This window comes from Gammaproteobacteria bacterium (assembly GCA_034522055.1).
Taxonomy (GTDB): Bacteria; Pseudomonadota; Gammaproteobacteria; order JAABTG01; family JAABTG01; genus JAABTG01.
The window spans coordinates 3,079,080-3,191,207 of sequence record JAXHLS010000002.1 but is presented as its reverse complement, the minus strand read 5'-3'; the positions used below and the strand labels follow the sequence as shown (position 1 = coordinate 3,191,207).

General features: G+C 64.8%; 114 protein-coding genes, 6 pseudogenes and 1 riboswitch (2 of these 121 running past the window's edge). Of the genes and pseudogenes, 50 read left to right on the top strand and 70 right to left on the bottom strand.

What is annotated here, in order from left to right:
* From U5S82_15485 to U5S82_15465, 5 genes are all read right to left on the bottom strand, one after another.
* Positions 1 to 130 carry the 5' portion of a tetratricopeptide repeat protein gene (locus U5S82_15485; GenBank protein MDZ7753014.1) on the bottom strand. The gene continues 521 nt to the left of window position 1, outside the view, so only the first 130 of its 651 coding nucleotides appear in the window; the start codon lies at positions 128 to 130; its stop codon lies off the left edge, out of view.
* Positions 127 to 1,125 carry an ADP-ribosylglycohydrolase family protein gene (locus tag U5S82_15480; protein ID MDZ7753013.1) on the bottom strand — a complete coding sequence of 333 codons (999 nt, stop codon included), beginning with the start codon at positions 1,123 to 1,125 and terminating at the stop codon, positions 127 to 129. Before U5S82_15480 ends, U5S82_15485 begins: the two co-directional genes overlap by 4 nt.
* Positions 1,112 to 1,891, bottom strand: coding sequence for a hypothetical protein (locus U5S82_15475; protein MDZ7753012.1), 780 nt, complete (start codon positions 1,889 to 1,891; stop codon positions 1,112 to 1,114). Before U5S82_15475 ends, U5S82_15480 begins: the two co-directional genes overlap by 14 nt.
* Positions 1,888 to 2,883, bottom strand: a complete 996-nt coding sequence (locus U5S82_15470; protein ID MDZ7753011.1) for a DUF6569 family protein — start codon at positions 2,881 to 2,883, stop codon at positions 1,888 to 1,890. Before U5S82_15470 ends, U5S82_15475 begins: the two co-directional genes overlap by 4 nt.
* Before the next feature lie 80 nt (positions 2,884 to 2,963).
* Entirely contained in the window at positions 2,964 to 3,938 is a 975-nt protein-coding gene (locus U5S82_15465; GenBank protein ID MDZ7753010.1) for a WYL domain-containing protein, read from the bottom strand.
* Positions 3,939 to 3,984: 46 nt separating this feature from the next.
* Positions 3,985 to 4,063, top strand: a riboswitch (SAM riboswitch).
* Between the two features lie 155 nt (positions 4,064 to 4,218).
* On the opposite strand from U5S82_15465, the gene U5S82_15460 reads away from it, so the two are divergent.
* Both U5S82_15460 and U5S82_15455 read left to right on the top strand, forming a co-directional pair.
* Positions 4,219 to 4,515: a hypothetical protein gene (locus U5S82_15460; GenBank protein ID MDZ7753009.1), complete on the top strand. Its 297-nt coding sequence runs from the start codon at positions 4,219 to 4,221 to the stop codon at positions 4,513 to 4,515.
* Between the two features lie 81 nt (positions 4,516 to 4,596).
* On the top strand, positions 4,597 to 5,127 hold the full coding sequence (locus U5S82_15455) for an HD domain-containing protein (GenBank protein MDZ7753008.1): 531 nt from the start codon (positions 4,597 to 4,599) through the stop codon (positions 5,125 to 5,127).
* 961 nt (positions 5,128 to 6,088) lie between these two features.
* On the opposite strand, the gene U5S82_15450 is transcribed toward U5S82_15455, so the two are convergent.
* From U5S82_15450 to U5S82_15425, 6 genes are all read right to left on the bottom strand, one after another.
* A complete protein-coding gene (locus U5S82_15450; GenBank protein ID MDZ7753007.1) occupies positions 6,089 to 6,241 on the bottom strand; it encodes a PEP-CTERM sorting domain-containing protein in 153 nt (50 codons plus the stop codon).
* Positions 6,242 to 6,247: 6 nt separating this feature from the next.
* Entirely contained in the window at positions 6,248 to 7,747 is a 1,500-nt protein-coding gene (locus U5S82_15445) for an ISKra4 family transposase (GenBank protein MDZ7753006.1), read from the bottom strand.
* A gap of 81 nt (positions 7,748 to 7,828) precedes the next feature.
* The gene (locus U5S82_15440; GenBank protein MDZ7753005.1) at positions 7,829 to 8,323 is read right to left on the bottom strand and encodes a hypothetical protein; all 495 of its coding nucleotides are present in this window, start codon (positions 8,321 to 8,323) and stop codon (positions 7,829 to 7,831) included.
* A gap of 576 nt (positions 8,324 to 8,899) precedes the next feature.
* Positions 8,900 to 10,036: a Shedu immune nuclease family protein gene (locus U5S82_15435; GenBank protein ID MDZ7753004.1), complete on the bottom strand. Its 1,137-nt coding sequence runs from the start codon at positions 10,034 to 10,036 to the stop codon at positions 8,900 to 8,902.
* A 1,405-nt stretch (positions 10,037 to 11,441) separates the two neighbouring features.
* Positions 11,442 to 12,137 (bottom strand): hypothetical protein, encoded by a 696-nt coding sequence (locus U5S82_15430; protein MDZ7753003.1) that lies wholly within the window; start codon positions 12,135 to 12,137, stop codon positions 11,442 to 11,444.
* A gap of 214 nt (positions 12,138 to 12,351) precedes the next feature.
* Positions 12,352 to 13,041 (bottom strand): SOS response-associated peptidase, encoded by a 690-nt coding sequence (locus U5S82_15425; protein ID MDZ7753002.1) that lies wholly within the window; start codon positions 13,039 to 13,041, stop codon positions 12,352 to 12,354.
* Between the two features lie 215 nt (positions 13,042 to 13,256).
* On the opposite strand from U5S82_15425, the gene U5S82_15420 reads away from it, so the two are divergent.
* Positions 13,257 to 13,493: a hypothetical protein gene (locus U5S82_15420; protein MDZ7753001.1), complete on the top strand. Its 237-nt coding sequence runs from the start codon at positions 13,257 to 13,259 to the stop codon at positions 13,491 to 13,493.
* A gap of 8 nt (positions 13,494 to 13,501) precedes the next feature.
* Here U5S82_15420 and U5S82_15415 read toward each other — a convergent pair whose 3' ends face one another.
* From U5S82_15415 to U5S82_15325, 19 genes are all read right to left on the bottom strand, one after another.
* Positions 13,502 to 15,067, bottom strand: coding sequence for a conjugal transfer protein TraG N-terminal domain-containing protein (locus U5S82_15415; protein MDZ7753000.1), 1,566 nt, complete (start codon positions 15,065 to 15,067; stop codon positions 13,502 to 13,504).
* A complete protein-coding gene (locus tag U5S82_15410) occupies positions 15,064 to 15,519 on the bottom strand; it encodes a hypothetical protein (GenBank protein ID MDZ7752999.1) in 456 nt (151 codons plus the stop codon). The genes U5S82_15415 and U5S82_15410 overlap by 4 nt, the downstream gene beginning before the upstream one ends.
* Positions 15,503 to 16,882, bottom strand: coding sequence for an integrating conjugative element protein (locus U5S82_15405; GenBank protein ID MDZ7752998.1), 1,380 nt, complete (start codon positions 16,880 to 16,882; stop codon positions 15,503 to 15,505). The genes U5S82_15410 and U5S82_15405 overlap by 17 nt, the downstream gene beginning before the upstream one ends.
* Positions 16,879 to 17,991, bottom strand: coding sequence for a TIGR03756 family integrating conjugative element protein (locus tag U5S82_15400; GenBank protein MDZ7752997.1), 1,113 nt, complete (start codon positions 17,989 to 17,991; stop codon positions 16,879 to 16,881). Before U5S82_15400 ends, U5S82_15405 begins: the two co-directional genes overlap by 4 nt.
* Positions 17,988 to 18,440: a TIGR03757 family integrating conjugative element protein gene (locus U5S82_15395; GenBank protein MDZ7752996.1), complete on the bottom strand. Its 453-nt coding sequence runs from the start codon at positions 18,438 to 18,440 to the stop codon at positions 17,988 to 17,990. The genes U5S82_15400 and U5S82_15395 overlap by 4 nt, the downstream gene beginning before the upstream one ends.
* Before the next feature lie 111 nt (positions 18,441 to 18,551).
* Positions 18,552 to 21,314, bottom strand: a complete 2,763-nt coding sequence (locus tag U5S82_15390; GenBank protein MDZ7752995.1) for a conjugative transfer ATPase — start codon at positions 21,312 to 21,314, stop codon at positions 18,552 to 18,554.
* 2 nt (positions 21,315 to 21,316) lie between these two features.
* Positions 21,317 to 21,739: a TIGR03751 family conjugal transfer lipoprotein gene (locus U5S82_15385; GenBank protein MDZ7752994.1), complete on the bottom strand. Its 423-nt coding sequence runs from the start codon at positions 21,737 to 21,739 to the stop codon at positions 21,317 to 21,319.
* Positions 21,696 to 23,120: a TIGR03752 family integrating conjugative element protein gene (locus tag U5S82_15380; protein ID MDZ7752993.1), complete on the bottom strand. Its 1,425-nt coding sequence runs from the start codon at positions 23,118 to 23,120 to the stop codon at positions 21,696 to 21,698. The genes U5S82_15385 and U5S82_15380 overlap by 44 nt, the downstream gene beginning before the upstream one ends.
* A 6-nt stretch (positions 23,121 to 23,126) precedes the next feature.
* The gene (locus U5S82_15375; protein ID MDZ7752992.1) at positions 23,127 to 23,891 is read right to left on the bottom strand and encodes a TIGR03749 family integrating conjugative element protein; all 765 of its coding nucleotides are present in this window, start codon (positions 23,889 to 23,891) and stop codon (positions 23,127 to 23,129) included.
* 37 nt (positions 23,892 to 23,928) lie between these two features.
* Entirely contained in the window at positions 23,929 to 24,588 is a 660-nt protein-coding gene (locus tag U5S82_15370; GenBank protein ID MDZ7752991.1) for a TIGR03746 family integrating conjugative element protein, read from the bottom strand.
* The gene (locus U5S82_15365; protein MDZ7752990.1) at positions 24,560 to 24,934 is read right to left on the bottom strand and encodes a TIGR03750 family conjugal transfer protein; all 375 of its coding nucleotides are present in this window, start codon (positions 24,932 to 24,934) and stop codon (positions 24,560 to 24,562) included. The genes U5S82_15370 and U5S82_15365 overlap by 29 nt, the downstream gene beginning before the upstream one ends.
* A 194-nt stretch (positions 24,935 to 25,128) precedes the next feature.
* On the bottom strand, positions 25,129 to 25,485 hold the full coding sequence (locus U5S82_15360) for a TIGR03745 family integrating conjugative element membrane protein (GenBank protein ID MDZ7752989.1): 357 nt from the start codon (positions 25,483 to 25,485) through the stop codon (positions 25,129 to 25,131).
* An 80-nt stretch (positions 25,486 to 25,565) separates the two neighbouring features.
* The gene (locus U5S82_15355) at positions 25,566 to 25,796 is read right to left on the bottom strand and encodes a TIGR03758 family integrating conjugative element protein (protein MDZ7752988.1); all 231 of its coding nucleotides are present in this window, start codon (positions 25,794 to 25,796) and stop codon (positions 25,566 to 25,568) included.
* Entirely contained in the window at positions 25,793 to 26,119 is a 327-nt protein-coding gene (locus U5S82_15350; GenBank protein MDZ7752987.1) for an RAQPRD family integrative conjugative element protein, read from the bottom strand. The genes U5S82_15355 and U5S82_15350 overlap by 4 nt, the downstream gene beginning before the upstream one ends.
* Positions 26,120 to 26,241: 122 nt before the next feature.
* Positions 26,242 to 26,667 carry a putative toxin-antitoxin system toxin component, PIN family gene (locus tag U5S82_15345; protein ID MDZ7752986.1) on the bottom strand — a complete coding sequence of 142 codons (426 nt, stop codon included), beginning with the start codon at positions 26,665 to 26,667 and terminating at the stop codon, positions 26,242 to 26,244.
* A gap of 5 nt (positions 26,668 to 26,672) precedes the next feature.
* Positions 26,673 to 26,900 (bottom strand): ribbon-helix-helix domain-containing protein, encoded by a 228-nt coding sequence (locus U5S82_15340; protein ID MDZ7752985.1) that lies wholly within the window; start codon positions 26,898 to 26,900, stop codon positions 26,673 to 26,675.
* A 729-nt stretch (positions 26,901 to 27,629) separates the two neighbouring features.
* Positions 27,630 to 28,355: a hypothetical protein gene (locus tag U5S82_15335; GenBank protein MDZ7752984.1), complete on the bottom strand. Its 726-nt coding sequence runs from the start codon at positions 28,353 to 28,355 to the stop codon at positions 27,630 to 27,632.
* Between the two features lie 113 nt (positions 28,356 to 28,468).
* The gene (locus U5S82_15330; protein ID MDZ7752983.1) at positions 28,469 to 28,768 is read right to left on the bottom strand and encodes a type II toxin-antitoxin system RelE/ParE family toxin; all 300 of its coding nucleotides are present in this window, start codon (positions 28,766 to 28,768) and stop codon (positions 28,469 to 28,471) included.
* Positions 28,758 to 29,006, bottom strand: a complete 249-nt coding sequence (locus U5S82_15325; protein MDZ7752982.1) for a type II toxin-antitoxin system Phd/YefM family antitoxin — start codon at positions 29,004 to 29,006, stop codon at positions 28,758 to 28,760. Before U5S82_15325 ends, U5S82_15330 begins: the two co-directional genes overlap by 11 nt.
* 105 nt (positions 29,007 to 29,111) lie before the next feature.
* Between U5S82_15325 and U5S82_15320 the strand changes: the two genes are divergently transcribed.
* Positions 29,112 to 29,996 (top strand): alpha/beta fold hydrolase, encoded by an 885-nt coding sequence (locus U5S82_15320; GenBank protein ID MDZ7752981.1) that lies wholly within the window; start codon positions 29,112 to 29,114, stop codon positions 29,994 to 29,996.
* Between the two features lie 407 nt (positions 29,997 to 30,403).
* The gene (locus U5S82_15315) at positions 30,404 to 31,339 is read left to right on the top strand and encodes a hypothetical protein (protein ID MDZ7752980.1); all 936 of its coding nucleotides are present in this window, start codon (positions 30,404 to 30,406) and stop codon (positions 31,337 to 31,339) included.
* Here the strand turns inward: U5S82_15315 and U5S82_15310 are convergent.
* Positions 31,231 to 31,887, bottom strand: a complete 657-nt coding sequence (locus U5S82_15310) for a hypothetical protein (protein ID MDZ7752979.1) — start codon at positions 31,885 to 31,887, stop codon at positions 31,231 to 31,233. The two genes, U5S82_15315 and U5S82_15310, sit on opposite strands and share 109 nt — an antisense overlap.
* Before the next feature lie 373 nt (positions 31,888 to 32,260).
* Entirely contained in the window at positions 32,261 to 32,698 is a 438-nt protein-coding gene (locus U5S82_15305; protein ID MDZ7752978.1) for a hypothetical protein, read from the bottom strand.
* Between the two features lie 164 nt (positions 32,699 to 32,862).
* Between U5S82_15305 and U5S82_15300 the strand changes: the two genes are divergently transcribed.
* The 3 genes from U5S82_15300 (at position 32,863) to U5S82_15290 (ending at position 35,210) form a co-directional block, all read left to right on the top strand.
* Complete coding sequence (locus tag U5S82_15300; GenBank protein MDZ7752977.1) at positions 32,863 to 33,027, top strand: DUF1328 domain-containing protein; 165 nt, start codon at positions 32,863 to 32,865, stop codon at positions 33,025 to 33,027.
* A 25-nt stretch (positions 33,028 to 33,052) separates the two neighbouring features.
* The gene (locus tag U5S82_15295; protein ID MDZ7752976.1) at positions 33,053 to 34,108 is read left to right on the top strand and encodes a phosphatase domain-containing protein; all 1,056 of its coding nucleotides are present in this window, start codon (positions 33,053 to 33,055) and stop codon (positions 34,106 to 34,108) included.
* 157 nt (positions 34,109 to 34,265) lie between these two features.
* Positions 34,266 to 35,210 carry a lipid kinase gene (locus tag U5S82_15290; GenBank protein ID MDZ7752975.1) on the top strand — a complete coding sequence of 315 codons (945 nt, stop codon included), beginning with the start codon at positions 34,266 to 34,268 and terminating at the stop codon, positions 35,208 to 35,210.
* 117 nt (positions 35,211 to 35,327) lie between these two features.
* Here the strand turns inward: U5S82_15290 and U5S82_15285 are convergent.
* Positions 35,328 to 35,924 (bottom strand): annotated as a pseudogene (locus U5S82_15285) (alpha/beta hydrolase).
* A 338-nt stretch (positions 35,925 to 36,262) separates the two neighbouring features.
* Positions 36,263 to 37,219 (bottom strand): cytochrome D1 domain-containing protein, encoded by a 957-nt coding sequence (locus tag U5S82_15280; GenBank protein ID MDZ7752974.1) that lies wholly within the window; start codon positions 37,217 to 37,219, stop codon positions 36,263 to 36,265.
* A gap of 686 nt (positions 37,220 to 37,905) precedes the next feature.
* Here U5S82_15280 and U5S82_15275 point away from each other — a divergent pair.
* Positions 37,906 to 38,595, top strand: coding sequence for a DUF5666 domain-containing protein (locus U5S82_15275; protein MDZ7752973.1), 690 nt, complete (start codon positions 37,906 to 37,908; stop codon positions 38,593 to 38,595).
* 400 nt (positions 38,596 to 38,995) lie between these two features.
* On the opposite strand, the gene U5S82_15270 is transcribed toward U5S82_15275, so the two are convergent.
* On the bottom strand, positions 38,996 to 39,634 hold the full coding sequence (locus tag U5S82_15270; protein ID MDZ7752972.1) for a S1 RNA-binding domain-containing protein: 639 nt from the start codon (positions 39,632 to 39,634) through the stop codon (positions 38,996 to 38,998).
* 344 nt (positions 39,635 to 39,978) lie between these two features.
* On the opposite strand from U5S82_15270, the gene U5S82_15265 reads away from it, so the two are divergent.
* The 3 genes from U5S82_15265 to U5S82_15255 are packed head-to-tail and all read left to right on the top strand — an operon-like array spanning position 39,979 to position 41,959.
* Positions 39,979 to 40,224: an amphi-Trp domain-containing protein gene (locus U5S82_15265; protein ID MDZ7752971.1), complete on the top strand. Its 246-nt coding sequence runs from the start codon at positions 39,979 to 39,981 to the stop codon at positions 40,222 to 40,224.
* 59 nt (positions 40,225 to 40,283) lie between these two features.
* Complete coding sequence (locus tag U5S82_15260; protein ID MDZ7752970.1) at positions 40,284 to 40,907, top strand: exopolysaccharide biosynthesis protein; 624 nt, start codon at positions 40,284 to 40,286, stop codon at positions 40,905 to 40,907.
* The gene (locus tag U5S82_15255) at positions 40,904 to 41,959 is read left to right on the top strand and encodes an amidoligase family protein (protein ID MDZ7752969.1); all 1,056 of its coding nucleotides are present in this window, start codon (positions 40,904 to 40,906) and stop codon (positions 41,957 to 41,959) included. The genes U5S82_15260 and U5S82_15255 overlap by 4 nt, the downstream gene beginning before the upstream one ends.
* A gap of 228 nt (positions 41,960 to 42,187) precedes the next feature.
* On the opposite strand, the gene U5S82_15250 is transcribed toward U5S82_15255, so the two are convergent.
* The 28 genes and pseudogenes from U5S82_15250 to U5S82_15115 all read right to left on the bottom strand — a co-directional run bounded on the left by U5S82_15250 (position 42,188) and on the right by U5S82_15115 (position 65,425).
* A complete protein-coding gene (locus U5S82_15250; protein ID MDZ7752968.1) occupies positions 42,188 to 43,156 on the bottom strand; it encodes a hypothetical protein in 969 nt (322 codons plus the stop codon).
* Between the two features lie 412 nt (positions 43,157 to 43,568).
* Positions 43,569 to 43,799: pseudogene (locus U5S82_15245) on the bottom strand (IS91 family transposase).
* Positions 43,800 to 43,896: 97 nt separating this feature from the next.
* On the bottom strand, positions 43,897 to 44,667 hold the full coding sequence (locus U5S82_15240; protein ID MDZ7752967.1) for a TIGR03747 family integrating conjugative element membrane protein: 771 nt from the start codon (positions 44,665 to 44,667) through the stop codon (positions 43,897 to 43,899).
* Positions 44,624 to 46,750 (bottom strand): type IV conjugative transfer system coupling protein TraD, encoded by a 2,127-nt coding sequence (traD, locus tag U5S82_15235; GenBank protein MDZ7752966.1) that lies wholly within the window; start codon positions 46,748 to 46,750, stop codon positions 44,624 to 44,626. Before traD ends, U5S82_15240 begins: the two co-directional genes overlap by 44 nt.
* Positions 46,747 to 47,265, bottom strand: coding sequence for an integrating conjugative element protein (locus U5S82_15230; GenBank protein ID MDZ7752965.1), 519 nt, complete (start codon positions 47,263 to 47,265; stop codon positions 46,747 to 46,749). Before U5S82_15230 ends, traD begins: the two co-directional genes overlap by 4 nt.
* 22 nt (positions 47,266 to 47,287) lie before the next feature.
* The gene (locus U5S82_15225; protein ID MDZ7752964.1) at positions 47,288 to 47,752 is read right to left on the bottom strand and encodes a lytic transglycosylase domain-containing protein; all 465 of its coding nucleotides are present in this window, start codon (positions 47,750 to 47,752) and stop codon (positions 47,288 to 47,290) included.
* Between the two features lie 89 nt (positions 47,753 to 47,841).
* Positions 47,842 to 48,621, bottom strand: coding sequence for a TIGR03759 family integrating conjugative element protein (locus U5S82_15220; GenBank protein ID MDZ7752963.1), 780 nt, complete (start codon positions 48,619 to 48,621; stop codon positions 47,842 to 47,844).
* Positions 48,614 to 48,856, bottom strand: a complete 243-nt coding sequence (locus tag U5S82_15215; GenBank protein ID MDZ7752962.1) for a hypothetical protein — start codon at positions 48,854 to 48,856, stop codon at positions 48,614 to 48,616. Before U5S82_15215 ends, U5S82_15220 begins: the two co-directional genes overlap by 8 nt.
* 2 nt (positions 48,857 to 48,858) lie before the next feature.
* The gene (locus U5S82_15210) at positions 48,859 to 49,305 is read right to left on the bottom strand and encodes a pili assembly chaperone (GenBank protein MDZ7752961.1); all 447 of its coding nucleotides are present in this window, start codon (positions 49,303 to 49,305) and stop codon (positions 48,859 to 48,861) included.
* Positions 49,306 to 49,396: 91 nt separating this feature from the next.
* Positions 49,397 to 50,262: pseudogene (locus tag U5S82_15205) on the bottom strand (phage integrase N-terminal domain-containing protein).
* Positions 50,263 to 51,481: 1,219 nt separating this feature from the next.
* Positions 51,482 to 51,610, bottom strand: a pseudogene (locus U5S82_15200) (prevent-host-death family protein).
* A gap of 129 nt (positions 51,611 to 51,739) precedes the next feature.
* Positions 51,740 to 52,771: a nucleotidyl transferase AbiEii/AbiGii toxin family protein gene (locus U5S82_15195; GenBank protein MDZ7752960.1), complete on the bottom strand. Its 1,032-nt coding sequence runs from the start codon at positions 52,769 to 52,771 to the stop codon at positions 51,740 to 51,742.
* Positions 52,764 to 53,357 (bottom strand): DUF6088 family protein, encoded by a 594-nt coding sequence (locus U5S82_15190; GenBank protein MDZ7752959.1) that lies wholly within the window; start codon positions 53,355 to 53,357, stop codon positions 52,764 to 52,766. Before U5S82_15190 ends, U5S82_15195 begins: the two co-directional genes overlap by 8 nt.
* A gap of 368 nt (positions 53,358 to 53,725) precedes the next feature.
* The gene (locus U5S82_15185; GenBank protein ID MDZ7752958.1) at positions 53,726 to 54,154 is read right to left on the bottom strand and encodes a DUF6573 family protein; all 429 of its coding nucleotides are present in this window, start codon (positions 54,152 to 54,154) and stop codon (positions 53,726 to 53,728) included.
* Between the two features lie 86 nt (positions 54,155 to 54,240).
* Positions 54,241 to 54,756: a JAB domain-containing protein gene (locus U5S82_15180; protein ID MDZ7752957.1), complete on the bottom strand. Its 516-nt coding sequence runs from the start codon at positions 54,754 to 54,756 to the stop codon at positions 54,241 to 54,243.
* 104 nt (positions 54,757 to 54,860) lie between these two features.
* Positions 54,861 to 55,256 carry an STY4534 family ICE replication protein gene (locus U5S82_15175; protein MDZ7752956.1) on the bottom strand — a complete coding sequence of 132 codons (396 nt, stop codon included), beginning with the start codon at positions 55,254 to 55,256 and terminating at the stop codon, positions 54,861 to 54,863.
* Between the two features lie 225 nt (positions 55,257 to 55,481).
* Positions 55,482 to 56,501 carry a ParM/StbA family protein gene (locus tag U5S82_15170; protein MDZ7752955.1) on the bottom strand — a complete coding sequence of 340 codons (1,020 nt, stop codon included), beginning with the start codon at positions 56,499 to 56,501 and terminating at the stop codon, positions 55,482 to 55,484.
* A gap of 27 nt (positions 56,502 to 56,528) precedes the next feature.
* A complete protein-coding gene (locus U5S82_15165) occupies positions 56,529 to 56,921 on the bottom strand; it encodes a hypothetical protein (protein ID MDZ7752954.1) in 393 nt (130 codons plus the stop codon).
* A 105-nt stretch (positions 56,922 to 57,026) separates the two neighbouring features.
* Positions 57,027 to 57,794, bottom strand: coding sequence for a TIGR03761 family integrating conjugative element protein (locus tag U5S82_15160; GenBank protein MDZ7752953.1), 768 nt, complete (start codon positions 57,792 to 57,794; stop codon positions 57,027 to 57,029).
* 284 nt (positions 57,795 to 58,078) lie between these two features.
* Complete coding sequence (locus tag U5S82_15155) at positions 58,079 to 59,317, bottom strand: STY4528 family pathogenicity island replication protein (GenBank protein ID MDZ7752952.1); 1,239 nt, start codon at positions 59,315 to 59,317, stop codon at positions 58,079 to 58,081.
* Positions 59,318 to 59,326: 9 nt separating this feature from the next.
* Complete coding sequence (locus U5S82_15150; GenBank protein ID MDZ7752951.1) at positions 59,327 to 59,962, bottom strand: DUF2857 domain-containing protein; 636 nt, start codon at positions 59,960 to 59,962, stop codon at positions 59,327 to 59,329.
* The gene (locus tag U5S82_15145) at positions 59,959 to 61,638 is read right to left on the bottom strand and encodes a ParB family protein (protein ID MDZ7752950.1); all 1,680 of its coding nucleotides are present in this window, start codon (positions 61,636 to 61,638) and stop codon (positions 59,959 to 59,961) included. The genes U5S82_15150 and U5S82_15145 overlap by 4 nt, the downstream gene beginning before the upstream one ends.
* A complete protein-coding gene (locus U5S82_15140) occupies positions 61,635 to 62,273 on the bottom strand; it encodes a FlhC family transcriptional regulator (protein MDZ7752949.1) in 639 nt (212 codons plus the stop codon). Before U5S82_15140 ends, U5S82_15145 begins: the two co-directional genes overlap by 4 nt.
* A gap of 35 nt (positions 62,274 to 62,308) precedes the next feature.
* Positions 62,309 to 62,602, bottom strand: coding sequence for a hypothetical protein (locus tag U5S82_15135; GenBank protein MDZ7752948.1), 294 nt, complete (start codon positions 62,600 to 62,602; stop codon positions 62,309 to 62,311).
* Positions 62,603 to 62,656: 54 nt separating this feature from the next.
* The gene (locus tag U5S82_15130) at positions 62,657 to 62,941 is read right to left on the bottom strand and encodes a hypothetical protein (protein ID MDZ7752947.1); all 285 of its coding nucleotides are present in this window, start codon (positions 62,939 to 62,941) and stop codon (positions 62,657 to 62,659) included.
* 686 nt (positions 62,942 to 63,627) lie between these two features.
* Entirely contained in the window at positions 63,628 to 64,302 is a 675-nt protein-coding gene (locus U5S82_15125; GenBank protein MDZ7752946.1) for a response regulator transcription factor, read from the bottom strand.
* Entirely contained in the window at positions 64,299 to 65,084 is a 786-nt protein-coding gene (locus tag U5S82_15120) for an HDOD domain-containing protein (protein ID MDZ7752945.1), read from the bottom strand. Before U5S82_15120 ends, U5S82_15125 begins: the two co-directional genes overlap by 4 nt.
* An 11-nt stretch (positions 65,085 to 65,095) precedes the next feature.
* Positions 65,096 to 65,425, bottom strand: a complete 330-nt coding sequence (locus tag U5S82_15115) for a helix-turn-helix transcriptional regulator (protein MDZ7752944.1) — start codon at positions 65,423 to 65,425, stop codon at positions 65,096 to 65,098.
* Positions 65,426 to 65,606: 181 nt separating this feature from the next.
* Here U5S82_15115 and U5S82_15110 point away from each other — a divergent pair, with 181 nt between their 5' ends.
* The 3 genes from U5S82_15110 (at position 65,607) to U5S82_15100 (ending at position 67,086) form a co-directional block, all read left to right on the top strand.
* Positions 65,607 to 65,903 (top strand): flagellar transcriptional regulator FlhD, encoded by a 297-nt coding sequence (locus U5S82_15110; protein MDZ7752943.1) that lies wholly within the window; start codon positions 65,607 to 65,609, stop codon positions 65,901 to 65,903.
* 44 nt (positions 65,904 to 65,947) lie between these two features.
* Complete coding sequence (locus tag U5S82_15105; protein ID MDZ7752942.1) at positions 65,948 to 66,568, top strand: FlhC family transcriptional regulator; 621 nt, start codon at positions 65,948 to 65,950, stop codon at positions 66,566 to 66,568.
* Positions 66,569 to 66,675: 107 nt separating this feature from the next.
* The gene (locus tag U5S82_15100) at positions 66,676 to 67,086 is read left to right on the top strand and encodes a hypothetical protein (GenBank protein ID MDZ7752941.1); all 411 of its coding nucleotides are present in this window, start codon (positions 66,676 to 66,678) and stop codon (positions 67,084 to 67,086) included.
* Positions 67,087 to 67,100: 14 nt separating this feature from the next.
* Here the strand turns inward: U5S82_15100 and U5S82_15095 are convergent, their stop codons facing one another.
* On the bottom strand, positions 67,101 to 68,783 hold the full coding sequence (locus tag U5S82_15095) for an IS1634 family transposase (protein MDZ7752940.1): 1,683 nt from the start codon (positions 68,781 to 68,783) through the stop codon (positions 67,101 to 67,103).
* A 181-nt stretch (positions 68,784 to 68,964) separates the two neighbouring features.
* Here U5S82_15095 and U5S82_15090 point away from each other — a divergent pair, with 181 nt between their 5' ends.
* From U5S82_15090 to U5S82_15035, 12 genes and pseudogenes are all read left to right on the top strand, one after another.
* The gene (locus tag U5S82_15090) at positions 68,965 to 70,218 is read left to right on the top strand and encodes an ISL3 family transposase (GenBank protein ID MDZ7752939.1); all 1,254 of its coding nucleotides are present in this window, start codon (positions 68,965 to 68,967) and stop codon (positions 70,216 to 70,218) included.
* A 290-nt stretch (positions 70,219 to 70,508) separates the two neighbouring features.
* Positions 70,509 to 70,715, top strand: a complete 207-nt coding sequence (locus tag U5S82_15085) for a hypothetical protein (GenBank protein MDZ7752938.1) — start codon at positions 70,509 to 70,511, stop codon at positions 70,713 to 70,715.
* 487 nt (positions 70,716 to 71,202) lie between these two features.
* Positions 71,203 to 71,520, top strand: a complete 318-nt coding sequence (locus tag U5S82_15080; protein ID MDZ7752937.1) for a hypothetical protein — start codon at positions 71,203 to 71,205, stop codon at positions 71,518 to 71,520.
* A gap of 159 nt (positions 71,521 to 71,679) precedes the next feature.
* A pseudogene (gene istA, locus U5S82_15075) lies at positions 71,680 to 73,208 on the top strand (IS21 family transposase).
* Positions 73,205 to 73,978: an IS21-like element helper ATPase IstB gene (gene istB / locus U5S82_15070; GenBank protein MDZ7752936.1), complete on the top strand. Its 774-nt coding sequence runs from the start codon at positions 73,205 to 73,207 to the stop codon at positions 73,976 to 73,978. The pseudogene istA and the gene istB overlap by 4 nt, the downstream one beginning before the upstream one ends.
* A complete protein-coding gene (locus U5S82_15065; GenBank protein ID MDZ7752935.1) occupies positions 73,975 to 74,151 on the top strand; it encodes a hypothetical protein in 177 nt (58 codons plus the stop codon). Before istB ends, U5S82_15065 begins: the two co-directional genes overlap by 4 nt.
* A gap of 195 nt (positions 74,152 to 74,346) precedes the next feature.
* Positions 74,347 to 74,952, top strand: coding sequence for a DUF411 domain-containing protein (locus U5S82_15060; protein ID MDZ7752934.1), 606 nt, complete (start codon positions 74,347 to 74,349; stop codon positions 74,950 to 74,952).
* Between the two features lie 41 nt (positions 74,953 to 74,993).
* Entirely contained in the window at positions 74,994 to 75,392 is a 399-nt protein-coding gene (locus U5S82_15055; protein ID MDZ7752933.1) for a BlaI/MecI/CopY family transcriptional regulator, read from the top strand.
* Complete coding sequence (locus tag U5S82_15050; GenBank protein MDZ7752932.1) at positions 75,389 to 76,387, top strand: M56 family metallopeptidase; 999 nt, start codon at positions 75,389 to 75,391, stop codon at positions 76,385 to 76,387. Before U5S82_15055 ends, U5S82_15050 begins: the two co-directional genes overlap by 4 nt.
* Before the next feature lie 470 nt (positions 76,388 to 76,857).
* Positions 76,858 to 78,162 (top strand): TolC family protein, encoded by a 1,305-nt coding sequence (locus tag U5S82_15045; protein MDZ7752931.1) that lies wholly within the window; start codon positions 76,858 to 76,860, stop codon positions 78,160 to 78,162.
* Between the two features lie 19 nt (positions 78,163 to 78,181).
* Positions 78,182 to 79,399: an efflux RND transporter periplasmic adaptor subunit gene (locus U5S82_15040; GenBank protein ID MDZ7752930.1), complete on the top strand. Its 1,218-nt coding sequence runs from the start codon at positions 78,182 to 78,184 to the stop codon at positions 79,397 to 79,399.
* A gap of 12 nt (positions 79,400 to 79,411) precedes the next feature.
* Entirely contained in the window at positions 79,412 to 82,561 is a 3,150-nt protein-coding gene (locus U5S82_15035) for a CusA/CzcA family heavy metal efflux RND transporter (protein MDZ7752929.1), read from the top strand.
* A gap of 160 nt (positions 82,562 to 82,721) precedes the next feature.
* Here the strand turns inward: U5S82_15035 and U5S82_15030 are convergent, their stop codons facing one another.
* The 4 genes and pseudogenes from U5S82_15030 to U5S82_15015 form a co-directional block, all read right to left on the bottom strand.
* Positions 82,722 to 83,195 (bottom strand): transposase, encoded by a 474-nt coding sequence (locus U5S82_15030; protein MDZ7752928.1) that lies wholly within the window; start codon positions 83,193 to 83,195, stop codon positions 82,722 to 82,724.
* Between the two features lie 59 nt (positions 83,196 to 83,254).
* A pseudogene (tnpB, locus tag U5S82_15025) lies at positions 83,255 to 83,398 on the bottom strand (IS66 family insertion sequence element accessory protein TnpB).
* Complete coding sequence (locus tag U5S82_15020) at positions 83,398 to 83,544, bottom strand: hypothetical protein (protein ID MDZ7752927.1); 147 nt, start codon at positions 83,542 to 83,544, stop codon at positions 83,398 to 83,400. Before U5S82_15020 ends, tnpB begins: the two are co-directional and overlap by 1 nt.
* A gap of 217 nt (positions 83,545 to 83,761) precedes the next feature.
* Positions 83,762 to 85,117 (bottom strand): sigma-54 dependent transcriptional regulator, encoded by a 1,356-nt coding sequence (locus U5S82_15015; GenBank protein MDZ7752926.1) that lies wholly within the window; start codon positions 85,115 to 85,117, stop codon positions 83,762 to 83,764.
* Between the two features lie 166 nt (positions 85,118 to 85,283).
* On the opposite strand from U5S82_15015, the gene U5S82_15010 reads away from it, so the two are divergent.
* The 12 genes from U5S82_15010 to U5S82_14955 all read left to right on the top strand — a co-directional run bounded on the left by U5S82_15010 (position 85,284) and on the right by U5S82_14955 (position 98,638).
* Positions 85,284 to 86,633 (top strand): ATP-binding protein, encoded by a 1,350-nt coding sequence (locus U5S82_15010; protein ID MDZ7752925.1) that lies wholly within the window; start codon positions 85,284 to 85,286, stop codon positions 86,631 to 86,633.
* Positions 86,634 to 86,948: 315 nt separating this feature from the next.
* Positions 86,949 to 87,515 (top strand): hypothetical protein, encoded by a 567-nt coding sequence (locus tag U5S82_15005; protein ID MDZ7752924.1) that lies wholly within the window; start codon positions 86,949 to 86,951, stop codon positions 87,513 to 87,515.
* Positions 87,516 to 87,628: 113 nt separating this feature from the next.
* Entirely contained in the window at positions 87,629 to 88,579 is a 951-nt protein-coding gene (locus U5S82_15000; protein ID MDZ7752923.1) for a YncE family protein, read from the top strand.
* 57 nt (positions 88,580 to 88,636) lie between these two features.
* On the top strand, positions 88,637 to 91,984 hold the full coding sequence (locus U5S82_14995; protein ID MDZ7752922.1) for an efflux RND transporter permease subunit: 3,348 nt from the start codon (positions 88,637 to 88,639) through the stop codon (positions 91,982 to 91,984).
* Positions 91,981 to 93,114: an efflux RND transporter periplasmic adaptor subunit gene (locus U5S82_14990; protein MDZ7752921.1), complete on the top strand. Its 1,134-nt coding sequence runs from the start codon at positions 91,981 to 91,983 to the stop codon at positions 93,112 to 93,114. Before U5S82_14995 ends, U5S82_14990 begins: the two co-directional genes overlap by 4 nt.
* The gene (locus tag U5S82_14985; GenBank protein MDZ7752920.1) at positions 93,111 to 93,722 is read left to right on the top strand and encodes a cytochrome c; all 612 of its coding nucleotides are present in this window, start codon (positions 93,111 to 93,113) and stop codon (positions 93,720 to 93,722) included. The genes U5S82_14990 and U5S82_14985 overlap by 4 nt, the downstream gene beginning before the upstream one ends.
* A 10-nt stretch (positions 93,723 to 93,732) precedes the next feature.
* Entirely contained in the window at positions 93,733 to 94,128 is a 396-nt protein-coding gene (locus U5S82_14980; GenBank protein MDZ7752919.1) for a cytochrome c, read from the top strand.
* 3 nt (positions 94,129 to 94,131) lie between these two features.
* Positions 94,132 to 94,836, top strand: coding sequence for a TVP38/TMEM64 family protein (locus U5S82_14975; protein ID MDZ7752918.1), 705 nt, complete (start codon positions 94,132 to 94,134; stop codon positions 94,834 to 94,836).
* Positions 94,837 to 95,093: 257 nt separating this feature from the next.
* Positions 95,094 to 95,225: a hypothetical protein gene (locus tag U5S82_14970; protein MDZ7752917.1), complete on the top strand. Its 132-nt coding sequence runs from the start codon at positions 95,094 to 95,096 to the stop codon at positions 95,223 to 95,225.
* A 69-nt stretch (positions 95,226 to 95,294) separates the two neighbouring features.
* A complete protein-coding gene (locus U5S82_14965) occupies positions 95,295 to 97,718 on the top strand; it encodes a heavy metal translocating P-type ATPase (GenBank protein MDZ7752916.1) in 2,424 nt (807 codons plus the stop codon).
* Between the two features lie 49 nt (positions 97,719 to 97,767).
* The gene (locus U5S82_14960; protein MDZ7752915.1) at positions 97,768 to 98,112 is read left to right on the top strand and encodes a hypothetical protein; all 345 of its coding nucleotides are present in this window, start codon (positions 97,768 to 97,770) and stop codon (positions 98,110 to 98,112) included.
* A gap of 34 nt (positions 98,113 to 98,146) precedes the next feature.
* Positions 98,147 to 98,638, top strand: coding sequence for a hypothetical protein (locus U5S82_14955; GenBank protein ID MDZ7752914.1), 492 nt, complete (start codon positions 98,147 to 98,149; stop codon positions 98,636 to 98,638).
* Between the two features lie 88 nt (positions 98,639 to 98,726).
* On the opposite strand, the gene U5S82_14950 is transcribed toward U5S82_14955, so the two are convergent.
* Both U5S82_14950 and U5S82_14945 read right to left on the bottom strand, forming a co-directional pair.
* Positions 98,727 to 100,145 carry an ATP-binding protein gene (locus tag U5S82_14950; GenBank protein ID MDZ7752913.1) on the bottom strand — a complete coding sequence of 473 codons (1,419 nt, stop codon included), beginning with the start codon at positions 100,143 to 100,145 and terminating at the stop codon, positions 98,727 to 98,729.
* Positions 100,146 to 100,157: 12 nt separating this feature from the next.
* On the bottom strand, positions 100,158 to 100,883 hold the full coding sequence (locus U5S82_14945; protein ID MDZ7752912.1) for a response regulator: 726 nt from the start codon (positions 100,881 to 100,883) through the stop codon (positions 100,158 to 100,160).
* A gap of 217 nt (positions 100,884 to 101,100) precedes the next feature.
* Here U5S82_14945 and U5S82_14940 point away from each other — a divergent pair, with 217 nt between their 5' ends.
* The 11 genes from U5S82_14940 to U5S82_14890 form a co-directional block, all read left to right on the top strand.
* Complete coding sequence (locus U5S82_14940) at positions 101,101 to 101,598, top strand: Spy/CpxP family protein refolding chaperone (GenBank protein ID MDZ7752911.1); 498 nt, start codon at positions 101,101 to 101,103, stop codon at positions 101,596 to 101,598.
* 184 nt (positions 101,599 to 101,782) lie between these two features.
* Complete coding sequence (locus U5S82_14935) at positions 101,783 to 102,289, top strand: hypothetical protein (GenBank protein MDZ7752910.1); 507 nt, start codon at positions 101,783 to 101,785, stop codon at positions 102,287 to 102,289.
* Positions 102,290 to 102,352: 63 nt separating this feature from the next.
* Positions 102,353 to 102,583, top strand: coding sequence for an SHOCT domain-containing protein (locus tag U5S82_14930; GenBank protein ID MDZ7752909.1), 231 nt, complete (start codon positions 102,353 to 102,355; stop codon positions 102,581 to 102,583).
* A 137-nt stretch (positions 102,584 to 102,720) separates the two neighbouring features.
* Positions 102,721 to 104,574, top strand: coding sequence for a copper resistance system multicopper oxidase (locus U5S82_14925; protein MDZ7752908.1), 1,854 nt, complete (start codon positions 102,721 to 102,723; stop codon positions 104,572 to 104,574).
* An 11-nt stretch (positions 104,575 to 104,585) separates the two neighbouring features.
* Positions 104,586 to 105,284, top strand: a complete 699-nt coding sequence (locus U5S82_14920; protein ID MDZ7752907.1) for a copper resistance protein B — start codon at positions 104,586 to 104,588, stop codon at positions 105,282 to 105,284.
* A gap of 11 nt (positions 105,285 to 105,295) precedes the next feature.
* Positions 105,296 to 105,739, top strand: a complete 444-nt coding sequence (locus U5S82_14915; GenBank protein ID MDZ7752906.1) for a cytochrome c — start codon at positions 105,296 to 105,298, stop codon at positions 105,737 to 105,739.
* Between the two features lie 461 nt (positions 105,740 to 106,200).
* Positions 106,201 to 107,166, top strand: a complete 966-nt coding sequence (locus tag U5S82_14910) for a chromate resistance protein (protein ID MDZ7752905.1) — start codon at positions 106,201 to 106,203, stop codon at positions 107,164 to 107,166.
* Between the two features lie 43 nt (positions 107,167 to 107,209).
* A complete protein-coding gene (gene chrA, locus U5S82_14905) occupies positions 107,210 to 108,583 on the top strand; it encodes a chromate efflux transporter (GenBank protein MDZ7752904.1) in 1,374 nt (457 codons plus the stop codon).
* Positions 108,584 to 108,810: 227 nt separating this feature from the next.
* Positions 108,811 to 109,203, top strand: a complete 393-nt coding sequence (locus U5S82_14900; GenBank protein MDZ7752903.1) for a hypothetical protein — start codon at positions 108,811 to 108,813, stop codon at positions 109,201 to 109,203.
* A gap of 188 nt (positions 109,204 to 109,391) precedes the next feature.
* Positions 109,392 to 110,660, top strand: coding sequence for a TolC family protein (locus U5S82_14895; protein MDZ7752902.1), 1,269 nt, complete (start codon positions 109,392 to 109,394; stop codon positions 110,658 to 110,660).
* Positions 110,657 to 112,128, top strand: the 5' portion of a protein-coding gene (locus U5S82_14890; GenBank protein ID MDZ7752901.1) for an efflux RND transporter periplasmic adaptor subunit. 421 nt of this gene lie beyond the right edge of the window; only the first 1,472 of its 1,893 coding nucleotides appear in the window; the start codon lies at positions 110,657 to 110,659; its stop codon lies off the right edge, out of view. The genes U5S82_14895 and U5S82_14890 overlap by 4 nt, the downstream gene beginning before the upstream one ends.

The following is a 112,128-nucleotide window of genomic DNA, read 5'->3' as shown; positions in this document are numbered from 1 at the left end:
GACTGTAAAGGATCACCCGATCTAACGTGAGCGCCTCCCGGGTCGCGCGGTCCTCGCTCTGGGCGATTTGGCGGCGCAGGTGGCCCTCGGCCTCCTCGAAAGTCAGGGGGATGCGTTCGCCATCCGTCATGGGGCCGCCTTCTCCAGTCGGTCTTCGGTCCCTTTGGCCAGCCGGATGGACAATGCCAGCAGCCCATCGGCCATGGCGGTGATGGTCTCGGCCCGGGCCAGGCGTTCGCGCCAGGAGCGGGGGATGGCATCGGCGCCGTAGTAGGCCCCGGCCAGTTGGCCGTAGATAGCGCCGGTGGTATCGGCGTCGTCGCCGAGGTTGACGGCGGCCAGCGCACCGCTCTCGAAGTCGTCGGTAGTATGAAAGGCCCACAGGGCGGCTTCCAGGGCCTGGACCACATAGCCGGTACCGCGGATGTCCGGGGGCTGCTTCGTCTTGAAAGAGCCGGCGGCGACCTCATCGATGCGTGGCGCCAGGGGTTTGACCTCCCAGAGTTCGGGTAGCGGGCTGTAACGGGGCGCCAGCAACGTGGCCTTGGGCACACCGTTCAGGGCGCCAACCATGAGGCCGGCATAGTAGCGGCAGGCATCCACGGGCTCGGGGGCGGCATGGGTGGTGCGGGACATGATCCCGGCGAGGCGGATGGCCTCATCGGGGTCGTGGGCGCAGGCCAGCGGCACCGGAGCGAGACGCATCAGGTAGCCGTTGCCACCATAGCGGGGGTTGGTGTCGCCGGCCAGCGGGTTTACTTGGGTCTCGAAGCGGCGCAGCGCCGCGGATACGGTGGCGCCGATGTCGAAGCAGGTGCCGGTGCTGCTTAAGTGGCCCTCACGGTACCAGCGCACGTAGCGGGCCATCTGGTCGAAGAGGTCGAATCCCTCGCACTCCAGCAGGCTCTCGGCAAGGCACAGGGCCATGGCCGTGTCGTCGGTCCACTGGCCCGGCGCCAAGCCGAAGGGGCCGCCGCCCACCATGTCGGTGATGGGCGTGAAGCCGCCCGGCGGACTGAACTCCAGGGTGGTGCCCAGGGCGTCGCCCGCGGCCAGCCCCAGCATCGCGCCTTGGTAGCGGTCGCGGCGATTCTCCCCATGACGCTGCGCCCTACCCCCTGTCATCTCGTCCTCCCGCACGCTCCCCGCCGTCGGTCCCGATCCGATAGTCCTGGAATCGGGGTGAATCGTCCTCCATCAAGTCAAACATCCGGTGGCGCAGGGCGGGATCGTGGATGTGCTTGGAGGCTGTTTCCCAGAAGAAGCGCTTGTAGTCGTCCGGCGCGGCCGTCAAACGCAGCGCCACCATGTGCATATAGTCCATGAGCTCCAGCCTGTCCGGATCGGCGCCCGTGAGGTCCGCGTCGGCGTAGACCTGGTGGATAAAGCCCAGGGCGCTCCCCTGGTCCACGTCGTCCAGGATCTCCAGGCAGCGCCACACGTCCACCATGAGCTGATAACGGACGGGTGTGCTGGCCGGCGCGAGGTGGATGGCGGCGGTGAGCATGCGCGAGGCCAGCAGGGGGCCGTGGTCCTCCCGCACACGGTCGGCAGCGGCGAGGATCATCGCCTCTACGGAGGGCATCGCCAGGTCCTGGCGCAGGCGCTCCACCATGTCCTCGAGGAAGCGGTAGAGCGCCCGCTCGCGCCCCGCCATGAACTTGTCCGGCTCGAACCAGGAGATGAGGATCCCACACAGCAGGGCATAGCCCTTGAGCGGGACGCGCTCCTTGCGCTCCAGGCGCTCGTAGTCCTCCCCGTCCACGAAATAGGGCATGGCGCCCGGGGCCGGGGCATCGGAGATGTCCTCGCCCCAGCCCTCGGGCATGAACTTCCACACGACCGAGTAGCGGCCCCGGACTGGCGCAGGCATGAGGTGCTGTTCCTTCATGACCGTTCCCCCGTGTAGCCGTGGCGCCGCTGGTAGCTCCGGGCCAGCCGGCTGGTGCGCTGTGCTCGCTGGTTCTCGTCGGCAGCTACCCGGAACAAGCAGAGGTGGACCACCCGGGCGTCCTTCACCAGGGCGCCGCCCGCGAGGCCATCGGCGCGGATCCTCAAGTCCTCGCCCTCGCCCAACGCCGGGAAGGTTTCCACCCTGGCCCGGGTGGCGGATTCGAGGAATGACTGGGGATCGGGGGCCCCCGCCTCACGCCTATGGCTGTCGAGGGCATCCAGGGCATAGCTCTCCACCAGTTTCGGCTGCACCGCGGCCAGGGTAGCCGGGCTGTCGAAGAGGTCGAGCCCCACCGCATGCCCGTCGATGGCGAACAGCGCCCCGATCTGGCCCGCGACGGGCACGAAGGCGGACTTGAATGCCTCCAGCGATTCCCGGTGGCGCTCGTAGAGGGCCTCGGCTGCGCCGGTGTCGGAATGGGCCTCCATGCGGGCCGACTTCTCTGCGATGTCCGACCACACCTCGCCCTGGTCACTCCGCCGCGAGCCGGATGAGCGCATTGAAGCACTCACCTGGGCCGCCTTGCGGGCGCGGCCGGCGGCGTAGTGGGCCCGTTTGGCACTGGCGAACTCCTCCGAGCGGCGGTTCCAGCGCCCGGCCTCGACGCAGGACACCGGGATGACGATGGTGGCCTCGGGCGGGGCCAGCACGGTGAGATTGAGGATGCGGTTCTGCTTGGCACCGATCAGCTCCTCGCCGTCCAGCAGCAGCACGGGCTTCCCGCAGTCGTTGACGAACTTGAGCTCCGGCACGCTGCCGGACTCTGAAACTTCGGTCACGTGGGCGCAGCCGGCCTCGAGGGCCTCGTCCAGCAGCAGGTAGTCGGGCGTGGCCGGGCCCGCTGCGAGGAGCGGATGAAGGGTCAAGTTGAGATGGGTCTGGGGCGCCCCCAGGCGGACTTCGGACAGGCATTCGGCGATGACGGACATGGGGACCTCCCCCGGTGGTCGGCAGTGGAGGGTGCCATTATTACGGGGGTGGTGGCTCACCAGGTGAGCCTTCAACGCCGTCAGTCGCCGTAGACGGCGCCGGCCTGCGCCAGACGCTCACGTACCTTGTGTCGCAGGCTCGGAGGCGCCAGCACTTCCACCTCGGGGCCGTGGCGCAGGATGTCCATGATGATCTCGGTATCCACCGAATAGGGCACCCTCAGCTCATAGCGGCCGTCCGCGTCGAACTCGCCCTGCTGGCGCGGGTGCCAGACTTCCTTGGCCACCCAACGGGCGTTGGTCGCGGAGAAGCGCAGCACCGCGGTGTTCGACGCCTGCCCGGAGAAGATCCCGTACCCTTCCTCGAAGAAGGCCTTCAATTTGGCCTCGGCGACGTTGCGGGCCTTCTTCCCCGTCGAGGAGACGTGGCCGATGGCGTCCATGCTGAAGCTCCTGAGACCCTTCCTGAGGTGGCACCAGGTGTCCAGATACCAGGTGTCGCGGTAGTAGACGATGCGCTGGGGTGAGACCTCCCGCTCGAGGGTTTCGTCGGTACTGCGGTTGTAGTGCTCGATGACGAGCCGAGTGCGGCCCAGGGTGGCCGAGGCGATGGCCTGGAACAATTCCGGGCGCACCGGGCGCACGGCGGTGTGCAGGATCCGCACCCGGTTCTCGATGGCCTCGGCGGAGTGGTCGACACTCTCCAGCAGCACACGGATACGGGTGCGCAGGGGCTCGATATGCGCGCTCAGCAGGCCCGGCTGGAGGTCCGCCAGCAGCTGCTCCATGGTCAGCAGGGCATGGACCTCGGTGGCATTGAACCACAGGCCCGGCAGGACATAGCGGGGCGGATCCTCGGAGTGGACCTCGTAGCGGTAACCCCGGTGCTCGCGGTCCCAGACGATGGGGGCATTCAGCCGATCCCGCAGGTACTCCAGGTCCCTTTTGACGGTGGCCCTGGACACCTCCAGGTCGCCGATGAGGGTCTCCATGGGGACCACCCGGCGCTCCTGGAGCAGCTGGTCCAGGCGGTAGAAGCGTTCAGTTCGGTCCATATCCACGGCCCTCCAGTTCCATGACAGCACTGCCCACTCTGCGTATACTACGAATTGCGCCGATTTGAGTACCAGCTTGCTGGGCGCGTTATAAATGCAGCTAAAGCGGGCGAGAACCCGCTTTGGCTGCGCCAAGCGGGTTTTTTCATGCCCGCGAGCCGCCGGATTTAAGCAACAACTTGCCGGGGCGGCCTATAAATCCCGGCTAAAGCGTTGGCCGTCCGTTCACGCTCCCCACCGGACCCCGCGCTCTGAGGCCCTGGGGAGCGGAGGAACGACCATGAGCAAACACACCCCCGGTGGCCACCGTGGCCACATCGTCCCCTTTCCCCGATCCCCCGCCCCGCGACGGCCTGCCTCCGAAGCCCCCGGGAATGCCGCGGCGGAGGTGGTCGACCTGTCCTGGCAGCAGATGTTACGCGCCATCCATGAAGAGATGGAGCTCGGCCTCGTGCTCCAGTGCAGCTACGAGCCGTGGCGAGTCAACCGCTTCATCGAGCGTCGTCGGGCGCGCGATGCGCGCCGCGACGCCAGGCGCAGGGCCCGGCTTGCGGATAAGCGGGATCAGGATGGCTGACGAATACGTAGTCCACGTGGACGACAACGCGGTCTTCGCCGCCGCCCATGCCACCCACCCCACAACGGAAGGAGACGCACCATGAACCACGAGGAACTTTCGCAGCTGATGAGGGCCCTCGCCTTCGCGGCCCAGAAGCATAAGAACCAGCGGCGCAAGGGCATCGAGCAGCATCCCTACATCAACCACCCCATCGCCCTGGCAGCCATCCTGGTGGATGAGGGCGGCATTACCGACCTCGATGTCATCTGCTCCGCTCTGCTCCACGACACCATCGAAGACACGAAGACCACGGAGCAGGAACTGAGGGAAACCTTCGGAGCCACTATTGCCGGGATGGTGGTGGAGGTCACGGACGACAAGAACCTGGCCAAAGCCGAGCGCAAGGCCCGGCAGGTGGAGCATGCGCCCGGCCTCAGCACCGGTGCCAAGCTGGTGAAGCTGGCCGACAAGATCGCCAACCTCCGGGATATCCTGGAGGCGCCGCCGGACTGGTCGGATGAGCGCAAGCGTGAATACTTCGCCTGGGCGAACAAGGTGGTCGACGGCCTGCGTGGCGTCCATGCCGAACTGGAGCTCGTATTTGATCAGACCTATGAAAGGAGGTCTTGAAAGTACGCCGCGCCGGAACGACATGTCGTCCCTCAACGTCTGTGCTGGGACTGAAGTTGGCATTAAGGTCCGGAACAGTCTGGCGTTTCGACCCTACAGATAGCCCCCTGCTCGATTCGCCTATGGTGTGATTCCGGCCACCACCAAAAGCCAAAAGCACGCGCCAGGAACCAGGGGAAGCAACTTGGCAGGCCTACGGTCCGGTCGGTAGTCGAGGAGGCCATACGGGCCGCCAGGGCTGAGGGTAAGGGGATCCTGAAGATAGCCCGAGAACGGGGCGCCGGTGTCAGCGTGGTTCAGGGAGTGGTGGCGGAGTAGCCGCATGAGCGCTCTTCAGGTGATACTGTATATCCATACAGCCACTAGTCACGACCATGCGGTATCGCGTTCAACCCCTTCGCTATCAAGGCCGCCGTCGCCGCTGGCGTGACGTGGCGAACGCCGAGCCTTTGGTGGGCGAACTCTTAACCCATGTCCAGTTATCCAAGGGAGGCATCCCCGTGAAAGTCGCCTCGCTGCAGGACCCTACCGCTCCGGCAGGTAATGCGTTGCTTCCTCCACTCTACGAGCCCGTCCTGGTACTTATCGGGCCTACCTCCCTGCGGCTACGGGGTATCGAACACGCAAACGGGAGCGCTGTCGTACAGGAGTGGTTCTGCGAGGAGATCTCACCATCCACACCCCCGGAACCTTAGACCGCCTTCCCAACCCGGCCCCCGCGCCTTCCCTTCATAGGAAATAGCATCCTATTTGGTTGCGCTTCTGGGATTAGCGAAACACGGGAATGGTGTCCGCTATCGGCCACGAAGAGACATTCCTGCCACCCTAAGATCGAGCGTCAGGACAGTTTATACGCGGAGGTCCGCAACCTGGTGCTTCCGGCCAGGAGCGGACCTCAGCGGCATCAAATCTCAGGCAATAAAAAGCCCTCAGGAGAGGGCTTTTACAAAGCTTTTTCTACTTACGCCTTCTTACGGCGTGAGTAGCCAAGACCGGCTAGGCCAAGGCCCATGAGAGCGAGGGTGGTAGGCACTGGAACAGCGTTCGCCGACTGAGCCTCAAAGCGCGTCCAGTCAAAATCCCAGGGGTGCGGCTCTTTTGGAGCGACATCCACCAGCCCCTATGCGGCCAGGCAGCACGGCTGGCCATACCCGGTCGGATAGTTGCGCCGCCGCTCTTGGCTGCGATGGAATGCAAAGTAGTCCTGTAAGTCTCCGCTGGCATGCAGGGCGCGCAGCTTGAGGATGGCCTCAGCACCCTTCAAGCTCCATCGGGCGCCGGTGATTTCCAGGCGGTCCTTGACCAGGTAACGACAGGCACCCTCGATGACGCCGGTGGCGATGGGCCATCCGTGGGCCAGTGCCTCGGCATAATCCAGGCGCGCCTTGTTCTTGAGCAGGTAGCGGGCACAGGTGTCCACGGCCTTGCGCCGCGCTGGCGTCAATCCCTGGCGTGTCGCGCTGCGGCGCATGCCGGCAGCCACGCTGCTGGCCTCGCTGTGCAGGACGCGCAGAGCCCGCTCCATGACCCACTGCTCGGCGCCCTGCGAGCCCGCGGGATGGAAGCAGTAAGCGGCCTTCCACAGATACTCCAGCACATGGATGAAGTCCTGGATGACCACCACGTCGCCCCCGTAACGCGCGATGCACCCGTTCACGATGTCCAGCTGCTTCTCGTGCCCGTCTACGAGCACCAGCCAGCGCCGCCGGCGCTCTGGATCACGCCGGGCAGCCTCCTGAAACAGGCGCTCGATGACCATCTCCGGGGACTCCTCCAGGCTGGCCCATACCCGTTTCCCTTCAGGCCGGGGCCGGGCATCGCCCGAGCGCTCCTCCACACCCATGATCTGCTCGGCACTGCGCCAGTGCGGCGCCACGTCGTAGATAGCCGCCACGGTGGCCATCCGCTTGCGGTTGCGCTTCTCACCCTGGCTCAGCCGGGTCTTGAGCTTGTGACACGTGCTCTGGGCCGCCTTGCGGGTCGCCGGACGCAAGTCCTCGGTCCGCACCACGATACCCTTGCCGTCCGCGCTCATCACCAACAGATCGGTGTCTTCGGCCTGTGTGCTCGCGCGGGACTGATAGTAGGCGTCAAAGTCCTCCACCACGACCGTGGACAGCTGCTCGGCTTGGCGCTTGGGGACATGGCCTCCTGTGTTCTGGCGCACCGCGCTGACCGTCTCGTCGAAGGACTCCTTCACCACGGCCTTGACCACCCGCTCACGCAGACCGTGCGAGTACTTCTCCCGCGGCAGGTTCAGCGACTCATCCAGCGGAAAGACACTCGCCAATCCCCGCGTGCTGTAGCCTTTGCGCCGGACCTCGACGGTCCCGAACACGGTCTCAAGCTGCCGGCTACGGTCGCCGCGAAACTGCTCCCGCTCCTGGCCATCGGCACCTGTCACCGCGCTCACGCGCACCTCGCTATGCGTGCGCAAATCCACGTAACCCTGCATCAAGCGCCGCAGAACTTCCCGTCCTTCCTCCTCAATGAGTCGTTCCACCTGGCCGTGCTCCAATGCCTCGTTGTCCGCGCTGCAAAGCGCACCCACCAAGTGCTCAAACCCCTCTCGGGCCGCCGCAAACTCGTCAAATCCATCCACCTTGGTATACGCTGTCATCGTCGGAAGGGCCTCCCAGTGGTACATAACGGTTTCGTAGCTTGTTACATACCATCGGCTGGCCCTTTCGGCTACCCCCAATCACGCTATCTCATTGATTTCATTGCGTCCTAAAAGATCTGCACCCAAATCCCAGTCTCTCTCGCCACCCAGCGCAAGGCGAACATCGACGTAATTTGTTGGGTTATAGACGACGCCAAGATCTGAAGTGCCTGTGGTAAGGAAATTTCCGCTATGAATCGTGTCACCGATCACAACAGGGTGTGCGGTCGTCCCGGTTGCCAGATCGTCCAGTCTGATCTCAAAGAAGGCGACTCCAGGGCCAAAATTAAAGAAATCCAGTGTCACCGAACCAATGCCATTCGTATTGAATAACACGTGCGGTGCCGTCTGGCCTTCGCGACCCGGCACCTGCGACGTGAAGTTTAACGCGTTCGTGCTGGGGGGCACCCAACCAAATGAGTTGCCCTGTGGGTCCCCAGTAATTGGTGCGGCCTGAGCCGCTACAGCGACGCCGAGCGCGATACACGCTCCCAGTCCTGTCTTGCGTACCAGCGTTGAAATAACGTTTCCCATAACAATGTACCTCCCAGTCTCCACTAATTTTCCTCGCTCCGACGCAAGGGCCACAGAACACCCTGCAAAGATGGTGCCGCAATCTTTCGATTTCGCGATAACCTTTATCAAATCATAATGTTAATAACCTGAGCAGCCTTGCTGCAGAAAAGTTCGCGGGCACATATTTAGCAAATAGGCGTAAAAAACCCGATAAGTGTAAAAAATACTGACACCACCGGAAATCGCATTAGCGCGGTGAATGGTAGTGTCGCCAACGACTGAACTTAGGCTGGAACTATTGAGGCGCTAACCTCTCTTCTGGGTCGAAAGCGGACATACTCATCCTGAGACGAGGGACTCGGAGATAGAAGAAGCGCGCCAATACAGGAATTTTCGTCTTGGATGGCTCGACCCACTGTAAAGTTTTCCGACAGTTTCGCTTTTAGAAGAAGCGATCGCATTTAGGAACGCCCTTCTTTTAGTATTCCATAAACTGCTGAAATATTTCGCTCTTGGGAGAAGCGAGCATTACGGGACGCGTCACCGGGCCGAGCCGCGTTGCGGCTACGCGTCCGCGTGCAAGCTGACGGCCACTCATCCAGGAGGTTCAGATCCCGGTTCCGCTTCTAGGAGCCCGACCAGTTTCCTTGTCCTTTCAAACAGCTCATCAAAAGGGATGATCGCAAGACCCGGGAACTGGTGTCGATACAGCTCAAAGGCTTTGACCTTTGCACGGTCGTCTAACTGATCCGTGCTGCCAATAATCACAGCACATTGAGGATCAAATGAATCAAATAGATCTTTCTGATCACCCCGCAAATCTCGATAGGCTTCCTGTAGAGAGTGCTTGTAGTTGAGAATCTGCATCGTAGACCCGGAGAGTTCCGCCGAGACATTGAATGTTTGCCGATACTTCGAGCCGAGAAGCTTCGTGGTAGGGGTCTTTATCTCAATCAGCGCGGCACTTTGAGTGAGGCGCTTTTTCACTAAAAAGTCGACGATGTTCCCGGACTTATTGAAGACATTCTTGCCGCCTACATAGGCTTTCCCCTCAACAATTGAAGCGGGCCACGAGAAAACCTGCTCCAACACAAAAGAGTGTTCCGTCAAGCTTGCTTGCCAGACCTCTTCGTCACTGTTGTCCTTGTTCTGGTCCCAAATCTGGAGCGCCGATTTGAGCCTTCCGAGACCCAGCGCTGCATTGAGTTTGGACAGCGACGATGGGTCAAGCTCCAATAGCTTTTCGATAAGAGTCGATGGGTCATCTAGTGATATCCACCAAGCCAACAGCTTGGAGAGCAGCGAGCCCCCAAGCTTCATATTTGCGTTTAGTATACGAAGATCTAGGGACTCTATTGCTCTTAGTTGATCTAGCTGCGGAGTGACTTGGATGTACCGTTTCTGACCTCGCGGGACGCCCTCATCCCTCTTTAATTGATATAGCGAGTCGACTTCACCTACAAGCTTAAGAAGTTCTTTAGATTTAAGTTCGAGCTTGAATCCTTCACCACTCTTAACGGAAGTTAGCGGGATGGTTTCAAAGTCCTCCCATCGCCCGAATTTCTGCTTTTTTTGATACAAGAACACGCCCTTTACAGATGCGTCCTCGTTGCTGGAGTTGTCGAGGATTGTTGGCCTGAAGACGAGCCGTACTTGATCCGTTTGTCGAAGGACAACGTCCGACGCTTGCGCCGTTCTTCTTGATGTGGATCTTGTGTTGATCTCGCTCACAGTGTCCTCAAGCTGCATAACGTCGGCCATAAGGCGCCGCTTGAGGCAGGGGCCGATTAGCGGCAGCAAATGGGAGCCCTGGGTCAAGCTGTCGGCTGCATGGATTTGTTGGGCGATTCTGAGCAGAGTCCTCGCGTGCCCCCCTTCCTGCCCTTTCAGACTTTAAGATACGGCGTCGGGCTAAGTAGATGCCTGCGATCGCCGCAAAGAGTAGATGCAGGGTACTTGAGGCCGGAACGGAGATCGGTGTGGACTCGGACACCTCTAAGAATCCGTAGTCTATTTCAAAGATTCGAGGTGTACTCCCGGTGTGCGCTGCAGTGAAGAAGTAATGGCTATCAGTGGGACCGTCCGGAATTATGCCCAAGAAACCGGTTCTGTTTGGTCCTGTGTATACTGCGAGAGGGGACACTTCGGATAAAGCATCTATGGTCAAGCGAGGACGCCCAGCCTCCTCGATGATGTAGCGCTCAGAACCAGGTGTGACCCATCGAACCGCTCCCCAGAACGAACCGGGACCACTGCCACTTCGGAAAAGCCAATCAGTCGAAAACCCTGTGGGAGATCCGGAGCCGCTATTCCGAATAGAAAAGCCGTTACCGTAACCTGCCCGCACCAGAGGATGAGAGCCAGTCACCTCGTCAAACGACGTTCCGTCAACCAACTGGTCAAAATTGAGGTTGCCCTGGGGGTTCTCATACCTAGCAAGGAAGTCGGCCTCATCGAGCGTAATTACGTACGACCAGCAATTTGCCGCGAACGGCACTAGGAACAGGGCCACAATGGTGCGAGTGTCAATGGTCACAGATTAGCCTCGTTCCGCGTTTAGATTGCGCGGTCTTGCATTGCCTAACATTGTTGAATGACTGGAAAGGTTCCGTGTTTATCCACGGAACGTTTACGTCTACCCGCAACGATGCGCCCTTTGACCGCGCATCCGCTTCCGCCTGTACCGTAGGAAAGACAAGGGGATTCAGGTAGTCGGCAATTTGGGCACGCGGATGGAGGCAACCGTAGGCCGAAAGATAGGGCGGGGAAAGGTGGTGGGTTTCCATGCGATCCCAGCGACCCGGGCTGTTTGATCGCACGCGATGTATCTGGGAGGTGTCCATGGCGTTCACCATCATTGGTAGGCCTTGAGACGGATTCTACTCGGTACCACATCCAGGGCAAGGCCGCTCATTTCCCTCACGGCGAGGCGCGGGAAGTTTCGCTATTAGAAAAAGCGATCCCCTTGCTCCAGGTTAAGCCATTTCTTGATCGCGACACTTGGTTACTGGTTCGCTTCTGGGAGAACGAAACCTACCGCCTTTGTTCACTCGGCGCAAACGAGGAGCGGCCTTTGCGCAAGAATGCCGAAGGCATACGCAAAAAGCCGCGGAGTTTTTGGATCCGCTGGAACGCCTTAGTTAGGGCTAAATTTTGCGGCATTGAAATTGCGAATGATCCGATATTTTATCAGCTCATTCGTAGCCTCCACAATTTCCAGTTTGGCACCCTTGTAGCCAATAGTGTTGGATGCTCCTAAGTCGTACTCGACATCATTATTGAACGCTGGACGAGCCATATTGCCGGAAAATTCGCGGTATCCGATGTTGATCTTATTACCGACTTTTCCGCTGTAGATGAGAGTTTGCTGAAACGAATCATCGCGAAGCACAGGCTTTTTTTGTCGAGTAAAATCTGCTTTATCTTTGCAGATCTGAGCGTTGAACGCCGTAACAACACAAAGTTTTTGTTCTTCCTTATAAGCTTGAATACTTTTCCAAGGATCGGCCAAAGCTGCTTTATCAACGCCGCCACCATCTGAGCCCGGCGCCGGCTTATAGAATGCAGTAGCTTCATCATCACCATGTTTTAGATAAAAGCCACGCAACACCGTATAAGCCCATCCAACTTTCTGATCCTCTTGCAGGTAGATTGAGTCATGTTCGGTATAGCTCCCCTGTTTAAGCAGAATATCGCCAACGTACGCTGTATTCATGCTGCCAATTGGTGGTTCGCTCACTTCAAGTGCAACTGGGCGATAGTTGTACTTTGGGGCCGCACAACCAGCGAGCATTGCACAGAAGATAAGCGGAATAATTTTTCTGTTACTCATAGCAAACTTCCTTTCTTTGTTTCAATCACGGCCTAGTAGCCCAAACAGTGTATTAGACAGCTGACAGGAATATTGTGATAAGCAGCGAGGATTGTTACGAAACGTTGCATTTTGACATGACTAGGGTCCCGCCTGAGTAGCGATCTTAGTTCAAGAGGCCAGAAGGGGCAGGTTTCGCTCGTAGAAGAAGCGATCGCGTTTAAGAACGTAGTTTCTAGGAACTTCTCCCAGGGCGAATCACCTCGCCAACTGGTTCCATCTGTGCTGGCACGTTGCCCAAGTTACGGGAGACGGGGTAGGCCTGCAGCCACTCATTTGGGCACGGCCTGACGAGCTCACGGACCTCATCTACCTCGCCAAACATCCAGGTGTCACCCAGCTTCAAGTCGAGGATGACCGGCATGCGGTAAGGGTTCTTGCCTGTATTGTGGAGCGGCCTCATGAACTCGTTTGCGTCGGTGGTGACGATGCCCACCGTGGCCCCTTCCTCAGTCCCGTCCTTCGACGACCAGGAGTTCCAGAGCCCAGCGAAGAGGAACATGCTGCCGTCCGCCGGCCTGATGCAGTGACGTTGCTTCTCGCCGTTGACCTCAGGCCACTCGTAGAATCCGGCTGCCGGCAACAGGCAGCGCCTCGATTTGAAGGGTGAGGCGTACATACGGCTCTCCTCGAGGCGCTCTCCCCTCAGGTTCCACGTCGGCATGCGCCAGGCCTTCTTGTCGGACTTGGGGGGGAGGAGCGTCCAGTACATCTGCTCCAGGGCCCGCTCACCGTCCGCAGCGGCCCACACCACCGGTACCAGACTGGTGATTCGGACGTCGTAGGCCTGTTGCCACCAGGGGGGTACGTGAGAGACGTAGCCCTCTATCGCTCGCTGGTCCGGCGTGATGTAGCGAGTGCACATGACGGGATCCTACCACTATCGACCAGATTCCAAGTGCTCCGGAGGGCGGTGGAATCCCATACCTAGGCTCGGGTAGGTGCAACCTGCCACTTTGCGCTTGCCCTATCCTGCCCTCCTTCAGCGGTGGAAAGTGGCCACCAGATCGGACAACAATCCTTGCGTGAGCAGGCCCAAGGGGGGTGTCTCGTCGGGAACGATCGCCTATCCTTTGAGGGATGAACAGGTACAAGATTGCTGCAGTGGGAAAACTGGCGGTCGGCATCGGTAGCGCTGCTGTCGGGTTTGCGGCTGCTTTGCTCGGCGCTTTTCGCCATTTGCTTGCGTCTACCGATGACTCGCCGGAAAACCAGCGGTCCATTCAGGACGCAGATCTTGTCGGGGACTACAACTTCCGCACGCAACGGTTCGATTCAGGTACCGATCCTGCGGGTTGGTACGAAGACGAGCGCTAGCGTACAGGTTACCGTTTTACGCCGCGGCTTACTGCCGCTTTTCCCAATGCCCCTCCCTGCCTGCCCGCATCTTCCGCAGGCCTGCTAATCGGCGCCATGGCTGCCGAGATGGAACGCCCAATGTGCAAGCCGGCCCAAGCCATCATTCCGCTCCACAACACCGGCAGCCCTAGGTAGAGGCTGGTCGTGATCATATTGAGCAGCATGCGCTTGGCGTCGTGCTCGCCGGGGTTGGCGAAAATCTGCAGGAAGACGTTGACGTCCGGGTACATGGACTGGATAAGATTCTGGTCCACCCACATGGCCAGGTACCAGAGCACGCTCCAGAATTTGATCGTGAAGATGGCCATCGCCCCGACCACCATCATCGACAGCGAGTAGCGGGAGAGGACGACGATCATCGGCAGCAAGGCGTAGACGCCGAGCAGCATCAGCGCCTGCACCATCGGCAGCGCCTGCAGCACGGCGGTCATGGTTACCGAGAAGAGCGCCGAGGCGGTGATCACGCCGCCCGTGGTGAGTCCACCTTTGACGATATTCTCGGCCGTGGCAAACCATCCGGTGCTGGCCGTATTGCCGGCAACGAGTTCGTTGCTCGACCAGGACGGGGGCGCGTTGTTGAGCACGGTGCGAACGACGGCATCTTCCTGCTGTTCGCTCGCCAGGATGGGCGCGACGGCGACGACCAGGCCGGAGAAGCCCGCCGAGGTCGCGTTGGCCTCGTTGATGAGCTTTTCGCGCAGGCCCTGGGCGCCGTTCTCCCACCACTCCTTACAGGTCGGCTTGCCCCAGATGGGCGGCGAGGCCGGGTCGTACTCGGTGTCGCGGGCCGGGTTGTAGGTCCACCCCGGGATCTGTTTCGTCGGGCGCAGGATGTCGTAGTAGCCGGCGGTGTCCCGGTAGACGTGCGAGCCCATCCAGTCCGGATCGTCCTCGCCGTAGGTCGTCAGTATCCGGGCGACTGCGGCCGTCGCGGGCCGCTGGGCCTGATACCTGGAGCGGGCCGGCACGTAGCACTCGCTGAAGAAGTCGCTGGTCTCCTGGCGCAGCCGCGGATCGGCGATGGTGGCGAGCCGTGCCTGTTGCTCGTAGGTGCGCAGGTCGCTCGCCGCGGGCAGGCCTTCGACGACGGCGTGATTGAAGCCCGAACTCATGGCCAGCACGGCATACCACCAGACCGGGATGTTCACGGTCGCGGGCGAGCCGTTGAATCCGGCCGCGCCATAGGTGCTTTGCGGCGCCGCCACCGTGGCGGTCGCCGGCGTCGGATCGGTGAGCGTGGGCTGCGGATCGTAGCTCAGGGTTCCGGCGTTCAGCGGCGTGAGCGCCGCCGGCTGTCCGGCCAGCACTACCACGAGCAGCGCCAGGAAGAGCTCGATCTCCATGCGCCGCAGGGACAGACTGGTTGCGCTGCCAAACTGCCCGCCCTCGGCGGAATCGCGCCAGTTGTCGATGAGGATCCCGAGGAATGGCAGGTAGACAATCCCGGTGCCGACCAGGACGTCCCACAGCACGCCGTAGAAGGCCCAGCCGAACAGGGTCGTGAAGAGCTCGAGATAGCTGTCGACGCTCATGGGACGAGGCCCGAGATCGTGCCGAGAAAGCGCCCGATGAGGTTGATCTGTGCCGTCCCTGGCGCAGTCCCTACGGGCGCGCTGCACGCGTCACATTGTGCTCCCAGCACCACGTTCTGCCCGAGGACGAGCTCGATGACGAGCAGCCAGCCGACGACGCGCCACCGCAGTGCCATCCAGCGTGACCGTTGGCTTTCCGCCCAATCCCGGCCGCCCCACCACAGTGCCGGCAACCGCGGCCAGGCAAGGGCAAGCAGACCAATCAGGGCGAACCGCAGCCCGCTCAGGTAAGGTCTCACCTGCCCTACCCGCTCCGACACGACGGCCAGCGAACCGAGCCCCACTGCCTGCCACAACAGTAGGCCGACGGCGATCACGCCGACGGTCGCGACCAGCGACAGCGTGAAGAACCAGCGCCGGCGTGTCGGCAGGGATCTACTGCACGCGGCCATGGATCAGCGGCCTCGGATCGGTGGGATTCGTCTGCGGGACATTGAGCGAGGCCTTGCTACGCGCGGCCGCCCGTTGCAACAGCACGATCAGGGTGTCGGAGACCACCTCGCGACGCACCCGCGTCTCGAACAGGAGGCTCTCGATCTCCTTGTCGAGTTCGGTAATCGCCGTATCGGCATGCTGGCGTGCGACCTCGGTGGCGTATACCTCCGGCACCTGGCGGCCCGACAGCAGCAGGCGCCGGGCATACAGCGCCTTCTCCACGGTGCGCGCTTGGCTTACCTCGGCGACCAGCCGGCCGATGATGAGCCCCTGCTCGGTGGCCGGCATGTCGCGGATGGCCTCGATGACCTGACGCGTCACGGCAACGCCCGGGGCCGTGATCCGTTCGAGGTTGGCGAGGGTGGGCGCGGCGGCACCGCTGACCAGGTTCTGCAACTCGACGGTCACGCCGGCCGACTCGCTGTGGAGCTTGGGCAGCAGGCCGGTGCCTGGAATGCTGTCCTTGCGGCAGGTGTCGCAGGTGGTGACGATGTTCTCGCCCACCACGTCGACCACCCAAGTCCGCGCCGCCGCCGGCGTCGGCCAGACCTCGGAGAGCCGCGTGGCGGAAGCGGCCGGCACCGCGGCCGTCGAGGTGATCGGCCGGTTCATGTTGATGTTGTAGCCCGCCTGGACGATGTCTCCGGTGAAGCGGAGCGTCGGCTGCCCCGCCCCACCGGCCTGGCCGCCGATCCACGGCACACCGTTATCGCCGTTCGCCGACTCGACGGACTCCTTCGCCGTGACGGCGTCGTTGCCGCCGATCCCCATCTGCACCTTCCAGTCATTGCCCTTGGAGAGCGTGATGAGATCCGCGTAGGGGTTCTTGCCCTCGGCCATCTCGGCCTCCATCTGCTCGCAAGATTTGGTGGCGAGCTTCATGGTCTCCTCGGCCTTCAGCAGCGCGTTCTGGAACAGGTCATAGAGCCCGGGATTGGCGCGCTGCAGGATCAGCGCCGGCAGCGCGGCAATGGCCGAGGACGCCGCCGCCGTCATGGCGCTCATCATGTCGTCCGCCCCGGACTTGATCTTGTTCAGGGAATGGGTGACCGCGCGTACCGGATCGAACTTGCCGCAGCTGTAGCCGAGCCCGAGTTGTGCCGAGCCGCCCAGGGTGACCGAAACCACCGAGGGATTCGCCGGGGCAGACACGGGCTCTGCCCCGCCGATCTCGTAGTACCAAAGGCCGTCTTCCGTGGGCCCTTGCGCGGCGTCCACCCAGGGACTTGCCAGCAAGAAGGTGAGCAGCCCGGCGGCCAGGGTGCGGTGTCGTCCACGGCCGGTTGTGATCTCGCAGTGCTGTGCTTGGTGAGCGATCATGGCGGATAAGCGAACCAGTCGATATCGAAGAGGAACCACTGACCCCGGCGACGGCAGCATTTATAGGGGCGCCAGAGGTTCCAGGCGTAGTCGCCGGCGGCGTCCACCCGTCCACCGCCCCAACCGCCGATGCTGGCGAGATCATTTGTGCCGAACACCCTGCAGCTCGACTCAGGCCTCGGGACGAGCATCTGCCAGGTGCCGGTGCGATGGTCCTTCTCCATCAGCGGACCGGGTGGCCAGACCTTCTGGCCTGAGAAGAATGCGAACCACCTGTTAAAGAGGTTCCCGGATCCGTCGTCGACCCAGCTGTCGAGGATCCGGGTGACATCGTTATGCATGTAGGAACTGCCGGAGAGGGGCACGTAGACATGGGGCTGGGCGGCCCGGGTGACGATGTCGCCGGCCCTTTGGGCATTGATGGCCGCGGCTTTGGGCTCTTCCGCCTGGGTCGTCCAGCCGGTCCGCGGATGAACGTTGCCCCACGTCTGCAGGGGCCAGGTGCCGATTTCGCGCATGCCGGGGATCCAGCTCGCCGGATAGAAGATCTCCGGCACCTCCTGCCGCCAGGACAGGATATCGAGGGCCGATTGGAAGTACGGGAAGAAAGGTGTCGTCTGCGACTGACACAGCAGGCCCACGCCGGCCGCCACACCGGCCAGGGACCCCATGGGATGGCCGATGGCATCGGTCTCCCGAAACACCATGTTCTTGTGGTCTCGTGGCTCCGAACGGCCCTCCGTGCGATTGCCCCCACTGTCGACGGGGACCGGCAGCAGTGAGCCCAGGAGTCCGGTGGCCGCGGCTTTCTGGGCGAGCCCCAGCGACGCGCGGATCTCCGCCCAGGGGTTGCCACCCAACGCGTTGTAGGCGCTGACCACCAGATCCGGGTTGTAGTGTCCGACCTTGAGCGAAGTACGCACGCGGCAGCCCCGCCAGCCGCAGCGCAGCCAGAAGCACAGGCCCACCGGCATCCAGCGCATGCAGGCCAGCGCCCCGGCCGTGGTCTGGGCGACGATGCCAGGGGTGGTGATGGTCGCCGCATGAGTCATCAGCGGCCCTTGCAGCACCAGGACCAGGAGGAGCGGTGTGATGCGGTAACGCCTCATCGCGCCTGGCCCTCACGCCAGAATGCATAGCGCTCGAGCGCATCTTCGAGATCCGTCACGCCATAGATCACGGCGCTACCATCAAGGACGACGGCGGGATAACGATCGACGCCGTACTGGACGGCCCTGGCCAGGCCGATGGCAGCGCTTCTGGCCGACGCCATGCCGGTGTCATCGAGCTGCTGGATGCGGCGGAGCGCCTCCGCTTTCGCCTCTTCCGGGTCGACTGGGAGGCCTTCGGATAGCCCCGATTCGAATCGCCCGAGACTATCGACGGTGTAGATCGTGACGGTCGCTGATCGAAAACGCCCCTGATCCGCACCGCTGATCGCCCGCTCGCTCGTGGTGAAGGCCTCGATGCTCAGCACCTCGCCCGCCCCGACCGGGGTGCCGAGGACCATAAGCCCGAGGAGCGTCAGTCCAACCAGAATGCGAGAGGGGATCAACATGTCATTGTCATCGGTCGTGGAACGGTGGCGCCATCGTCCCCATCGACGGGGAACCGTGGAAGGGAAAACCCATGCGGCACGGTGTCTGGTTTCTGGGCCACGGCACGGATCTCAGCCACCGCGTTGCGCCGCGATCCGCTCCGCCACGACATGGACTGCCTCGAGTTCGGTGCAGCGGCGCTCGCGCATGATCTCGGCCCGCTCGGCCTTCTCGTGCTTCTCGGTCATGGCGAGCGCCAGCGACAGCGGTGGTGGCACGTTGCGGAACAGGGCCTCCAGGTTGTCGGCCAGCACGACGCCCTCGACGTACTTGCCGGGCTCCTTGCGGGCCGACAGCAGGAGGCTGCGCTGCTCGTCGTTCAGATCCTTGAACCGCGCGATCTGCTCGACCTCCTCCTTGGGCATGACGAGGCACAGCCACCACTCCATCATGTTGAGCATCCGGCGACTGGCGTCGGGGAAGTCCTCGAGGTTCTGTGTCGCGATCCAGAACCAGGCGCCGAGCTTGCGCCACATCTTGGTGATCTTGACGACGTAGCGTGCGAGCAAGGGATTCGTGGTGATGATGTGCCCCTCGTCGGTGACGACGAGGGTGGGTCGCGCGTCGCTCTGGTGGCGTTCGACCAGATCATTGATATGACTCATCATGGAGATGTAGGCCACGGTGAGTTGGTCCTCGTAACCTTCGCGGGCGAGCATGCCCATCTCGAGTATGGTGACATCCGCCGCCGGCCAGGGCTTGCCGGGCCGGTCGAAGAAGTGGCCGGCGAGGCCCGAGCAGAAGAGCGCCATGCCGTCGCCCATCTCCAGCGCCCGGTTGCGCCGATGCTCCGGCAGGCCTGGATCGCGCCCGATGCGGGTCAGCGCCGCGACGACGTCCCGCGTGAGGACCTGGTCGCGCCCTTCGGCGGCCACGGTCTTGGCTGATAACAGGATGGCATTGCGGATCAGCAGACGATCGGCGCGAGTCATGCGGGCGTCTTCGCGTTCATCGCCGCCGGTGATCATGATGCGCGCGGCGATCTCCATTTCACCGAGGATGTCGCGGCCCGGGCCTTCGGCATCGTCACCGTCGTCGTCTTCGTCCGGCACGTCGAGCGCCTCGGGATCGGTAACGCGTTTCACACGCCGATCCGTGTAGAAAAGACGCAGCGCGTCCGCGAACGGCGGCAGGCTCACGTCCGTGCCCGGGTTCAGCGTGACCTGATTGACCGTGAGCCCCTGGCTCGCAAAGTGCTGACCCAGGAGGGAAAACGAGCCCCCGGCCTCGATGATGAAGATCCGCGGGCGGTGCACCGCCGCCATCTGCTGCAGCAGGTAGACGAGCAAGGCGGACTTGCCGGCCCCGGTGGGTCCCAGGATCAGCATGTGCGCGTTCTTCTTGCGGTCCGCGCGGTGTAAGGGGTCGAACACCAGGGGCTCGGCGCCCCGGTTGAAGAACACGAGCCCCGGATGACCGGTGCCGCGCGAGCGGCCATAGAGGGGCAGCAGGTTCGCGATGTGCCTGGAGAAGACCAGGCGTGAGCGGCGACTGATCCGGTCGAGTCGGGCATCGTAGGCCATGGGCAGATTGCGCAGATAGCTGTCGAGTGCCAGCAGATCCGCCTCCTGGGCGATGGGCTGGAGGCCGTTGGGCAGCAGCAGGGCATTGATCTGGTTGACGTGGGTGCGCAGCGCCGGGAGATCCTCGCCGCGGACGTAGAACGCCAACTGCAGGGGATAGAGCTTGTTGCCGGTCGCCATTTCACGCTCCACCGCGGCGGCGTCCTCCCGCGTCAACTCGGCTTCCGCCGAATCGCCCACCGCGGCGCGCTTGACCAACCCGATGTGGTTACGCACCACATCCTGGGGCTTCACGGTGAGGGTGAGCACCATCACGGTGTGCTCAGGCATGCGATCGAACAGGGAGAACACGTGATCCCCCGACGGGCGTTCCGCGGTCATGTGGCCGATGTCGGGCGCCCGCCGGAGTCCCTGCACCGTGACGAGGGTGTGGGGCAACCCATCGAACCACCAGGTGGCCGTGTCGTTGTCGGACTTAGGACAAGAGAGGGTCAGCAGCTCCCCGAGATCCGCGCCGAACGGCAGATCTTCATCGCCGGGGTACGGGGCGGCAGCCAGCAGCTGCTCCACCGCGCCTTCAGCGCACTCCGGGCGCGGGTTGAACCAGGGCAGCAGCCAGCGGTAGAGATCTGCCCCCGAGCCGCGCCGGCAGCGGATCCCGGCCGCGGCGAGGGCCGCCGTCCACTTGGTGGCGACGTCGTTGAGCTCGGCCTCCACTTCGAGCGCGCTGAGGCTACGGCCGCGGGGGTTCAGTCGCCGATAGAGCACCGCCCGCACGCGCCGCACCTGGCCACGCCAGACGGTGCCGGTGAGGGCCGAATCCTCGAACAGGCCACCCGGGCGGCTGATGTGGGCGCAATGGGCCTTCAGCACTTCAATGTAATGGCGGGTGTACGCACTCTCGCGCGCGCCCGGCGGCAGGTAGGCCTCGATCTCGTGCAGCAGCTCCGACAGGCTCGGCTCGTCCTGCACATAGAGCTGGAGGATCCAGGGCGCGTCAATGAGCTCCGGGATCGCGTCGGTGATCGCGGTCTGGATCGCGTCGCGCAGCTCCGCCATGAAGCCCGGCGTGCGCGCCTCGGTACCTGCGGGCGTCAGCTCGAAGAGCGCGCCGACGCTCACGCCATCCTCGAGCAGGAAGCAGCGGCTCTCCGGCAGGTACTCGACCCAGGGCAGGAAGTCGGTGAAGGACGGCGGGCGGGCGTACAGGGCCTTCACCTCACGCGTCGTCAGGGGACGTGCCGCGGTCGCGGCCCTGCTCGAATCGGCCGTCGAAACCGTGCGCGGCGCGGTCAGGGAGAACTTGGGCATCCTCAACGCTGCCCGCTCGGGACTTCGCCCGGCAGTGCGTACTCGACCCGCTCGTAGAGGGTGAAGGTCGTGGCATAGCCCGGCACCGGCACCCGCTCGGCACCGGCGAGGTGGGGGAATACGTACATCACCAGGGTCGGGTTGGGCAGCCGCGGGAAGAGGGTCTCGAGCTCGGTGTGGGCGGTGCGCGAGTACCCGGCCAGGTCGACATCGTCATCACCCAGGGGCCGCGTGCCCAGCTCCCGACGGACGGCCAGTGGACCATCGGCGCCCATGCCCGTGAGGTGCCCGTCGTAGATCGCCTTCATCGACGGACCGTCCTGCGGCAGCACGGACTCCTTGGTGCCGGCGCACCCGCCCAATAGCAGCATAGGCGCGAGGCTAATCCAGACGATGGTGACGATCGGTCGCAGTCGAGCGTGCATGATTGAGTTTCCTGCCTTCGGTATGGAAGTCGATGGCGAGTTCGCGATCGACGTGAATGGCGACTCCCGTGCCAGCCGGCACGAACACGGCATCGAAGCTCTGGGACTGGCGTTCGAGCAGCCACTTGGCCACTTCCTCGCTGCCGCCGGCCACGGTCTTGCCGAGCATGTAGGTCCCGACATCGCCGGTGACGCTGTCGGTCACGCTGCCGAGGTCACTGATCACCGAGGTCGTCTCGGCGGCGGCTGCCGCGTCGGCCGCGGCCTGGATGGCCTGCACGCCGATCCGCTGGGTCAGAAACGACGCGGCGTTGGTCTTGCGCTCACCGCTGATGCACGGGATCCCCTGGGGATCCGAGATCCAGCCGAGGGGTTCGTTGCGTCCGCCCTGGCCACTCGCCCGCCCGCTCACCTGGCCGCTGCGATCGTCGCTCGAGATCGTGCGGATGGTGCCGTCGTCGAACACGAAGGTGACGGACTCGAGCCGACCGGTGACGCAGGACAGCGTCCAGTCGCCGACCGCGGTACCGCTCCAGACCATGCCTTGCACGCCAGGCACCGTCAGGCCGTTGGCGGCCAGGTTGTCGCTGCCGGTGATCACCTTGAACGGCATCGGATCGCGGACCTGGCCCTGGATCGGGATCCGGCCCACCAGTGCGGTCATGGCCGTCGAGCCCATGAGCGTGGCGTTGCGGGGGACCGTGTAGGCAGGTCGGCTCTTCCGCGCGTCCACTCGGTCTCGCGCGTCGGTCACCGCCTGCGCGGTGCGCGTCCGGGCACCGTCGAGATAGCCGCCCGCCGTCTGCCCGGCCCGATCCAGCAGCCCGGACTTTGTTGCGGTCGCGGCCGGCGCATCGAGCGGTTCTACCCAGATGAGGCCGGGCGCCGGCCCTTGCGCGCCCCCGAGGCCGTCGAGACCGAGTCCCACCGGGATGTCGGCACCGCTGCCCGGCCCCACCCGGGCCACGGACGCCGCCAGCCGGTCGACCCGATCGGTCAGCGAGGCGAGCACGCCGGAATCGATGCGGCCCTGGTTCTCCGCGTCGCGCTCGCGGGACAGGAGCTCCCGGCGCAGGCGCGTGGCGACGTTCTCCTCGATCTGGGTGCGATGGGCGACGAGGGTCTGATTCTCCCTGGCCAGGGTCGCATTCTCGCGGCGCAGTGCCTCGACCTCCGTGGTCATGGCGGCCACGTTGGCCGTGAGGGTCTTGATGGTGTCGGCCGGCGTGTCCGCATCCGGGGCTGGCGCCGTCGGCACGCGGTCCAGCACGACGCCACCGTCCTCGTCCTGGGAGCAGGATTTCAGCGTCACGAAGACCAGCATCAGTACGACGGCGCCGCCGAGGAGGGGCAACAGGCGATTGGCGGTGGCGGCAGGCATGGTCGATTACCGCAGCGAGGCCGCGAAGGGCCGATCTGAGATCAGGTACACCACCGTGCGATCGGCCTCGCTGCCGGCCTCGTGCAGCCGGTTGTGCTGGAAGGTCGCGGTGAGCCAGTGGCCCCGCAGGGCCCGCGGATCCAGGATCTGTGGCTGGTGGGTCTTATTCGTGAGGGTGGCGGCGGTGACATGGAGATCGCCCGCGCGCCAGGCGATGAGGGGTAAGGCCTCGACGGCGCCGCCGCGCACCAACGCCACCGGCTCCCGCTTGACGGGCACCCGATTGAGGCCGGGAAGGTCCCGGAGCAGTCGTGCCGGGGCATACATCTGTTGGGCGGCGAAGCGGGTCAGCGTCACGTAGCCGTATTGCGGCGGAACCGAGGCCTTCGTCGAGGCCGAGCCGTTCGCGGGCTCCTCGTCTGGCAGGTAGATCTCAATGGGGCTGTTTCCGCCGCCTTCGGTCTCCGCGGACAGGTCGAGCAGGTAGATCGGTCCGTTGTCCAGCCCCCGCACGATCACGCGGGTGGCGGCGAAGGGCTGGTTGGCCAGCAGGTAGAGCGTGCCGTCGATGCTCTGCACGCGCAGCGCCCCCTGGATCTGCGGTGGCACGCCAACCTTGACGCCTTGCGGAAAATGGACGAGCCGTTCGGCACCGACGGCGAGCTCCACGGCAATGGGTGTTTTGCGCCAGGCGATGCGCTCCGGCGCATCGGGCGCCGCGTTGACGCCCGCTGCCTGCAGCAGGAGGATTACAGCGAGCAGGGCGGACATCCACCACTGCCACTCGGGCGTTGCGACTCCAAACGCGCTATGGGCCACCATCGCTACCTCCGTGGTCCTCGAACTCGGCATCGGTGAGCCGCCGCGGCCCCTCGGCGCCGAATCCGTCCAGTGCCAATCCCCAGGGGTTGGCCTCGGGATCGACCGCGTAACGCACCACGCGCAGCGGGTAACGGATCGCGGTGCGCTTGACGGTCATGCCCTTCACCGACTCCAGGAGATCGAGGTCCAGCCAGACGATCCAGGCCTCCTCGTTAAGCAGGTCGACGCGTCGTTCCTCGTAACCGTGGCCGGGGATCTCCTGGACACCCCGCACCCGGTAGGCGAGTTCACCCTGGCGGCCCTTCTGCTCGAGCTCGACGGTGAGCATCGCGCGATAACGGGGCGTGAGGTAAGGCGAGACACGGAAGATGGCGCGGCCATAGTCCGTGGCACCGTCTTCCGGCCAGCGGTTGAGCTGCTGAAAGATGTAGAAGGCGAACGCATACACGTTGGGTGGCGATACCTCTTCCACGGCCAGCACCGCCCCCGAGCGCAGATCGGGCGGGATGTGCACGGTCATCTGCTCGGGCGCCCGGCTCCAGCCGAACCAGAGCGCGGCGATAATGATCACCTGGATGGCGATCACGGCCCACAGCGAGCGCAGGTGAGCGCGGACGTTATCGATCTCGTACCGGTAACGTCGCATGTGCCTTCCTGCCGATGTCCCACGCGCCGCTTCGACGGACGAAGGGCATGCGCCGCAAGCCTCTATCGTCGAGCCAGAGCACGACGCGCTGCTGGTAGTAGCCGTCCGGGCGGTTCCTCTTCAGGCGCTGGAACAGACTCGCCATCAGCAGCACGGTGGCGACGATACCGACGCCCGCGATGCCGAAACCCATCGTGACCGCACCCGCGAGCCCCGCCATGATCAGACTGGCGGGCAGCCACAGCAGTAGCGAAACGCCCACGATGACGCCCAGTTCGCTCGACGAGCAGCCCTTTAAGATCGCGGGCTCGGCATTCAGCCGATCGGCTAAGCACTCCTTGTTCATTGGCTTGCGTCGCGAGGCGACGTGAGCGTGTGCAGCTGCAAGGCGCGCGAAGGATTTTCGACGAAGGCATAGTTGGCACTACGTCGAGGAGAAAAACCGAGCGCAACGCAGCAGATGCGCGCTATCACGGTGCCGCAGCAGCCAGCTGGTGAACAGGGAGTGCTTGTCATGTCGTGACGATCCGCCATGCCGGATCAGATGACGCCGGCCGCTTCGGTGAGCAGGAAGCTCGCGAAGATCAGCACCACCGCCCCGACGATGCCGAGCACGCCGACCTCGGCCCACTCCGCCTTGCCCTGGCGCGCCTCGTTGAACTTCGCGAACGCCAGGTACGCCACCCAGAGGAAGCCCAGTACCGCGATCGCGAGACCCAGCACCAGGCCGCCGTCCTTGATGTAGCCCTGGATCAGCCCGATCCAGTCGCCGGCCGCCGGCGCGGTGCTCGGCGCGACCGGGGTCGGCAGCGCCGCCCACACCGGAGCATTGGCGGCGAGACCCAGGAGGCCCAACAGGGCCACCGTCCTCTTCTTCCCTTGTGCGAACATCATCATTTCTCCGAATTTGCAGGGCAGATCCCTGATCACCACATCCCGGGCGTCGCACCCGGACCGAATCGGTTCCGGTCACCCCGTCACCGCAGATAGAAACCAAGCACGAGCAGCACGATGCTGGCCCGCAGCGTCGCCCACACCAGATCGAACAGCGCGACCTGACCGTCCTGCCAGGCCCGAAAGGTCCCCACGGTCACCCACATCACCCAGACGAAGACCAGGACCAGCACCACGCTCGCGATGGTCGTCAGCAACGTTCCCGGAGTGACACCCGACCCGGCCTGGAACGCGGCGTTCTGTGCGGGCGTCACTGGCGGTAATCGCCGCGCAGCGGCGGAAACGTCCGCGGCTCGTTGCGGGGTACGTTGATGTGTTCCCGGATGCCAGTGCGGATCCGCTCGAGGTCCTGGCGGAGCCAGTCGTAGCGAAAGCGGATGCGGGCGTCGGGGCTGGACTGGGAGTCAGCCGTCGCGATGAGGGGCTTGAGGGCTTCGAACTCGTGGATCAGACGCGCGAGGGCTTCGCGCTCGGCGTCGGGATCAGCGAGGGCTGTGTTGCCGAGGAGCAAGAGGCCGACAAACGCTGCGAGCACTTTGGCGTGGCGGAGGTCGGATTTGGATTGTGCGCGGTCCATGCGGCGTATCGTGCGCAGGCCGCAGGGTCCGTAGTAGCGAAAACGGCATCAAGGCATGTCGCGGTTTGCGGCCGGCGATCGACGCCGAGGCGCGGTTCAGCCGGAAACCGGTCGGGGAATAATCAATCGGTGGTGGAAAGGCCGAGCAGCTCCGTGAGGGCCCGAGCCGCGATGATCTGAACCGTCTCCACCTTTCCGAGGGACAGCAGATCGCGTTTATCGCCGGTCACCAGGTAGTCGGCCTGACCTGCAATTGCGGTGGCCAGTATCGGGTTGTCGTCAGGATCTGGCGACAACTCCACCATCGGTAGCTCTTGCAGTACGGTTGTCTGGCGGCGCAGTCCGTTCACCAGCGTGCCCGCCTCGGCGGGTTTGAGGTACTTGCGCAGTTGCGGATAGCGGGAAACCCGGCGGAGCTCTTCAAGCTGCCACTCGGAGGTGATCAGTTCGAAGGCCTTCTTGCGCCAAGCCCGATAGATCAAGTCGGGCGGCGTGCCAGATTTGATCAACGCGGCGAGCAGGATTCCGGTGTCAAGAACGACCCGCAAGGCTGTTAGCCGTTGGCCAGCGCTTCGTCGATCGCCTCCATGATCTCATCTTGCGAGTAGTAGCGGTTGCGCTGCTTGACGTCCTGCACCGTCAGTTCGAACAGGCGTGCCTGGACCGCCTCTTCGACAAACTGGGACAGATCACCCTTTTTCGTACCACGCCGGCCCAGGTAAACCCGCAGGGCCTTGTCCACGTCTTCGCGCACGACGATGGACCATCGAACGTTGCTCATCTGTGTTCTCCGAGATGATTTTCGGTTCACGATTTACGCTTATGCGTATAAACGCGCAAACGTATTGCCACTATAAACCACATTTTCGGTAGCTCGCAGCACGCAGTCTCGCCGACCGACCCGGGGATCTGCCGTCGGCCGGCAACGCCGGTTCGCCCATGAGCGTGCAGATCAGCATCACGGCCCCGAATTCGCCCCAACGACGGCCTCCCCGGCGCGCTTTCCCCCTCCGCGCCTGTTTCCCGGCCAGCCGCCGCCATGGCCGTGCCGCTGACGGCACAGCCCAAACGAAGTCGTAGTGGGGTCACCCCATCTCGTCGAACAGCCCACGCCGCGGCGGTGCTCGGCTCGGCGGCCGCCAAGTGGCTTCTGACTCAACCCCCTTCGCATTTAGGTGAATCAGGACCTTCTTGATGACCTCCGGATCCTCGATGCGGGCGACGGTTCGCACCGCACCGCGACAGGCCATGTTCATGGCCACTTAAACTGACCCACTACACCTTCAAGGTCGGCTTCACCCGTTACCCTTGCACCTCGCCTGCTGTCGTACCTACGCATCAACCAGCCCGTCACCGAACTGACTGCAAGGCTCGATACCGGGCCCGTGGCTAGCGGTTACCCGGGCGGGATTCCCACCCGCTAGAATGTGCGGCATTGCCAAGCCGCTGCTGTCCCCTATTACGCTTATTACGCTTCTATTACGTCCGGGTGATGTGGTTATTAAGGCGCTCAGCGCTTAATGAACTCGACGCGCTCGAGATAGGCGCGCGCACCGCCGCGTGTGTCGTTAGTGTTCATCTGGATCCCGAAGCCCGTGATCGGCGGCACTTCGGATTTGTCGAACTGGTTTCGAAAAGCACTGTAGAGATCGAACTCCGTCGTCACCGTCTTGCCTTCGGGTGGAGTGCAGGGTTGACAGAAGTATCGGCCGCCTTTCTCGTAATAATTGGCGGTATAGGCCTTGTCGGGTTCTGCGTTTCTACTCAGGAACAGGCTGATGAAGTATGGCGCGTCGGGGACGAACATGCTGCCGCTGCCAATCTCCTTGTCGCCGAACGAAACCATGATTGCAATCGGGACGCGATAAACTCCGTCTTCCCAGTCCGCACCTTTCGGATACTCCTCGACGCCCCAGGTTACTCGAATCTGCCCGACATCGCTGAGCTCGATCTCTCGCTCCATTAGCCCCGCCGTGCGCCCGTCGGTACTCAGTACAAGTCCCTTTTCGGAAAAACGTGGATTCAGGGATTCTGCGTCCAAGCGTAAATCGTAGCCGTTTTCCTGCAGCCACTCGACCGCGCTGCCGTGTGGTTTTTCAGTGAAGTCGATTACTCGAACAACCTCGGAATCCGTGCCTGCGAAGGAACTGGCCAGGGGCGCCCGGCAGCCCAGGCCGAGTACGACAACGACCATGTATGAAAACAGGCTGAATTCTTGTCGGCGTGGCTTTTTCATATTGATCGTCTCGGCGATTCAAGTCCCGAGGAGCCTTTGAGTAGGGTATAGAAACTATTTTTACAGCCATCTACACCCCGCGATGTTGCGCACAGCGGAGAAATCCTTATTAGCTATGGCTTATCGGCTTTTTCGCGTGAAAGAGCCAGATCATAAACTTCATTTCGATTTCTTTTGCCGACCGCAAGGACAGTAACCGTGACGATAGGATCGGATACCGAATAGACCAACCGATATCCAAGTTGACGCAGTTTTATTTTGTACAGATTTGTTCCTCCGCTAACTGCTGCGGAAGGAACATGTGGATTGGAAAGCCGCTGTTTGAGTTTTTTAGCGAAAAGTTCCCGTACATGGGGGCCGAGCTTTTTCCATTCTTTCAGGGCACTTTTCTTAAATGCTAACTCATAGGCCATCCAGATTGACCTTTATGCTTTCTTCGGCCATGCGGCTCCTGGCAATTTCCAGCAGCTCTTTATCCTCTATAAGGTCCATCATGGCTTCATAGGCTTTGGCGGGGACACAATAAAACGCAGGCTCATTCCTGTTAAGAACAGCAATGGGCATGCCTTCTCCGCTGGCTACGACCTTCATGGGGTTGGCTTTCAGTTCGGAGATGCTGGCAGCCACGTCAGTAAGGATTTGATGCGTCATGGAGATACCTTGGGCCAATTGACATGAGACTTAATAATAGACCTGTTTAAAGGTCTTGTAAATCCATAACAATCAATTGCACGCAACTCGGGCATAGGCCTGCCGATGACCATAGTTCTCACCCTCGTATTCCTCCTGCTTGCCGGGTATGGCCTGCTGTCGCTGTTCATCCGTCGCGGCTACCGCGCTCCGCGCATCGTGGAGTCCGGTACGCCGGCCGATTTCGGCCTGCCGTTTCACGAAGAGTCCATCCCGACCGCCAACGGCCGCCGACTCTTCGCCTGGTACATTCCGCCGCCCGGTGAGTCGCGGCCAGCACCCGCCGTGGTGGTCATGCACGGTTGGGGCTCCAATGCCGAACTCATGCTGCCTTTTGCCGGGCTGCTGCACCGCAGCGGCTACGCCACATTGCTGGTGGACGCCCGCAACCACGGTCGCAGCGATGGCGACGCCTTCTCCTCCATGCCCCGCTTCGCGGAGGACCTCGAGCACGGATTCGACTGGCTGACCGGCGTGCCTGAGGTGGATTCCGGCCGGATCGCTCTGCTCGGACACTCCGTCGGTGCCGCCGCGGTGCTGCTGGTTGCCAGCCGGCGTCCGCAGGTGGCGGCGGTGGTGAGCATCGCTGCCTTCGCCCACCCGGAAGAGTTGATGAGGCGTCAGATGCGTTTCCATCGCATTCCCCGGCCAATCGCCTGGCTGGTGCTGCGCTATGTCGAGCGCACCATCGGGGCTCGCTACGAGGCCATCGCACCGATCAACACCATCGGCCACATCCGCTGCCCGGTTCTGCTCGCCCACGGGGCCGCGGACCGAAGCGTTCCGGTCCAGGACGCCACGGCGATCTACGGGGCGCGCGCCCACGCGGGAGTCGAACTGATGCTCGTGCCCGAGGCGGACCACGACTCGGTCGACCGCATCGAGGGGCACGGTGACGAAATCGCCGATTTCCTGCAAAGGTCCTTCAGGGACGCGGGCCGCAAAGGGTGATCCGACCGGCGCAGACGGGGGTGTTACAGGCGCCCCTTTGACCGCGGGGCGGGGCATCCATAAGGGTCGCCGTCGTTGGGTATCACGCCGATTTGCCGCAGAGGCGGACGGAGCGCGGATGGGCAGGGGCGGCAACCTCGATCATGCCGACCTGTGGGTGCGCTGCGGCAGCCGGGACCAGGGCTTCGAGCAGTCGTATCATGGCCCACCCCAACCCCAAGGAGGGAAAACCGCACCATCCGGCGGGTAAGCCCCGCGCGCCCATCCGACCGTAGCCGCAGGACCAGACGCCGCCCATGCCAAGCCCCCTCTTTGATTCGCGATCCACAGGTGCGCGCCGGAACACGGTGCAATCAGCCCGGCCCCGACGCCCGCTCCTTGGTGTTCTGGTGTGGGCGTTTGGCGTCATGGCCCCGGCGCCGACCCCTGGGGCCGAGATCGACAGCGTAACGCCCAGAAGGGTGGCCCTCGATGACAGCGCGGAGGCCATCAACGGGATATTCAACCAACGTCTGCGGGCAGGCGTGGCGAATGCCAATGTCAGCGAAGACGATTTCGCCGCCATGGAGTCCGGTGAGTTCTGCGACCAGGAGCGCCTGTACGCGGAGCTCAGGAAGGCCATCTTTCATTCCTTCATTCCCCGGTGGGGTCTGCGGGGCTATGACCTGGACCTGCAGCTGCGCGAGCTGCTTGCCGGGAAGAGTCTTTCCCTGTCCCTGCAGGATTCCATCTATGGCGATATGGACTATCTGGAGGGCTTCTCCCTCAGGGTCAAGGAACTCAGCGATGTCGTCAGGATCGATGGCCACCTGATGGGCCTGGACAAGGTGGGGCATTTCTTTGCGGAAGGCTGGGAGTATTTCGAACGCACCCGGGATGAGGGCGAAACCCTCGAAGAGGTCATGGAATGGGGAAGCCGCCAGGAGGCCGGGAGGTTCGGTTACCTGACCACCGGCGTCTATTCCTTTGCCGACCTGACGGCGAACTTCCATGGCTGGCGGTTCTGGAACCAGATCCTGGGCACCCGCCATGACCCCCTGAAGGGCATGATCGGCAACCTTTTTGCCAAACCCTACGTGGAGTGCGAGTTCCAGCTCATGGCCTCATTGAGGCACCGCAAGATCGTGAGGGCCTGGCATCTGAACCGGCCCTTCGACCTGTCGGAGTTCGTCGACGGCGCCTGGCACGAAGGGAACAACTGCAACCGCTACGCCGACCCCACCATCGTGGCGCCTCAGTCGGATAGGGTGATCACGCTGTCCGCCACCAGCTCACGCCCTTCGAGGAAATCGTCGTCCATGTCCCCAGTCACGCTGACCCGGTCGCCGACCTCGATCTTCTGATAGCCCTCGTCGTCGAGGGGGTTGTAGGCCATCTCCTCGACCTCCACGCGTACCTCGCGCAGACCCGTATCGATGACGAATTCCTCGTCGCTGGTCTCGGTGACCACGCCCCGGATCACGGTCTCGGAGATCACCACCGGCGTGGTGATGGTGATGGGCGTGGTGACGGTGATTACGGCGTCCTCCTCGTCCATGGCGCTGGCGTAGAAGTAGGTGTCCAGGTTCTCCACATAGACGCTGGCGGCCTCAAGGGTGCGGGTCTCGAACAGGTCGTCGTCGATCATCCCGCTGACGCGGACCTTGTCACCCTTGATCAGCTTGTAGGCGTCGGCATCACGGTCGCCGTCGTCCATTTCCACGGTGATATTGCCCTGGCCGTAGTCGAGGGTGAAGGTGTCGGAGCTGACCGCGTCCACGGTGCCGCTGATGCTGATCCAGGTGTCCTCGGGCTTCTCATAGGGCTTGGCCTTTTCCGCGGCCGCCGGTCCTGCTGTGAGCGCCGCCAGCAGCAGGCCCGCCATGCTCGCCTTGTAGGTGGTCATATTCATAGTTTGGTCCTCTTCAGTTTGGCTTTCGGGTTTGTTGGGATCGGGCTGCCGCCGCGCTCCGGCGGCTTCCTTCGGTTTCCGGTGCTGCAGGATCGGTGCCAATGGCACGACAGCCGCCGCGCCCGGGCCCTGGTGGCGAGCGGACGCCGTGTAGTCGGAGTCCGGCGGCGGGGGGCGGGGGATTTCACCCGGGCGATAGTTGATTTCCACAAACCGGTCGGTTGTGGAGACGGTTATTTCACTGCCGGTGCGGCCTGGGTTGAGGAAGCGCTAAAGTATTCGGCGCTTCCCTGCGGCGATGCGGAACCGTGCGGGTTCGGGTTGCTGATACCGTCATCCGCGGCGAAGGCCGGCGGTGGGATGGCGGCCGGTCTCAGGCGAGGTCCTCGACGGCCCGCCGGACGGCACCGCGGATGACCTCCAGGCAGGTGCCGAGGCGGGGCGGCAGGGTGTCCTCCGTCAGCGCCTCGTCGTCCAGGGTGTCGAGGATGGCCCGGTCGGCGTCCACGCAGCCCGCCACCAGCCGACTCGCGGTGTCGTCGGCGAGCATCGCCGCGGTCTTGAGCACCAACTCCCCGAGACCCAACTGCTCGGGGTCCACGGCCTTGGGAAGGGTGTCCATCTCATGGGCGATGAGCCGGTCAACGGTTTCGGCGAAGTCCTCGCGCTCGGCATGAAGCGCCTCGAGGCGCGACCTCAGGCCTTCGGACTCCGCGGCGCCGGCGGCCTCGCGGTAGCAGCGGGCAGCCTTGATGCATTGCTCGCTCAGGGTGTTGAGGGCGGCGGTCCGGGCATCGATGAGGATGGACATGATACAGTCTCCTGGCGGGGGGCGAGCCCCGTAATTTACAGTCTGCCTCAAGTGCGACGGCCGGGGGAACCGCGCGCCGGGGACGATTGGTGCGGTTCCTGCAAGGCTTGGAACACCAGGCGCGCCAAACCGGTGCGCTCAAACCAAAGCCACACGAGGTTATCATGCTGGGATGGGCCTTGACTTTTCTCATCATCGCCATCATTGCCGGGCTGCTGGGCTTCTCCGGCATCGCTGGCACCGCCGTCGACATCGCCTGGATCCTGTTCGTCGTCGGGCTGGTGCTGGCGGTGGTCTTCGCCCTCTTCGGACGCCGGGGCAGGCTTTGACCTGGGTAGGGGTCGCGGCGGCGCCATGAGCGGGCGCCCCGGGAACACCGCGGTCCGGGCCTTTCGCGGCTTCGGCTCGGGCCGCCGGGTATACGTCAGCGGCCAGGTGATCACGGGCCGCGGGGCAGAGGTCGCGGCCCCCGCCAGTCGGCACCGTCGGCGTGACCTCGGGAAGCGGTTGCTGGACGCCCTGCGGCTGGCGGTCAGCCGGCGCGTGGTGGGCGCCCGGGTGCGCGTCGAATGCGGTGATGCGAGCGAGGTGGTGGAAGCGGATTCCCATGGTTTCTTCGCGGCCTGCCTGGAGGTTGCGCCGGCCCGGGAAGATGGCCCCTGGCGGGGTTACCGGGCCGAACTCGTCGCCCCGGCCGCCGCGGCACCGGCCCGGGGTGAAGGGGAGGTGCTGATGGCTACCGCCGCCTCCCGGCGGGTGGTGGTCAGCGATATCGACGATACGGTGATGCATACGGGCGTCGCCAACAAGCTGATGATGCTGTGGCGGCTGTTCACCCACGGCGCCGAAGACCGGGCCCCCCTGCCGGGAGTTGCGGCCTTTTACCGCGGGCTCCACGGGGGCCGGGAGGGCGACGAGGAGAATCCCCCCGTCTATGTCTCTCGCAGCCCCTGGGCCATCTATCCGGTGCTGGAGGCCTTCTTCCACGACCACGAAATCCCCGCCGGGCCGGTGCTGGAGCTGCGGGACTGGGGTATCTCCCTGCGCCACCCTTTTCCGCGGCGCGCCCGGCAGCACAAGCGCGAGGTGTTGGAGCGCGTGTTCGAGGTCTTTAAGGACTTGCCGATAGTGCTGGTGGGGGACAGCGGCCAGCGCGACCCGGAGGTCTATGCGGCCATCGCGCGGCGCTACCCCGAGCGGGTGGCCGCCATCTATATCCGCGACCTGCTCCACAGCGCGGACCGCAGCGCGGCCCTGAGGCGCATGCAGGAGTCCCTGGGCGAGTTGGACGTCGACCTGGTGTTGGCCGCCTCCACCGCGGAGATGGCGGTCCACGCCCGCCGGCGGGGCTGGATCCCCGACAGCACCGTCACCGAGGTGCGGGAACACGTGGCCCGGGAGGTACCCTGAATGCATCCCCCGGGACGCAGGGGGTCCGGCCGGTCGCCGGGGAGGTGCCGGCCCGGGGTCCCATCCAGGGGTGCCAGAGGGCCTGCCATGGCGCCCTCCGTGGCCCCTTCGAGGGGCTGCCGGTGGTGGCCCGGTGCCGCGGTTGCCGGGGTGCGCCATGAGCGCTGATACGGATACGGGACGCACCTGCCTGCTGGTCCTCAATACCCGCAGCCGCGGTGGTGAAGAGCACGCCGATGCCATCGTCGAGGCCATCGGCCGCGCCGGCTGGACCCTGGCGGGCGACGGCCCCGTAGCCCCCGAGGATTTCCCGGCGGCCCTGGAGGCGCACCGGGGGCGCCTGGCCCGGGCCTCCGGGCGCATCCTGGTCGGTGGCGGCGACGGCACGGTCCATCATCTGCTGCCGGAGCTGATGGCGGCCGGACTGCCGGTGGCGGTGCTGCCCCTGGGCACCGCCAACGACCTGGCCCGCACCCTGGGCCTCTCCCTCGACCCCCATGAGGCTCTGGAGACGGCCCTGGCTGGCCGGCTGGCCCGTATCGACCTGGGCCGGGTCAACGATACCCCGTTCGCCAATGTCGCCAGCATCGGCCTGGGACCCGAGGTCACGGAGCGCCTGTCGGCGAGCATGAAGCGAGACCTGGGCATCGCGGGTTATCCCCTGGCGCTGCTGCGGGCCTACCGCGAAGTCCGGCCCTTCCGCTGCCGGGTGACGGTGGACGGCGAGCGGGTGCCGCGTTTCCGGGCCATCCACCTGGCGGTGGGCAACGGCCGCTACTACGGCGGCGGGGCCACGGTGTTCAGCGACGCCCGCATCGACGACCAGACCCTCCACTTCTTCGGCCTGTCACCCGAGCCCTTCTGGCGGCTGGTTCTCAAGCTGCCGTGGCTCGCCCTCGGGTACCATCGCCAGCTGTCCAACATCCGGACCCTCCATGGGCGAACCCTGGAACTGCGGATCTCGCGCCCCCTGCCCATCTCCGCTGACGGCGAGCTGGTGGCCGAGACCCCGGCCCGCTTCGAGGTGTTGGAGGGGGCGCTGGTGGTGGTGGTGCCGGAGACGCCCGACGGACCGGGCCTCGGTGCGGCCGGGGACCGGTAGGCGGGAACGGTTCTGGGGACAGTTGACAGGTTACGCAACGACCGGCGCGGCCACGGGTTAAGGAAGTGCCGAATGAATCAGCGCTTTCCTATGGGGTATTCAGATCTCGACACAATTTCACTCGGTGATGAAGTCATCGATGTAGTGGGCAACCACGTCGGGGCGGTTTTCCTGCACCCAGTGGCCCTCGCGCTCGATGAACTGGAGGCGCACCGGTCCCTTGATGGCCTGCTTGAGGCGCACGCCGCCCTCCTTGGACATGAAGTTGTCGTTCTCCGCCCACATCGCCAGGGTGGGGCAGGTAAGCCTGCCGTGGTCGACGTCGGTATCCGATTGCTTGGGATCGGCGGATACGCGGATGAGGGATTTGAATCCCGTTATGCCCGGCCCGCGGCCCCAGAACTGCAGGTAATTCTGTTTGCAGTTCTTGTCCGTGAAGGGGGTCCCGTCATAGCTGCCCACGCGCATGAGGGCGGGGAAGTTGGCCACCGCCTGGTCCATGGCCTGCTGCAACACCTCATCTGAGGCACCATCCAGGGCCGCCAGGGCCTCCACCTCGCAGACTGGCCACTGGTCGAAGCAGACGGCATCGATGAGTACGAGGCGCTTGATGTAATCGCAATACTTGCAAGCGAAGACCTGGGCCACGCCGCCGCCATGGTCGTGGGCAACGAGTATCACCGCCCTCTTCAGGCCCAGGCCCTCGAAGAGGGAGCTTAGGACTCTTCGCTGATCATTTCTGCCGCGAAGCGGCTTCGTCCAACAAAGGCATCGAGCCGGACTGGCTCAATCGCTGCGTGTGCTATCTACTCGCTCATGCTTGGCGTTGTGCATCAAATGGGTAAGTGGCGTCTCGCTCGGCCGCACCACCCGCGAGCGCCTGCGCCCGAGGATGACGACGCAGGGGACACGCTCATTAAGCCGCTCGCCCCCTCGGCAAGCACCTTGCGTTCGGTCTGCGTGACCAGCCCATGCATCTCGCGCTCGAACGACTTGCAGCCATTGGCGCCAAGCTCGCATTGTATCTCCCGCAAGGGTCGCGGATGGAGAAATCAGCGGTTGCCGGGGACGGCGATCCAGAATGGTGTCTTGCCGGCATCCACTTCCGCGGCGATAGTCATGGTGCCCACGTCAAGGACCGTCACTTTGTCGTTACCGCCGGTCGCCACGTAGATCCGGCGTCCGTCGGCGCTCGCCCGCACCCCCTGGGGGCCCATGCCTACCGGCACCTGGTCCACGAGCCTCACGATCCCAGTGTCGATGACGTTGAGGGTGTCGCCGCTGATCCCCGTCACGAAGACCCAGCGCCCGTCCGGCGACACGTCCACGCCGCCGTGGGGCGGCGCCAGCTCGATGCGGTGGGTGATACGCGCCCCGGCCACATCGATCACGGTGAGGTCGCCACTGTCGTTGTTGGCCACGTACAGAATGCGGCCATCCGGCGAGATATCGGCATTGCGGGCGCCCGCCCCGGCGGGGAGTTCGCCGACCTTGCGTCGCGACTTCACGTCGATGACCGCGATCCCACCAGTCTCCTGCAACGTCACGTAAGCCCGGTCGCCCTCCGGTGAAAACACCACGGCGTGGGGCATCTTACCAACCGCCACCGTCTCCACCACCTCGAGGGTAGCGGTGTCGATGAAGCTCACAGTGCCGTCACCCGAGTTGGCGGCGATGGCGATGTCTCCGTCGGGACCGATCTTGACCCCCCAGGGCTTGCTGCCCACCTCGATCCTGCCCAGGAGGGAATCGGCCCGGGCGTCGTAAGCGTAGATCCGATCTTCGTCCCGGGCGCTGGCGAGCACCAGACGGCCGTCCGGCGATACGGTAACGTGGCCCATCCCTGAGGCCCCCGGCCAGCGGTCCCCGGCGGGGAGCTCGACCACGGCATCATCGCCCTGAAGGGTGACATAGATGGTGTTACCCAGGGGAGCGTCCTGGGCCGTGGCACCTAAGCTCAGCGTGGCCAAGGCTGCTGTGGCCAGGGCCTGCTTTGCCAGGACTCGCATAGGTCGAGGCCACAGGCACCGCGGACGCGAAGCCATGGAGCGGCCGCGGCGGGGGAGCAGCATCGTGGGGGCAGGTATGGAGTGGACGGTGTGCCGCGCGCCGACGACGCGGGTTGAGGGGAAATGGAAATTCATAGTGCCTCCTGTGATAGTACTTTTGTACCCCCGCAAATGCCGTCGCACGGAGGCGATCATCGCCTTCCCAGTCGCGCTGCGCGTGGCGCTTCAGCGAGCCGCACGTGGGTGCCTTGTTTGAACAGGTAGATGTCATGGTCCGTCAGTAGGGACACGCCGTGGGTCATAACTGCCATGACTAAACCGACAGACGGGCGCGGCTGGCCTCGACGTTCCGAGGAATACGGTCACGCTTCGTCTCCGCCATCAGGAAGTGCCGTAGCGGTCGGGGCCGCCCAGCCAACCGGACGGTGGAGTCGCGGTGACTGTAGTCACCATCGACCACCATACCACATGAATTTCAGTAGACACGCCAAACGGATGTCTTTCATTAAAGAATGTTAATGCCGGAGCCGGATGGCTGTGAATACTGAAGCCGCTTCGTGAAGCGGGGCGCCTACCGATATCTATCGAGGGCTTCCCGCCGATCTAGGGCTGTCGGCCCAGGAGTTCCATGGCTGCCCGCTGCCACCGACGGCCCATCAGTAAACGAAATCATGAGGAGGATGACTATGAAATGCTCTTGCAAACGCCTCATCGCGCCGGTCGTTGCCGCCGGCCTCGTTACGGCCAGCCTCGCGGCCCATGCCGATGACCCCGTACAGCAGCCCGATGAGTCCTGGCTGACCGTGAACGGCACCGTGGTCTCGGCCAAACCCGATTCTTTCAAGCTGGACTACGGTGAGGGTCTGGTGACGGTGGAGATGGACGGCTGGGGCTGGTATGAGGACGATCACCTTTTGATCGAGGGGGACCAGGTGACAGTTCACGGCCGCGTCGATGACAGCCTGTTCGAGAAAGGCACTATCGAGGCCGGAAGCGTCTACGTGGAGGATCTGAACACGTACTTCTATGCCAATACCGCGGACGAGGAGGCTGACGCCCGCCTCATCAGCTACGTCGTCACGGCGGCCCCGGACGAGGGTAGCTGGGTGAACATCTCTGGCATCATCGAGGAGGTGGACGGCCGTGAGTTCACCCTTACCACCGGCTTCGGTGAGATAGATGTGGATACCCGCACCATGACCTACAATCCCCTGGACGACGAAGGCTTCCAGCGCCTCGACCGTGGCCAGGCGGTGGCGGTGAGGGGGCGGTTGGACAACGATCTCTTCGAGCGCCGGGAGATCGTCGCCGACACCATCTACAGCCTCAGCGCGGATGCCGCCAAGGAGGCCAAGAAGACGGAGAAAGGCTACTGAACGGCCTGCCGGCTAGCCTGCCGGCCCTGCCCCCGCGGGGCCGGTCCCCTTACCTTCAAACTTACCGCATATTTTTTCTTCATCGCCTGATAGGACCCGCCCGACGTGAGTGGTGGAGGCGCCCCGCCAGGCGGGCGGCACCGTCGACGCCAATCCGGCACCTGACGGAACGCAAACCCTGTAAACCATTATTCGGACTCCCGCGACCGTTTGCCCGGGGGAGTAGCAGGGAGCCGTTGCCGCGGCGAGAAAGCGCGCGTCTGCAGCATTGGTTCGTGGGTCCGAAATAGAAAAGGCCCGGCCACCGTGGCCGGGCCCTTGGGGCGGTCGCGGCGCCGCCCTCAGTGGCTGTGGATCGCGGCGGTCCTGGCCGCCGGGATCCCCGGCCTGCTGCCGCACCTCACTCGGCGAGGGTCACGACGGAGTCCGCCATCAGCTCACGGCCCTCAAGAAGGTCGTCATCCATATTGCCGGTCACTCTCACGCGGTCGTCCTTTTCCACCTTCTGGTAGCCCTTGTCGTCCAACGGGTTGTAGGGCATCTCACTCACGTCGACGCGGATCTGGCGCGGCCCCGTATCGATGGAGAATTCCTCGCCATTGACATCGGTGACATTCCCCTCGACCCAGGTCGCAGACACCACGATGGGCGTGGTGAGGTTGACGACGGCATAGGCGTCCTCCTCATCGACGGACGACGAGTAGAAGGTGGTGCCGATGTCTTCCACGTAGACGCTGCTGGCCTCGAGGGTGGCGGTCTCGAAGAGGTCGTCGTCCACCCGGCCATTGACGGTGACTTTGTCGCCCTCGAACAGCTTGTAGGCGTCGGCGTCGCGGTCGCCATCGTCCATCTCGACGGAGATGATGCCCTCGCCATAATTTACGGTGAAGGTGTCGGTTTCCACGTGCTTGACAGTACCGCTGATGCTGATCCAGGTATCATCCGGCTTCATGTAGGGTTCCTCGGCCAGCACTGGTGTGGACACGCTGGCACCGAGGACGCACGCGGCGACAATACTCATGGCGAATTTGGTTTGCATGTTGATCTCCTTAGGTTTCGACTTTGGGGGTGGCGCGGTCCTGCCCAGGGAAGGGCAAAGGACCACGCGTCGTGCGTTAAAGAAAAGGCAAGAGACATGCCACTCCAAAGGGTGGCGGGAAGGTGGGTGAATGAGTGGTGGAACGGCTCGGGGTGGGGGTTTTGACGGGTTGGGTGGTGAAATCCCCCACCGGGGGAGCGCGTTGCGGCCGCGCTGTCCGGGCTTACCCTCGCCCTCTCCATGGTGCGCGACCGCCAACCGGGCCCCAGCCATCTCGACGCACAGGTCGCGTAGAAGCTGTAAACTTGAGCAACCCCATCCACCAACCAGATTGCGAGCATGCCATGACCCAGAAACCCGAACGCGACATCGAAAAGGACTACCCGATCGGCGAGTTCGTCGACAAGCTGCGCCGCCTTGCCGATGCACTGGAGACCGGGCAGCGCTTTCAGATCCAGATCGCCGGTGAGCGCATCTCGGTGCCGGTGGGTGCCACCTTCAACATCGAACACGAACGCGGCGAAGAGGAGGAAGAGATCGAATTCCAGATCAAGTGGTCTCGGAAAGACGGTGCATCTTCGACGGATTGAAAAGATCCGGCGCCATGTGTTTCACCCTGTCTGCGCCGGCCGGGAGTAAGATTAGGAGCATGGCACCACATCCTGCCGGACGTGATGGTCCCTCTGTTTCTGACATCTTCGCCGACCTGCCGCATCGACTTACCGAGACAGCGACGATTGAGGACCTGATTGCCGCATTGGGCGGGCGCGCCCACGGGCTCACGGTGGCTGCCGTTTCCATTCCCGCGATCGTGCCCACCCCCGGCATTCCGGCCGGACTTGTCTTCGGGACGATCCTTGCGGTGTTTGCGGCACAGATCACTACGGGTGCGTCTTCCGTGATCCTGCCTAGGTGGCTGGCATATCGACCAGTCAGCCCTCGCGTCCTGGATGCCTTGGCCGGCCGCGGCTCATCGCTTGTATGGCGCGTGGAGCGTTTTACCAGATCACGGCTGACGCATGTGGCCTCGCCGGCCTCGATGCGTTGGCTCGGGCCATTTCTGTTTCTGCTTGGCCTGCTGATTGCCTTACCGATCCCGTTCGGCAACACCCTCCCAGGCCTGGGCGCGCTGCTGATCGGCGTCGGCATTGCGAGCCGTGACGGGCTCGTCGTGCTATATGGCCTCGCGGTAGGTGTTGCGGGCCTCATCGTTTCACTGGGTCTGATTTATGGTGGATGGCGGGTCGCCAGTTCCTTTCTGGGAGGCGCATGATGCCTTTCTACCGCCAGCGCGTGCCACCCAAACCCTCGTCCAAACAAGCCGAAGCTCTGGTGAGCGCGAACCATTTATCGACACAGGAACAGGCTGCAACGCGCATCGAGTTGGCCGCCCCGCCACAGCGGCGGAATGCGGCCGGGCATCTGCGCTCCGTGGGCGTAGAGATCGAGTTCGGGTCGCTCACGGCGCGGCAGGCGGCGGCGGCCCTTGCGGAGGGGCTCGGGGGCGGCCTTCTTGAAGAGGATGCGCATGCCCTGATCGTGAAAGGGACAGTGATTGGCGACCTGATGGTCGAGATCGACACGCGCTACGCTCATCCCCAGCGCCATCCCGGAACGCCCCATGGCCGGCTCAGCAAGAGTGGAGCGGACATGTTGGGCAGGGTGTCGGGATATTTTGTACCGCGAGAACTGGTAACCCCGCCGATATCACTCGACCGTTTGCCCCTGCTCGACCAAGCGGTGGGAGTGCTGCGCCGGGCGGGTGCGCGTGAGAGGGGGCCAGCGGCGTTCGGCCTTCACTTCAATCCGGAGCCTCCGCGGCTCGATGCCGAAACGATCACCGCGATCCTGAAGGCATTCCTGCTGCTCAATGACTGGCTGCGGCGGGAGAGCCGGCCGCGACACCCAAGTCACCGCCTCGGGTTCGGGCGTGACTTTCCCCGGTCTTACATGCGGCGCGTCGTTTCGGCGGATTACTGGCCAGATCTCGACCCGTTGATGGACGATTATCTGGCGGCGAACCCGACGCGGAAGCGCGACCTGGACCTGCTGCCGCTGTTTCTGTTTTTCGATGAGCGGCGCGTTCGGGCCCGACTGCCAAACGAGAAGATCGGTAAGCGGGCCGTGCTACACTACCGCCTGCCGACCGCGCGGGTAAGCCAGCCGGATTGGAGCATCGCGCCGGACTGGAACCGCTGGATGGCGGTAGAGCGCCTGGCGGCGGACCGCCCTCGGCTGGAGCGCCTCGCAGCTGCTTACCTGGCGCAACCGAGGAATACCCGGGAATGGGCGAAGGTCTCGGCGCGGCTGGCCTTCGATGAATAAGCTCTGCGTCGCAGTGGAGCGCGAGTAGATGGATGGTCCGCCGACATTTGTGCCACCGCGGGTGCGAGCAAGCGACACGACCGCCCGTCAGGTGGGTTCTGGTTGACAGGACCAGGTTCCGCGAAGGAATCGAAGGAGAGGGATACATCGTCATCGCGTGACATCCACGTTATCATGCAAGCGCGCCCCGAATGGTCTACAAGAGCCGGAACGACGACCTCGTACACCTCAGACGAATTCGATCCCCTCGCACTTGAAGTCTCCCAGCTTTTCTTCGTCGGCCAGTAAGGTGCCGTCGAGGTTTGCGGCGCCGATCCAGCTTTCGGTGACGCCCCCGATCTCTATGGACTTCATGTAGATGAACTCGTCCGGGTGACCTGGAACGAGCTTGATCGAGGACGGTCCACGCTCGGGTGTGCGCTCCCCAACCTCGCGCACCGTAATGTCCGAGAACGTCGCATCCGCCTCGATCAGAAGGTTGTTGCCGTTCTCGCGCTCGTCTGTCGGCGCGTGGAAGGGTTCGGTCGAGACCTTGCGGGGGAAGAAGTACCAGCGCTCGCGATAGGGATGCCATTCCGCCGCCTCGTGGACGACATAGCCCGCCTCGCCGATGCCGCAGGCCTCGCCCATGCGCTGGTAGGCGTGGCTCCAGTCCTCGCTTCTGACGACATAGTCGTGCGGCCCGAGGCGCTTGATCCATTCCTCGTGCCGTACCTTGCCGTGCGAGCCGACGATGAGTTCATCCCCCACCAGCGTCGCCCATTCGCACTTGAACCCCTTCTGAGCCTCGTCGCCCGAGCCGGTCATCAGCATCTGGCGCGGGATGATCATGTGTTTGGCGCCGCGCAGTTCGCCGACGATCCCCGTGCGGTCATCGAACACCAGCATGTGGCGATCCCATTTCAGCAGCTCGGAGAACTCCCCACCGCGGAAGGTGTCGGTGTCGACCTCGCCGAACTTGGAATAGACATGCACCTCGCCTCCCTCATCATCGGGGATGTGCTCCACCGTGTAACGGACCGCTCCGGTGGCATCGACATGGCGGTGAATCCGGTCGTGACGCAGGCGCGCCATGAAATAGGTCTCGCCGTCCTCCAAGGTTACCTGTGATGCATGGTCTTCGTCGGTGATCTGCATGATGGTGTAGGTCGACGTGTTGGCATCGTAGCGCTCCAGGCGCTTGCGATCACGAGTCATGGCACGTTTCCTCATTTCGCGTTCGTGTCGAGCCAGCAGCTTGCTCCGGCCGAAGCATCAATTCGACATACGGCATTCGTGCGCCCGGCAAGCGAGTGCTGGCGGTTTCATCCCCAGCCATGGATCGCACGGCACGGCGCTCATGGCAAGGGTGTCGCGTCTAGGCAGTATAAACTAGCTGTTCGTGGGTTCGCAGCGGGCAGTCTCGCCTGATCGGCCCGGGCAGCCCCGGCATCTGCCGTCGGCAGGCCGCTGCCGCTCGCCCAGCAGTGCATGGATTGGCGTCACCCCCTCGAATTCTTCCCAACGACGAGTTCGTCGACCCAGTTCTCCCCCACCCGCCGGTTTTCCGCACAGGCAACACCCGTTGCCGCGCTGATGACGGCACAGCCCAAACGAAGGCATCCTGGGGTCACCCCGTCCCGTCAAACAGCCCGTGCTGCGGTGGCGCCCAGCATCGCGGCCGCATCAATGCGTCAGGCCCTGGTGCTCTCGCATCGAGGTGGGTGAGGATCTTCTCGATGACGTCGGGGTCCTCAATGCACGCGATGATCCTCACCGCTCCGCCGCAGGCCGGGCACGTCTCGATATCGATTCCGAAGACACGCTTGAGGCGTTGCGCCCAAGTCATCGCGGCGCGCCGCCACCCGAACTGGATACCCTCCCTGCCGACGAAGGCAACATAATCGCATCCTTGCGAAGTCGTCCCGCAGCTTTGGTTATCAAGATGGGTGCAACCCTTATAGATACTTCTTGAACGCGCTCGCCGTGACGGCCACGCTCAGGGCGAACAGCGTCGCGAACGGCAGCACGACGAAACTCGGGTGCAGACTGAACGGCAGCGCGAGGTAAATCACCCAGGTGAGAACCAGCAGCGGCAGCGCCGAGCGTTTCGCCCAGTGATAGACGAAGGAACTCTCACGTCCCCCGCCCCACCGGCGCAGATCCCGTTTCACGAGGCCGTCGACGATGGCGACCAGGGTGAACATCACGAACACCGGCATGGCGAGCGCCAGAACAGCCAGCCGGACCGAGAACACCTGCGTGACCTGCATCGCGGCGAGCACGTACTCGGCGACCGGCTGAAATGCGCCATGCAGCCGTGACCGCAGCCCCGACTCACCGGGCACCGGGGCACTGGCGACCCACTCGATGAGGTCGGCCACTCGGGTGAACTCGAACAGGACGTAGTAGGTCCGGTCCGCGACGGTCTTGGTGAATTGGGCGGGATCCGAACTGACCAGGCTGCGGCCGAAGTCGGCCTGGAGGTAGCCGATCTCGGCAGCCAGCATGTCGCGGCTGTGCTCGAGGCCCTCGTCCGGCCACCAGAAGACCATGCCCACCCATTCGATGATCACCGAGAACACCAGCGACAGAATGAGCCATTGGATGCCCTGAGCGACGGTAGTCAGGAGAGTCGATAACAACCCTTGACGGACCTCCCGGCGTCTTGGATCTGCGGCAGACTCAGATGCCACCGGCGCCCTCCCCCGTGACCGGAGCGTCGGCATCGGAAACCGCGTGCCACCAGGTCTCGTTGGCCCGATACCAGTGGTCATTGGTGATGTAGGTACGCTCCATCTCGTTGGCGATGGCCGTCAGGTTCGGCGGCATCGCTGGATCGCCTTTGTCATCGGGTAACGGCATGCGGATCTTCCAGAGTCCTCCGCCTTCGAGCAGCGCGAAGGCTTGGCCCTTCGGGAGTCGGACGAGTTCGGCAGGCGTGAGCATCGGCACTTCGGAGACGCTGATGCGATCCTCGTTGCGAGACTGGAAGTCGACGCCGGACATGGGATCCGACGAGTCGTTGACGCCCGAGACGTTCATGAGGGTGAACGCTTCGACCCGGGGCAGCTGGTCCGTGAGCATCTCGGCCGTCGCGAGTTCCTTGACCCGCAGCATGATCAGGGTGTTGAAATTACCGGCCACCTGGCCCGCCTTGGCGCGGCTGCCGATCTTCGCCTCCACGTCGGACCAGGTCTGGGTGTAGGCGGTCACCTGGAAGCCGGCGCCACCCGCCTTGTTCAGTAAGGGGACGAACTCGTCCCCGATCAGTTCGTTGAACTCGTCGGCGTGCATCGAGATCGTCGGCAAATGGGTCGTTTGCGGCGCGGCGCCTTCCTCGGCCGGGTCGTGAATGCCGTGCTTGTAGATGTGACCGGCCACGGAGACCAGATCGGCGAACATGGAGTTGCCCACGGCACTCGCGACGGTCGTGTCAGTCAGTGCATCGAGGCCGACGTAGACGATCCCCTTGCGGCTGATCACCTCCAGCCACTCGAAGATGGGGCGGCTGTCGTCGCCGTTCAGGTAGTCGGGCGAGATGAGCTCGGCGATCTTGCCGGTGGTCAGCTTCTCCATCAGGGGCCCGACCGAGCTCACGATCTTGTCGAAGTAGGTCTTGTCGTACTTGAACGCCGACACGAGACCATCGAGGACCGGATCATAGAAATCCTGCGCCTGCAGGTAGCGCATCAGGGCGATTCCGTCCCGGTCGCGCCCTTTCAGCGCCGATGAGAGGTTACGCTCACTGATCTTGCCCGCGATCTCCTCCACCGCCTCGGACCAGCTCTCCTCTCCGTTGCGGCGCAGGTGCTCGCGCGCGTACTCGACAAACAGGGGCTCGATGTCATTGATGTAACGCCGGATCTGCTGGTAGTCCGGCCGACGCCCGAGTGCCACCAGCGCCCGCGCGATGATATTGACGAAGCGCCAGGCGAACTCCTTGAAGGCGGCCGAGTTGCCCTCGCTGGGCAGCTGGTTCGCGATCCGGGTCGCCACCTCGGTGATCCGCGAGAAGCTGCCGATGGCGTTGTACCGCGCCGACACCTCGGGGAAGCCGAGATGAAACAGGGTGAAGTCCCTGGCGCGCCCGGCCCGCCTGGCCTCGGCGTAGACACGGCGCAGCAGATCGGCATCGCCCTTCGGATCGAAGACGATGACGACGTCGCCGCGGCGGATGTCCTGGGTGATCAGGATCTCGGCGAGCCGGGTCTTGCCGACCCGGGTCGTACCGAGCACCAGGGTGTGGCCGACGCGCTCGCCGAGATCCATCCAGACATCCTGCTCATCGGGCTCCACGGCATGCAGTGCCGGCGTGCCGCCGACCGCCGGCAGGGGCTTGAGCGGGTTCCACCCTCTGGGTTGGCGCAGCATCCAGGCCCCGACGCTGAGTACCGGCACCGCTTCCCAGGCGACCTCTTTCCGCCGCGCCCACTGGTAGAGGGGACCCGGCTGCACATAGTGCTGCACTTCGGGACGGAGGGTGTCGCGCAGGCGCTGCGTGTGGCGCTGGGTCCAGCGAAAGCCGCGCCCGAGAAACAGCTTGTGGCGGCTGAGGGGAATGCGATCGGCCCGGAGCTTGTAGCTCGGCAGGCGGCGCATGTTGCGCTGGTAGCGGATGACCCGCCACGCCTGGCGGCTACGCACAAACGCCAAGAGGAACAATGCCGCGGCCGCGGCCATGGCGACACCCGGCGGCATCATCAATGCCCAGGGCGCGAGTAGGGCCATCATTGCCGTTGCTGCCGCGACCAGGGCCGACCAGAGTTCCACCGGCGGGCGCAACAACGCCTCGACGGGATGCAGACTCATTGCTCGATGCCGCGCCGGGAGATCAGGACCGGGATGTGCTGCAGGCCCAGGATCTCCGCGATGTCCGTCGCGGACGCCGGCAGGATCGGCAGGCCCCGCGCGATGGTGGCGATGGCCTCCAGATCCGCCGCGGACTCCGCATTGACCAGCATCCCGACCGCGTGGATCTCGGCGAGCCGCTCACGATGCATCTCGAGCCACTGTCGCGACTGGGGATCCACGCCAATCAGGAAGAGCGGCCGTGGCAGCGTCGCCCCGTTCGGGAGAGACAACGGACGTGGTGCCACTGGCCCCGGTGTCAGCGCCGGCGTCCGAACTGGTAGCAGGCGGCTCAGATCGGCCGCACCCAGACTGTCGCCGGGCTGTGCCTCGACCGCGGCCGCCGCCGGCAGCTCACTGAATGCCTCCAGGTACGGCGCGAGGGGCGCGGTGGCGCCACTGTCGTAGATGACAGTGAGTTCTGCGCATGCGACAGCGGACCACAGGCCGAGGGTCGCCAGGAGGATCCTTGCCATTCGCGCCATTCGCATCCGGGGACTACCCCATCGCCGTGAGGCGGGACCAGATCCGCTTCACCCGTTCGCGGTAACGGGCCGCCCGATCAGCATCATTCGGCGCGTGGTAGCAGCCGACCGCCGCCCACCAGTCGCCCCGTCTCCGGAAGCACCCGGCGAGGATCCCCGCCCCTACGTCGAGATTATGGTAGGGATCGACGGCCGCCTCGACCGAGCGCAGCGCCGCCCTGTGGTACGCCCAATTGACCTGCATGAGGCCGATATCGATCGATCGGCGCCCCTCGCCAAGCGCCTCACGCGCGGCGACCACCGCCGCCTGGCGAGTGGGAAAGTAGCGCCCCTCGCCCTGTATGTTGAGGGTCCAGGGCCACGGCCGGGTGGTGCGCAGGTGTTCGACGTGTTGGCCACTCTCGGCGAGCGCGACGGCGTAGAACAGCGCGCTCGGGATCCCATGGGCCACCGCGACGCGCCGGTACCCTTCGGGCACGCCATTTTCGGAAACAGGGGCGGCGGCGAGGATCGGGGGCGACGCCACCCCGATCGCCACCAGCACAAGAAACGAGCGGACGTACGGTCTCACAACGCCGATCCCGACAGTGGCGTGACGGACTCACCCCGGCGGCGCATCAGGAGGGGGAGATCACCTCGCCCGGGTGCGACGCGCTTGAGGGCGCCCCCGTCGAAGTTCAAGGTCACGCGTCGCGTGGTGACCCACTCGGGACGGATCCCGCGCTCGATTGCCCAGTTCCGAATGGCACCTTCGTCGCCCACTGCGATCTCGCTCAAAAAGACATCGACGCCGTCCAGGCGGTCGAGTCTCGCCAGCACCCGCGCGAGCAGCGCATCGCACGCGGCACAGTCCGGACGCGCGAACAGCAACACCCGATCGGTGCGCCGTAGCCCTTCGCCACCGTCGGTCTGAGCCGGCAGGCGCGCGACGTCGATGAGGGTCTGGTTCGGGAACAGCAGGCGCCCCGCCTCGTCGTAGGCCCGCTGGAAGGCGAGGATACGCTCGGCGTCCTCACGCATCATCACGGCCCACCGCTCGGCGTACTCGCGGCGCTCGGCCTCATCGCGCGCGTGGATGCCGAGGACCTCTATGGGCGAGATGGTCCCGGGGCTGATGCTGCCGCGGATCCCTTCCATGAGCGTCCGGTAGCGCTGCCACTCGGCTGCCGACAAGTCCCAGAGCCCGGCCCGGGCACGTTCGTGCTCGGTGAGCGGCGTGCGCTCCAGGAGGGTCGCACTCGTCGTCGTGTTCCCCGATGGGGTATTGGCCGGATCGGCGGCCCGGCTTGGGCTCGCGATCAACGACAGCATCGTACCCACCGTTGCCAGGAGGAAGGGCCTATTCATCGCACGCGGCCTCCATGTTGACGGCCGGGTCGCTACTCGTCCGTTGCGGGTAAGGCACGGTGAGGTCGCGATATACCGGGTCGTGCTGATTACAGGCCGGGCGGACCCCTGGCTCAGACGTCTCCAGGGCAGACGGGTGCGTCTGCTGGTTGGCCGGTCGCGGGGATTTCTCGGGCAGCACGCCGCTTGCGGACAAAATGCCGAGGGCGATCAGAATGGCGATGAGGGTTTCCATGGTCAGCGCTTACCCGTCCCTTGGTCGCACCGCTCGAACGAGATCAGCCGATGCACGGGATCTTCGACCAGTGTGAAGGCGGGTCCGGCGAGGATCCTCAAGGCGGTGCGCAGCGGCAACGGACCGAGCGCGCGGTGGGCTTCCGGCAGCGGCAGATCCAAAAGTTCGGCTCGTTCCGCGTCGGCGGCAAGGGGTGGCGACAGACGATAGCCGGATGACTCGAGCAGCGTCTCGACCGCGTCTCCGATCCGGGTCACGGACGCCGGCAGTACCGAGACCACCGGCGCTGCGAGGGGATCCCGTTGCGCCAGACTCGGCGCCGGCTGCACCGTCGAGTAGCGCGCGACGGTGAGCTCGGCCGTATTGGCATCGAGGGACGCCATCAGCGCCCCCAGCATGCAGGCGGAGACGGGAAAAAGGTGGCAGCGATGCGCGTAGGTTCGTTTCATGAGTGCCCGGCCAAGTTCAAAACCTGCGTCCGAGTTTGCTGAGCGCGCCGTCCTCGCGAAACGGGAAACTCTCGCAGGTTACGCGCTCCTTTCAGCGCGACAAATACACAGTCAATATCTGCTCGCGTCCGTGGCCGAGCTCGCGGCTGATGACGAGCCGCGCCGCGCGGTCGATGGCGCGCTGCTCTCGCGTGAAAGAACTCGAGGTCGGGCCCCGGCGGCGGGGGCCTTCCAGCCGGTGAGCTCCTCGTAACGCCCCTGGGCATAGGCGTGCCGGAGGCCGTGCAGTTTCGAGAGCCCGGCGTTTGCCGTGTGCCGCTCGTACACGCGCAGCTGCTGCCGGTAGTTGCGCTCGGCCGGGATCAGCGAGCCGCGGCCCGCGAGCCGATGGGCGCGATCCAGGATCACCCGCTGCGCCGGGGTACGCACGGGGATCTCGCGCGCCTTGCCACCCTTGGTCCAGCTGTCCTTCAGCACCAGGTGATCGCCCCGATCCGCGTAGCTGGGTTGGAACTTGATGGCTTCCTCGCGGCGTAGACCGAAGGCCTGTTGCAGCTCGAGGCTCATCCGGACGTGGGCGTCCTTGACGCGATCGAGCGCCGCGCCGTCGACCTGGCGCGCCTTCGACTCGGTGCTGACGAACGTCCGCTCCGGGATCCCGTAGTGGTCGTTCTGGCGGGCGATGACGTTCTGCCGGTTCACCTTCTGCGCCCACCAGCGCAACACCGTCATCCGGTTCTTGATGGTTCCGATGGAGAGCGCCTCGGTCTGCCAGCGGTTCACCAGCGCCTCCACATGCTTCGGCTTCAGCGACTGCGCGCCCATGCCCCGGAAACCCAGCGCATGGAGTTGGTCCGCGATCAGCGACAACAGGCGCTCGCGGTTGCGCTGGGTCGCATAGCCACCGTCGCGGTTGTGACGACACAGCTGTTTGAGTTGGTAGTTCAGGTCTCTCAAAGTGTTCGATGCTCTGGTAAGTGTTTCTGACCACCTGGCAGGCCGTAGCCGGCCAGGTCCTTAGATCAAGGCACGGGTCACGGGACACCACTCCCGTTCAACCTGAAGATGCCTGGTTGCAGGCAACACCGGTTCTCCCCTGTAGGGGATCGGTCCGGTGCAGACCAACGGGCCCGTTGTGGGCCGCTCTTCGATAACGCATCACCTCCTTCGTGCTGCTTGAGTTGAACGAATGGTCTTGCTGTAACGCATTACCTCCGTTGAGTTGGGCGAATGGGATCTTCGCGATGTTGAAAGAACACCCGTCGACGCGCCCTGCGGCGGCCGGATCGGGCAGATCGTGGAATGGCGAGCTGGGAGCTCACCGGATGAGTCGACCGGAGGGCCGACGATTTTGACGATGGACCGGCGACCGTGAGGTCGGCGCGCATGGTTCGGCCCTGTACGCGCATGCCCGATTCGACCTAAGAGGTCGAGGGTGGGCGCCCTCTTTGCCACTGAGCCGCAGTGGCCACGGATGAAATCGATCGTGGGCGGCAGTTTAGGAACGCGTCATTCGCGTGTCATCGGAAAAATCGGCCCTCACGCCGCGCCGTTTACGGTAGCGCCGCCCGCGTCACTACCCCGCTTACGCTCGCTAGTGACACGGGCGGCGTCGCGGCGGAGCAGCCCCGGCGCCAGGCATGCGCCTAGCACAGGGGCTGCATCGAGCGACTCCCGCGGGCCTGCGGCGCGGCTTCACCTGACCACAGGGGCCCACAGGCACCGCGCAAGCGCGGTCCCGCCCTTGGCGACGCGAGTGAGAAGGCTCGCTTTGCCAAGGGCGGGCAAGGCCTGTGGACTCTGTCGACAGCTGATTCGGAAGTGAGGGACGGCTTCGAGCGGCCGACCGGCCGGCGATTATTACAGTGTAATAATCTGCCGAGGCGGCACGTCAGGGCGCATCGGCACCCAGTAGGCATACGCCTGGCACAGGGGCTGCATCGAGAGGCTCCCGTGGGCCTCCGGCGCGACTTCACCTGACCACAGGGGCCCACAGGCACCGCGCAAGGGCGGGCAAGGCCTGTGGACTCTGTGGACAGCTGATTTGGGAGTGAGGGACGGCTTCGAGCGGCCGGGCGGCGGGCGATTATTACACTGTAATAATTTGCCGAGGCGGCACTTCAGGGCGCATCGGCACCCAGTATGGTGGGCGGGCGCGGTTCGGCACGAACCTACTTCAAGCCCAACCGCGTTTGGCCTCCGCAAGCGGCAGTTCCCTTCCGGCCTCGAGTTCGGCGAGACCGGCGACGATGGCTTGCGTGAATGCCCGTTCCTCTGCGGCCCTCGCGAAGTCAGTCACCGACTGCCCCGGCGGAATCACCGTGGAAGGGGTGGCCGAATGGCGCTGAAATCACCGGCCGGATAATCCTGGAACAGGTGGCCGGATGGCGTGGAATGCGCACTTGGCGATTTTCACTGCCCTTCCCACCTTCTTTTATTCTCCTTGCACCAGCTTCGCCGCACGATTTGCGCGCGCAGCCAATTCCGTACACCGCCTCATCAATGTTGCGAACGGCTCGGCATCTTCAAGCAGCAAGCCGTCATCCACCATTCGCCCGTAGTCATTTTCGAGAGCCTCCATGGCCTTTCCACCGGGAACGAGGTGGAGATGGCCGTTGACGGCGGCTCCATAGTCGATCGTTGTGTCGTCGGCGGCCTTTTCGGCGAAGAAGATCGATTTGTGTGTGGCGACCGTACCCGCGAGATTGCGATCCGCGAACGCCGCTTCCGCAAGTCCGGCGTCATCCAGTCGCACGATATCGTGCCAGTGACGCGCGAAACGCTCTCCGCGCAGCCGTTCCTGCAAGCAGAAGACGTGGATCGCCGTGGCCTTTTCCCAGAATGTCCGTTCGGCATGCATCACGCGCGGTCGCGTCACCGGGAATTCCACGCCGTCAAGAGAAGCCGCCGCGTCGCAAACGACATCCCGAAAACTGGCCGGCTCACCTGTCGAGCGCGCACCGAATTCGAGCATGACATTGGGAGATACATAGCCCGACCCGGTGGCCGCGGCCTCGTACTCGACGAAGAGCCTGTCGCCATCCACGCGTATTTTTGCCGCGAGGCCTTCAACGGCAATAGCTTTCGCGAGAATGGGCTGGGCTTCCTCTGCTACCCATACCGGAAGACGATAGCGCACAGCCTTCGACCAGCGCCGCTCCTCGCTGCGCGTCTTCGGCAGCACATCCCCGTCCTCACCAATCAGATCAGGCGCGAGCGCTCGAATGTCATAGGTGAGATCCACGTCTTCGGAGAATCTCCGGATAACGCCATATCCTTTCGACAAGGATGTGCCGCCTTTGAAGACCAGATGCTCGCCCAAAGGTGATCCGTAGAGTACGGCGAGCGTCCAGACGACCCAGACATCCTTTTCCAGAAGATGTGCGGGGCGCCCCGTGCGATCTGCTGCGACGCCCAGAGCGTCACGGCGGTCAGCGAGTGATAGATCAAGGAAGGCATCAACCATGAGCGATCTTGCCCACGCTCTGCGCGAGCCAGGTGGGAAACTGCGCAGCCGCCCCTACCAACTCTTCGAACGCGTTCGGCGGCAGGGTCCGCTTCAGCTTCTTGAGCGCCGGTTCGGCCTGCTCCGGGCCGAGCCACGCTAGAGCGCGAACGGCTTCACCCGCAGGCTTGTCGGCCAGCGCCAGTTGCCAGCGCGGTGCGTGCCGGAGTTCGACGACCTGTTTGCCCAGTTTCATGCTGCGGCTCCGGCCCGATGTCAGGAAGATCGATCGAATCGGCACCTGCGTGGTCAGGCCGAGCGCGTTTGCCGCTGCCGCGCCGGCTGAGACGATGACTTCACCCCGCTGCTTGCCAAACGCTTCGACCGCCTGCTCGACAGAAGGCGCGCGCGTGCCGAACCGGCTCTCGACCGGGCGAAGATAGACGCCGCGACCGGCCCGGATCAGTTGTCCCCGTTCGGCCAAACGCGACAAGGCCTGGTCCACCGCGGCCCGTTTCCCGAGGTGGAGCAAGCTTTTGGCGGAGATGGGCTCCCCTTCGGGCAACCTTCTCGCATAGGCCAGAATCTGTTCGCTCAATCGCTGCATGGTCGTTCTCCTGTCAGAACGATATGCGACTTTCTGACACTTTTCAATCTTATGGTGCGAGGTCTTCCCCAACCGGCCGCTTGGCACCGCGACGCTCGACCGCCTGCGACACCACACCTATCGCGTCGTCCTCGACGGCGACAGTTACCACGCACCCCAGCCACTACCAAAGAGCGCGAAATCGCGGGTGGGAAAACCTTGAAATCCGGCAATCCTTAACCCCGTTCGAGCCCCCTCAAATGTCCTGTGCAGGTGGCCTCATTAACCTGATCAGGGGTGGTCCATTAGAGAGCCCGTGGGCCGGAGAAGGAGAGGCGCCACTTTTACCCAAGTGGCCAGGGAGAAGATGCCGGCAGCGGCCGGCGGGATCAGTCCTCGTTTGGTAGCAAGATGGTCATGACGGGTTCACCGTCGTCACCGGGTCCCACCACGCACTTCAGACTTGCCGGCGTGCGCCGGGTGGAAACGCCGTCCCTCGCGACACGGCTGACTTCGTAGTTCAACTGGTGGACTGCATAGTCCGCCAGCCGGATCGCACAGGCGGTGGAGTAGAGCACGTTCCACAGGCGCTCGCCTTCACGCTGTTCAAGCTGGCGCTGGCTGTCGTCCGGGGTCCAGGCCACGCAATCGGCCCAGGCCGCCGCGGTCAGGGCCACCGGACCGGCAAAGCCTGATTCCAGGTTGATGATCCCCGCGGCAACCAGGACACCGTCCTCGAGGGCCTGGGCGCGGGTATAGGTCGAGATGACCTCGCCGAAGATGGGGTGGGCCATGGGCTTGATGGTTGGGTCTGACATGGTGTTCTCCTTGGATGAAAGAGTCGGAGAGGCACTCCCCCGAATGGGAGGGGCCTCTCCGGTGGGTGGGTAAAAGGTGCGTGGACTCAGAGAAGGCCACGCTCGGCAAAGGACACGCTTTCGCCGGCGGCGACCACGAAATGATCGAGCAGGCGGATGTCCACCAGTGCGAGGGCCTCTTTCAGCCTGCGCGTGATGGCCTCGTCGGCATGACTCGGCTCGGCGACACCCGAAGGGTGGTTGTGAAAGCAGACGATGGCGGCCGCGTTGGCCTCCAGTGCCCGCTGGACGACGATCCGCGGGTACACGGATGCGCCGTCGATGGTGCCGTGGAACAGATCCACCGCTTTGATGATCCGGTGGCGGTTATCCAGGAAGAAGGCCCCGAACAGTTCCGCCTTGTGTTCGGCGAGCCGGATGCGAAGATAGGCCCGAGTGTCCTCGGGTTTGGTGAAGGCCCGTCCCGCACAGTGGCGTTGTTTGAGGATGGCCAGGGCCAGCGCGATCACGGTTTGTTTCTCCCGGGCATTCAAGGTCAATGGTCTGAGATCCACGAAACGGTCGCCGCCGTCGTGGAGGTCGGGTTGAAGGGGATGGGGCATGACGGTTCTCCTCGATGAGATGGGGAGACTCGCCCCGCCGGGGAGTGACTCCCCGTTGGGTGGAAAGGGGACCGGGTGATGGGATCACCCGGTCTGATGTGGCTTTACGCGGCTTGCTCGGTGTAGAACGGTTGACCGTCGACCTTGGCCCAGCTGACTCGCAACAGGCGAGCCTTCAAGCTGATCCCGGTCTCACCGGCCTTGTCGCCGTTCTTATAGGTGTAGGCTTCAGCGAACAGATCGCTGAGCGTGAACCCCACGAGCACCTTGAGCTTGCCCTCGACGGCCGGCTTGAGTTGACGCACGATCTCCTGCGCCTGCTTGCCGGACACGCGACACTCGAAGTAGCTGTACTGGGCGTCGTCGGCGCTGCCCCGCAGGGCGGCGATGGTGACACTCCAGAAGGGCGAGCCTTCATTCGGCGTCACCTCCCGGGCCCGGTTGAGATAACCGATACCGGTGGTGTAGAGGTCGAAATACTTCGTATCTTCGTTGGACATGACGTTTCTCCTTCAAACGGAACGGGATCCGGAGAACGCGCCATCCCGGTCGGGAGCACATTCCCGGCAGGGTGGGTTGAGTCGAGGTCGCGAACGACCTCTTGTGGGCTGACACCGTTGCCTCGCGGCTCGGGTGCGTGCATCGGTTTCACAGCCCGACGATGCATCGGGTGTCACTGAGGCCGCAGTGACCACGGATGAAACCGGGTTGTGGTGTTGACGGGTTCAGGCCGCATCGGGGGTGTCGCAGACGTAGCGCAGGTACTTCAGCATGCCCCGGGCGTTGGCGAACGCCGGATGCTCGGCCACCGCCTGGTTCGGGAACCAGTCCCGGATGTGCGGGGCCAGGGCCACCGCCCCGCCCCCCACGATCAGGATCCGCTCGAGCTCCGCGCCACGCCCGAGCTGGCGCTGGGTCTCGGCGTGGAGCCGCTCGACCAACTGGCGCTCCGCCACCTTCACCAGGGGCGAGACATCGTGGGTCTGCCCGAACAGTCGCACGGTGCCTCGTTGGAGGGCCTCCTCCACCAGGCGCTCGCTCACGGTCTCCAGATCGAATCGCCCCTGAATGGCGTCCCGGACGTCGCGTTTCACGTCGAGGAGCCCGCAGCGCAGCGATCCGGATCCACCGTGCAGGACCGCCTGATCGGCCACCACCACGTAATCGGTAGTGCGCCCGCCGATGTCCACCACCGCCACCGGGGCCTGCAGTCGCTCGGGTTCGAGCTGCACGCCGTCCCTGGATTCGGTGATGACGTGGTCGTACCAGGCGGCCAGGGCCTCGGGGATGATCTCGTGGAAGGCGATGGCCGCCGGCAGCCGGCCGTCCAGGGGTGATACGGCCTGCTTGAGGCTGTCCCGTTTCCGCACCAGGGTGTCCTCGCAGCGGCTGCCGTCCTTGCGATAGAAGCTGCCCACCGGCAGGCCGGACACGGCGTGCACCGACCGCCCGCCGAGGCCCGCCTGTTGCAGCGCGTGCTGGACGATAGCGCGGTTGAGGCCGGAGAAGGGATAGCCATCGAAGTAGGTGGGCTCGCCCTCTACCTCGCCCACGGCGAAGGGCTGATCGGCGGTCTCATACTCGAAGATCCGCGGCCGGGCGTCGTCGATCCAGGTCACGTTGGCCCGTCCGAGCCGGGCCCGGGAGGGGGTCGCCACCAGGCGGCCGTCCGGCAGCGCCACCTTGGTGAACGCATAGCCGTCGTCGAGGCCCACCGGGACGGGATCCATGGTGTGCTCAGACATCGGTGTCCTCCGCGCGCGATCGTGGCCTCACCCCACCACCTTGCGCAGGTGGGCGAAGGGCTTCCCGGTCGCCGGCCGGGGCGGCGTTTCGGGTGACATCGGAGCCTGCGTGTCCCCGCTCGGCCGGGGCTTCGGGGCCTGGCCGAGGCCGGCGGAGAACACGAAGCCCCGTTGCGGCAAGTACGGCGGTTGCGGCGTCTGGCGTTCCCGGTCCGGACCGGGCGATGCCGCGCCGTCCAGCTGGCGGGCGATGCGTCGTTCCGCCAGGAAACCCTGGACCAGCAACGCGCGGATCCAGTCGGGGTGGCGGCGCTTGGGAAGCGCTTCCAGGTGCGCCATGATCAGGGCCTCCACCAGGATCGCAGAGTCCAGCGATACGCTGATCCGCTTCCCGGCACGCGGTGAGGGGGTGGTCGACACAGGGACTCCGTCGGCTTGGTCCTGGGGCCGGATGCTGGACCCGGCGATGGCGGCAGGGATCCACAATCCGCGGCCCCGGGTGGGATCGTTTCATGACGGCGGCACTCACGACCGCGGGGCTTGCGCGTGGAGGTCGAGGTGCCGAGACGTGGCGCTCTCCGGCATGGGCCGCAGCGGCCCGTGGGGCGCCCGCCGGGTACCGGCGATCACGGCCTCGGGGATCGTGCCCAGCTGCGCCTGCGCCTCGGTCGCGCGGGCGGTCCCCTGCAGCACCTCCGCACGGATCAGCCCCGTGGGGCGGTATCCCAGGGGGCTCTGGAAGGCACGGCGCAACGCGCGACCACCCAGGGACGCGGTGCGCTCGCCGTCGTCAGCGGTGATGACGCCGATATGCCGGGCGGTGAGCACGGCGCGCACGAGCCGATCGTAGGCCGCCACCAGCTGGGCGCCGCGGAAGGCGTAGGGATTGCTGAAGCGCAGCGGTGTGTGGGTCGGGCGTACCGATGCCGCCGGCGTCGCACGGATGGCCGCCGAGGCATTCAGGCCGGTCTCCACCGTTTCGATGGCCGCGGCCAGCGCCTGATCGGCCGCTTCGAGGGCATCGTGAACCTTGAGCAGCCACCAGTCGGCATAGGGATCGTCGGCCCTCACCCCGTGCCAGATGGCGCGGAGCAGGTTCGCGAAGCCGATGAGTCCGATGATGGCCGGCTTGTCCGGGGTACCGGGGCGTCCCTTCACCAGGCGCTGGGCCTGACGGGTCTCGAGGGTGAGGGTCACCACGCCGCGCAAGACCCCGGGCCGATCGGCCTCCGGGGACGGGACGGTACTCGAGTCGGGATCTGTTCGGGGGATCTCCGTGGCCTGCTGATTCACGATCGTGGCTCCTGTGGGTGGTCACCGGCGGGATTTGGCCGTGGACATCCACCTTGAGGGTGAGCGGGGAATCGCGGGAAGGAGAAAGGGCGTCGGGTGGTCGCGTGGTTCCCTGGCCACGCACCGGTTCACTGGGGCGGGTGGGGTGACGGTGACTGGCCGGGCTTAGGGCCCGGACAAATTATTACACTGTAATAATCCGACACCGGGTAAATTATTACACTGTAATAATCCGACGGCGGCCAAATTATTACACTGTAATAATCCGACAGCGGTCGCTTCGATCAGGATCGGCGATCCGGCTTGGCACCCCGTGGCGGCATCCCCAGAAGCCTGCGGGCTTCGGCCAGGGGGCTCTCCCCACCCGCCCGTACCTGCTCCAGACGCCGCCGATGATCCCGTGCCCGGGCCGCGGCCTCCTGGCGCTGGTGCTCCGCCGCCGCGGCGTCCCGTTCGCGGCCCTCCTGGACCTTGATCCCGAGATTGGGTTGAAAGCCGCCGCTGTGGGCCCGGCTGCAGAGGTGATGGAGATAGCGCAGTTCGTCGTAGATCGGCCTGGCGCCCTGCCGCTCGGCGCGAAAGCGCCCTTCGAGCTCGTCGAGCACGGCCTGGCGCTGGCCCGCATCGACGCGCTCGAGGTAGCGGGCGGCGATGTCGCGCTGGTTGGCGGAGAGCCGGTGCGGATAGATCAACGGCGCGCACCCGGCGTCGGCATTCGATGCCGCCGGAGGATCCGTTGTTGTTGTTGTTGTTGTTTTATTTATATAACTACTACTACTACGAACCGACTTCGATATTTGAGGGCTCAAAATTCGAAGGCGGTCCCCAACCGCCTTTGATTTTTGGTCCTGGTTGGTGAGCCGGGCCAGGACGGCGGCGCTGAAGCTGAAGTAACGTCGCGCGCCGGCCTGGTGCACCGCTTGCGCGGCCTCGAGGCGGCGCTCCATCCCGTTGGTGGGTGCCAGCACGTCGACGCCGGTGGCAATCTCCTCGTCGAGGGAGGCCAACACGCCCGCTGCCACCTTGCGGACCCGGGCGTGGTGGTGCCGGCCCGCCGCCCTCAGGAAGGCCATGTACTCGGCATCGAGGTGCAGTGCGTCGGCCAGGGGCAGGGGCTCGTCGTGCAGGGCGTAGACGTTGCCCCGGTAGCGGCCACCGTCGTCCCTGACTCGCGCGCACAGGGACAGCCAGCGGGTCACCCGCAGGATGGCGATGGCGCGGGACACCGTGGAGGTGGAGGCGATGTTGGCGTGGCGGGCGATGGCGTCGTAGCGGGGAAACGCGGTGCCGGTAGGGATGGCCCGGCCCTGCTGGCAGATCACCATCCACACCACCTTGTCCACCGGCTCCAGGATGGGATCCTGCACCAGCAGCAGCGGAAAGGCCTGGTGCCGGTTGCCGAGGAACAGCAGAGCATCCGCGGTCCCGTCGGTGGTCTGCCGGCCGATCTGCGAGACGGTCTCGCGGATCAGGGTATCGAGGGCACGGGTGGCCGGTCGGACATCCCCCTCGTGCCGGCCCATGGGCGCGGCTCAGCGTCCGGCCGGTGACCGGTTGGCGTCTGCGTCTTCCATCGTTACCGGGGCGGTACCGGCCGGCGACAAGTCACCATACTCGGCCCAGCGCTGCGTGAGCACCCACACGGCGCGAAGCGATGCCCCCGTCTCCCGGCTGAGTTCGAGATAGGCTTCCGGGGCCAGGGGCTGCGTCGGATCGGGGGCCGTGCGCTGGCACCAGGCGTGCCACAGGGCGTGGGAGGTGGCCTCGTCGGGCTCGGGCGGCCTGCCGGTGGCGGGTTCGGCGGTGAGGACGCGGCGCAGCCGCGTGTACTCCCGCGAGCCCACGCCGAAGAGTCGGCGCATCATCTCCAGCGGGGCGTCGGCCTGGATGAAGTCCCGTTGCAGATCCTCCAGTTCCCGTTCCCGGCGCAGGTGGCCCAGCAGCGGCCAGTAGATCTCGCGGTTGAGCCGGATGTCGAGACAGTGGGCCTGCAGGGCGCCTATCCGGTAGAGATCGGCCAGGTTGACGTCGCGCAGGGCGGCCACCTCGTCGGGCCCGAAGTTCATGTCGCGCAGGGCGTGCTGATCGCCCTCCGCCAGGCAACGGATGGCGTACAGCAGGACCGCCCGCACCAGTTCCGATTCCTTGGTCCCGGTGGCGGTGCTCATGGCCAGAGCGACACCCCGGCGGCCTCTGCCGCCTGGTGCAGATCCCGGTAGGTCTCCATGAGCGCCACCAGGTCTCGCCAGGTCCGCCCGTCGAGGCGGCGCCACAGCCTGAACCCCATGTGGCCGGGATCCAGCGTCCACACGCTGGAGAACAACAACCCGGCGTCCTGATCTTCGAGGGCACGGCGCAGGACGGAGCTCTCGGTCAGGTTGGGGAGGATCTCGTCCACGGGGGCCACCGTCATCTCCGCCACCGCCGCGAGATACCACCAGACCATGGAGATCTGGGCCAGGGTATCCTCGTCCAGCTGATCCACGAGGGCCGGATCGGGCACGTCCGTGAGCAGGAACCCCAGCCCTCGACCGGGGAGCGGCTGAATCAGTTCGCTGAGACCATTGCGTTGGGCCAGCAGGCTGGCCAGGGTCCAGGCCCGGGCCCGCAGGGACTTGATGTCTCCGGGGCCGGGGGCGGCTTCCGGATTGTCCGTCCCGGTAATCTGGGCGACCTCGGACGGCGGAGTCTCTTCCTCCGGGGGACCGTCGCCGTCGCTGGTCGCCGGTGTCCCCGCCCCGCCAGCGGGGGTGGTTGCGGGGGTCACGGTCATATTCTGCGCCGGCGTCCGGCGTGGGGTGTCCGATGGGGCTTCGCGCGTCATCGATGTCTGGGCCGGCTCCGACGTAACGGCAACCGGAGCGGCCGCGGTTTCGGTTTCGGTTTGCGCTGCCGGCCCCGACGTAACGGCAACCGGAGCGGCCGCGGTTTCGGTTTGCGCTGCCGGCCCCGACGTAACGGCAACCGGAGCGGCCGCGGTTTCGGTTTGCGCTGCCGGCCCCGCCTCGCCGTGGCGCCCGGCGAGCCGGATCTCCAGCATCATGCTCACCGCCTGGATGCTCACATCCGCCTGCTCGGCGATCTCGGCCTCCAGGGCGCGGCGCAGGTGGCCGATGTCCCAGTCCGCACCGTCATAGCGCCGGCAGAGGGCACCGAAGGTCTGGTCGAACACCGCCTCGGTGTCCACCGCGCGCTCGATCCAGATGGCGCGGACCGCACGCTCCAGCTGGCGGATCCGTTCGACCTGGGGCCGGCCCAGGCCCGCCAGCAGCGCCGCCGGCAACAGCGGCAGCAGCCGCTCGACGGCGTATTGCATCTGGGAGATCAGCCCCTGGCTCAGCCCGTAGCCCCGATCCTTGAGTGCCGCAGACAACTGGGCCTGGGTAATCACACCCGTACCCGCTTCCGCTTCGATCAGGCGCTTCGCCTCGTCCACGGCCAGGGCCTTGTCCAGGAAGTTGAGCGGGCCCCGCAGATCGTTTTCACGCAGGTGGGCCAGCAGGACGTCGGTCTCCCCTGTCCATGGCCGGTAGAGGCAGGTGATGTCACGAAAGCGCGCCTCGCCGGTCTCCTCGTAGAGCTCCAGCAGGATCCGCAGTCGCGTGTTACCGCCACCATGGATCATGTAGTCGAATTCACCGGGGCGTCGGGTCACCACCAGCGGCTGATCCAGGCCTTCGGCCCGTATGGAGGCCTTGATGCGGGGATACTCCGGGTTGGGCTGCTGGCGTGGATCCCGGTCATAGCGCCGGATCTCACGGACATCGAGCGCCAGCAGGGTGGCCCCCTCCTCCGCCGCCGCTACCGTGCCATCCCGGCCGGCGCCCGTGGCTCCGTCGGTCATGGCCGTCTCCTCGCCGGTCCAGCGCGCCGCTGTCTCGCCGGCCCGTTTTGGACAGTGGCCTTGCCACAGTCATGACACCGGGAGGGCATTCGGCCGGTGAGATGGCCGGGCAATGGCCTGCCGCAAGTCGGGCAGCGATGGCGCCGATAGAGCAGGCAGGCGGGGCACAGGCCTTGGGGCTCACCGGCCGGGCCGACGGATCGGACGCCGCACTCGACACAATGCTGCACCTGCCAGATCCCGCTCTGGACCAGCACCGGGATGCTGTGGATCCGCGCGATGTCGAGCAGGGGCTCGCGCACGGCCTGGTGGTAGAGGGTATCGAGGGCGATGAGATGGGCCGCCGGGGCGAGGGCATGGTCCGCCAGGGCGTGGTGATAGCGCCATACGATGCTGGCGTGCAGTCGCCGCATCAGGGACTTCATCAGCCAGGTGTCCGTGTAGGGTGCGAGCCCGGGCGGCGAATGGCGATGATGTACCTCACGATACATTCGGCCAATCCGGGCCGGGGACAGGCCGGTTAGTTGCTGCACCAGGCCGGCGCGGGCGCCGCAGCGGATCAGCTTGAGCGCCTCGGCCTCGATCCGGCAGCGGCTTTCGGTGGGCGTGAGCGCCGGCCCTGCCGGGGCTGCCATCGCCAGGGGCTCCAGGGCCATCGCCGTCCCACCCCTCAGGGTGCGGACAACAGGCCGGCGTGAGCCAGCACCGCGTCCACCTCGGCGGTCCTGCCCGACTGCAGGGCCTGGAACAGCCGCGTCCACCACCAGGACTCGCGGCGGGGTACGAGGAGTGGGATCCGGATGTCGATGGAGCGGGCCAGATCGTCGGGCTTCAGAGCCCCGATCTGTTCCACCCACTGGATCGGCACCCCCATCAACGCACCGGCGCACTGGGGTGCCTGATGCGCGAGATCGCGGGCCTGGATGAGGTATTGAAGATTGAGTTTCGAAAAGTCCGTATTCATGGCTCGCTATTCTTCGCTGTGGTGGCGGCTGGCCCGTGCGCGCGACGCACCGGCTCACCGATCGCCTTCGGCCATCGGGCCGTGGACGTTGTTGATGAGTTCGGCGACGAGCCGCGAATCGAAGTAGACCCGGCGCCCGTGGCGGCGCCGCGCGTTGGCCAGCGCCTCGGTGAAGGGATGCGAGCGGCGATCCAGGGCCATGCGCAGTCCCTTGGGCGTGGTGTGCAGGACCGTGGCCACGTGCTCCACCTTCATGAGTGGCCCGAAGTGCTGCAGCAGGTAATGGTAGGTACCAATATCGATCCCTGGTCCGTCCTGGGTACTGGTGTGTCCTTTCATGGTCTCGATCCTAGTCCGTGGCTGGGGGTTTAACCTGTCCGAAAGCGGCACTTGAACGAGGGGCTTTCCAGCCTTTTTCGGCCGCATGCCGTCAAGGGTCGATGCGCCAAGCGATAAGCCGGCGCCTCATTTACGTGCTGGGCTCGCCCGACCACACCAGGGGTTCGCCCGGGAACACGCCGCAAAGGGAAGGGAAGAACAGGGCCGCGCCCTTGGGTGAGCCTGGCCTGGCCTCTGGATCTAGAGGGACATCACGCGCGCCCGCGGTTGGCCCGGAAATTATCCGCAGCCGCGATGGGACGCCGCTTGCCCGGCGACCGTTGGGGAAAGGGCGTCAACGGGACCAGGGGTTCGAGATGGCTGTTGCGATGGGCGACGATGCCTGCGTGGTCGTTTCGAGGCTGTCACTCGGGTTTGCGGACGTTCTGGCCGATGACCACCATGAACGGTATGCATCTCCGTCGTGGAGATGGCGAATGTCGTGGAGAAACAGCGGCGTGGTGTGGGACGTCGAGTCCCCTCGGTCCAGGAGCCCGCCATGACCGGGGGCCAGGGATCAGCTCTCCTTGAGGCTCAGGGCGCGCTTCGGGGGTGGATGAGTCGACGTCGGCCAGGGATCCCGCCAACACCGAATAGGGGAGCATACTTCAACCGTATCGTGGAATGCCGGAATCGCCGAGTCGCGCTCAACCTCGATCCCCCAAGCCCATCGATCCGCCGCCCCCCTCGACCATCGGATCCAAACCGTAACGTGCCGCGACGATACCGAGCTGTGCATCGGTCGCGACATTGAGCTTACGCCGGATACTGCGCCGATGGTGCTCTACCGTCTTCGCTGCCAGGGCGAGTCGGTCGGAGATCTCGGCGGCTGTCTGACCGCGGAGCATCAGTAACAGGACGTCCATTTCCCGATCGGACAATGAATCGACGGCGGCATCCTCCCGATGGACGTAGTCCAGGGCGATCTGTTGTGCCAGGCCGGCATCCACGTAACAGCCGCCGGCGTAGACCGCTCGAATGGTCCGCACGAGCTCATGAACAACGGCTTGCTTGGTCAGAAACCCTTTCGCGCCTGCCGCGACGGCGCGTATGGCGAAGCCGCGTTCTACCAGTCCGGTGAGTACGATGATCCGTATCTCCGGGAGCTGGCGCGACAGGCGGCGCGTGACCTCGAGACCCGAAATGCCGGGCAGCTTGATATCGACCAATGCGATGTCCGGCTTCATCGCATGCGCCATCTTGATGGCCTCCTCCCCCGTCTTGGCCGCACCGACGACCGTCATGTCCTGGGCGTTATTGCACACCCCGCTGAGCAGGGTGCGCATCATCCCCTGGTCGTCTGCCACTAGGATCTCGATCATATCCAGTACTCCGAAAATAACTGCCGGTATCCGTCGTAGAGCCGCCGAGCACCCGCAGTCACCTGCTCAGCCTCTGCTTCCGTCCTGCCCGGGAGGTCTTTCACCTCCTTTTCCTGATTCGCCACTTCGTTGGCGGCCGCCACTACGCTACTGGGCGAATCGAGCCCGTCATAACCCGCGTGATGTCCCTCTGCACAGGCCGCCAACACCGCCGGGAGCCGCCACTCCTGAAGCAGCACGCCACCAATCTTTGCGTGGGTGACACCCAGGATCTCATTCTCGGCCTCCAGCAGTGGGGTCCCGGCCTCGACCCGGTCGAGCACCGTCCGGTAGGCATTGGGCGCCTGGCGTACCAGGCACAACTTGCCGATATCGTGTAGCAGGCCGCACACCCAGATCGGCGCCGCCTTTTGCTGCAATCCCGGCCGCATCAGGGCATTGGCGTAACAAGCGGTCAACAAGCTGTGGTCCCAGAATGTCTCCATGCTGAACGCCCTTTCAGAGATCCCCCTGAAGATCCGCACCACCTCGGTTGAGAGCACCAGGCCCGCGACGTCCAGGGTCCCAACCCTCACCACCGCCTCACGGACCGAACCCACCGGCGTCTTGACGTAGAAGGCCGAGTTCGCGAGCCGCAAGAGGCGTGCCGTTATCGCCGGATCCGATTCGATGATGCGGGCGATATCGTCTGCGCCACCGCTCTCGATCTCGTCGAAGAGCTTGAGCACCACGGGCGCCGGTGACGGAAGCCGAGTACTACAGACGAGCTGGCCAATGTCCATGCCGCGCTCCGTCAAAGGCCCAGAATCCGGTCCACTTCGCAGCGTCGATCCGGAGACGCCCGAAGGTAAGCCCGCTGCAACTCGGCGAGTCGGTCGGTGAGTGCGGCGACCTCTGCCGGATCGTCCAATAGCTCGGGTTTCTCAGCGACCGCTTCGGCCAGCGCGTAAAGGGCCACGACGCTGGTGCCGAACACGCCGGAAATGCGCTCGAGATGGCGTGGATGAACACCTCCCGGCAAGCCCCGCTCGGTGCGCGACAGGTTCGCCGCCGATACGTCCGCCAAACGTGCCGTCTCCTCCAACGACACGCCCCGAGTAACCCGTAGCGCCCTTAGAACCAACCCGATGGGCGAATCCCCTAGTATCTGTTTGCTCCTCCCGCTCAAAGTATCTTATCTACCTTGTAATTATTACAAACTTTGAGATCCTATCGCAACGCCCGGCCGGCCCCGATCCAACAGGGCCTGCCTAGGATTGTAGTGGGTCCAGCGCTAGTCGAGAAAAACGACAGGGAATTGGCAGATGACAGAGTACGATTTCTCACGCCTGAATCTGGAGTATTTGATCCAGGCGCGCGATCTGGCACGGGAAAACCTGCACGGCTCTGCCTTGCTCCTGGGTATCCCCGAGGAGCTCGCCGCGCGCCTCGCGGAGGTCACACCGGCCGGCCTTTCTCGCGTCGCGGCGTTTAAACCGCCCCTGGTGTCCCCCAGGCTGGACGACTGGTGGTGGGAGCGACTGCTCACAGCGTTGACCGACGACGACGGCGACGAACTCCAAGCAGTCCTCGAGCACGCCGGCCTGCTCACAGCCGACTAGCCCATACGCATTCCCGGCAGCCAGCGACCCTCATGCGCACAGGAATGGATTCCATCGTTGCCCACGGTCCGGAACGGATCATCACCGCCCGACTCGCCGCCGATCCGGCCTGGAAGAAGACGGTGGCGGTCCTCGATGCGACCCGGCTCATGGAATTGGGGGCCCGGACAGGGTTGGTCTGTCAGTTGACGAAGCTGGACAAGAAGACCGCGAATCGACTGTACCGGCAGATTCACGGTCGACCCTCGCCGCCCGGGCAGTTCCCGTTCACCGACGCCTGGTTTCTGAAAAGCGAGCGGCGCATGCTCCACGCGGCTATCGTGTGGCGTATTCACAAACACCTGCGCAATACCAACAACCGGCCAGCCCGCATCCTGATCGACCTCTACGATATCTACCGGCAGGTTATCCAGGAGGATCTCCTCGGGATCTCCCAGGTCGCCTTCGTCCCGCGACTCCTGGAGATGCAACTCTGGCACGAGCGGCAATGCCCGCGCTGTTCGACCGAGTTCATTACGCCTGTCGAGGAAACCGATGCGAGATGCCCCAGCTGTCAACTGCATCAACGCTTTCGCTGTCGACACTGTGGCGGACGAACAGAGGGTCTGCGCAGAGGCCGCCGCCGCACGACCTGCCGGCATTGTGGGGCGGCGCGGAATCCATGAAAGATGCATTGCGATGACTGCGGCGGTTGGTATCTGTTTAGATCTTCGATGGAGAAGGCGGGTGGGCCTATCACGGAGGCCTCGCGCCGGCTGATACGATGGCAAGAATGACCGAAGCTACCTTCGACATCCATTCCGAGTTCGGGGAACTCCTGAGCGAGCACCTGCGCGACTGGCTGGGATGTTCCCCAATTGAACACGGCGGCGCCAAACTGGTATCCGCCAACGCGGCGAAAGGAGAGACCTGGACGTGGTTCTGTAACCTCGATCTGTTCGATGTCAGCACCGGGCTGACCCTGCTGGTGGCGCTCGGGCCCCTATTCTACACCCGCCGGCAAGTGATAGAGGGGTTTCGGCCCCACGTGGTCTACGAGAGATCGGCCGAGGCGAGGCCAGGGTCCGTGCTCGAGGCCCAGCCGCGGCCGAACCCGACTTTGACAGTTTCTAGTAACACCCTCGCCGCAAAGCCGCGCAGCAGAAAGCTTTCAGCGGGATGCCGAAAATCGGTGTGTCACTAGGATTGGGAGCCCGATTAGGCCAGATCCAACATGGGCTTCGGGGGAGGGAGTTTCAATCGTTTCAGTCGCTTAGACGCGTCCGGACGCGGATCGGTGACTTGCCAGACGGTCCCGTTGGGGCTGAACAATTGCGCCAATTGGATCTGTTTCAGATCGTCGCGGATGTTGCGCCACGTATCCTCGCTGGCGTGTTCGATCACCCGCTCGAGGAGCAGTGAGAGAACGGTGATGGCGATGTGGGCGTGAATGCGATGGGGTGCCCAGTGATAGACCGGACGCATCTTCAACCCGCTCTTCAGTGTCCGCCACGCCTCTTCCACACGTTGCTGTTGCTTGTAACCCAGCGCCATGTCCTCGGCGCTCAGGGTGTCGTCGTTGCTGTGCACGACGAACTTGCCGTCGCACCGTTCGAGTGCCTTGATCGCGTTACGGTCGATGGCCAGTCCGCTGCGGGTCTCCCTCAGCAGCCGTCCGTAGCGTCGACTGGTGCGTAATGCGCAGGCCCGCTTGCTGTAGCTCTCGCGTTGCTCCGACAGGCTGGCCAGTTCCGCTTCGAGTTCCTGGATCAGCCGTTCGCGATGGCGCTTCTGGCGCCGCGCCTCCTGCGGGTTGAAGCACACCGCATAGCGCCGACGCCGTTCGCCGTCACCGACCACAACCTCCTTGACCTCCAGGTTCTGCGCCACCTTCCGGTAGCGGCCCGGTCGACCGAGCACCGCTTCGGTCACCTCGTCGCCACGCTTCATCGGCATCGCCAACAGGTACTTGCCACCTCCTCGGGAAAGGGTGCCGAGGTTGTCCTGGGAGACCATGCCGGCATCGCCGACGAACAGACAGCGGCTCAGCTGCCACCCCTTGAGATCCGCCTTGACCTGCTTCACCGTCGTCACGTCCACCGTGTTGCCGGGAAAGACCCAGTGGCGTACCGGAAAGCCATCGCGGGTCACCGCCAGCCCGACAACGAGCTGTGGGGCATCCCCACGACCGTTCTTGCTGTGACCGCGCTTGCGCAGTGCGGGATAGTCCTGCTGGCCTGCGGTGATGCTACCCTGGACCCTTCCCTGCTCGTCGCCCTCGTCCTCTTCGTCTATCTCGAAGTGTAGTGAGGTCGTGTCGTAGAAGACGATGTCCACGTCGAGGTTGAGCAGATCCGCTACCTGGAAGTAGATCGCCCGTTCAAGCGCCTCCTTGTTCGCTTCGAGGAAGTCCATCGCGCGGTAGAGATGCTGGAGTTCCAACCCTCGGGTACCCGCGATGTAGGTGTCCTCCTTGAGCCACTGATCGTGGCAGTAGAGCTTGGAGGCTGGCGCGCACGCCCGATTGGCGACCATCGCGAACAGCGCCCGCTCCATGTCGAAGCCGAAGCGCCGCTTGGCCGTCTGGCGGCGGATCACTTGGTCAAGCCCAAGCCGTCGCCAGATCGCCTCCAGGACGTAGACATCCCCGTAGGGCCATGCGCAGACCAGCGACCACTGGGGACTGTCGGCGATGATCTCCTGCGGTGAGCAGCGGCGCAGGATGCTCTTGGCCAACCGCCGGAGCCGCTCCACCGCCTCAGGATCATCGCCGCGTCCACAGTTGTGGACGATGCGTGCCTGTGAGCGCTGCTTCTTCGGGTTCCAGACGTTCTCGGCGATCTGCAGGTAGGAGACGACGCTGCCGTCTGCCCGCTTCTGTTTGCTCTCTCGAAGGTACATACACGGCAGATTAGCCGTGAAGGTGAGAAAACTGGCTCTTCAGGAAAATTTGTGGGTAAAAACGTAGATAACTAGCACTCCAGGGATGCAAATTTAGATTTTATTAGGGGAAGCGCATCCTGCTCCCTAACTCTGAGATGATGGAAGTACGACCAACCGTCAATCAGAAAAAGGAGCGAGGATGCAAGTCAAGACTATCCTTAATCGAGTCCAGAAATTCAAATCTTTTGTGTACGGCGCCATCCGTTGGGTAGATGGCACGGAGGTGCCGACAATCGAGGCCGAACTCCACCCTCGCGGTAATGGGCGGCCGGAGTGCTCGAGGTGCGGCCGGCGCAGGCCGGGTTACGACACATTGCCGGTTCGAAGATTTGAGTTTATTCCGGTGTGGGGTATTAAGGTGTTTTTTCTCTATGCGCCACGCCGCGTCGACTGTCCAAGCTGTGGCATCGTGGTGGAGCGGATGCCTTGGGCCGAAGGCAAACATCGCCTGACCGAGGCCTATGCCTGGTTTCTGGCGAGCTGGGCCAAACGCCTGAGCTGGAAGGAAGTCGCTGAAGCCTTTCGCACCAGTTGGGACCATGTGTTCTGCTCGGTCGAGATGGCTGTCACCTGGGGCCGGGAACATAGAGACCTGTCGGGCATTAAAGCTATTGGTATCGATGAGATCCAATGGCAGAGGGGCCACAAGTACCTCACGCTGGTTTACCAGATCGACGTTGGCTGTAAACGGTTGCTGTGGATCGGCAAGAAACGGAAGGTCAAAACTTTGTTGGGATTCTTCCGGTGGCTTGGCAAGGAACGAACCGCCGATTTGCGCTATATCTGCAGCGATATGTGGAAGCCCTACCTGAGGGTGATCGCCAAGAAGGCGGGAGGTGCACTCCACATCCTGGACCGGTTCCACATCATGGCGCACTTGAGTAAAGCGATCGATGAGGTGCGGGCCGGGGAGGCCAAGGAGCTGAAGAAAAGAGGCTACGATCCGGTACTGACGAAGACCCGCTGGCTGCTGCTCAAGCGTCCGGAGAATCTGACGGAGAAACAGGAGACCAAACTGGCGGATCTGCTGCAGTACAATTTGAAGTCGGTCAGAAGCTATCTGCTCAAAGAGGAGTTTCAGCTCTTCTGGTCGTATCAGTCGCCCTATTGGGCCGGTGAGTTCCTGGATAAGTGGTGTACGAAAACGATGCGTTCCAAGATTAAGCCGATGAAGAAGGTGGCCCGCATGCTGAGAAACCATCGGCCCCTGCTGCTGAACTGGTTCCGGGCAAAAAAGCAGTTTTCGAGCGGCATTGTCGAAGGTTTCAATAACAAAGCGAAACTGACCACCAGAAAAGCATATGGCTTCAGGACTTATCATGCGGCAGAAATCGCTTTATATCATGCGCTTGGAGCATTACCTGTCCCGGAAACCGCCCACGAATTTTTCTGACGAGGCAGAAAACTCAAAGATCCATGTGACTAGGGTTTTGCCGCCCAACGGCCCGCAAACCCGCGTGGTTGACACCATTGAAGCCGAAATGTGCCTAGAAACTGTCAAAGTCGGGCCGAAGGTCTTCCATATCACCATCAGGAATATCGGCAGCGCGACCGCCATCGTCCAGGATACGCGCTACCACCTGGCCTTTGCCGGCAATGCGTATTTCGACCTTACCTACGACGAGGCCTTGGCAATGCCCGGTGGCGGGCCTCGAGCCCAACGAGGATTTCATGCTACGGAGCATGAGCCCAGGCTACGGCTTCGCCAAAGGCAGCGATTTGCACACCTTCGAGGTCCTGCAGTCCAGCTGGGGACGCATAGATTGGCTCGACTGCGAGATCGACTTCCGGGGCTCGGCTGGCCCCCTCTACCGCAAGGAGCTCTTTTACATCCCCCGCGACCGGGACAGGCGCTTCGGCCGCGAGCCGAACGCCCGCACCGAGGCCTGAGCGCTCCGCCGCACGCCGGCTCGAGCCAGCCACGGCCGGCCCGTCACCGTACCACGCCCGAGCCCGGCTCACCCGCCATCAGATGATCACCGTCGGCCTGTCCTTCTGCGTTCCCTGCCGAAGGCCCGCGAGCTGCCCTGCGTACTTGATGAGTCCACCCAATGCATCGTAGGGAAATGATTTAATCCGTCTAGGATAAAATCCACCATGCGGTGTAGCTGGCTGTAAAAACCCGCGCATATCTGGCGAAGGATTGATTGGTAGGCCAATCAGTCGCTGAGCCGGCAGGCGGGCGGCCGCGAGCAACCGGTGACAAGAGTGCCGGAATCGGGTAGATGAAGAGGGGCCGTTGAGACAGGTGCGATACCGGGTCTAATTGACTTGGCCGTCGATCCCGGTATCGCACCCCGGGCCGTGCAGAGCACGAGCCCGCACACTATTTCTCGTTTTCCCCTGACAATCAAGTCCTCATCGGCCTGGATCGCCGATGGAGAACTCTGCACGCCTGTACAACTGCGCCCGTTGTCACCGTCAAGTGATGATCTGCAGCGGCTGTGACCGCGGCAACATCTATTGCCCTGAGGGGTGTGCGCAGGTGGCACGAAGCGCGTCTCTGCGGGCCGCCGGCTGGCGCTACCAGCAGAGCCGCCAGGGCCGGCACAAGCATGCCGAGCGGCAACGCCGCTACCGGGCGAGAAGGCAGAAAGTGACGCATCAGGGTTCCCCGGCCCCGCCCCTCATGATCCACTACCCCCCGTTCCGGCGAGGCCGGCTGGCCGCCGCGGTGCGGATGGCGCGCCGATGATGGCGCCCATTCGCTGCCACTTCTGCGGCCGTGAGTGCGGACCTTTCCTGCGTACCGGCCCGCTTCATCGCGCCACCGCCGCTGCTGCGCTTGGAACAGTCACCCGACAGGGGCCACCAGGCGCCCGGGCTCAGCCCCCTTGAGCCGGCCGGCCACGAGATGAGGAGAAACGCATTGGCCATCAGCAAAGAACAAGAGGCGCAGATCCTGCGCTATCACTACGTCGAGAAGTGGCGGGTGGGCACCATTGCCAGCCAGTTGGGCGTACACCACAACGTCGTCAATCGGGTGCTCTCCCAGGCCGGCATGCCGAAGGTCGAGCGGGCTGCGCAGCCGTCGATGATCGATCCTTATCTGCCGTTCATCACCGACACCCTGGCCCAGTTCCCCACGCTCACCGCCAGCCGCCTCTACGGCATGGTGCGTGAACGGGGCTACCCCGGCGGCCCCGACCACTTCCGCCATCAGCTCGCCTGTTACCGGCCACGCCCCCGGCCCGAGGCCTTTCTGCGCCTGAAGACCCTGCCCGGCGACCAGGGACAGATCGACTGGGGCCATTTCGGCAAGCTCACCATCGGCCGCGCAACCCATGCCCTGATGGCCTTTGTCATGGTGCTCAGCTACTCCCGGCGCATTTTTTGCGCTTCTTCCTCGATGCCAAGATGGCCAACTTCCTGCGGGGCCATGAGGCGGCCTTCACCGCCTCGAACGGCCTGCCCAAGGTCCTGCTCTACGACAACCTCAAAAGCGCCGTGCTGGAGCGCCAGGGTGAGGCCATCCGCTTCCATCCCACCTTGCTCGAGTTCGCCGCCCACTACCGCTTCGAGCCCCGTCCGGTGGCGGTGGCCCGGGGCAACGAGAAGGGGCGGGTGGAACGCGCCATCCGCACGATACGCGATAATTTCTGGCCGGCCCGCCAATGGACCGACATCGATGACCTCAACGCCCAGGCCGAGGCCTGGTGCAACGGCTGGGCCATGGACCGGCCCTGCCCGGAGGACCGTGCCCTCTCGGTGCGCCAGGCCTTCGAGCAGGAGCCCCTGCTGGCGCTGCCCGATAACCCCTATCCCACCGACGAGCGGGTCGAGGTCCACATCGGCAAGACCCCTTACGCGCGCTTCGAGGGCAACGACTACAGCGTGCCCCACACCCATGTGCGCCGCACCCTCACCGTCTCGGCCTCACCCACCGAGGTGCGGATCCTCGACGGCGGAGACGTCATCGCCCGCCACCCGCGCAGCTACGACAAGGGCCGGCAGATCGAACAGCCGGAACACATCGAGGCACTGGTCCAGATCAAACGCCAGGCCCGGCATCATCGCGGCCAGGACCACCTGGCCCAGGCCGCACCGGCCAGCCGGCAGTTACTCATACAGGCCGCTGAGCGTGGCGACAACCTCGGCGCCATCACCGCCGCCCTGCTGCGCCTCCTCGATGCCTACGGCGCCCCCGAGCTGGAAGCGGCCATCCAGGAGAGCCTGGCCCACGGGGTCGCTCACCCCAACGGCGTGCGCATCGCCCTGCAGCGGAGGCGCGAGGCGAGAAACCAGCCGCCCCGGGTGGGAGTGCGCATCGACCACGCGCGCGCCAGGGGGCTGGTGGTACGCACCCATGATCTGGGCGGCTACGACGCCTTGCAGTCCACCCCGCCCGAAGCCGAAGACGACGCCCAGGAGGAGCCCCAATGATCCCTAACCCATCCCTGAAAGAACGGGCCACGGCCCTCAAGCTCCATGGCCTGCTGAGCCATTGGGAGGAGCACGCCGACGCTGGCTGGGTCGAGTCCCTGATCCAGTGGGAAGAGGAAGAACGTGCCGACCGCAGCCTCGAGCGGCGCATGAAAGGGGCGCGGCTGGGCCGCTTCAAACCCCTGGCCGACTTCGACTGGGGCTGGCCCAGCCGTTGCGACCGGGAACTGGTCAGTGAGCTGATGCGCCTCGACTTCCTTACCGAGGCGGTCAATATCATCCTGGTGGGACCCAACGGGGTCGGCAAATCCACCCTGGCCCGCAACATCGCCCATCAAGCGGTGCTGGCCGGCCACAGCGTCCTCTTTACCAGCGCCGGCCAGATGCTCAATGACTTGGCCGCCCAGGATGGCGACAGCGCCCTCAAGCGGCGCCTCGCCCGCTACGCCCGCCCTCAACTGCTAGCGGTCGACGAGGTGGGGTATCTCGCCTACTCCAATCGCCATGCCGATCTGCTGTTCGAGATCGTCTCCCGCCGCTACGAGGAGAAATCCACCCTGGTCACCACCAACCGACCCTTCGCCGAATGGGGTGAAGTCTTTCCCAACGCCTCCTGCGTGGTCTCCCTCGTGGACCGGCTGGTACACCGCTCCGAGATCCTCACTATCGAAGGTGAATCCTACCGGCTCAAGGAGGCCAAGGAGCGACAGCAGCAACAGGCGCAGCGGCGCCAATCCGCAGCCAAATCCAACAAAGGAGCCCAACCATGACCCATCCCCCGATACCGGACGACTGGACACCAGAGCAGGCATTGGCGATCTATGACTTTATCGACGAACTCCGCGATGCCATCTGGAGCCGATACGATCGGCAGCTGGTCGAACTCATGCAACAAGACCGCATAACGACCTTTGAAGTCGACGACGATGACTTGATCTTCTGAGCCGACTCTTAAGCCCACCCCGGCGGCGTGACCTGGCTTGAGTCGAGGCGACCTATCCGCGCTGAGGCCGAGTCACGCCGCCTGAACCCGCGACTGCGACCTTCGCCATTTATGCGCGGATTTACTCAGCCGCTAACATGCGGGGCCCGGTACACGCATTTCAATCACTTTCGTGATTGATACGCTGATCCATCCATGGACTTCATGACGAAGAAGACTTCATCCCGGGCCCTGCCACGAATCCTGCTGGTATCAGGCCTGCTGGCGCTGGCCGCCGTAGCCACCGGCCTCGCCCTCACCTCCCGCCACGGCGCCGCCGCCGAGGTGGTGGTCTACAAGAGCCCCACCTGCGACTGCTGCAGCAAGTGGGTCGAGCACCTCGAGGCCAACGGCTTCACCGTGGACGCCCGCGATGTCCAGGACCTCGAGCCCATCAAGGCCGAGGCCGGGATCCCCCGCCGCCTGCAGTCCCGTCACACGGCCTATGTGGATGGCTACGTGGTGGAGGGCCACGTGCCCACCGACGTCATCCAAGGCATGCTGGCGGCACGGCCCGACATCCACGGCCTGGCCGTACCGGGCATGCCCATGGCTCGCCGGACATGGAGGGGCCACGAAAGGAGGCCTACAACGTCTACGCCCTGGGCCGGGACGGTAGACTCGACGTGTACGCGCGGCGACATGCTTGCACCCAGAAGACCCTCAACCAGGACCGAACAGGGCGTGGTGCTCAAGGCGTCACCAAGAAAAGCGAAGCAGCCCATCAAACACCGATTGACGGTCGTTGTTTTGTCAGGATAAGCTGCCGTCATTCCATTTGCCTTTGAGGTTCCTCCCCTTCGATGCTTTTCAGGCCCTATTTCGGTGACCTCGAACTCGCGGTCCTCGAAGAACTATGGACCCACGGCGCCAGCGATGCGAAGACGGTGCACCGCCGCATTGGTGGCCGTCGGGGTATCGCACCCAACACCGTGCAGTCGACGTTGGAGCGTCTGTACCGCAAGGATTTGCTGACTCGCGAGAAGATCAGTCATGCCTACGTCTACACCCCATCGGTGCGCCGCGAACAGTTGATGGAGCGGCTGATCGAAGGCGTGGTCGAAACCTTTTCATCGGGGCGCTTCGAACCGATGCTCACCGCCTTTGTGGACTTGGCGGCAAGAGTCGATGACGAAAACCTGGCTCGGCTTGAACGACTGATCGCCGAACGCCGCGCCGAGTCCGGGGACACGCCATCGTGACACCAGAGATCGGGCTCGTTGTCGCCTCCCTGCTGATACTGCTCTGCGCAGGGGCGAGCATCGTGGTTGTTTCCGCAGTGCTTTACCCGGCCGTGGCCGCTTGGCTAAATCGTATGGCGCCCGCAACTCGCGCAAACTTTCTTTTTGCCTGGGCAACGGTACCCGTGTGGCTAAGCAGCATGTTGCTGCTGCTGGTGCTCTCCCCCTCAGTGGCATACTTGCTGGGAATTGGCGTGGATCATTGCCGCGCCCATGACCACCACATACATCTGTGTGTGATTCACACGCCTTGGGTGGTTGGCGGCATCATCGAGTGGAGTGTATTAGGCGGCCTGGCGACGCTGGCATCAGCCTGGCTGGTCGCTGCAGGCGCTCGCTTCGGGAAGGCTCGCGGTAAGCTGAGGATGTTGCTTACTCTGAGCACACCCTCAACGGATAGCCCCATAGCACGTGTTGTTTCATCGCAACGCCATTTTGTGTTCACGGCCGGTCTGATACGGCCACAGATCTTCCTTTCCAGTGCGTTGCTACAAGCGGTTCATCCTCGTGCAGTCGCTATCGTGGTTGATCACGAGTACGCCCATCAACGGCGCCGGGATGGGCTGAGGTTGTTTGTCGCTGGTCTGTTCGTTGGCCTGCATATATCGTCTATACGGCACCGCATGCTGGGTGATCTTCAGCTGGCCATCGAACAGGCCTGTGACGAGATCGCCGCGAGTCGGTCGGGTGACAGACTACAAGTCGCTGAAACCATCCTCCACTTGACACGATTGATCGGTTCAACCGCGCCCCCGGTGGCCGCCGTGGAGACGGGTTTCACGGGGGCGGATACGGCGTCACGTGTTGAGGGCCTGTTGCGCCCGCCAATCCCCCAACGTCCCGCTCTTTTTGTCACGGTCTCTGCCCTTGCCATTGGCTTCCTCGTACTCGGCCTGAAGAGTAGTGATCAATGGCACCATGGCGCCGAGATCGTCCTTGGGCGTCTCCTAGGTTGACCTTCATCCATGTCCAAACTTTTTTTTAACTGATCGATTTCATGTCAAAAGCCTGGACAATAATACTGTTCGCAATACTGATAGTGGTGCAAACCCAAACCGTTGCGTCGGATATATTACCGACCCAGTTGGGTGATGTTCACCACAATCAGGAGCACTTGCACCACTCTACCGGCGAACCCTCCCCCGCGACAGATAATACTACCGACAGGCAAGGCAACGGCGATCGACCAGACATGCCCGACCATTGTCACGGTAGCCACTGCCACGGTTCCCACTTATTGGTGGCTACGCATGTTTTCGATCTTCCCCTTTTAATAACAGAATACGTCGTCCCGGGCTATACCGCGCAAAATACCTCCGCTTACGTCGACACCATTCTTCGCCCCCCCATAGCCTGATCCTGCGAATCAACCTCCCTCTTATTTGGGAGGAATCGTTTTTTCTTCTGATTTCACAGGAATCATGCGATGTATCACGACGACTTTTTGTGGCGCCCACGCCGTGGGCGTCATGCCATTATTCTGGCATTGGGACTGATTTTTTCCAGCCCACTGGCAGTGTTCGCCGACGCGGATGCGCAAACCCTGACATTGCCGCAGGCTGCTTTCCAGGCCCTGGCACAAAACCCTGCCCTGCAGGTGTTCACTCCCAGACTGATCGGCTTGGAAGGCAAACGCCTGACGGCTGACCAGAATCCTGCCTTTGAACTGGGTTTTGAAGCGGAAAATGTCCTCGGTTCCGGGGAACTCAACGGACTCGACGGGGCGGAATACACCCTTTCACTGTCCTCGGTTATCGAACTGGGAGGCAAACGCCAGGCGCGCACCCAGGTAGCCTCCGGGCGTTATGCATTAGTCGAGGCAGAACGCCGCGCCGAAGCCCTCGGCCTGCTCGGCGATGTCACCCGAGGTTTTATCAGTGCCCTGACCTTGCAGGAAAAACTGCAACTCGCCGACGATGCGGTGAAGCTGGAGGAGTCCAGCCATAACATCGTCAGCCAGCGGGCCGAACGAGGCGCCGCACCCCAGGCGGAAGTCCTGCGTGCCCGGGCGCAACTGACCCAGAGCCGGCTGGAGCGGGATCGCCTGCGGGCCGCCCACGACAGCAGCCTCATGGTCCTGGCCACCCTGCTGGGCAAGGAGACGGCGGACTTTACCCGCTTGCAAGGGGACTTGTTTGCCTTCACCGCTGCTGACGGTTTCCCGGATCTGTTCCAGCGCGCCCGCGAGAATCCCGACATTCGGGTCTTCGCCAGTCAGGAGCGCCTGCGGGAGGCGGAACTGGCACTCGCTCGCAGCCAGTCCCGCAGCAATGTCCGCTGGCAGGTGGGTACCCGCTACCTGGAGGAAACCGGCGATTCCGCGCTGGTGGCGAGTGTTTCCGTGCCTCTGTTTTCCGGTCGCCGCAATCGCGGCGAGGCACAGGCGGCCCAGGCGGCACGGGACGAGGTAAGTTTGCGACGAGAAAGCGCCCTGCTGGTTCTGCGTTCACGACTCTACGAAGCGTATCACCTGCATCGGCAGGCGGTGGCGACGGTGGACGCCATGCAGAGCCGGGTACTTCCCGATCTGAGCGCGGCGCTGGATCTTACTCGCACCGCCTATGAGCAGGGCCGTTACAGCTATGTGGAGTGGCGGACGGCGCAGCGGGAACTGCTCGCCGCCCAACGGGATCTGGTAGATGCCGCCACCACGGCGCTGCTCAACCAGGCCTTGATCGAACAGCTCACGGGGCAGTCACTGGCTGCCACGGAAAGTGGCTCCGGCTACTGACAGAACAGGATCATTCATTATGAAACGACTACACGCTTTGTTCATCATTGCCGGCATGCTGTGCCTGGCGTGGGGGCCGGTGCAGGCCGCGGAAGAGGATCATGGTGCTGAAGACGCTAGCGCCGAAGAAGGACCAAATGGAGGCAGGCTGTTGGAAGACGGCGATGTCACCCTGGAGCTGGCGATTTATGAACAGGGCGTCCCGCCCGAATACCGCGCCTGGCTCAGCCGGGATGGCGATGCGGTTACCCAAGGCGCCGAACTGAGCGTCGAATTGACCCGTTTGGGTGGGCAGGTGGATCGGTTCACATTCACCCATCAGGGGGATTACTGGCTGGGCAAAGGCGTGGTGGAGGAACCGCACTCCTTTGATGTGACAGCGAAACTGGCACTCGCTGGCCAGGATCATCAATGGACCTGGGAATCCCACGAAGGACGCACGGAAATCTCCGCCGCCATGGCCGGGCAGGCCGGGATCGGCACGCGTGAGGCTGGCCCGGCTACCATCGAGCGCCGCATTATCAGTTATGGCCAGTTGATTGCCAATCCGGAAACCATCGCCCATATCAAGGCGCGATTCCCCGGACTGGTCAAGCGCGTCGCAGCCAGCCTGGGAGATACAGTGCAAGAGGGTGCGGTGCTCGCCACCATCGAGTCCAATGAGAGCCTGCAGACTTATGCTATTCGCGCGCCCTTCGCCGGTACCGTCATCCAGCGCAACGTCAATGTCGGTGAGTTGGCCGAGGCACAGTCCCTGTTTTCCGTCGCCAATCTGGATACGTTATGGGTGGAACTGAAAATCTTTCCGGGACAGCGGCAGGAAATCGCCGTCGGTCAGACCGTTCGCATCGACAGCGAAGGCAGCCAATACCAGGCCAATATCGATCACCTGCTGCCGAGCAGTAACAATGCACCCTTCGTGATAGCGCGGACCAAAATCGACAACGCCCAGGGCAACCGGACGCCGGGTCAACTGGTTTCGGCTGACATTGTGGTGGAGAAGATCGACGTGCCGCTGGCGGTGGAGAATCGCGCCCTGCAATCGTTCCGCGACTGGACCGTGGTGTTTATCCGAGTGGATGACAGCTACGAGATTCGCCCGCTGGAGCTGGGCCGCAGCGACGGCCGCTTCACAGAAGTGTTGTCGGGGCTGAATTCCGGTGACACCTACGTGGTGGAGAACAGCTATCTCATCAAGGCGGATATCGAAAAATCCGGCGCCAGCCACGACCACTGAGAGGACGATATTATGATCGACGCAATCGTGCGCCTCTCGGTGGAGCGGCGCTATCTCATCCTGTCCCTGATTCTGGTGATCGTCGGCCTCGGCGTGTGGAGCTTCCAGCGCCTGCCCATCGACGCCGTGCCGGATATCACCAATGTCCAGGTGCAGATCAATACCGAAGCCCCGGGCTACTCACCGCTGGAAGCCGAACAACGCATCACCTTCCCGGTGGAAACCGCGCTCTACGGGCTGCCCAATCTGTCCTATACCCGTTCCCTGTCCCGCTATGGCCTGTCCCAGGTCACCGTGGTGTTCGAGGAGGGCACGGACATCTATTTTGCCCGTAACCTGATCAATGAACGCCTGGGAGCCATCAAAAGTGCCCTGCCGCCGGGGCTGGAGCCGGAGATGGGACCCATCGCCACCGGCCTGGGCGAGATCTTTATGTATACCGTGGAGGCCGAACCCGGCGCCACCCAGGGCAATGGCCAACCCTGGGATGCCACCGCCCTGCGCGAGGTGCAGGACTGGATCATCAAACCCCAGTTAGCCCAGGTGCCCGGTGTGATCGAAATCAATACCATCGGTGGCTATGACAAGCAATATCACGTCACGCCCTCACCGAAAAAACTGCTCGAATTCGGCATCACCCTGGATCAAGTGGCAGGCGCCCTGCGCGCCAATAACGCCAACCGCGGCGCCGGCTATATCGAACGCAATGGCCAGCGGTTGCTGGTGCGCTCACCAGGGCAATTGAAGACCATCGGCGACATCGAGCAGGTGGTCGTTGCCAACCGGGACGGTGCGCCGGTGCGTATTGCCGACGTCGCGGAGGTGGCCATCGGCAAGGAGTTGCGCACCGGGGCCGCCACCCGGGATGGAAAGGAAACCGTGCTGGGTACCGCCATGATGCTGATGGGGGAAAATTCCCGCAGCGTGGCCCAGGCCATTGCCGAGCGGGTGGAGGAAATACGACCCTCCCTACCCGAGGGCATTCGCCTGGAAGCGGTTTACGATCGCACCACGCTGGTGGACAAGGCCATTGCCACGGTGGAGAAAAACCTGCTAGAAGGCGCACTGCTGGTGATCGTGGTGCTGTTCCTGCTGCTGGGCAATCTGCGGGCGGCGCTGATCACAGCGGCGGTGATTCCCCTGTCCATGCTGGCCACCATCACCGGCATGGTACGCACCGGGGTGTCCGCCAACCTGATGAGCCTGGGGGCGCTGGATTTTGGCCTGATTGTTGATGGCGCGGTGATCATCGTGGAAAACTGTATTCGCCGCCTCGCGGAGGCCCAGCACGACAACGGCGGGCGCCTGCCGCTGAAGGAGCGGCTGCAACTGGTGTATGAAGCCACCACCGAGGTGATTCGTCCCGCCCTGTTCGGCGTCGCCATTATTACCGTGGTATACATCCCCATCTTCAGCCTCACCGGGGTGGAGGGCAAGATGTTCCACCCCATGGCCGCCACCGTAGTGATGGCCCTGCTGGCGGCCATGGTGCTGTCATTGACCATCGTTCCCGCCGCCGTGGCGGTGTTCATGACCGGCAAGGTCCAGGAGAAGGAAAGCCCCATCATCAGTGCCACCAAGTCGGTGTACCGGCCGGCCCTGGAGTGGGCTTTGCGCTTTCGCTGGGTGGTGCTGGGCAGCGCCAGTGCGCTGCTGGCCTTCTGCCTGTGGCTCGCCACCACCCTGGGCACGGAATTCATCCCCCAGCTCAACGAAGGGGATATCGCCCTGCATGCTTTGCGCATTCCCGGCACCGGGCTGGAGCAGGCCATCGCCATGCAGGAGCAACTGGAAAAGCGCATCAAGGCGTTTCCGGAGGTGGACAAAATCGTTGCCAAGATCGGTACCCCGGAGGTGGCCACCGACCCCATGCCCCCCAGCGTGGCGGACAATTTCGTCATGCTCAAGCCGCGCGACCAGTGGCCCGATCCGGATAGAAGCCGGGATGACCTGATCGCCGCAATGGTGGAGGCCGTTGAACAGCTTCCCGGCAACAACTACGAGTTCACCCAGCCCATCGAAATGCGTTTCAACGAACTGATCTCCGGCGTGCGGGCGGACCTGGGAATCAAAGTGTTTGGCGATGATCTCGACCAGTTGCTGGAATCCGCCAACGCGGTGCTGGAGGTGGTGGAATCTGTGCAGGGCGCCGCCGATGCCCGGGTGGAACAGGTCACTGGTCTGCCCATGCTGTCGGTGCACCCCAAACGCATGGTGCTGTCCCGCTACGGTCTCTCGGTGGCAGAGTTGCAGGACTTGGTGGCTGCCGGCGTGGGCGGCGAAAACGCCGGTCTGATCTACGAGGGCGACCGCCGCTTCCAGCTGGTGGTGCGTCTGCCGGAGGATATCCGCCGCGATGTGGACAATCTTGGCGACCTGCCGGTACCGCTGCCCGACGGGGGGTATGTGCCCCTGTCCGAGGTGGCGGAACTGGAACTGGCCCCGGCCCCCAATCAGATCAGCCGGGAGAACGGCAAGCGCCGAGTGGTAGTGACTGCCAACGTCCGCGACCGGGACCTGGGCGGCTTTGTGGACGAGGTACGCGCCCGCATCGACCAGCAGGTGGATCTGCCTGCCGGCTACTGGCTGGACTACGGGGGTACCTTCGAGCAATTGCAATCCGCCAGTGAACGTCTCGCGTTGGTGGTGCCAGTGACACTGCTGATCATCATCGCCCTGCTGGTGATGGCCTTTGGCTCCCTCAAGGACGCGCTGATTATCTTCAGCGGCGTACCCCTGGCGCTGACCGGGGGTGTGCTGATGCTGTGGCTGCGGGATATGCCGCTATCCATTTCCGCCGGTGTGGGCTTTATTGCCCTGTCGGGGGTGGCGGTACTCAACGGTCTGGTGATGGTGGCCTTTATCCGCGATCTGTGGCACCAGCAAGGCGAGCTGATAACCGCAGTGGTGGAGGGCGCATTGACCCGGTTGCGACCGGTACTGATGACGGCCCTGGTAGCCAGCCTCGGTTTTGTGCCCATGGCGCTCAACACCGGCACTGGCGCCGAAGTTCAGCGACCGCTGGCCACGGTGGTGATCGGCGGCATTATTTCGTCCACTCTGCTGACACTGTTCGTGTTACCGGTGTTGTACGCCCTGCTGCACCGGAAGGACGGTAACGGCGGTGGCTCGTCGCCTCTCACTGAGGCTGATCATGTTTGATCGTCTAGCCCACCTTTGACACTTTCTAGAGTCGCCTTTGCCGCAAAGCCGCGCAGCAGAAGGCTTTCAGCGGGATGCCAAAAAACAATGTGTCAGTAGGCTTGGGATCCCGATTAGACCAGATCCGACATGGGCTTCGGGGGAGTGTGTTGCAATCGTTTCAGTCGCTTAGACGCGTACGGACGCAGAATTGCTGTAAGCGGTCGAGGTAGCCAAGCGCTAGCCCGGTGGCGGTCCCAGGGGGCACTTGCGGTAATGCGGTATCAAGCCAGGCGCGCAGTTGGGTGAGCACAGCCTGGACGTGGGTCTCGTGATGGGCGCGGCTGGTCTTGGCCTTGGCGCCCTTGCCGTGGGCCCTGATGCGCGCCATCCGTGGCGCGCCCCCTACGGACGCACTGCGTGCGTCCCATTCCACTCCAGGCGGTACGGTGCTGGCCTCGTCGAACTTGCATCGGGCATAGGTACAACAGCAGACACCGATGAGGTGCCGGGCGGCGGCGCCGGCATAGCCGTCGGTCTGCAGGGTCCCGGTGAAGCCCTCGAGCAGCTCGTGGGGCACGGCGCCGCTACGTGACAGGGCGTAATGGTAGAGGAGTACCTTTTGGACGGGCGGTCCGCCGCGGGCAAACCACATGACCACAGGCGGAGGCCGCTGGGCTCCCAGTAGAGACACTTGAGCTTGTCGCGCTTGCGGTTGATGAACACGAACAGGGCCGAAGAGAAGGCGTCGAGGTCGAGTTCGGCCTCCACCACGGCGGCCAGCCCGTCGATGGACTTGCGGAAGTCCACGGGCGCGCGGCAGAGATAGACGGCGAGCCCGGGATCGGTGGGGCGCATCATGTCCGGGTGAGCAGCGCGTCGAGCACACCGCAAACCATCGCGGGGGCGGCGCCCTCGGGAACGTCGAAGTCGATGCCATTGTGCAGCTGCATGGCGAGCGTCGCCCCCGCCCCGCCGTTGCCGGAGAATCGGACTGCTTTCATCCCGGTCCTCATGGTGATTGTGAGGACTCGAACAATGACCTTCAGATCAAATGAGCGGTTCCCTGAGGGACTTCATGTGAAGAAGCAATCATATCCGGCTCTCGCACCACAAAAAGGGTCATCGGCATCCAGGTGCGGGCTGAAGCGAGTCTATCGTTTGCCGTGACGGCTAGCCCCGCAAGCTAGTATACGCGCGGCGCTGAACGGGCACACCGTCTCAAGCAAGCCCGTAGCGCTCGATCTTGCGATCGAGGGCGGGGCGCGAGATGCCCAGGATCTCGCAGGCCCTGCCCTTGTGCCAGCGCACATGGTTCAGCACCGCGACGACGTGCTCATGCTCCAGTTCATCGAGGGTGATGAGACGCGGCGGGACCGGCTGATCATCTCCTGCGTCGACCACAGTGGCGGCCACGTCATCGGACAGGGAAAAGAGTTCCGGTGTCAGGGTGTCCCCCCGCGCCAGCACCGCGGCGCGAGTAAGGGCATTCTCCAGCTCGCGCACGTTGCCTGGCCATGAGTAGTCATTGAGCAGACGCCAGGTGCCCTCGGCAGTGTGTCGGACCGCGGTGTGTTGGCGGGCATTGATCTTGTATAGCAGGTGCTCGATCAGGATCGGCAGGTCCGCCATCCGCTCGCGCAGCGGCGGCAAGTGCACGGACACCACGTTAAGGCGGTAGTAGAGATCTTCCCGAAAGGTGCCGTCGCGCACCATGGCCTCCAGGTCACGATGGGTCGCGGCGATGACGCGGGCGTCGGAATGCAGGACCTGACCACCGCCCACCCGCTCGAAAGTGCCTTCCTGGAGCACCCGCAGGAGTTTGGCCTGCAGCGACGCCGGCATCTCGCCTACCTCATCGAGGAACAAGGTACCGCCGGCAGCGAGTTCGAAACGGCCCTCCCTGCGCCCCAGCGCGCCGGTAAAGCTGCCGCGCTCGTGGCCAAACAGCTCGCTCTCCAGGACACCCTCGGCCAGCACCGAACAGTTGAGGGGCAGGAACAGGCCCTGGCGCCCCGAGTGGTGATGGATGGCGCGGGCTACCACCTCCTTGCCCGTGCCGGTCTCCCCCGTGATGAGAACCGGTGCCACGCGGGCAGCCACTGCCCCAACGGTCTTGCACACTTCCAGGATCGCCGAACTCCTACCCACGATCTCGTTGATATCTACTCGATGGTCTTCGGTGGAGGTGATGGCCGAGACTTGGCGGGACAAGCGGTGATGGCGCAGGGCATTCCCCAGGGTGGTTTCGAGTTCGAGGTCGTCCATCGGCTTGCGAATGAAGTCATACGCACCGTGACGTATCGCCTCGATGGCGAGGGCATTGTCGGTAACACCGGTGATCATGATGACCGGCGGCCCATCGTTCGGCGCCCCGAGCTCCCCAAGCAGGTCAAGCCCGTAGCCATCGGGCAGTTGGTGATCCAGAAGCACGGCATCCGGAGTGCCCTGGGAAAGCAACTCCCGCGCTTCTCCAATGTCGCCCGCGACTCGAGATTCATGGCCGCGATCCTCAAGATGCATGACCAGGAGTTCGCCGAATACCGGATCGTCTTCGATGATGAGGATATAGGCCATGGTTGCTATCCGGTGGGCAAATCAAAACCTATGATAACGTTCGCCCTATCGGAACCGAAACGACAGTGCCCCGGCAAGGCCCATGCAGACAAAAACTGAACCGAAGGCCGATGGCAGCCCCCGGCGATGGACGCCGACCAAGGTAACATGGCTGAGCCTTTTGATAATGGGACTGATAGTGGCCGGCGTCGGCCTCACCGGCACCGCACATGTCCTCGGTTACCTGCAGGAGCGCCTGCTGTCCCACGGCATTCACCACAACCGCGACATCGCGGAGAATCTGTTGCCCTATCTTCGCCCCGTACTGGATTCCACGGGCACCCCCTCCCGGGACCCCCTCCAGCGGACCCTGGAGCGCTTCGGCAGCCTTGGCTATCGGCTCTTCGTTGTCGACCGTGCCCGTCGCCTGCTGGTAGCGGACAGCCGCGGAATGACTCACCTCCCGGTTCCCATCGATTCCAGCTGGCTGGCTGGTGCCTCCTCGGGGATCGAGGGCCAGGGACCGTTGCGGTTGGTTCAGGGGCCGGCCGTGACCGTGTCTGAAGGCGGCCTCACCACGCTCATCTGGCTCCAGCAGGCTGGCGCCGGTACATCAAGCGAACACCCCTGGCTGCTCGGCGTCGCCAGTGATCAGAACACCCTGGTACAGTTTCTCGGCGATCTGCACTGGCATCTGGATCTGGTATTGCTGATCACCTTCGTGCTCATCGCCCTCCTCGGACATATGGCACTGCGGGGCATTGGCCGCATGTACGAGCGTGACCTCGAGGCCCAGGTACGCCAGCGCACCCGGGAGCTTGATCTGGCCCACGAGGCGATGGTGCGAAATACCCGCCTCGCCGCCATCGGTCAGACCGCGTCCATGCTCGCCCACGAGATGCGCAATCCCCTCGCATCCATCAAGCTGGCCTTGGGGGGCCTCAAGGATTACGGGGCGATCCCGGAACGGGAGCGTCGCAGGGTCGCCCTGGTATCGGGCGAGGTGGATCGACTGGATGCCCTCCTGTCGGAGACCCTGGACTACGTGCGGCCCTTGCAGCTGTCGATGGAGCAGGTGGACGTCGAGTTGCTGATAGCGCATGTGATCCGCCAACAGCAGCCCCTGCTGCGCAAGAAAGCCATCACCGTCGACCGCACAAAGTGCAACCATTGCCCTGCGATGCGACTGGACAAGGCCAAGATGCACCAGGTCCTCCTCAACCTGCTGAAGAATGCCGTGGAAGCGAGCCCGCCCGGCTCGCGTATCCATGTCCGCCACTACCGTGACGGCACCATAGCGATGGTGGAGGTGGCCAACCCCGGGGATCCCATACCACCGGAGGTCCTGGAGCGGGTCTTCGAACCCTTCTGTACCACCAAGCCCCGGGGTTCAGGACTTGGCCTGGTGCTGGTCAAGCGGGTGGTGGAGGAACACGGCGGCCAGGTCATCATGGCCAGCGATGCCCGCGAGGGCACCCGGGTTATCCTGCGCCTGCCGCTGGCGGCAACCGCCACGACCCCGTTGAACGATTCTTAAAGAAATTCATCGGAACGTTACGCCGGCACGCTCGCGCCGGCCGCGCCAGCGGCCTCATTGGAGGGGCGACAGTCCTTCCCAAGGCTGGCATGAAAACTGCCTTCTCTGCCTCTGACTGAGCCCCGGTGGGGAACCCTCACGGTTTTCCACTCCGCAACCCTACAGCGGGACCCTGCGGCACCACATTGCAACCGGCAACGCGGCACCGGGGGCCGGGCACAGGCCCGGCGCCAGTTCCAGGGGGCACCAGGCCTGGTGCCTTTCAACCGCCGAGAGATCCGGCGGCTGGTTCAAGCCATGAAGAGGAGAAAGACCATGTATATGAGAAAGACGCTGATCCTGACCCTGTCCGCCCTCATGCTCACCCTGCCACCGGTGATGGCCGAGGAGGAACACCATCCGGAGGAGGCACCCGCCAGCGCGGCATCGACCTCTTCCACCGATGAAGGCCGCCAGATGGCGAGGGGGCAGGCACAGGACGGGGATCCGACCGAGAAGATGAAGATGATGGGCCGCGGCGGCGACGGCATGGGCATGATGGGCAAGGGCATGCAAGGCAACCAAGGCGGCGGCATGGGCATGATGGGCAAGGGCATGCAAGACGGCCAGGGCGGCGGCATGGGCATGATGGGCAAAGGCATGCACGGCGGCCAGGGTGGCGGCATGGGCATGATGGGCAAAGGCATGCACGGCGGCCAGGAGGGCGGCATGGGCATGATGAGCCAAGGCATGGACGGCGGCCAGGACGGCATGGGCATGATGGGCAAGGGCATGCACGGCGGCATGCACAAGAAGCATCGCAAGCTCATGAACCGCATCGATCTCCTGGAAGTCCGGATGATCAAGATGGAGGCCATGCTGGAGCGCCTGATGCTCCGCTAACTCCTTCTGCCGCGGCGGTGGCAAGGCAGACCCACGGCCTTGTCCGCCGCCGCCAGTCCTTCGCTCTGTCGAGCGCCTGCCACCGACGAGGATTCGCCATGCGTATTCATTCATTGCAATTCTTGGTTGGCTTTCTGCTGATCTCCCTCTTCCCACCCGCCCTCGTGAGTGCCGGGCAAGCCACCGGGGCACATGATCATTTCTTCGTTACGCTGCAGGGTGAAAACGCCGTCGTACGCCTGCCGGACGGTGCCCGATGGGACGCCGGCAAGGCGATGACCTACATAACGGTCAGCCCGGACGGCAAGCGGGTGCTGGCCACCAGCAGCGGCGAGGACCGCATCTACGCCTACGACGCCCACAGCGGCGAGCTGCTCAAACGAATCCCCGTGGGCAAGACGCCCAAGGGAATCAAGATCTCTCCCGACGGCGGCATCGCCATCGCCGCCGACGAGGGCGGTGGGACCCTGAGCTTCATCGACATGGAGAGCCTGACGGTGGTAAAGACCCTGCCGGTGGGCCAAATGCCCCACAACACCACCTTCTCCAGCGACGGGAAGACGGCCTACGTGGCCCTCCAGGGCGGCGACGGCATCGCGGTAATCGACGTGGAGACGATGGAGAAAACCCGCCAGATCCCCGTTGAAGGCGCACCCCACAACGTGGATATCAGCGCCGACGATGGAACCCTGTACGTGGCGGGCATCGCCAGCCAGATGCTCGACGTGGTGGACATCGAGTCCGGCGCGGTGCGGGCGCGCGTGCCCCTGAGCCCGCCCCACTACGGCGTCGACGTCCTGCCGGACGGCAGCCAGGTCTTCGTCAGCGGCATCGCCGGCGCGGTGGTGAATGTGATCGACCCCGCCAAGGGGGAGCGCACAGGCCAGGTGGAGGTGGGCTCCGGACCTCATGGCCTGCGGGCCGACGCGCGGGGCGAGCACCTCTACGTGGCGGTGAGTGGCGAGGACGTCATCGCCGTGGTGGATACCACCACCCACAAAGTGGTCCGGCGCATGGCGACCGGCGCCAAGCCGTTCTGGGTAGCCGTCCCTGGCAACCGCTGACCCAGGGGCACGCCCGGGCGCGCCCCCTTCTCTCGCGGCCTTCCGCCTGATCCGTTCATGAACGAAAACCCCCATACGCCCCAAAGCGGTCCCTGGGGACGCTTGATCGCCGGCGCCATGAACGGTCCGCTGGTGATGCTGGGCGTAATAGGTCTCATCGCGGCCGGCCTGGTGGCGCTGGCCATCACCCCCCGGGAGGAGGAGCCGCAGATCATCGTCCCGCTGGCGGACGTACTGGTGTCGGCACCAGGGCTTGGGGCCCGCCAGGTGGAGCGCCAGGTGAGCACGCCACTGGAGAAGCTGCTGTCCCAGATCGACGGTGTCGAGCACGTCTACTCCATGTCGCAGCCCGGCCGCGCCATCGTGACCGTACGCTTCTACGTGGGCGAGGACCGCGAGGACTCGCTGGTCAAGGTATTCTCCAAGCTGGAATCGAGCCGGGACCAGGTTCCGGCAGTGGTACGGTCCTGGGTGGTGAAGCCGCTGGAGGTGGACGACGTCCCCATCGTGGTGGCATCGCTGTGGAGTGACGACCCGGAGCGGGTCGGCGGCTACACCCTGCGCCGCCTCGCCGAGGAAATGGCCCACCGCCTCAAGGCCATCGACAGCACCAACCGGGTCACTGTCACCGGTGGCAATCCGCGCCGTATCCGGGTGGAACTCGACCCGGCAGCACTGGCATCTCGCCGGACCACCCCACTCCAGGTGGCCGACGCCATCGAGGCCGCCAACTTTCAGCAATCCGGCGGCGTGGTGAGTCGTAAGGACCACGCCATCGTCGTCGAGGCGGGCACCTTCATCGCCGATGCCGCGGCCCTGGAGCGACTGGTGGTGAATGTGCTGGACGGTGCTCCCGTCCAGCTGCGAGACGTCGCCCGCGTCCATGACGGTCCGGCGGAGCCCACGAGTTATACCTGGACGGACTTCGGGCCCGCCTCAACCACCGAGGGCAGAGTCGACGGCCCCTACCCGGCCGTCTTCCTGGCGGTGGCCAAACGCAAGGGGTCAAATGCGGTGTGGGTCGCCGAGGAGACCCTGGAGACCCTGGAACGGCTCCATCGCGAGCTTTTTCCACCCGAGGTCCACTTCCAGATCATCCGCAATTACGGTGAGACCGCCGACCAGAAGGTGGACGATCTCGTGTCCAGCCTGGCCGTGGCGATGCTGACGGTGGTGGTGTTCATCGCCGTATTCCTCGGCTGGCGGCAGGCGGTAGTGGTGGCGGTGGCCGTACCCGTAAGCTACGGCATCACCCTGCTGCTCGACCTGCTGACCGGCTATACCATCAACCGCGTCACCCTCTTCGCGTTGATCCTTGCCCTGGGCCTGCTGGTGGATGATCCCATCACCGGCGTGGACAACATCAGCCGCTACCTGCGCATGGGCGGGCGCTCGGCCCGCGATGCGGTGGTGGATGCCATGCTGGAGGTGCGCAGTGCCCTGCTGCTGTCCACCGTCGCGGTGATCCTGGCCTTTGCCCCGATGTTTTTCATCACCGGCATGATGGGTCCCTACATGGCACCGATGGCCTTCAACGTGCCGGTAGCCGTCACGGCGAGCACCCTGGTGGCCTTCCTGTTCACCCCCTGGCTGGCCTACCGGATGCTGCGCCACGTGCGCCCAGAGGCAGACTATGACATCACCCGGACCGCTCTCTACCGCGTCTATGCGGTGCTGGTGGCACCCCTGATCGCCAGCCGGCGGCGGGCTTGGGCCTTCCTGGCGGTGGTGGCCCTGCTGTTCCTGCTCGCCGCCGCCCTGCCGCTGTTGCGCGCGGTGCCCCTCAAGCTCCTGCCCTTCGACAACAAGGACGAGTTCCAGGTACTGGTGGACGCCCCGGAAGGCACCACCCTGGAACGCACCCAGAGTGTGGTGGCGGCGGCAGGCAGGCTGCTGGCCTCGGTGCCGGAGGTGGAGAGCATCTCCGGCTTCGCGGGGGTGCCTTCCCCCATGGACTTCAACGGCCTGGTACGCCACTACTATCTCCGCGAGGCACCCCACCTCGGCGAACTGAGGGTCACCCTCGCCGGGCGTCACGCCCGCAGCCAGCAGTCCCACGAGGTGGTCCTGCGGCTGCGCCGGGAACTCGCGGCACTCGGACGGGAGCACCATGTCCTCATCAAGCTGGTGGAGGTGCCACCCGGTCCACCGGTGATCTCCACTCTGACCGCCGAGATCTACGGCCACGAGACCACCGACTACGCCGCCCTCCGACACGCCGCACGCACCCTTGCCACACGCCTCGAACGCGAGCCCTACGTGGTGGACGTGGACACCTCCGTGGAAGACGACCAGCGCAAGCTGGTCTACGTGGCCGACAAGGAGAAAGCGGCGCTCGCGGGTGTAACCACCCGGGAGGCCGCCGCCACCGTGGCCCTGGCCACCGCCGGCCAGGTCGCCGGCCACCTGCAGCTGCCCTCGGAGGCGAACCCCCTGCCCATCGAGCTGCGCCTGCCCATGGGCCGGCGCAATGCCCCGGGCGAGCTGGGAGCGCTCCACGTGGCGACGGCGGGCACCGCGGACGACCCGCCCATGGGCGACGCGCCCCCGCGACTGGCGGCACTACGTGAACTCGGGCACTTCGCCGAGCACCAGGTGGACAAGACCATCTACCACAAAAATCTACGCCCGGTGGCCTACGTCTACGCCGATGCCGCCGGACGCACCCCCGCAGAGATCATCGCCGACCTGGCGGCGGACCAGGATGCCCCGGCGACGGCGGCCGAGGCCCCCCGGCCCCTCGACGAGCGCAGCTTTATCGATCCGGGAGGTGGCATCCCCTGGTCTCTGCCGGCGGGCGTGAATGTCGAGTGGGGTGGCGAAGGTGAATGGCAAATCACCCTGCGCGTGTTCCGCGATCTCGGCATCGCCTTCGGGGTGGCGCTGGTGGGGATCTTCGTGGTGCTGATGATCCAGACCGGCCTGCCATCCCTGTCCCTCATCATCATGCTGGCCATCCCCCTGACCGTCATCGGAATAATGCCCGGTTTTTGGCTGCTCAATCAGCTCGGTGACCGGATCATCGACGGTCAACCCAACCCGGCGCTGTTCACCGCCACCGCCATGATCGGCATGATCGCGCTGGCCGGCATCGTGGTCCGCAACTCCCTGGTGCTGGTGCAGTTCGTTCAGCTCGAACTCGGCCGCGGTGCGGCATTGCGCGACGCCCTGCTCACCGCCGGCGCCGTGCGCATGCGCCCGGTGGTGCTCACCGCCGTGACCACCCTGCTGGGCAACGTCGTCATTACCCTGGATCCCATCTTCAGCGGCCTGGCCTGGGCCGTGATATTCGGTATCAGCGCCTCCACCGTCTTCACCCTGGCGGTGGTCCCCGTGGCCTATTTCCTGGTCTACGGCGAGAGCGAGGCGCATCAGTCCACCGGCCAGAGGAGTCCCGTTGCATGAATGCTTCATTGCGCATTGCCGGCGCGGCCGGCGCCCTGATCCTGCTGGCGTTCCTCATGGCCCTGCTGGCCGGGGTGTTCGAGGAGAAGATACCGACCGGCCGCGTCGCGGCTCCGCCACGGCCCATCGCTGGCCCGCTGGTCGAGGTGCAACTGCACCGGGTACCCCTGGTGGAGGAGGCGGTGGGCACACTGCGCCCGCGGGAGCAGACCCAGATATCGGCGCGGGTACTCTCCACCGTGATCGCCGTAACGGTAAGAGAGGGTGACCGAGTCACGAAGGGCGATGTGCTGGTGGAGTTGGACCGCCGGGATCTCACGGCCAGACTCGAGCAGGCACGTCAGGCGCGGGCGGCCACCCAGGCCACCCTGGAAGAGGCGCGTGCCACCTTCGAGCGGGTGAGAGAGCTGGCGGAGCGGGGAGTCGCTGCCGCCGCGGAGCTGGACCGCACCGAGGCGGCCCTCAAGACCGCGCAGGCGGAGCTGGAGCGCAGCCGCCAGGCGGTGGGAGAGGCGGAAACGGCACGCAGCCATGCCACCGTGCGTGCACCCATCGACGGCCGGATCATTCACCGCTTGGTGGAGCCGGGAGACACCGCGAGCCCCGGCAGCCCACTGCTGCACCTTTACGATCCCGAGGCCCTGCGCCTGGAGGCGCAGGTGCGCGAGACCCTGGCCACCCGGTTGACCCCGGGGGAGAGCCTGCAAGTGCGCATCGACGCCCTGGACCTGACCGTCCCGTCGACCGTCGACATGATCGTGCCTGCCGCCGATCCCGGTTCCCGTTCCTTCGTGGTCAAGACCAGCCTGCCGTCCCTGCCCGAGATCTATCCCGGCATGTTCGGCCGCCTGCTCATTCAGGCGGGGACGGTAGAGCATGTGAGCATGCCGGCGTCGGCCCTGCGCCGGGTGGGTCAGCTGGAGTATGTACTGGTAGCGGTCGATGGCAGCGCGTTGCGCCGCTATGTGCGCACCGGCCCCGCGCGCCACGATGGCCGCATGGAGGTCCTTAGCGGGCTGCGGCCCGGTGAGCAGGTGGTGCTGCCGCCGGCGACGCAGTCGGGTGCTGAGGCCGAGTCCCCGGGCAGGCAAGATGATACCGCTACCCATAAAATCGGAGGTAGGATATGAAGCTTCTGTCCGCCGTCATCCTCGTCACCGTCCTCGCCGCGGCCGCTGTGGTGGGTCTCGCCTACTCTGGCATCCCCGAAGTCTCCGCCACTACCGACGAGCCAGCCGCGCTGCGCTGGCTGCTGCGCACCATCCGCCAGCAGTCGGTGGAGCGGCGGGCCGCGGCCATCACCGTCCCCGACCTGTCCGGGGACGCCACGGTGACGGCCGGCGCCCGAGCCTTCGACGAGATCTGCGCGAGCTGCCACGGCGCGCCCGGGCGCGAGCCCTTCGTGGGCGCGCGGGACATGAGCCCCGCGCCACCGCGGCTCGCGGACAGGGGTGCGGAACGCAGTCCCGCCGAGCTGTTCTGGATAATCAAGCACGGCATTCGCATGACCGGGATGCCGGCGTGGGGCCCGACCCATGGCAATGACGAGCTGTGGGAGCTGGTAGCCTTCATCCGGCGCCTGCCGGCGCTCGACGCGGCGGGCTACGAGCAACTGGTGGCGCGGGCGGGGGACGACGGTCACGCCCACGCTCACGGAGGCGCCTTGGCCGCGGATGATGAGGGGGAGTCCACCGACGGTGAACCGGCCGAACATGTTCACGACAACCATGACCACTGAGGCGCGCATCATGAAATTCTCCAGGGCCGCCGCGACCATGCTCCTCGCCGCTGTTCTCGCCGGTTGCGGCGAGAACGACCCAGAGGCGGGGCGCCAGCGCTTCCACCTCCCGCCGGAGGACTTCAAGGCGGACGCCGAGACAGGCCGCCGCCTGTTCCAGGCCCACTGCGTCGAGTGCCACGGCCACCGTGCCCAAGGCACAGACCGCGGGCCGCCGCTGGTGGACCCGATCTACCGCCGCAGCCACCACGCCGACCTGACGATTCACTTTGCCGTCCGCGACGGCGTTCGGGAGCACCACTGGAACTTTGGGGACATGCCACCTCAGCCCCAGATCAGCCCCGAGGAGGCAGGCCACATCATCGCATACATCCGGGGCCTTCAGCGCCAGGCCGGGATCCGCTGACCCATGGACCCGCCCCCGCACGCCAAGGGCAGACGCCGCGCGGTCTTCCTGATCCCCCTGATGGTGCTGCTCACCCTCGGAGCCGGATACGTGCTGCTGGACTGGGCCGGCGCCCTGGCGCTGCTGCGCGACCCCGAGGCCCTGCAGGACGCCATCGCCGCCAGCGGCTGGCTGGGGCCCGCAGCCATCGTCGGCCTGATGTGCACGGCCATCGTCTTCAGTCCCCTGCCGAGTGCACCCATCGCCCTGGCGGCCGGCACCGTTTATGGCCATACCTTGGGTACCCTGTACGTCTTGCTGGGTGCCGAACTGGGGGCCATCATCGCCTTCGTCATCGCCCGCACCGCCGGCCGGGCCGCCGTGGAGCGCTGGGTGAGCCCGGCCACGCTACGCCGGCTGCAGGGGTCCCAGGGGATGCTGATGACCATGGTCTTCCTCACCCGCCTGATGCCCTTCATCTCCTTCGACGCGGTGAGCTACGCCGCGGGCGTCACCCCCTTGGCCTTCTGGCGTTTCGCCCTGGCGACCCTGGCGGGGATCCTGCCCGCCAGTTTCCTGCTGGCCCACTTCGGCTCCGAGTTGGCGGCCGGTGGTGATGATAATGTCGTCCTTGCCGTGCAGTTCCTGGGGCTTGGCCTCTTGATCCCCCTGATGGTCGCCCTCGTGAGGAGATTGCGCCGGGGCCCCGCTGACGGCAACCGGGTCTAAATGCCCCGCTGCGCCCCACAGCCATGGCCGCCCTATCCCGTCATGACGCCCGGACTCCCCGCCGGCCTGCCGCAACCGGTTTAACGAAGCGTTCCAATTTTCCAGTGCCCGTTAAACCGATGGGCATCCCCGTACGGGCTTTACTTCGCGCACAGCCTTGCGCGGGACCGGACCTACTGGGCCGCCCGTTAAGCCAAGTCCCTGGCACATTCCATGCTTCGGTTTGGGTACGAAATGCTCTCGAGAGACGATCCGCGATGTCCATAGACCAACCCATGACCATCCATCTGGCCGGCTTCCCATCCGGGTATACCAAGCTCGGGCTGGTCTTCTGGCTGCTGGTACTGGTGGCCGCCGTCGGCTTCCTGGTCTCCATCCTCAGGGATTGAGACGCCCTTTGATCTCTGGCCGGGGATCGCGGGAAACCCCGGTGCGCCCAAATTCACTACAGGTGCGACATGGCGATTGACCCCGTATGCGGCATGACGGTCGACGAGGCATCTGAGGGCCTCACGGCGGAGCACCAGGGCAAGGCGTACTGGTTCTGCTCCGCGCATTGCCGTGAGAAGTTCACGGCGGACCCTGAGGCCTACACAGGCGCGGGCCCGACGGCACCGCGGGACCACGTGCGGCCGACGGACGGCGCAGCAGCGGAGAACACCGAGCACATCTGCCCAATGCACCCGGATGTGCGCCAGCAGGGACCGGGCTCGTGTCCGGAGTGCGGTATGGCCCTGGAGCCGGTGGAGGTGTCGGCGTCGGCCACCCGCACCGAGTACGTCTGCCCCATGCACCCCGAGGTGGTCAGCGACCACCCGGGCAGCTGTCCCAAGTGCGGCATGGCCCTTGAGCCCCGCGAGGCCACCATCGAGGAGGACAACCCGGAACTCAGGGACATGAGCCGGCGTTTCTGGGTAAGCGCCGTTCTCGCCCTGCCGGTATTCGTGCTCGCCATGGTGGCGGACCTGGCGCCCCGATGGCTGCCGGCGGGGCTGTCCATGGCGGCCGTGCAGTGGGTCGAGCTGGTGCTGGCCACACCCGTCGTGCTGTGGGGCGGTTGGTCGTTTTTCGTACGCGGCTGGCAGTCAGTGGTCACCTGGAACCTCAACATGTTCACCCTCATCGCCCTGGGTGTAGGGGTGGCCTGGACCTACAGCGTGGTGGCCCTGCTGGCACCGGAGCTGTTTCCTCCGTCCATGCGCCACGCCGGCGGCACCGTGCCGGTCTACTTCGAGGCCGCGGCGGTGATCACGACCCTGGTGCTGCTCGGCCAGGTGCTGGAGTTGCGAGCCCGCTCCCGCACCAATGCAGCCATCCGCATGCTCCTGGGGCTGGCCCCCAAGACCGCTCGCGTGGTACGCCCGGACGGCAGCGAGGAGGACATCCCCCTCGAGGATGTCGCAGCTGGCGACCGGCTGCGGGTGCGGCCGGGCGAGAAGGTGCCCGTGGACGGCATGGTCGAGGAAGGGTCTAGCACGGTGGATGAGTCCATGGTCACCGGCGAGCCCGTCCCCGTGGCCAAGGGTGCCGGCGACCGGCTCATCGGCGCCACCGTCAACGGCACCGGGGGACTGGTGATGCGGGCCGAGAAGGTGGGCCGCGACACCCTGCTGGCACGCATCGTCCAGATGGTGGCAGAGGCCCAGCGCTCCCGCGCCCCCATCCAGAAGCTGGCCGACACGGTAGCCGCCTGGTTCGTGCCTGCGGTCGTGATCATCGCCGTCGCCACCTTCATCGTGTGGGGCCTCTGGGGTCCCGAGCCGCGGCTGGCCCATGCCGTGGTCAATGCGGTGGCGGTATTGATCATCGCCTGCCCCTGCGCCCTGGGACTGGCGACCCCCATGTCCATCATGGTGGGCACGGGACGGGGCGCCACCATGGGTGTGCTGATCAGGAATGCCGAGGCGCTGGAGGTGATGGTCAAGGTGGACACCCTGGTGGTGGACAAGACCGGCACCCTGACCGAGGGCAGGCCCCGGCTGACGGCGGTGGAAGCGGCGAACGGCTTCGACACAGACACCGTACTGCGCCTCGGCGCCAGCCTGGAGCGCGCCAGTGAGCACCCCCTGGCGGCGGCGGTGGTGCGGGACGCGGAGGAACGGGGTGTGAGGCTCGCCGCCGCCGCGGACTTCGTCTCCCATACGGGTCGAGGCGTCACGGGCACCGTGGACGGCAGGACGGTGGCCCTCGGCAACCGCCGGCTGCTGGAGGATCTCGAGATCGATGCCGGCGGGCTCCACGCCCGTGCGGACACCCTGCGCAGCGAGGGCCAGACGGTGATGTACGCCGCCATCGACGGCCGAGCCGCCGGCCTGCTGGGCGTTTCGGACCCGGTGAAGGGCTCGACGGCCGAGGCACTGGAAGTGCTCCACCGTGAGGGCGTGGAGGTGGTCATGCTCACCGGCGACAGTGCAACGACCGCCCAGGCGGTGGCCCGGGGGCTCGGCATCGACCGGGTCCATGCCGAAGTCCTGCCCGAACAGAAGAACGAGATCGTGAGGGTACTGCAGGCCGAGGGCCGCACCGTGGCCATGGCCGGCGACGGCATCAACGATGCCCCGGCCCTGGCCCAGGCTCACGTCGGCATCGCCATGGGCACCGGCACTGATGTGGCCATGGAGAGCGCCGGCGTCACCCTGGTCAAGGGCGACCTGCGCGGCATCGCCCGGGCCCGGCGGCTGTCCCGCGCCACCATGCGCAACATCCGTCAGAACCTGTTCTTCGCCTTCATCTACAACTCCCTGGGTGTGCCCATCGCCGCCGGCGTGCTCTATCCCTTCTTCGGCCTGCTGCTCTCCCCCATCATCGCCGCCGCCGCCATGAGCTTCAGTTCGGTATCGGTGATCGGCAACGCGCTGCGGCTGCGGGGTGCGCGGTTATGACCACCGGCGGTTGCGGCAACCCGAGAAACAAGCATCCAGGAGGGCCATTATGATTCACCGAACCCTGTTCCTTGCAGCGCCCATGGCAACCCTGCTCACCCTGATGGCCGGAGTCGGAGCAGCACCACGGGTCCTGGCCTCGCCCGTGTGTCCTGATGACCCGATCGCTGATCTCCAACACCATTGGCACAGCCTGATTGCCGAACCCGACTCGATAGAACGCAACCGGCTGATTCGGGAGCACCAGGAACGCGTCGCAGCGGCGCGGCAGGCATTGAAGACGCCCGCCCAGGACGCGGCCGGGCGATGTCAGAACTGGCTCCCGGCCAGCCGCGTTCACCTGCGCAATATGGTCGAGATGCACCAGTCGATGCTGGACATGCTCGAAGAGTAGGCGCCATCCAGCGCCAGGCAAAAACGGGAGGACCATGGAGATGACATTCAAAAGGTGGTCAACGTTCGCACGAGTGGCCTCGCTCATGCTCTTCGTTTCGGCGCAGGCTGCACAGAGCACCGGAGAGAACCAATATTTCTGGCAGCAGGAAACGGAGCACTACCGCGTCTACCTGGGGATCGTCCCCGTCGAACTGGTCAAGCACCAGCCCCAGCTCCTGGACGAGGAAAAGCAGCTCCACGATCTCCGGCCGGCAGCCGAATCGGAGCTTTCGCACGTTTTCGCCTGGATCTACCGCAAGCCGGGAAACGAGCCGGTGCGGGACGCCACCGTGTTCGGCGAGGTCAGTTACATGGGCGTGGTCGAGGCACGCAAGCCGATGGAGAAGATGAGGCTTTCCACCGGCATCGCCTATGGCAACTTCTTCAAGGTGCACCGGCAGGACGAGCATACGGTGGCGGTACAAATCCACGATCACAATCGTGAAGGCTACGAAACCGCTGTCTTCACGCACGTCGGCCGCTGATGGTCCGCGTCGGCCGCGGGACTGGGGAGCGGTGGTGAGGTGTGACCACGCAGACGGCTCTGAACCCAGGCCGCGATGCACGCCATGCTCAACGCGGCAGCGTAAGCTCGGCCTCCAGCCCGCCTCCCTGGCGGTTACGCAGGATCAGGTCGCCGCCGTGGGCGCGGGCGATGTTGCGGGAGATGCCGAGGCCGAGGCCCGTGCCGCCGGTGTGGCGGGCGCGGGAACCGTCGATACGGTAGAAGGGCTCGAAGGCCTGCTCCAACAGCGCCTCGGGGATCCCCGGGCCGCCATCGGCCACCACCACCCGCACCGCTCCTGGTGTTTCGCCGGCCGTGATCTCGGCGCCGCCGCCATAGCGCACGGCGTTATCCACCAGGTTCACCAGGCAGCGCTTCAGCGCCATGGGCCGGGCCGCCACGGGTGCATTTACGGTGCCCCCGAGGCTCACCCGCCCGCCGGCCTCGCGGGCGTCCTCGGCCACGGTCTCCAGCAGGGCCATGAGGTCTACCCGGCGGGAGTCCTCGCGGGCCTCGGCCCCGCGCATGAAATCCAGGGTGGCGGCAACCATGGTCTCCATGTCGTTCAGATCCGCCAGCACCTTGTCCCGCAGGGCCTCGTCGTCCAGCAGCTCGGCGCGCAGGCGCAACCGCGTCAGGGGTGTCTTGAGGTCATGGGACACGGCGGCGAGGATACGCGCGCGGTCCTCGACGAAGCTGCGGATGCGGCGCTGCATGGTGTTGAAGGCCCGCGCCGTCTCGGCCACCTCCAGGGGCCCTGCCTCCGCCAGGGGTGGACGGTTGATGTCGCGCCCGAGGGCCTCCGCCGCACCGCGCAGGCGGTGCAGCGGGCGCACCACCCAGCGCACGGCCAGCAGGGACAGCAGCACCACGCTGGCCAGCAGGATCGTCAGGGTGAGAAGCAGGCGGGTGGGCCGGTCGAAGAGGCTCTCGGGGAGGCGGCGTTCGAAGCGCACCCAGGTGCCATCGGCAAGACGTACCTGGATGAGGTAGCCCCGGGCCAGGGCAGGCACCCCCTGGAGGTAGGCCCAGGAACCGGCCATGCCCCCCATCTGCTCCATGTGACGCCGGTGCATATCCGCCATGCCCGCTGGCGGCCCAGGCGGTGTCGCCAGCCCGCCCCGCAGCGACACCCGTACCTCGCTGCCCGGCGGCAGGCGTTCGCGCAGGGCGGCCGCCAAACGGCCGGCGTCATCGACAGCCGGCTCTTCGCCGCTGTCCCTGGCCAGCGCATCCGCCGCCAGGGCGACCCGCGTCTCCGGCGTGTTGAGCAACGGTACCAGGCTCCGACGCTCGGCCGCCGGGAGCGCATCCAGCAGCCGCACGATGCCGGCGGTGCGCTCCACCAGATCGCCCCGGACCGTCTCGTACATGATCTGGCCGCGGTCCCGCAGCATGATCCACGCGGACAGCAGTTGGGCCGTTACCAGTACGGCCAGCAGCACCAGACCGAGGCGGCTGGACAAGGAACGGGGTACGAGGTGCATCGTCAATCGCCCTCAGACCCGCGCCTCGACCTGCGCCGCCAGCATGTAGCCTTGGCCCCGCACGGTCTTGATCAGCGACGGCTCCCGCGCATCGTCACCCAGGCGCCGCCGCAGCCGGCCGATGAGCACATCGATGCTGCGATCGAAGGGCATCGCCTCGCGCCCTTGAGTGAGGTCCAGCAGCTGGTCGCGGCTCAACGCCCGGTTGGGATGGGTCACCAGCACGTGCAGCAGGCGGTACTCGGCATGGCTCAGGGCCACCACCACGCCATCGGGGGAGCGCAGATCCCTGGTGCGGGTGTCAAGGGTCCAGCCGGCGAAGACCAGGGTGGCCGAACCCTCGGCCAGTGGATCCACGGGCACGTCCCGCACCCGCCGCAGCACCACCTTGATTCGCGCCAGCAGCTCGCGGGCACTGAAGGGCTTGGGCAGGTAGTCGTCGGCGCCCATCTCCAGCCCCAGGATGCGGTCCATCTCGTCACCACGGGCAGTGAGCATGATCACGGGGATGCGGGAGTGGACACGCAGCGTACGGCACAGCTCGAGGCCGTCGGTGCCGGGCAGCATCAGGTCCAGGACGATGAGGTCCACGCGCGAACGTTCGAGGACCCGCCACATCGCGGGCCCATCCGCTGCCGTGGTAACCCGCAAACCGTTCTTCTCCAGGTAGGTGGAGAGCAGCTGGCGGATCTCGGGGTCGTCATCCACCACCAGGATGTGATCGGGAGCAGTACTCATGGCGCTTACTCTACGCGGCCTCCGGCACGCGCGGGAAGAAAGGGGGTAACAGGATGTAACCCCGCCCCGGAGTGTTACACGGGCTTACAAAAAACCCACGGACTGACACATGCCGCTTACCGGCGGGGCGTCTAATGACACTCGAGCCCAGGGCCTCCACAACAGCCAGGGGCTCCACAACAGAGTAAACCAGGCAACACTTGAAAAGGAGACAATCATGAAACAGACGACCAAGGGTATGCTCGCCATCGCAGTGGCCTCCGCACTGGCCATCGGTGCCACCAGCGGCGTCTTCGCCGGTGCCGGCTTCGGCCCGGGTTATGGCTTCGGCGGCCACCACGGCATGATGGGTGGCGCCGGTACCATGCACGGTGGCTACGGCGGGACCGGCTGGATGCACCGCAGCGGTCCGCTGGCCTTCGATACAGCCAGGCTCGGGCAAATCAAGGCCGATCTCGCGATCACCGCCGATCAGGAGCCCGCCTGGAATGCCTACGTCGATGCCGTCGCCAACGGCCGCGACCTGATGGCCGCCCATCACCAGACGCGCTATGACGGCACCGCCGGAGCGGATCCGCGAGCCACCTTCCACGAGGAAGGCCTGGAGCAGATGCGCAAGCTGGACACGGCGACCCGTGACCTCTATGCCGTGCTCACGCCCGCCCAGCAGACGCGTGCCGGCACGCTCACGGTGGCCGCGTGCCCGCAGTGGTAAGCCGCAACGAGGCGGCGTTTCCCTGCGGGAACCTCCGCCTCAACGGCCGACTGATGGCATGGCACATGCGATTTAATCCCCAGGATTGCGTTGCGGCGCGGGCGGTTACCGTGGACGCATCTCAGATCACGGGGCGACCCCGGGGCACAAGCGTTAATTCCCCACATCAAACAGGAGAAGACTCATGAGACTCATTCCCTTACTCGGCGCCGCGGCGCTCCTCTTCACCACCCAGCTGGCCTTCGCCCAACCGGGCCCCGGCCAGGGTCAGGGCTACGGTGGACCCATGATGGGTCAAGGCATGGGGCCCATGATGGGGCCCGGCGGCGAGCACCATCGCGGCATGATGCGCGGCTATCCCGGCTCCATACAGGGCCCGGAGAACGCGCCGCCCATGTGGCAGCAGCGGCGCGGCCAGTCACCGGACTGGCAACAGCGGCACCAGGACATGGAGCGGTGGCGTGAGGAGATGATGCAGCGCCGCGGCGGGCCATCCGCCTGGCAGGACCAGCGCGGTCAGATGCCGTACCAGGGCAATATGGGACGCTCTCCCGCGTGGCAGGACCGCCGCGGCGGCATGGGTGGCATGCAAGGCCCCGGCGGCATGGGCGGCCCGCCCATGGGTCAACAGCAGCGTGGGCCCATGGGGGACGGCCAGGGAGGCATGATGGGTCCCGGCTACGCGCAGTAGTCTGGCGTTTCGGCGGGATGGCAGCGCCGTCCCGTCCCTCCACCATTCAATCGGAGACATTACATGTACGACGGACATTTTATCGGCGGTGGTTTCATGTGGATCCTGTGGTTGGTAATCATCGGCCTGGTGGTGTGGGCTGTTGCGGCCTTGGCGGGAGGCACCGGCCGTGCCCGCAGCATTGAAGCGCCGCCGCCCGCCAAAAGCGCCCTGGAGATCCTTGAGGAACGCTACGCCCGCGGCGATATCGACCGCGAGGAGTTCGAGCAGAAGAAGGCCGATCTGCGACGGTAGACTGTCATGCCGCAGGGGACGCCGGTTCCACCCGGCCTCACCGCTGGCCTGCCAGAGGTCGGCTAGTCGTCACTCCCACGTCCCGCGCCGCCCGTCGTGGTCGCGGGGAACCGTCCGGAACACCAGAGGAAATCACCATGTCCCGTATATCCCTGCCCCATCCCGGGGCCTTCTCGCCCTCCCGGCGCCGCTTCGTCACCGGACTCGCCGCCGGCGGCGCCCTGCTCGGCCTCGGCATCAACCCGGCCACCGGCCGTGCCGCCGCCACCCCGCCCGGCCGCCAGCAGGTGCTCTCGGGCACCCGTTTCGACCTCACCTACAGCCCCACCCCCATCAACCTCACGGGCGCTGAGCGCCAGGCCACCGCCATCAACGGCACGGTGCCCGCCCCCGTGCTGCGCTGGCGCGAGGGCGACACGGTGACGCTGAAAGTCACCAACCACCTCGCCGAGGACGCCTCCATCCACTGGCATGGCCTCATCCTGCCAAGTTCCCAGGACGGAGTGCCCCACATCAGCGACGGTTTCGAGGGCATTCCCCCGGGGGAGTCCTTCACCTACCAATTCCCGGTGAAGCAATCGGGCACCTACTGGTATCACAGCCACTCCGGCTTCCACGAGCAGACCGGGTCCTACGGCGCCATCATCATCGACCCCGCGGGCCCCGAACCCTTCGCCTGCGACCGCGATTACGCCCTGGTGCTGTCCGACTGGAGCGACGAGGATCCCAACCACATCTATGCCACCCTCAAGAAGCTCTCCCACTACTACAACTTCCGCGAGCGCACCATCTTCGATGCCCTGGCGGAGATCCGTGAGAAGGGCTGGGCCGGCTACCGCGCCGAGCGCGACATGTGGGACACCATGCGCATGTCCGACCGCGACATCTCCGATGTCACCGGCTACACCTATACCTTCCTCATGAACGGCGTCACCCCCGCCGAGGGCTGGAAGGGGCTGTTCCGCCGGGGCGAGCGGGTGCGCCTGCGCATCATCAATGCCGCCGCCATGACCTTCTTCGACCTGCGGATCCCGGGGCTCGAGATGACCGTCGTGGCCGCCGATGGCCAGAACATCGAGCCCGTGACGGTGGACGAACTGCGCCTCGGCGTGGCCGAGACCTATGACGTCATCGTCAGACCGCAGGACGACCGGCCCTATACCGTCTTCGCCCAGGCCATCGACCGCTCGGGCTATGCCCGCGGCACCCTGACGCCGGACCTGGCCCTGGCGGGCGAGGTGCCGGAGATGGACCCGGCACCCATCCTCACCCATGGCGACATGGGCATGGACATGGCGGCCATGGGCCATGCCGGGCACGACATGGGTGCCAATGACTCCGCCGACGGCGGGATGCCGGCCATGGACCACTCGGGCCATGACATGGGTGGCATGGACCACTCGGGCCATGACATGGGCGGCATGGAAGCCAGGCCCGCCATCGGCTCGGGCACGGCCGGCTATGGCAGTAGCCGCCCCGTGGTCCACGCCGATACCGAGTACGGTCCCCACATCGACATGCGCGCCGACGCCCCCCAATACCGGCTGGACGACCCCGGCGTGGGCCTGCGGGACAACGGCCGCCGCGTGCTCACCTACGCCGACCTGTTCAATATCGGCGCCACCCCCGATCCCCGGGAGCCGGGGCGGGAGATCGACCTTCACCTCACGGGCAACATGAGCCGCTACATGTGGTCCATGGACGGCATCAAGTTCGCCGATGCCGAACCCCTGGGACTCAAATTCGGCGAGCGGGTGCGCATCAACCTCATCAACGACACCATGATGAACCATCCCATCCACCTCCACGGCATGTGGAGCGACCTGGAGACGGGGGACCCCGGGCGCATCCCCCGCAAGCACACCGTCATCGTTCAGCCCGGCGCGCGCATCAGCTACCTCGTCACCGCCGACGCCATGGGCGGCTGGGCCTATCACTGCCACCTGCTCTACCACATGCCGGGGATGTTCCGGAAAGTGGTGGTGAGCTGAGGAGAATGAATATGAAAAGAACCCTGATTGCCCTTGGCACCCTCGTCCTGGCCACCAACGTCCCCGCCGCCGGCGGCGACGACCCCGTGCTGGCCAAGGTGATGATCGACCGCTTCGAAAGACAACACACCGGCGGCGACGACCCCCTGATGCTCGAGGCCGATGTGTGGATCGGTCGCGACCTCCACAAGCTGTGGTTCAAGACCGAGGTGGAACGGGTGGGCGGCGAGACCGAGGAGGCCGAGATCCAGGCCCTCTACAGCCGCGCCATCGCCCCCTACTGGGACCTCCAGGTGGGCTGGCGCCACGACGCCATGCCCAAGCCCGAGCGGGACTGGCTGGCCATAGGCTTCAACGGCCTGGCCCCCTACTGGTTCGAGGTCGACGCCGCCGCCTTCGTGGGCGGCAACGGCCAGGTGGCGGCCCGCTTCACCGGCGAATACGAGTGGCTGTTCACCCAGAAGCTGGTGCTGTCGCCGGAGTTGGAGGTGAACCTCCACGGCAAGGACGACCGCGCCACGGGCGTCGGCTCAGGTCTTTCCGATCTGGAACTCGGCCTGCGCCTACGCTACGAGATCGTGCGGGAATTCGCCCCCTACATCGGCATCAACTGGACCAAGAAGTTCGGCGACACCGCCGACTTCGCCCGCGACCACGGCGAGGACACCAGCGACGCCCAGGTGGTGGTGGGCTTCCGGGCCTGGTTCTGAGGAGGCATGCCATGAGACACGCAACACCTTTGGCAGTGGCGGCGGCCCTGACCATCGCCGGCGCCGTGCCGGCCCCGGCGGCCGAGCGCTGGTATACCCCGCAGCAGGTGGCCCGCGGCGGCCCTCTCTATCAGCAACACTGCGCCTCCTGCCACCGGCCGGATGCCTCGGGCACCCCGGACTGGCGCAAGCCGGGCCCGGACGGCAAGTACCCGCCACCGCCCCTGGACGGCAGCGCCCACACCTGGCACCACCCCCTGTTCATCCTCCAGCGCACAATCAAGCAGGGGGGCGAGCGCCTGGGGGGCGTCATGCCGGGCTTTGCCGACCGACTCTCGGATCGCGACGTCGACGCCATCCTGGCCTGGGTCCAGTCCCGCTGGAGCGATGAGATCTACGAGCGCTGGGTGGAGATCAGCCGCCGCTCCAGCAAGTCCATCACCCCCACAAACTGATCCAAATGTCCCACGCTTGAAACCCCCATCGACTCCAGCCGGGACCACCCCTGTGGCAACGGCGCCGTAACGACATGTCCAGGGGCGGCTACCGGGACAGCCCACCCATGTGGCAGCAAAACCGCGGTCAATCCTATCAAGGGTCGCCATGGCACGATCAGCACGGCTGGACTCCCAGGGGTGATGGGCGGAAGTAGACCAAGGTCGGGGCCGACACGCTGGCCGTATCTTCCTTGTCTCGCCGCCTTCACTCTCGGCACTCGGGCTCGCCGTTGTAACGGTCGCGCTCCTGACCATCTGTGCGCAGGCGGCCTCCAACAGGGAGACCAGCCAGGGATGGGCCTGGTCGTAGATGGTAGATGGAGTAACCGCCGATGAAACCCGTGACCCATTCACCCGGTGAAAACGGTCGCGCTGAAGCGTTTGTAATGGCTGTTTCCATATAGTAACGTCCGTTTCAAATGCATGACGACCGCCCTACCCGATGGCTGGTCTTCACGACCAGTCTGCTCCGGCGCACCCAGAGCACACCCCGGGTGCGTCTCTGGCGGTCGCTGAAGGAGCTGGGTGCGACCTCCCTACGCGACGGGGTCACGCTATTACCCGCGACGGCGGCCAACCGCACGAAGCTGGAAGCGATTGGCGAACAGGTCGAAGGAGATGGTGGGACAACATGGCTGTTCGAGTTGCCCGTGCAGCGGGCAGGGCTCGAGGAGCGGATACGGTCCTCCTTCAACCGTAGGGAGGGCTATCTGGAGCTTCAGGCGCACATGGCGGCCCTCGGTTCGGAGCTGCCCCGACTGGACGAGGCCGCGGCGCGGCGGCGGCTGCGCCGGATGGAACAGGAACTCAAGTCCATCGTGCTCACCGATTTTTTCCCCGACGAGACCAGCGCGCGGACAACGCAGGCGTTGGCGGAGCTGACTGACCGCATCAACAGCCGCTTTTCACCCCGGGAACCGAGCACGGCCGAGGGGGATGTGGGGCGAGTGGACCGACAACGATATCGAGGTCTCCTATGGGCGACTCGCCGCCATCTTTGGGTCGATCGTGTGGCGAGCGCCTGGTTGATCCGCCGCTTTATCGATAGCGAGGCCCGTTTCCTGTGGCTGGGTCGGCCCGAGGATTGTCCCGGCGAAGCCGTGGGGTTTGATTTCGACGGCGCGGCCTTTACCCACATCGGTCCCCGGGTGACCTTCGAGGTGTTGCTGTCGAGCTTCGAGCTGGATACGGATCCCGGACTGACCCAACTCGGGCGCCTGGTCCACTACCTCGATGTGGGTGGCGAAGCCGTGGCGGAGGCCGCGGGATTCGAGGCCATACTGGCCGGACTGCGTGAAAGTGCAGCGGACGATGACATCCTGCTGGACGCCACGACGCCGGTCCTCGACGCCCTGCATCGCCGTTTCTCGGGGCCAGAGCCCTGAGGGCCCGGCTCCACCTGATGCGATCCTGACCGAGAAACATCCCATGTCAGCCAATCCTGAACCACTGGAGGCGGAGCGCCCCTCGCCCACCCCCGTCTCCTGGCGCGAGGCATTTCTATACTGGCTGAAGCTCGGCTTCATCAGCTTCGGCGGACCGGCGGGTCAGATCTCCATGATGCATACCGAACTCGTGGAACGCCGCCGTTGGATCAGCGAACACCGCTTCCTCCACGCCCTCAATTACACTATGGTGCTACCCGGTCCCGAGGCCCAGCAATTAGCCACCTATATCGGCTGGCTGATGCACGGCACCCTCGGCGGGGTCATGGCTGGTGTGCTGTTCGTGCTGCCATCCCTGGCGATACTGATGGTGCTGACCTGGATCTACTTGGCCTACGGCGATTTGCCCGTGGTGGCCGGCGTACTGTACGGCATCAAACCGGCGGTGACGGCCATCGTCGTATTCGCCGCCTACCGGATCGGCTCGCGGGCACTGCACAACGGGGTGTTATGGTCCATGGCCGCCATGGCCTTCGTGGCCATCTTCGCCCTGCATGTCCCCTTCCCCTATATCGTCCTGGGTGCCGGCCTGATGGGTTACATCGGCGGCCGCGTCGCACCCGCAAAGTTCGAAGTGGGCGGTAGTCATGGCGCGTCAGGCAGAACCTTCGGGCCGGCGCTCATCGACGACCACACGCCGGCGCCACCCTGGGGCCGATTCACCTGGCGGGCCGCCATCATCCACGGGGCCACCGGGGTGGCCATCTGGACGCTGCTGGAGGGCTACCTCTATCTGAGCTATGGCTGGCAGGGTCCCCTGACCCAGATGGGCTGGTTCTTCACCAAGGCGGCATTCGTGACCTTCGGCGGTGCCTATGCGGTACTGCCCTACGTCTATCAGGGTGGTGTCGACCACTACGGTTGGCTCACCGGCGTCCAGATGATTGATGGCCTGGCGCTCGGAGAGACGACACCGGGACCCCTCATCATGGTGGTGGCCTTCGTCGGTTTTGTGGGAGCCTGGACCAAAGAGATCTTCGGCCCGGACAGTCTGGCTCTGGCCGGTATCGTCGGCGCCATCGTGGCCACCGTATTCACCTTTCTGCCCTCGTTCCTGTTCATCCTCATCGGCGCTCCCGCCGTGGAGGCGACCCGGCACGATGTCAAGTTCACGGCACCGCTGACCGGTATAACCGCCGCAGTGGTCGGCGTGGTGCTCAACCTCGCGGTGTTCTTCGCCTGGCATGTGCTGTGGCCGGACGCCACCGGGACGGCACCCTTCAGTGGGCGCTTCGAGTGGTTCTCGTTGTTGATAACCATCGGCGCTTTCATCGCATTATGGCGATACAAGGCAAGCATCATCTCCGTAATCGCCACCTGCGCCGCCGTTGGTCTGGTCTATTCCCTCCTCTTCTGAGGGTCTCCATAGCCGCATCCGGCCTTGACCCCTACAGCACATTCTGTGGTCTGGGGAAGGTTCGCGGGCCAGCGAGTCTTGATCTTCTTGACCCGAGCGCATTCCGGTGGGGATGACCCATCGGTCTTGGAACCCAACTGCCTCCTTGTAAGCTTTGCCGGATAAAGGCTATCTTTAACCTTATGCATCGCCCTCCTTCTACACGGTGGCTGACCACAGCACTCCTGATGGTGTTGGCCCTGGCCACACCCTTTCAGCAGATCTTCGCCTGTACCCTCATGGATGGCGAATATCGGGCCTGTTGCTGTGACGAAGATAACGCCATGGATGACGGCTGTCCCCTGGGCGGCGGGTGTCCGGGTGACACAGCGGGGTTGGTGCCGACCATGGACTGTTGTGAGATATCGCACCAGGCCGTGCCTGGCATGGAAGCATTATCGACGGACCCGGCGAGCCAACTTTTGCTGTTGCTGGACGCACCCCAGCCGCCACCCGTGGCGGTCATGCCCGCCGGGGCCGAACCCCAGCCGTTTGGTCGTTCCCCCTTTGAACCACCTTACCTACCCGCCCGCGTCTCGGGCACCGACACCTACTTCCTGACCCACCGCCTGCGCGTTTGATCCCACCTTCCCGCGCCGGCCGTTAGCACGGCCACGCGCGCCCGTTACACGTACTGGAATCCCCGAGGTGCGTTACAAGCACCCATCCAACGCCGGGGATCGCCTTACGCGCAACCCCTGGAACGGAAGGTGTTCTAATGACTTTTTTACCCAACCCCAGCGGGCAATGGTGCCTAATGGGAATGCTCATGGTATCGCTGAGCGCCGTCGGCGGCCCCACACCAGCCGCCGCGGATGAGGATCCACTCAACGGGCTCACCCGCCTGACGGCGCCGTCCCTGGTGGATGCGGTGATGGCCCGCAACCCCAGCATCAAGGCCCTGGAGGCAGCCGCCGAGGCGGCGGAGTTTCGTATCGCCCCCGCCGGCGCCCTTGACGATCCTCACCTGAGCTACGCGGCGGCACCCGAGACCGCGGGCGGTCCCCGGGGGCTGCAGCACCGCCTCGAGTTCAGCCAGCCACTCCCCTGGCCGGGCAAGCTCGCGCTGCGCGAAGAGGCCGCACGCCAACGGGCCGCGGCCGCGGCCGAGGACAGCGATGAGCTGCGCCTGCGCGTCGCCGCGGCGGCGAAGTCCCTGGCTGCCGAATGGACCTACGTGCACCGGGCACTGGAGATCAACGATGCCCATCAGGCATTGCTCAAGGACCTACGTCGTGTCGCCGAAACCCGCTATGCGACGGGACGCGCCGGGCAGCAGGATGCCCTGCAGGCCGAAGTGGCCCGTTCCCGTCTGGCTGCGGAGGCGATCACACTCGAACGCCGCCGGCGCGAGGCCAAGGCGCGCATCAACGCGCTGTTGAATCATCCGGCTCAAGCCTATGTGCCACCGCCGGCGGCCTTGCCCGAGCCAACACCCATGCCCCCCCTGGCCCGGTTGCAACGACGTGCCGCCCACGAGCATCCCGCCCTCACCCGGGTGCGCGCCCAGATCGCCGAGGCCCGAGCCCAAAAGGATCTGGCTGACAAGGACGCTTACCCGGATTTTCGCGTGATGGCCGGCTACAACGACCTCTGGGACGACCCGGACAAGCGCTGGACCGTGGGGGTGGGCATCAATCTGCCGTTAGACCATGGCAACAAGCGTTCCGCCTCCCGCGATGCCGCGCGCGCCGAGCTGATGCGCCGGCGTTGGCAACTGATCGAGCAGGAGGCCCAGTTGCTCGCCGACCTCGAGACCGCGCGGGCGGCGGTGGAAGAGACCGGCGCCCTCATCGAGATCTACCGCAGCCGTTTGCTGCCGCTGGCCAAGGACAACCTGGCTGCCGCCCGCACAGATTATCGCGCCGGAGGGGGCTCGTTCGTCACAGTCATCGACGCCGAGCGCGAACAACTGCGCACCGAAGATGGCCTGGCACGCGCCCGCGCCGACTATCTGCGGCACCTCGCCGAACTCGAGCGCTGGCTGGGCATGCCCCTCGACACCGCCAGCCCCATGAGCACGGAGACCTCACCATGATGCGCTTTCTCACCTTGGGTCTGGCAGGGGCCGCGCTGCTGAGCGCGGGGATCTTCATCGGCCTGCAGTACCCGTCCGGAGACGCGGGACCGGGCACGGCGGCCACGGCGATCGGGTTGCAGCCGCAGTACCGCTCGGGTCCCTTCCATGTCGGGGTCGAAGTCGTACCCACTAGCCCCGATGTCGGCGAGAACCGTCTGCGCGTCCTACTGCGGACACCGCTGGGTGAACCGGCACGTGGTGCCACCATCCGCGCGGTCGCTGAAATGCCCGCCATGGGCACCATGCCCGCCATGCGGGCACCGGCGGAGATGACTGAAGTCGAGCCCGGCCTCTACGAGGGCACCTTCGACCTTTCCATGGAGGGTAGCTGGCCCCTGACGTTGGCAATCAACGACGCCGAGATGGGGGAGACGCGCATTACCCTGGACATGGCCACGGGTCGTCCCGGCCTCGAACTTTCCTCGGGGGCCACGCCCCTGCAATCGAGTGCCGGTTCCGGGGTCGTGGCGAGCACCGATGAGACATTGCCCTATCGCAGCGGGCCGTACCGGCTCGACGTTCAAGTCCAGCCCCCAACCCCCCGGATGGGTGGGAACACCCTCACCATCCGCCTGCATAACGAGAACGGCGAAGCCATTCCCGGCGCGTCCATCCGCGCCGTGGCCGAGATGCCTGCCATGGGCACCATGCCCGCCATGCGGGCACCGGCGGAGATGACCGAAGTTGAATCCGGCCTCTACGAGGGCGAGTTCAATTTGTCGATGGAAGGCAGTTGGCCCCTGAGTCTGGCGATCCAGGCCCCGGGGCTGGATGAACGCCGCGTGAGTTTCGATCTGGCTACGGGCCGCGAGGGACTGCAGCTGGCATCCGGCGGGAGCCGCGCCGGCGCGGACACCATGGAAGAGGCCCCTCCCGGCACCGTGACCCTGGACCCGGCCCGCCGCCAGCTCATCGGGGTGAAGACCGCCGAGGCGCAGGCGAGGGACCTGACCCGCACCATCCGCGCCGTGGGCCGGGTGACCTACGATGAGACGCGCCTGGCCGACGTCGCCCTCAAGGTCGATGTCTGGATCGGCGAGCTGTACGTGGATTACGTCGGCGCTCCGGTCGAGAAAGGCCAGAAGCTGTTCACCGTCTACGGGCCGGAATTGCTGGCCGCACAACAGGAGTACCTGGAGCTCGGGGACCGGAGGTCGCCCAGGCAGGCCACCAACCCTCTGCTGGCGGCGGCACGCAAACGACTCGCCCTCTGGGACATGAGCCCCGGCGAGATCGAGGCCCTGCGGCGGCGGGGAGCACCGGTTGACTACGTCGCCATGTATGCCCCCATGGGCGGTACGGTGGTAAGCAAAAACATCGTCGAAGGCACGGCTAAAAAGGCGGGCGTGACCCTCATGCGCATCGCCGATCTGTCACGGGTCTGGGTCGAGGCGGATGTATACGAGTCCGAGCTGTCGCTGGTGCA

Coding starts and splice junctions, on each gene's coding strand:
- U5S82_15480 (MDZ7753013.1), bottom strand. CDS start 1,125: ATGACAGGGGGTAGGGCGCAGCGTCATGGGGAGAATCGCCGCGACCGC.
- U5S82_15475 (MDZ7753012.1), bottom strand. CDS start 1,891: ATGAAGGAACAGCACCTCATGCCTGCGCCAGTCCGGGGCCGCTACTCG.
- U5S82_15470 (MDZ7753011.1), bottom strand. CDS start 2,883: ATGTCCGTCATCGCCGAATGCCTGTCCGAAGTCCGCCTGGGGGCGCCC.
- U5S82_15465 (MDZ7753010.1), bottom strand. CDS start 3,938: ATGGACCGAACTGAACGCTTCTACCGCCTGGACCAGCTGCTCCAGGAG.
- U5S82_15460 (MDZ7753009.1), top strand. CDS start 4,219: ATGAGCAAACACACCCCCGGTGGCCACCGTGGCCACATCGTCCCCTTT.
- U5S82_15455 (MDZ7753008.1), top strand. CDS start 4,597: ATGAACCACGAGGAACTTTCGCAGCTGATGAGGGCCCTCGCCTTCGCG.
- U5S82_15445 (MDZ7753006.1), bottom strand. CDS start 7,747: ATGACAGCGTATACCAAGGTGGATGGATTTGACGAGTTTGCGGCGGCC.
- U5S82_15440 (MDZ7753005.1), bottom strand. CDS start 8,323: ATGGGAAACGTTATTTCAACGCTGGTACGCAAGACAGGACTGGGAGCG.
- U5S82_15430 (MDZ7753003.1), bottom strand. CDS start 12,137: ATGAGTAACAGAAAAATTATTCCGCTTATCTTCTGTGCAATGCTCGCT.
- U5S82_15425 (MDZ7753002.1), bottom strand. CDS start 13,041: ATGTGCACTCGCTACATCACGCCGGACCAGCGAGCGATAGAGGGCTAC.
- U5S82_15420 (MDZ7753001.1), top strand. CDS start 13,257: ATGAACAGGTACAAGATTGCTGCAGTGGGAAAACTGGCGGTCGGCATC.
- U5S82_15415 (MDZ7753000.1), bottom strand. CDS start 15,067: ATGAGCGTCGACAGCTATCTCGAGCTCTTCACGACCCTGTTCGGCTGG.
- U5S82_15410 (MDZ7752999.1), bottom strand. CDS start 15,519: ATGGCCGCGTGCAGTAGATCCCTGCCGACACGCCGGCGCTGGTTCTTC.
- U5S82_15405 (MDZ7752998.1), bottom strand. CDS start 16,882: ATGATCGCTCACCAAGCACAGCACTGCGAGATCACAACCGGCCGTGGA.
- U5S82_15400 (MDZ7752997.1), bottom strand. CDS start 17,991: ATGAGGCGTTACCGCATCACACCGCTCCTCCTGGTCCTGGTGCTGCAA.
- U5S82_15395 (MDZ7752996.1), bottom strand. CDS start 18,440: ATGTTGATCCCCTCTCGCATTCTGGTTGGACTGACGCTCCTCGGGCTT.
- U5S82_15390 (MDZ7752995.1), bottom strand. CDS start 21,314: ATGCCCAAGTTCTCCCTGACCGCGCCGCGCACGGTTTCGACGGCCGAT.
- U5S82_15385 (MDZ7752994.1), bottom strand. CDS start 21,739: ATGCACGCTCGACTGCGACCGATCGTCACCATCGTCTGGATTAGCCTC.
- U5S82_15380 (MDZ7752993.1), bottom strand. CDS start 23,120: ATGCCTGCCGCCACCGCCAATCGCCTGTTGCCCCTCCTCGGCGGCGCC.
- U5S82_15375 (MDZ7752992.1), bottom strand. CDS start 23,891: ATGTCCGCCCTGCTCGCTGTAATCCTCCTGCTGCAGGCAGCGGGCGTC.
- U5S82_15370 (MDZ7752991.1), bottom strand. CDS start 24,588: ATGCGACGTTACCGGTACGAGATCGATAACGTCCGCGCTCACCTGCGC.
- U5S82_15365 (MDZ7752990.1), bottom strand. CDS start 24,934: ATGAACAAGGAGTGCTTAGCCGATCGGCTGAATGCCGAGCCCGCGATC.
- U5S82_15360 (MDZ7752989.1), bottom strand. CDS start 25,485: ATGATGATGTTCGCACAAGGGAAGAAGAGGACGGTGGCCCTGTTGGGC.
- U5S82_15350 (MDZ7752987.1), bottom strand. CDS start 26,119: ATGGACCGCGCACAATCCAAATCCGACCTCCGCCACGCCAAAGTGCTC.
- U5S82_15340 (MDZ7752985.1), bottom strand. CDS start 26,900: ATGAGCAACGTTCGATGGTCCATCGTCGTGCGCGAAGACGTGGACAAG.
- U5S82_15335 (MDZ7752984.1), bottom strand. CDS start 28,355: ATGAAAAAGCCACGCCGACAAGAATTCAGCCTGTTTTCATACATGGTC.
- U5S82_15330 (MDZ7752983.1), bottom strand. CDS start 28,768: ATGGCCTATGAGTTAGCATTTAAGAAAAGTGCCCTGAAAGAATGGAAA.
- U5S82_15325 (MDZ7752982.1), bottom strand. CDS start 29,006: ATGACGCATCAAATCCTTACTGACGTGGCTGCCAGCATCTCCGAACTG.
- U5S82_15320 (MDZ7752981.1), top strand. CDS start 29,112: ATGACCATAGTTCTCACCCTCGTATTCCTCCTGCTTGCCGGGTATGGC.
- U5S82_15315 (MDZ7752980.1), top strand. CDS start 30,404: ATGGCCCCGGCGCCGACCCCTGGGGCCGAGATCGACAGCGTAACGCCC.
- U5S82_15310 (MDZ7752979.1), bottom strand. CDS start 31,887: ATGAATATGACCACCTACAAGGCGAGCATGGCGGGCCTGCTGCTGGCG.
- U5S82_15305 (MDZ7752978.1), bottom strand. CDS start 32,698: ATGTCCATCCTCATCGATGCCCGGACCGCCGCCCTCAACACCCTGAGC.
- U5S82_15300 (MDZ7752977.1), top strand. CDS start 32,863: ATGCTGGGATGGGCCTTGACTTTTCTCATCATCGCCATCATTGCCGGG.
- U5S82_15295 (MDZ7752976.1), top strand. CDS start 33,053: ATGAGCGGGCGCCCCGGGAACACCGCGGTCCGGGCCTTTCGCGGCTTC.
- U5S82_15290 (MDZ7752975.1), top strand. CDS start 34,266: ATGAGCGCTGATACGGATACGGGACGCACCTGCCTGCTGGTCCTCAAT.
- U5S82_15280 (MDZ7752974.1), bottom strand. CDS start 37,219: ATGCGAGTCCTGGCAAAGCAGGCCCTGGCCACAGCAGCCTTGGCCACG.
- U5S82_15275 (MDZ7752973.1), top strand. CDS start 37,906: ATGAAATGCTCTTGCAAACGCCTCATCGCGCCGGTCGTTGCCGCCGGC.
- U5S82_15270 (MDZ7752972.1), bottom strand. CDS start 39,634: ATGCAAACCAAATTCGCCATGAGTATTGTCGCCGCGTGCGTCCTCGGT.
- U5S82_15265 (MDZ7752971.1), top strand. CDS start 39,979: ATGACCCAGAAACCCGAACGCGACATCGAAAAGGACTACCCGATCGGC.
- U5S82_15260 (MDZ7752970.1), top strand. CDS start 40,284: ATGGCACCACATCCTGCCGGACGTGATGGTCCCTCTGTTTCTGACATC.
- U5S82_15255 (MDZ7752969.1), top strand. CDS start 40,904: ATGATGCCTTTCTACCGCCAGCGCGTGCCACCCAAACCCTCGTCCAAA.
- U5S82_15250 (MDZ7752968.1), bottom strand. CDS start 43,156: ATGACTCGTGATCGCAAGCGCCTGGAGCGCTACGATGCCAACACGTCG.
- U5S82_15240 (MDZ7752967.1), bottom strand. CDS start 44,667: ATGCCGACGCTCCGGTCACGGGGGAGGGCGCCGGTGGCATCTGAGTCT.
- traD (MDZ7752966.1), bottom strand. CDS start 46,750: ATGAGTCTGCATCCCGTCGAGGCGTTGTTGCGCCCGCCGGTGGAACTC.
- U5S82_15230 (MDZ7752965.1), bottom strand. CDS start 47,265: ATGGCAAGGATCCTCCTGGCGACCCTCGGCCTGTGGTCCGCTGTCGCA.
- U5S82_15220 (MDZ7752963.1), bottom strand. CDS start 48,621: ATGAATAGGCCCTTCCTCCTGGCAACGGTGGGTACGATGCTGTCGTTG.
- U5S82_15215 (MDZ7752962.1), bottom strand. CDS start 48,856: ATGGAAACCCTCATCGCCATTCTGATCGCCCTCGGCATTTTGTCCGCA.
- U5S82_15210 (MDZ7752961.1), bottom strand. CDS start 49,305: ATGAAACGAACCTACGCGCATCGCTGCCACCTTTTTCCCGTCTCCGCC.
- U5S82_15195 (MDZ7752960.1), bottom strand. CDS start 52,771: ATGGTTGATGCCTTCCTTGATCTATCACTCGCTGACCGCCGTGACGCT.
- U5S82_15190 (MDZ7752959.1), bottom strand. CDS start 53,357: ATGCAGCGATTGAGCGAACAGATTCTGGCCTATGCGAGAAGGTTGCCC.
- U5S82_15185 (MDZ7752958.1), bottom strand. CDS start 54,154: ATGTCAGACCCAACCATCAAGCCCATGGCCCACCCCATCTTCGGCGAG.
- U5S82_15180 (MDZ7752957.1), bottom strand. CDS start 54,756: ATGCCCCATCCCCTTCAACCCGACCTCCACGACGGCGGCGACCGTTTC.
- U5S82_15175 (MDZ7752956.1), bottom strand. CDS start 55,256: ATGTCCAACGAAGATACGAAGTATTTCGACCTCTACACCACCGGTATC.
- U5S82_15170 (MDZ7752955.1), bottom strand. CDS start 56,501: ATGTCTGAGCACACCATGGATCCCGTCCCGGTGGGCCTCGACGACGGC.
- U5S82_15155 (MDZ7752952.1), bottom strand. CDS start 59,317: ATGGGCCGGCACGAGGGGGATGTCCGACCGGCCACCCGTGCCCTCGAT.
- U5S82_15150 (MDZ7752951.1), bottom strand. CDS start 59,962: ATGAGCACCGCCACCGGGACCAAGGAATCGGAACTGGTGCGGGCGGTC.
- U5S82_15145 (MDZ7752950.1), bottom strand. CDS start 61,638: ATGACCGACGGAGCCACGGGCGCCGGCCGGGATGGCACGGTAGCGGCG.
- U5S82_15140 (MDZ7752949.1), bottom strand. CDS start 62,273: ATGGCAGCCCCGGCAGGGCCGGCGCTCACGCCCACCGAAAGCCGCTGC.
- U5S82_15135 (MDZ7752948.1), bottom strand. CDS start 62,602: ATGAATACGGACTTTTCGAAACTCAATCTTCAATACCTCATCCAGGCC.
- U5S82_15130 (MDZ7752947.1), bottom strand. CDS start 62,941: ATGAAAGGACACACCAGTACCCAGGACGGACCAGGGATCGATATTGGT.
- U5S82_15125 (MDZ7752946.1), bottom strand. CDS start 64,302: ATGATCGAGATCCTAGTGGCAGACGACCAGGGGATGATGCGCACCCTG.
- U5S82_15120 (MDZ7752945.1), bottom strand. CDS start 65,084: ATGGACATTGGCCAGCTCGTCTGTAGTACTCGGCTTCCGTCACCGGCG.
- U5S82_15110 (MDZ7752943.1), top strand. CDS start 65,607: ATGACAGAGTACGATTTCTCACGCCTGAATCTGGAGTATTTGATCCAG.
- U5S82_15105 (MDZ7752942.1), top strand. CDS start 65,948: ATGGATTCCATCGTTGCCCACGGTCCGGAACGGATCATCACCGCCCGA.
- U5S82_15100 (MDZ7752941.1), top strand. CDS start 66,676: ATGACCGAAGCTACCTTCGACATCCATTCCGAGTTCGGGGAACTCCTG.
- U5S82_15095 (MDZ7752940.1), bottom strand. CDS start 68,783: ATGTACCTTCGAGAGAGCAAACAGAAGCGGGCAGACGGCAGCGTCGTC.
- U5S82_15090 (MDZ7752939.1), top strand. CDS start 68,965: ATGCAAGTCAAGACTATCCTTAATCGAGTCCAGAAATTCAAATCTTTT.
- U5S82_15085 (MDZ7752938.1), top strand. CDS start 70,509: ATGAGCCCAGGCTACGGCTTCGCCAAAGGCAGCGATTTGCACACCTTC.
- U5S82_15080 (MDZ7752937.1), top strand. CDS start 71,203: ATGGAGAACTCTGCACGCCTGTACAACTGCGCCCGTTGTCACCGTCAA.
- istB (MDZ7752936.1), top strand. CDS start 73,205: ATGATCCCTAACCCATCCCTGAAAGAACGGGCCACGGCCCTCAAGCTC.
- U5S82_15065 (MDZ7752935.1), top strand. CDS start 73,975: ATGACCCATCCCCCGATACCGGACGACTGGACACCAGAGCAGGCATTG.
- U5S82_15060 (MDZ7752934.1), top strand. CDS start 74,347: ATGGACTTCATGACGAAGAAGACTTCATCCCGGGCCCTGCCACGAATC.
- U5S82_15055 (MDZ7752933.1), top strand. CDS start 74,994: ATGCTTTTCAGGCCCTATTTCGGTGACCTCGAACTCGCGGTCCTCGAA.
- U5S82_15045 (MDZ7752931.1), top strand. CDS start 76,858: ATGTATCACGACGACTTTTTGTGGCGCCCACGCCGTGGGCGTCATGCC.
- U5S82_15040 (MDZ7752930.1), top strand. CDS start 78,182: ATGAAACGACTACACGCTTTGTTCATCATTGCCGGCATGCTGTGCCTG.
- U5S82_15035 (MDZ7752929.1), top strand. CDS start 79,412: ATGATCGACGCAATCGTGCGCCTCTCGGTGGAGCGGCGCTATCTCATC.
- U5S82_15030 (MDZ7752928.1), bottom strand. CDS start 83,195: ATGTGGTTTGCCCGCGGCGGACCGCCCGTCCAAAAGGTACTCCTCTAC.
- U5S82_15020 (MDZ7752927.1), bottom strand. CDS start 83,544: ATGAAAGCAGTCCGATTCTCCGGCAACGGCGGGGCGGGGGCGACGCTC.
- U5S82_15015 (MDZ7752926.1), bottom strand. CDS start 85,117: ATGGCCTATATCCTCATCATCGAAGACGATCCGGTATTCGGCGAACTC.
- U5S82_15010 (MDZ7752925.1), top strand. CDS start 85,284: ATGGGACTGATAGTGGCCGGCGTCGGCCTCACCGGCACCGCACATGTC.
- U5S82_15005 (MDZ7752924.1), top strand. CDS start 86,949: ATGTATATGAGAAAGACGCTGATCCTGACCCTGTCCGCCCTCATGCTC.
- U5S82_14995 (MDZ7752922.1), top strand. CDS start 88,637: ATGAACGAAAACCCCCATACGCCCCAAAGCGGTCCCTGGGGACGCTTG.
- U5S82_14990 (MDZ7752921.1), top strand. CDS start 91,981: ATGAATGCTTCATTGCGCATTGCCGGCGCGGCCGGCGCCCTGATCCTG.
- U5S82_14985 (MDZ7752920.1), top strand. CDS start 93,111: ATGAAGCTTCTGTCCGCCGTCATCCTCGTCACCGTCCTCGCCGCGGCC.
- U5S82_14980 (MDZ7752919.1), top strand. CDS start 93,733: ATGAAATTCTCCAGGGCCGCCGCGACCATGCTCCTCGCCGCTGTTCTC.
- U5S82_14975 (MDZ7752918.1), top strand. CDS start 94,132: ATGGACCCGCCCCCGCACGCCAAGGGCAGACGCCGCGCGGTCTTCCTG.
- U5S82_14970 (MDZ7752917.1), top strand. CDS start 95,094: ATGTCCATAGACCAACCCATGACCATCCATCTGGCCGGCTTCCCATCC.
- U5S82_14965 (MDZ7752916.1), top strand. CDS start 95,295: ATGGCGATTGACCCCGTATGCGGCATGACGGTCGACGAGGCATCTGAG.
- U5S82_14960 (MDZ7752915.1), top strand. CDS start 97,768: ATGATTCACCGAACCCTGTTCCTTGCAGCGCCCATGGCAACCCTGCTC.
- U5S82_14955 (MDZ7752914.1), top strand. CDS start 98,147: ATGGAGATGACATTCAAAAGGTGGTCAACGTTCGCACGAGTGGCCTCG.
- U5S82_14950 (MDZ7752913.1), bottom strand. CDS start 100,145: ATGCACCTCGTACCCCGTTCCTTGTCCAGCCGCCTCGGTCTGGTGCTG.
- U5S82_14945 (MDZ7752912.1), bottom strand. CDS start 100,883: ATGAGTACTGCTCCCGATCACATCCTGGTGGTGGATGACGACCCCGAG.
- U5S82_14940 (MDZ7752911.1), top strand. CDS start 101,101: ATGAAACAGACGACCAAGGGTATGCTCGCCATCGCAGTGGCCTCCGCA.
- U5S82_14935 (MDZ7752910.1), top strand. CDS start 101,783: ATGAGACTCATTCCCTTACTCGGCGCCGCGGCGCTCCTCTTCACCACC.
- U5S82_14930 (MDZ7752909.1), top strand. CDS start 102,353: ATGTACGACGGACATTTTATCGGCGGTGGTTTCATGTGGATCCTGTGG.
- U5S82_14925 (MDZ7752908.1), top strand. CDS start 102,721: ATGTCCCGTATATCCCTGCCCCATCCCGGGGCCTTCTCGCCCTCCCGG.
- U5S82_14920 (MDZ7752907.1), top strand. CDS start 104,586: ATGAAAAGAACCCTGATTGCCCTTGGCACCCTCGTCCTGGCCACCAAC.
- U5S82_14915 (MDZ7752906.1), top strand. CDS start 105,296: ATGAGACACGCAACACCTTTGGCAGTGGCGGCGGCCCTGACCATCGCC.
- U5S82_14910 (MDZ7752905.1), top strand. CDS start 106,201: ATGCATGACGACCGCCCTACCCGATGGCTGGTCTTCACGACCAGTCTG.
- chrA (MDZ7752904.1), top strand. CDS start 107,210: ATGTCAGCCAATCCTGAACCACTGGAGGCGGAGCGCCCCTCGCCCACC.
- U5S82_14900 (MDZ7752903.1), top strand. CDS start 108,811: ATGGTGTTGGCCCTGGCCACACCCTTTCAGCAGATCTTCGCCTGTACC.
- U5S82_14895 (MDZ7752902.1), top strand. CDS start 109,392: ATGGTATCGCTGAGCGCCGTCGGCGGCCCCACACCAGCCGCCGCGGAT.